The 110,503-nt window shown below is 70.5% G+C and carries 106 protein-coding genes (1 of these 106 cut by a window edge); 46 read left to right on the forward strand and 60 right to left on the reverse strand.

The window, feature by feature from the left end; all coding sequences use genetic code 11:
* Positions 1 to 515 precede the first annotated feature (515 nt).
* A complete protein-coding gene (locus tag HNR00_RS13605) occupies positions 516 to 2,600 on the forward strand; it encodes a carbohydrate porin (protein WP_376770385.1) in 2,085 nt (694 codons plus the stop codon).
* A 222-nt stretch (positions 2,601 to 2,822) separates the two neighbouring features.
* On the opposite strand, the gene HNR00_RS13610 is transcribed toward HNR00_RS13605, so the two are convergent.
* The 4 genes from HNR00_RS13610 to HNR00_RS13625 all read right to left on the reverse strand — a co-directional run bounded on the left by HNR00_RS13610 (position 2,823) and on the right by HNR00_RS13625 (position 8,309).
* Positions 2,823 to 3,434 carry a sarcosine oxidase subunit gamma gene (locus HNR00_RS13610; RefSeq protein ID WP_183570154.1) on the reverse strand — a complete coding sequence of 204 codons (612 nt, stop codon included), beginning with the start codon at positions 3,432 to 3,434 and terminating at the stop codon, positions 2,823 to 2,825.
* The gene (locus tag HNR00_RS13615; RefSeq protein ID WP_183570156.1) at positions 3,427 to 6,564 is read right to left on the reverse strand and encodes a sarcosine oxidase subunit alpha family protein; all 3,138 of its coding nucleotides are present in this window, start codon (positions 6,562 to 6,564) and stop codon (positions 3,427 to 3,429) included. Before HNR00_RS13615 ends, HNR00_RS13610 begins: the two co-directional genes overlap by 8 nt.
* The gene (locus tag HNR00_RS13620; RefSeq protein WP_183570158.1) at positions 6,554 to 6,874 is read right to left on the reverse strand and encodes a sarcosine oxidase subunit delta; all 321 of its coding nucleotides are present in this window, start codon (positions 6,872 to 6,874) and stop codon (positions 6,554 to 6,556) included. The genes HNR00_RS13615 and HNR00_RS13620 overlap by 11 nt, the downstream gene beginning before the upstream one ends.
* A 184-nt stretch (positions 6,875 to 7,058) precedes the next feature.
* A complete protein-coding gene (locus tag HNR00_RS13625) occupies positions 7,059 to 8,309 on the reverse strand; it encodes a sarcosine oxidase subunit beta family protein (RefSeq protein ID WP_183570160.1) in 1,251 nt (416 codons plus the stop codon).
* Between the two features lie 275 nt (positions 8,310 to 8,584).
* On the opposite strand from HNR00_RS13625, the gene HNR00_RS13630 reads away from it, so the two are divergent.
* Positions 8,585 to 9,538 (forward strand): GlxA family transcriptional regulator, encoded by a 954-nt coding sequence (locus tag HNR00_RS13630; RefSeq protein WP_183570162.1) that lies wholly within the window; start codon positions 8,585 to 8,587, stop codon positions 9,536 to 9,538.
* A gap of 245 nt (positions 9,539 to 9,783) precedes the next feature.
* Here the strand turns inward: HNR00_RS13630 and HNR00_RS13635 are convergent, their stop codons facing one another.
* The 3 genes from HNR00_RS13635 to HNR00_RS13645 all read right to left on the reverse strand — a co-directional run bounded on the left by HNR00_RS13635 (position 9,784) and on the right by HNR00_RS13645 (position 13,232).
* Entirely contained in the window at positions 9,784 to 11,166 is a 1,383-nt protein-coding gene (locus HNR00_RS13635) for a class II 3-deoxy-7-phosphoheptulonate synthase (protein WP_183570164.1), read from the reverse strand.
* A gap of 189 nt (positions 11,167 to 11,355) precedes the next feature.
* On the reverse strand, positions 11,356 to 12,519 hold the full coding sequence (locus HNR00_RS13640; RefSeq protein WP_183570166.1) for a helix-turn-helix transcriptional regulator: 1,164 nt from the start codon (positions 12,517 to 12,519) through the stop codon (positions 11,356 to 11,358).
* Positions 12,520 to 12,674: 155 nt separating this feature from the next.
* On the reverse strand, positions 12,675 to 13,232 hold the full coding sequence (locus tag HNR00_RS13645; protein WP_183570168.1) for a DUF4337 domain-containing protein: 558 nt from the start codon (positions 13,230 to 13,232) through the stop codon (positions 12,675 to 12,677).
* Between the two features lie 354 nt (positions 13,233 to 13,586).
* On the opposite strand from HNR00_RS13645, the gene HNR00_RS13650 reads away from it, so the two are divergent.
* On the forward strand, positions 13,587 to 14,318 hold the full coding sequence (locus HNR00_RS13650) for an MBL fold metallo-hydrolase (protein WP_183570170.1): 732 nt from the start codon (positions 13,587 to 13,589) through the stop codon (positions 14,316 to 14,318).
* Here the strand turns inward: HNR00_RS13650 and HNR00_RS13655 are convergent.
* From HNR00_RS13655 to HNR00_RS13670, 4 genes are all read right to left on the reverse strand, one after another.
* Positions 14,279 to 14,752, reverse strand: a complete 474-nt coding sequence (locus HNR00_RS13655) for a hypothetical protein (RefSeq protein WP_183570172.1) — start codon at positions 14,750 to 14,752, stop codon at positions 14,279 to 14,281. The two genes, HNR00_RS13650 and HNR00_RS13655, sit on opposite strands and share 40 nt — an antisense overlap.
* Entirely contained in the window at positions 14,749 to 15,315 is a 567-nt protein-coding gene (locus HNR00_RS13660) for a hypothetical protein (RefSeq protein ID WP_183570174.1), read from the reverse strand. Before HNR00_RS13660 ends, HNR00_RS13655 begins: the two co-directional genes overlap by 4 nt.
* 37 nt (positions 15,316 to 15,352) lie before the next feature.
* Positions 15,353 to 16,789, reverse strand: coding sequence for a 5-aminolevulinate synthase (hemA, locus tag HNR00_RS13665; protein ID WP_183570176.1), 1,437 nt, complete (start codon positions 16,787 to 16,789; stop codon positions 15,353 to 15,355).
* Positions 16,790 to 17,154: 365 nt separating this feature from the next.
* A complete protein-coding gene (locus HNR00_RS13670) occupies positions 17,155 to 17,460 on the reverse strand; it encodes a helix-turn-helix domain-containing protein (protein WP_246390621.1) in 306 nt (101 codons plus the stop codon).
* Positions 17,461 to 17,593: 133 nt separating this feature from the next.
* On the opposite strand from HNR00_RS13670, the gene HNR00_RS13675 reads away from it, so the two are divergent.
* Entirely contained in the window at positions 17,594 to 17,746 is a 153-nt protein-coding gene (locus HNR00_RS13675; RefSeq protein ID WP_183570180.1) for a hypothetical protein, read from the forward strand.
* A gap of 54 nt (positions 17,747 to 17,800) precedes the next feature.
* On the opposite strand, the gene HNR00_RS13680 is transcribed toward HNR00_RS13675, so the two are convergent.
* Positions 17,801 to 18,118, reverse strand: a complete 318-nt coding sequence (locus HNR00_RS13680; protein ID WP_183570182.1) for a hypothetical protein — start codon at positions 18,116 to 18,118, stop codon at positions 17,801 to 17,803.
* A 247-nt stretch (positions 18,119 to 18,365) separates the two neighbouring features.
* Here HNR00_RS13680 and murA point away from each other — a divergent pair, with 247 nt between their 5' ends.
* A complete protein-coding gene (murA, locus tag HNR00_RS13685; RefSeq protein ID WP_183570184.1) occupies positions 18,366 to 19,655 on the forward strand; it encodes a UDP-N-acetylglucosamine 1-carboxyvinyltransferase in 1,290 nt (429 codons plus the stop codon).
* On the opposite strand, the gene HNR00_RS13690 is transcribed toward murA, so the two are convergent.
* Entirely contained in the window at positions 19,652 to 19,954 is a 303-nt protein-coding gene (locus HNR00_RS13690) for a hypothetical protein (RefSeq protein ID WP_183570186.1), read from the reverse strand. The genes murA and HNR00_RS13690 overlap by 4 nt on opposite strands.
* Positions 19,955 to 20,103: 149 nt before the next feature.
* On the opposite strand from HNR00_RS13690, the gene HNR00_RS13695 reads away from it, so the two are divergent.
* The 4 genes from HNR00_RS13695 (at position 20,104) to HNR00_RS13710 (ending at position 23,098) form a co-directional block, all read left to right on the forward strand.
* Positions 20,104 to 20,556, forward strand: a complete 453-nt coding sequence (locus HNR00_RS13695) for a DUF2948 family protein (protein WP_183570188.1) — start codon at positions 20,104 to 20,106, stop codon at positions 20,554 to 20,556.
* Positions 20,557 to 20,614: 58 nt separating this feature from the next.
* Positions 20,615 to 21,910 carry a histidinol dehydrogenase gene (hisD, locus tag HNR00_RS13700; RefSeq protein ID WP_183570190.1) on the forward strand — a complete coding sequence of 432 codons (1,296 nt, stop codon included), beginning with the start codon at positions 20,615 to 20,617 and terminating at the stop codon, positions 21,908 to 21,910.
* Between the two features lie 88 nt (positions 21,911 to 21,998).
* Positions 21,999 to 22,502 carry a UPF0262 family protein gene (locus HNR00_RS13705; protein ID WP_183570192.1) on the forward strand — a complete coding sequence of 168 codons (504 nt, stop codon included), beginning with the start codon at positions 21,999 to 22,001 and terminating at the stop codon, positions 22,500 to 22,502.
* Between the two features lie 122 nt (positions 22,503 to 22,624).
* Entirely contained in the window at positions 22,625 to 23,098 is a 474-nt protein-coding gene (locus HNR00_RS13710; protein ID WP_183570193.1) for an arsenate-mycothiol transferase ArsC, read from the forward strand.
* Here the strand turns inward: HNR00_RS13710 and HNR00_RS13715 are convergent.
* Positions 23,076 to 23,978 (reverse strand): C40 family peptidase, encoded by a 903-nt coding sequence (locus HNR00_RS13715; protein WP_183570194.1) that lies wholly within the window; start codon positions 23,976 to 23,978, stop codon positions 23,076 to 23,078. The two genes, HNR00_RS13710 and HNR00_RS13715, sit on opposite strands and share 23 nt — an antisense overlap.
* Before the next feature lie 272 nt (positions 23,979 to 24,250).
* Between HNR00_RS13715 and HNR00_RS13720 the strand changes: the two genes are divergently transcribed.
* The gene (locus HNR00_RS13720; RefSeq protein ID WP_183570195.1) at positions 24,251 to 24,631 is read left to right on the forward strand and encodes a hypothetical protein; all 381 of its coding nucleotides are present in this window, start codon (positions 24,251 to 24,253) and stop codon (positions 24,629 to 24,631) included.
* 3 nt (positions 24,632 to 24,634) lie between these two features.
* Here HNR00_RS13720 and HNR00_RS13725 read toward each other — a convergent pair whose 3' ends face one another.
* A complete protein-coding gene (locus tag HNR00_RS13725; RefSeq protein WP_183570196.1) occupies positions 24,635 to 25,333 on the reverse strand; it encodes an SDR family oxidoreductase in 699 nt (232 codons plus the stop codon).
* Between the two features lie 134 nt (positions 25,334 to 25,467).
* Between HNR00_RS13725 and HNR00_RS13730 the strand changes: the two genes are divergently transcribed.
* The 4 genes from HNR00_RS13730 to HNR00_RS13745 all read left to right on the forward strand — a co-directional run bounded on the left by HNR00_RS13730 (position 25,468) and on the right by HNR00_RS13745 (position 29,185).
* Positions 25,468 to 26,646: a YihY/virulence factor BrkB family protein gene (locus tag HNR00_RS13730; protein WP_183570197.1), complete on the forward strand. Its 1,179-nt coding sequence runs from the start codon at positions 25,468 to 25,470 to the stop codon at positions 26,644 to 26,646.
* A 111-nt stretch (positions 26,647 to 26,757) separates the two neighbouring features.
* Complete coding sequence (msrB, locus tag HNR00_RS13735; RefSeq protein WP_183570198.1) at positions 26,758 to 27,171, forward strand: peptide-methionine (R)-S-oxide reductase MsrB; 414 nt, start codon at positions 26,758 to 26,760, stop codon at positions 27,169 to 27,171.
* A gap of 223 nt (positions 27,172 to 27,394) precedes the next feature.
* Positions 27,395 to 28,702 carry a CYTH domain-containing protein gene (locus HNR00_RS13740; RefSeq protein ID WP_246390623.1) on the forward strand — a complete coding sequence of 436 codons (1,308 nt, stop codon included), beginning with the start codon at positions 27,395 to 27,397 and terminating at the stop codon, positions 28,700 to 28,702.
* Positions 28,703 to 28,906: 204 nt separating this feature from the next.
* On the forward strand, positions 28,907 to 29,185 hold the full coding sequence (locus HNR00_RS13745; RefSeq protein ID WP_183570199.1) for a hypothetical protein: 279 nt from the start codon (positions 28,907 to 28,909) through the stop codon (positions 29,183 to 29,185).
* A gap of 72 nt (positions 29,186 to 29,257) precedes the next feature.
* Here the strand turns inward: HNR00_RS13745 and HNR00_RS13750 are convergent, their stop codons facing one another.
* Positions 29,258 to 30,262 (reverse strand): DMT family transporter, encoded by a 1,005-nt coding sequence (locus HNR00_RS13750; RefSeq protein WP_183570200.1) that lies wholly within the window; start codon positions 30,260 to 30,262, stop codon positions 29,258 to 29,260.
* Positions 30,263 to 30,439: 177 nt separating this feature from the next.
* Here HNR00_RS13750 and HNR00_RS13755 point away from each other — a divergent pair, with 177 nt between their 5' ends.
* Positions 30,440 to 30,688 carry a hypothetical protein gene (locus tag HNR00_RS13755; protein ID WP_183570201.1) on the forward strand — a complete coding sequence of 83 codons (249 nt, stop codon included), beginning with the start codon at positions 30,440 to 30,442 and terminating at the stop codon, positions 30,686 to 30,688.
* A gap of 6 nt (positions 30,689 to 30,694) precedes the next feature.
* On the opposite strand, the gene HNR00_RS13760 is transcribed toward HNR00_RS13755, so the two are convergent.
* Positions 30,695 to 31,372, reverse strand: a complete 678-nt coding sequence (locus tag HNR00_RS13760; RefSeq protein WP_183570204.1) for a MarR family winged helix-turn-helix transcriptional regulator — start codon at positions 31,370 to 31,372, stop codon at positions 30,695 to 30,697.
* Positions 31,373 to 31,761: 389 nt separating this feature from the next.
* Here HNR00_RS13760 and rfbF point away from each other — a divergent pair, with 389 nt between their 5' ends.
* The 7 genes from rfbF (at position 31,762) to HNR00_RS13795 (ending at position 38,654) form a co-directional block, all read left to right on the forward strand.
* Positions 31,762 to 32,529 carry a glucose-1-phosphate cytidylyltransferase gene (gene rfbF / locus HNR00_RS13765; protein WP_183570205.1) on the forward strand — a complete coding sequence of 256 codons (768 nt, stop codon included), beginning with the start codon at positions 31,762 to 31,764 and terminating at the stop codon, positions 32,527 to 32,529.
* The gene (gene rfbG / locus HNR00_RS13770) at positions 32,529 to 33,623 is read left to right on the forward strand and encodes a CDP-glucose 4,6-dehydratase (RefSeq protein WP_183570208.1); all 1,095 of its coding nucleotides are present in this window, start codon (positions 32,529 to 32,531) and stop codon (positions 33,621 to 33,623) included. The genes rfbF and rfbG overlap by 1 nt, the downstream gene beginning before the upstream one ends.
* Complete coding sequence (locus HNR00_RS13775; protein ID WP_183570210.1) at positions 33,620 to 34,849, forward strand: class I SAM-dependent methyltransferase; 1,230 nt, start codon at positions 33,620 to 33,622, stop codon at positions 34,847 to 34,849. The genes rfbG and HNR00_RS13775 overlap by 4 nt, the downstream gene beginning before the upstream one ends.
* A gap of 11 nt (positions 34,850 to 34,860) precedes the next feature.
* Complete coding sequence (gene rfbC / locus HNR00_RS13780) at positions 34,861 to 35,394, forward strand: dTDP-4-dehydrorhamnose 3,5-epimerase (RefSeq protein ID WP_183570212.1); 534 nt, start codon at positions 34,861 to 34,863, stop codon at positions 35,392 to 35,394.
* Positions 35,391 to 36,509 carry an NAD-dependent epimerase/dehydratase family protein gene (locus tag HNR00_RS13785; RefSeq protein WP_312886055.1) on the forward strand — a complete coding sequence of 373 codons (1,119 nt, stop codon included), beginning with the start codon at positions 35,391 to 35,393 and terminating at the stop codon, positions 36,507 to 36,509. The genes rfbC and HNR00_RS13785 overlap by 4 nt, the downstream gene beginning before the upstream one ends.
* Before the next feature lie 38 nt (positions 36,510 to 36,547).
* Complete coding sequence (locus HNR00_RS13790) at positions 36,548 to 36,715, forward strand: hypothetical protein (RefSeq protein WP_183570433.1); 168 nt, start codon at positions 36,548 to 36,550, stop codon at positions 36,713 to 36,715.
* Positions 36,716 to 36,965: 250 nt separating this feature from the next.
* Entirely contained in the window at positions 36,966 to 38,654 is a 1,689-nt protein-coding gene (locus HNR00_RS13795) for a methyl-accepting chemotaxis protein (protein ID WP_183570214.1), read from the forward strand.
* 75 nt (positions 38,655 to 38,729) lie between these two features.
* Here the strand turns inward: HNR00_RS13795 and typA are convergent, their stop codons facing one another.
* Positions 38,730 to 40,556: a translational GTPase TypA gene (gene typA / locus HNR00_RS13800; RefSeq protein WP_183570216.1), complete on the reverse strand. Its 1,827-nt coding sequence runs from the start codon at positions 40,554 to 40,556 to the stop codon at positions 38,730 to 38,732.
* A 217-nt stretch (positions 40,557 to 40,773) separates the two neighbouring features.
* On the opposite strand from typA, the gene HNR00_RS13805 reads away from it, so the two are divergent.
* The 6 genes from HNR00_RS13805 to minE all read left to right on the forward strand — a co-directional run bounded on the left by HNR00_RS13805 (position 40,774) and on the right by minE (position 46,144).
* Entirely contained in the window at positions 40,774 to 42,099 is a 1,326-nt protein-coding gene (locus HNR00_RS13805) for a DUF2254 domain-containing protein (protein ID WP_183570218.1), read from the forward strand.
* 89 nt (positions 42,100 to 42,188) lie between these two features.
* On the forward strand, positions 42,189 to 42,920 hold the full coding sequence (minC, locus tag HNR00_RS13810; RefSeq protein ID WP_183570220.1) for a septum site-determining protein MinC: 732 nt from the start codon (positions 42,189 to 42,191) through the stop codon (positions 42,918 to 42,920).
* 118 nt (positions 42,921 to 43,038) lie between these two features.
* Positions 43,039 to 44,010 (forward strand): hypothetical protein, encoded by a 972-nt coding sequence (locus HNR00_RS13815; RefSeq protein WP_183570222.1) that lies wholly within the window; start codon positions 43,039 to 43,041, stop codon positions 44,008 to 44,010.
* Positions 44,011 to 44,403: 393 nt separating this feature from the next.
* Positions 44,404 to 45,042 (forward strand): septum site-determining protein MinC, encoded by a 639-nt coding sequence (gene minC / locus HNR00_RS13820; RefSeq protein WP_312886059.1) that lies wholly within the window; start codon positions 44,404 to 44,406, stop codon positions 45,040 to 45,042.
* 11 nt (positions 45,043 to 45,053) lie between these two features.
* Positions 45,054 to 45,869, forward strand: coding sequence for a septum site-determining protein MinD (gene minD, locus HNR00_RS13825; RefSeq protein WP_183570226.1), 816 nt, complete (start codon positions 45,054 to 45,056; stop codon positions 45,867 to 45,869).
* The gene (gene minE, locus HNR00_RS13830) at positions 45,866 to 46,144 is read left to right on the forward strand and encodes a cell division topological specificity factor MinE (protein WP_183570228.1); all 279 of its coding nucleotides are present in this window, start codon (positions 45,866 to 45,868) and stop codon (positions 46,142 to 46,144) included. The genes minD and minE overlap by 4 nt, the downstream gene beginning before the upstream one ends.
* 122 nt (positions 46,145 to 46,266) lie before the next feature.
* Here minE and HNR00_RS13835 read toward each other — a convergent pair whose 3' ends face one another.
* The 12 genes from HNR00_RS13835 to HNR00_RS13890 all read right to left on the reverse strand — a co-directional run bounded on the left by HNR00_RS13835 (position 46,267) and on the right by HNR00_RS13890 (position 58,918).
* Entirely contained in the window at positions 46,267 to 47,628 is a 1,362-nt protein-coding gene (locus HNR00_RS13835) for a cytochrome P450 (protein WP_183570230.1), read from the reverse strand.
* Positions 47,629 to 47,865: 237 nt separating this feature from the next.
* Positions 47,866 to 49,839 (reverse strand): methyl-accepting chemotaxis protein, encoded by a 1,974-nt coding sequence (locus HNR00_RS13840; protein WP_312886056.1) that lies wholly within the window; start codon positions 49,837 to 49,839, stop codon positions 47,866 to 47,868.
* 11 nt (positions 49,840 to 49,850) lie between these two features.
* Positions 49,851 to 50,810, reverse strand: a complete 960-nt coding sequence (locus HNR00_RS13845; protein WP_312886057.1) for a DctP family TRAP transporter solute-binding subunit — start codon at positions 50,808 to 50,810, stop codon at positions 49,851 to 49,853.
* A gap of 140 nt (positions 50,811 to 50,950) precedes the next feature.
* Positions 50,951 to 51,436 (reverse strand): hypothetical protein, encoded by a 486-nt coding sequence (locus HNR00_RS13850; protein ID WP_183570234.1) that lies wholly within the window; start codon positions 51,434 to 51,436, stop codon positions 50,951 to 50,953.
* A 107-nt stretch (positions 51,437 to 51,543) separates the two neighbouring features.
* On the reverse strand, positions 51,544 to 52,011 hold the full coding sequence (locus tag HNR00_RS13855; RefSeq protein ID WP_246390625.1) for a hypothetical protein: 468 nt from the start codon (positions 52,009 to 52,011) through the stop codon (positions 51,544 to 51,546).
* Positions 52,012 to 52,086: 75 nt separating this feature from the next.
* Positions 52,087 to 54,186, reverse strand: a complete 2,100-nt coding sequence (locus HNR00_RS13860; protein WP_183570236.1) for a saccharopine dehydrogenase family protein — start codon at positions 54,184 to 54,186, stop codon at positions 52,087 to 52,089.
* A 10-nt stretch (positions 54,187 to 54,196) separates the two neighbouring features.
* The gene (locus HNR00_RS13865; protein WP_183570238.1) at positions 54,197 to 54,622 is read right to left on the reverse strand and encodes a thiol-disulfide oxidoreductase DCC family protein; all 426 of its coding nucleotides are present in this window, start codon (positions 54,620 to 54,622) and stop codon (positions 54,197 to 54,199) included.
* A 346-nt stretch (positions 54,623 to 54,968) separates the two neighbouring features.
* Positions 54,969 to 55,793, reverse strand: coding sequence for a 3-methyl-2-oxobutanoate hydroxymethyltransferase (panB, locus tag HNR00_RS13870; protein ID WP_183570241.1), 825 nt, complete (start codon positions 55,791 to 55,793; stop codon positions 54,969 to 54,971).
* Positions 55,794 to 56,142: 349 nt separating this feature from the next.
* Positions 56,143 to 56,529 (reverse strand): thioredoxin family protein, encoded by a 387-nt coding sequence (locus HNR00_RS13875; RefSeq protein WP_183570415.1) that lies wholly within the window; start codon positions 56,527 to 56,529, stop codon positions 56,143 to 56,145.
* Positions 56,530 to 56,551: 22 nt separating this feature from the next.
* Positions 56,552 to 57,133: a rhodanese-like domain-containing protein gene (locus HNR00_RS13880; protein WP_183570243.1), complete on the reverse strand. Its 582-nt coding sequence runs from the start codon at positions 57,131 to 57,133 to the stop codon at positions 56,552 to 56,554.
* A gap of 4 nt (positions 57,134 to 57,137) precedes the next feature.
* The gene (locus HNR00_RS13885; RefSeq protein ID WP_183570245.1) at positions 57,138 to 57,953 is read right to left on the reverse strand and encodes a quinoprotein dehydrogenase-associated SoxYZ-like carrier; all 816 of its coding nucleotides are present in this window, start codon (positions 57,951 to 57,953) and stop codon (positions 57,138 to 57,140) included.
* 32 nt (positions 57,954 to 57,985) lie between these two features.
* On the reverse strand, positions 57,986 to 58,918 hold the full coding sequence (locus HNR00_RS13890) for a quinoprotein relay system zinc metallohydrolase 2 (protein WP_183570247.1): 933 nt from the start codon (positions 58,916 to 58,918) through the stop codon (positions 57,986 to 57,988).
* 177 nt (positions 58,919 to 59,095) lie between these two features.
* On the opposite strand from HNR00_RS13890, the gene HNR00_RS13895 reads away from it, so the two are divergent.
* Positions 59,096 to 59,686, forward strand: coding sequence for a TetR/AcrR family transcriptional regulator (locus HNR00_RS13895; protein ID WP_183570249.1), 591 nt, complete (start codon positions 59,096 to 59,098; stop codon positions 59,684 to 59,686).
* Between the two features lie 91 nt (positions 59,687 to 59,777).
* On the opposite strand, the gene HNR00_RS13900 is transcribed toward HNR00_RS13895, so the two are convergent.
* Positions 59,778 to 60,053 carry a hypothetical protein gene (locus HNR00_RS13900; protein WP_183570251.1) on the reverse strand — a complete coding sequence of 92 codons (276 nt, stop codon included), beginning with the start codon at positions 60,051 to 60,053 and terminating at the stop codon, positions 59,778 to 59,780.
* Between the two features lie 306 nt (positions 60,054 to 60,359).
* On the opposite strand from HNR00_RS13900, the gene HNR00_RS13905 reads away from it, so the two are divergent.
* On the forward strand, positions 60,360 to 61,349 hold the full coding sequence (locus tag HNR00_RS13905; protein WP_183570252.1) for a CobW family GTP-binding protein: 990 nt from the start codon (positions 60,360 to 60,362) through the stop codon (positions 61,347 to 61,349).
* A 59-nt stretch (positions 61,350 to 61,408) separates the two neighbouring features.
* Here HNR00_RS13905 and HNR00_RS13910 read toward each other — a convergent pair whose 3' ends face one another.
* The 8 genes from HNR00_RS13910 to HNR00_RS13945 all read right to left on the reverse strand — a co-directional run bounded on the left by HNR00_RS13910 (position 61,409) and on the right by HNR00_RS13945 (position 69,637).
* The gene (locus HNR00_RS13910; protein WP_183570254.1) at positions 61,409 to 61,756 is read right to left on the reverse strand and encodes a DUF3325 domain-containing protein; all 348 of its coding nucleotides are present in this window, start codon (positions 61,754 to 61,756) and stop codon (positions 61,409 to 61,411) included.
* Positions 61,753 to 63,339 carry a PepSY-associated TM helix domain-containing protein gene (locus HNR00_RS13915; protein ID WP_183570256.1) on the reverse strand — a complete coding sequence of 529 codons (1,587 nt, stop codon included), beginning with the start codon at positions 63,337 to 63,339 and terminating at the stop codon, positions 61,753 to 61,755. The genes HNR00_RS13910 and HNR00_RS13915 overlap by 4 nt, the downstream gene beginning before the upstream one ends.
* A complete protein-coding gene (locus tag HNR00_RS13920) occupies positions 63,336 to 63,638 on the reverse strand; it encodes an iron transporter (protein ID WP_183570258.1) in 303 nt (100 codons plus the stop codon). Before HNR00_RS13920 ends, HNR00_RS13915 begins: the two co-directional genes overlap by 4 nt.
* A gap of 27 nt (positions 63,639 to 63,665) precedes the next feature.
* Complete coding sequence (locus HNR00_RS13925; RefSeq protein ID WP_183570260.1) at positions 63,666 to 66,146, reverse strand: TonB-dependent receptor; 2,481 nt, start codon at positions 66,144 to 66,146, stop codon at positions 63,666 to 63,668.
* A 252-nt stretch (positions 66,147 to 66,398) separates the two neighbouring features.
* On the reverse strand, positions 66,399 to 66,536 hold the full coding sequence (locus HNR00_RS13930; RefSeq protein WP_183570262.1) for a hypothetical protein: 138 nt from the start codon (positions 66,534 to 66,536) through the stop codon (positions 66,399 to 66,401).
* 181 nt (positions 66,537 to 66,717) lie between these two features.
* The gene (locus HNR00_RS13935) at positions 66,718 to 67,710 is read right to left on the reverse strand and encodes a FecR family protein (protein WP_183570264.1); all 993 of its coding nucleotides are present in this window, start codon (positions 67,708 to 67,710) and stop codon (positions 66,718 to 66,720) included.
* A gap of 91 nt (positions 67,711 to 67,801) precedes the next feature.
* Positions 67,802 to 68,308: an RNA polymerase sigma factor gene (locus HNR00_RS13940; protein WP_183570266.1), complete on the reverse strand. Its 507-nt coding sequence runs from the start codon at positions 68,306 to 68,308 to the stop codon at positions 67,802 to 67,804.
* Positions 68,309 to 68,716: 408 nt separating this feature from the next.
* Positions 68,717 to 69,637, reverse strand: coding sequence for a LysR family transcriptional regulator (locus HNR00_RS13945; RefSeq protein ID WP_183570268.1), 921 nt, complete (start codon positions 69,635 to 69,637; stop codon positions 68,717 to 68,719).
* Positions 69,638 to 69,738: 101 nt separating this feature from the next.
* Between HNR00_RS13945 and HNR00_RS13950 the strand changes: the two genes are divergently transcribed.
* Positions 69,739 to 69,987 (forward strand): hypothetical protein, encoded by a 249-nt coding sequence (locus HNR00_RS13950; protein WP_183570270.1) that lies wholly within the window; start codon positions 69,739 to 69,741, stop codon positions 69,985 to 69,987.
* A 328-nt stretch (positions 69,988 to 70,315) separates the two neighbouring features.
* Here the strand turns inward: HNR00_RS13950 and HNR00_RS13955 are convergent, their stop codons facing one another.
* From HNR00_RS13955 to HNR00_RS13980, 6 genes are all read right to left on the reverse strand, one after another.
* On the reverse strand, positions 70,316 to 71,842 hold the full coding sequence (locus tag HNR00_RS13955; protein WP_183570272.1) for a tripartite tricarboxylate transporter permease: 1,527 nt from the start codon (positions 71,840 to 71,842) through the stop codon (positions 70,316 to 70,318).
* Positions 71,843 to 71,866: 24 nt separating this feature from the next.
* A complete protein-coding gene (locus HNR00_RS13960; protein WP_183570274.1) occupies positions 71,867 to 72,364 on the reverse strand; it encodes a tripartite tricarboxylate transporter TctB family protein in 498 nt (165 codons plus the stop codon).
* Positions 72,365 to 72,494: 130 nt separating this feature from the next.
* Positions 72,495 to 73,481 carry a Bug family tripartite tricarboxylate transporter substrate binding protein gene (locus HNR00_RS13965; RefSeq protein ID WP_183570276.1) on the reverse strand — a complete coding sequence of 329 codons (987 nt, stop codon included), beginning with the start codon at positions 73,479 to 73,481 and terminating at the stop codon, positions 72,495 to 72,497.
* 420 nt (positions 73,482 to 73,901) lie between these two features.
* Entirely contained in the window at positions 73,902 to 76,277 is a 2,376-nt protein-coding gene (locus HNR00_RS13970) for a calcium-binding protein (RefSeq protein ID WP_183570278.1), read from the reverse strand.
* Between the two features lie 103 nt (positions 76,278 to 76,380).
* On the reverse strand, positions 76,381 to 77,298 hold the full coding sequence (locus HNR00_RS13975) for a response regulator transcription factor (protein ID WP_183570280.1): 918 nt from the start codon (positions 77,296 to 77,298) through the stop codon (positions 76,381 to 76,383).
* Positions 77,291 to 80,902, reverse strand: a complete 3,612-nt coding sequence (locus HNR00_RS13980; protein WP_183570417.1) for an ATP-binding protein — start codon at positions 80,900 to 80,902, stop codon at positions 77,291 to 77,293. Before HNR00_RS13980 ends, HNR00_RS13975 begins: the two co-directional genes overlap by 8 nt.
* A 321-nt stretch (positions 80,903 to 81,223) precedes the next feature.
* On the opposite strand from HNR00_RS13980, the gene urtA reads away from it, so the two are divergent.
* The 10 genes from urtA to HNR00_RS14030 all read left to right on the forward strand — a co-directional run bounded on the left by urtA (position 81,224) and on the right by HNR00_RS14030 (position 91,936).
* Positions 81,224 to 82,489 carry an urea ABC transporter substrate-binding protein gene (gene urtA / locus HNR00_RS13985; protein ID WP_183570282.1) on the forward strand — a complete coding sequence of 422 codons (1,266 nt, stop codon included), beginning with the start codon at positions 81,224 to 81,226 and terminating at the stop codon, positions 82,487 to 82,489.
* Positions 82,490 to 82,666: 177 nt separating this feature from the next.
* A complete protein-coding gene (urtB, locus tag HNR00_RS13990; protein ID WP_183570283.1) occupies positions 82,667 to 83,593 on the forward strand; it encodes an urea ABC transporter permease subunit UrtB in 927 nt (308 codons plus the stop codon).
* Positions 83,594 to 83,605: 12 nt separating this feature from the next.
* Entirely contained in the window at positions 83,606 to 84,775 is a 1,170-nt protein-coding gene (gene urtC / locus HNR00_RS13995; RefSeq protein WP_183570285.1) for an urea ABC transporter permease subunit UrtC, read from the forward strand.
* A gap of 14 nt (positions 84,776 to 84,789) precedes the next feature.
* Positions 84,790 to 85,575 (forward strand): urea ABC transporter ATP-binding protein UrtD, encoded by a 786-nt coding sequence (gene urtD, locus HNR00_RS14000; RefSeq protein ID WP_183570287.1) that lies wholly within the window; start codon positions 84,790 to 84,792, stop codon positions 85,573 to 85,575.
* 86 nt (positions 85,576 to 85,661) lie between these two features.
* Positions 85,662 to 86,351, forward strand: coding sequence for an urea ABC transporter ATP-binding subunit UrtE (gene urtE / locus HNR00_RS14005; protein WP_183570419.1), 690 nt, complete (start codon positions 85,662 to 85,664; stop codon positions 86,349 to 86,351).
* Between the two features lie 10 nt (positions 86,352 to 86,361).
* Complete coding sequence (locus tag HNR00_RS14010) at positions 86,362 to 87,378, forward strand: alpha/beta fold hydrolase (protein WP_183570289.1); 1,017 nt, start codon at positions 86,362 to 86,364, stop codon at positions 87,376 to 87,378.
* Positions 87,379 to 87,540: 162 nt separating this feature from the next.
* A complete protein-coding gene (gene fmdA / locus HNR00_RS14015) occupies positions 87,541 to 88,770 on the forward strand; it encodes a formamidase (protein ID WP_056244808.1) in 1,230 nt (409 codons plus the stop codon).
* 64 nt (positions 88,771 to 88,834) lie between these two features.
* Positions 88,835 to 89,152 carry an FmdB family zinc ribbon protein gene (locus HNR00_RS14020; protein ID WP_183570291.1) on the forward strand — a complete coding sequence of 106 codons (318 nt, stop codon included), beginning with the start codon at positions 88,835 to 88,837 and terminating at the stop codon, positions 89,150 to 89,152.
* 196 nt (positions 89,153 to 89,348) lie between these two features.
* Positions 89,349 to 90,812 (forward strand): carbohydrate porin, encoded by a 1,464-nt coding sequence (locus HNR00_RS14025; protein WP_183570292.1) that lies wholly within the window; start codon positions 89,349 to 89,351, stop codon positions 90,810 to 90,812.
* Positions 90,813 to 90,883: 71 nt separating this feature from the next.
* A complete protein-coding gene (locus tag HNR00_RS14030; protein WP_183570294.1) occupies positions 90,884 to 91,936 on the forward strand; it encodes an aliphatic amidase in 1,053 nt (350 codons plus the stop codon).
* Positions 91,937 to 92,019: 83 nt separating this feature from the next.
* Here the strand turns inward: HNR00_RS14030 and HNR00_RS14035 are convergent, their stop codons facing one another.
* From HNR00_RS14035 to queD, 4 genes are all read right to left on the reverse strand, one after another.
* On the reverse strand, positions 92,020 to 92,205 hold the full coding sequence (locus HNR00_RS14035; RefSeq protein WP_183570296.1) for a hypothetical protein: 186 nt from the start codon (positions 92,203 to 92,205) through the stop codon (positions 92,020 to 92,022).
* A 433-nt stretch (positions 92,206 to 92,638) separates the two neighbouring features.
* Entirely contained in the window at positions 92,639 to 93,388 is a 750-nt protein-coding gene (locus tag HNR00_RS14040; RefSeq protein WP_183570298.1) for a PIG-L deacetylase family protein, read from the reverse strand.
* Between the two features lie 25 nt (positions 93,389 to 93,413).
* Entirely contained in the window at positions 93,414 to 94,142 is a 729-nt protein-coding gene (gene queC / locus HNR00_RS14045; RefSeq protein WP_183570300.1) for a 7-cyano-7-deazaguanine synthase QueC, read from the reverse strand.
* Between the two features lie 2 nt (positions 94,143 to 94,144).
* Positions 94,145 to 94,501: a 6-carboxytetrahydropterin synthase QueD gene (queD, locus tag HNR00_RS14050; protein ID WP_183570302.1), complete on the reverse strand. Its 357-nt coding sequence runs from the start codon at positions 94,499 to 94,501 to the stop codon at positions 94,145 to 94,147.
* Positions 94,502 to 94,995: 494 nt separating this feature from the next.
* On the opposite strand from queD, the gene HNR00_RS14055 reads away from it, so the two are divergent.
* Entirely contained in the window at positions 94,996 to 96,060 is a 1,065-nt protein-coding gene (locus HNR00_RS14055) for an SDR family oxidoreductase (protein WP_183570304.1), read from the forward strand.
* A 3-nt stretch (positions 96,061 to 96,063) separates the two neighbouring features.
* Here the strand turns inward: HNR00_RS14055 and queE are convergent, their stop codons facing one another.
* Positions 96,064 to 96,696 carry a 7-carboxy-7-deazaguanine synthase gene (gene queE / locus HNR00_RS14060; RefSeq protein WP_183570306.1) on the reverse strand — a complete coding sequence of 211 codons (633 nt, stop codon included), beginning with the start codon at positions 96,694 to 96,696 and terminating at the stop codon, positions 96,064 to 96,066.
* Between the two features lie 265 nt (positions 96,697 to 96,961).
* On the opposite strand from queE, the gene HNR00_RS14065 reads away from it, so the two are divergent.
* Entirely contained in the window at positions 96,962 to 98,443 is a 1,482-nt protein-coding gene (locus HNR00_RS14065) for a D-alanyl-D-alanine carboxypeptidase family protein (RefSeq protein ID WP_183570308.1), read from the forward strand.
* Between the two features lie 233 nt (positions 98,444 to 98,676).
* Complete coding sequence (locus tag HNR00_RS14070) at positions 98,677 to 99,792, forward strand: CobW family GTP-binding protein (protein WP_183570310.1); 1,116 nt, start codon at positions 98,677 to 98,679, stop codon at positions 99,790 to 99,792.
* Between the two features lie 55 nt (positions 99,793 to 99,847).
* Here HNR00_RS14070 and HNR00_RS14075 read toward each other — a convergent pair whose 3' ends face one another.
* The 5 genes from HNR00_RS14075 to HNR00_RS14095 form a co-directional block, all read right to left on the reverse strand.
* Positions 99,848 to 100,171 (reverse strand): HPr family phosphocarrier protein, encoded by a 324-nt coding sequence (locus HNR00_RS14075; RefSeq protein WP_183570312.1) that lies wholly within the window; start codon positions 100,169 to 100,171, stop codon positions 99,848 to 99,850.
* An 85-nt stretch (positions 100,172 to 100,256) separates the two neighbouring features.
* Entirely contained in the window at positions 100,257 to 100,658 is a 402-nt protein-coding gene (locus HNR00_RS14080) for a PTS sugar transporter subunit IIA (protein WP_183570314.1), read from the reverse strand.
* A gap of 124 nt (positions 100,659 to 100,782) precedes the next feature.
* A complete protein-coding gene (locus HNR00_RS14085) occupies positions 100,783 to 101,283 on the reverse strand; it encodes an HPr kinase/phosphorylase (protein WP_183570316.1) in 501 nt (166 codons plus the stop codon).
* Positions 101,280 to 103,148: a sensor histidine kinase gene (locus HNR00_RS14090; RefSeq protein WP_183570318.1), complete on the reverse strand. Its 1,869-nt coding sequence runs from the start codon at positions 103,146 to 103,148 to the stop codon at positions 101,280 to 101,282. Before HNR00_RS14090 ends, HNR00_RS14085 begins: the two co-directional genes overlap by 4 nt.
* 32 nt (positions 103,149 to 103,180) lie before the next feature.
* On the reverse strand, positions 103,181 to 103,897 hold the full coding sequence (locus tag HNR00_RS14095) for a response regulator transcription factor (protein WP_183570320.1): 717 nt from the start codon (positions 103,895 to 103,897) through the stop codon (positions 103,181 to 103,183).
* A 322-nt stretch (positions 103,898 to 104,219) separates the two neighbouring features.
* Here HNR00_RS14095 and HNR00_RS14100 point away from each other — a divergent pair, with 322 nt between their 5' ends.
* Positions 104,220 to 105,005: a HugZ family pyridoxamine 5'-phosphate oxidase gene (locus HNR00_RS14100; RefSeq protein ID WP_183570322.1), complete on the forward strand. Its 786-nt coding sequence runs from the start codon at positions 104,220 to 104,222 to the stop codon at positions 105,003 to 105,005.
* An 85-nt stretch (positions 105,006 to 105,090) separates the two neighbouring features.
* On the opposite strand, the gene HNR00_RS14105 is transcribed toward HNR00_RS14100, so the two are convergent.
* Genes HNR00_RS14105 through cobS form a run of 3 tightly spaced genes read right to left on the reverse strand, consistent with a single transcriptional unit; the run spans position 105,091 to position 106,861 of the window.
* Complete coding sequence (locus HNR00_RS14105) at positions 105,091 to 105,783, reverse strand: retropepsin-like aspartic protease family protein (RefSeq protein WP_183570324.1); 693 nt, start codon at positions 105,781 to 105,783, stop codon at positions 105,091 to 105,093.
* Positions 105,780 to 105,992, reverse strand: coding sequence for a DUF1289 domain-containing protein (locus tag HNR00_RS14110; protein WP_183570326.1), 213 nt, complete (start codon positions 105,990 to 105,992; stop codon positions 105,780 to 105,782). The genes HNR00_RS14105 and HNR00_RS14110 overlap by 4 nt, the downstream gene beginning before the upstream one ends.
* Before the next feature lie 41 nt (positions 105,993 to 106,033).
* Positions 106,034 to 106,861, reverse strand: coding sequence for an adenosylcobinamide-GDP ribazoletransferase (cobS, locus tag HNR00_RS14115; RefSeq protein WP_183570328.1), 828 nt, complete (start codon positions 106,859 to 106,861; stop codon positions 106,034 to 106,036).
* Between the two features lie 175 nt (positions 106,862 to 107,036).
* On the opposite strand from cobS, the gene cobT reads away from it, so the two are divergent.
* Positions 107,037 to 108,059, forward strand: a complete 1,023-nt coding sequence (gene cobT, locus HNR00_RS14120; protein ID WP_183570330.1) for a nicotinate-nucleotide--dimethylbenzimidazole phosphoribosyltransferase — start codon at positions 107,037 to 107,039, stop codon at positions 108,057 to 108,059.
* Between the two features lie 12 nt (positions 108,060 to 108,071).
* On the opposite strand, the gene chrA is transcribed toward cobT, so the two are convergent.
* Entirely contained in the window at positions 108,072 to 109,448 is a 1,377-nt protein-coding gene (chrA, locus tag HNR00_RS14125) for a chromate efflux transporter (protein WP_183570332.1), read from the reverse strand.
* 5 nt (positions 109,449 to 109,453) lie between these two features.
* Positions 109,454 to 110,503, reverse strand: the 3' portion of a protein-coding gene (locus HNR00_RS14130; RefSeq protein ID WP_183570334.1) for an amidase family protein. The gene runs 183 nt beyond the window's last position; 1,050 of the gene's 1,233 nt are visible here — the last part of the coding sequence; its start codon lies beyond the right edge, outside the window; its stop codon occupies positions 109,454 to 109,456.

Raw genomic sequence — 110,503 nt, forward strand, 5'->3', positions numbered from 1 at the left:
GGGTAATCTGCTCCATGGACGGCCTCCTCGCTTGAGATCTGCAACGACCTCAATCTGGCACACACGATGCCGTCGGGGGCCGTCCACCCCATCACGACTGGCCTCGACGCTTCGTTCAGCCGTGCATCACAGATGGATTCCGGGTTCCGCTTCGCGGCCCCGGAATGACGGCGCAATGTGGAACGAAAGCGGGCGCATCGTCGCCGATGCGCCCTTCAAGTCGGTTGCCTAACCTGATGGGGGTCCAGGCACCGCCTACCTACAGCACAGCTTGACCGCGGCAAGGGGCCGCGCCGCGCATGCGTGGCGTCTCCCGTGCGATTTCGCGGGCACTCCCGTTTTTTCGCGAAACCGCTTCGTCGGCTGTCATCGTCCTGTCGGACGAATCCGGCTCTTTGCCGCCGTGGCGCATCTGCAACCGTCCCCCATCAATCGATGGGGACGCGATGCGCCGCGGATTACGGCGGCGGGAGCATCTGGTACCTCGCCTGTGAAGCTTGCAGGGGGGCTGCGGGGTGCGGACGACACGCGCGCTGGGATGCGGGGCGGCCTGCCTCGCGGCCGTCATCGGGTTCGACGCGCAGGCGGCCGACCTCGCCATGCGGCCTGCGGCGCCGGGCTTCATCGATTGGTCCGGCCCCTATCTCGGCCTTCAGGGCAGTGCGGGCGCCTCCTTCGGCAATTACGATTTCGGGCCGACCACGGTCGGGGCCCGGCGCGTGCCGACCTTCGACACGGGCGATTCCACCGGCAGCCGCGATCTCGGGGCGGACGCCACCACCGTGGTCGGCGGCGCCTTCGCCGGCTGGAACTGGCAGAGCGGCGCCTTCGTCTACGGCGTCGAGGCCGACCTCGTCGGCGCGAACCTCAAGCGCGGCGTGCGCTCCGACGCGCCGGGCTTCGGCTATGAGGGGCTGGACCCGCCCTTCGCCCTGATCCGCGAAAAGACCGATGGATTCGGCACGCTGCGCGGCCGCCTCGGCTACGCCTTCGGCAACAACCTGATCTACGCGAGCGCCGGCCTCGCGGCGGCCAACGGGCGGGTGCTGGCGACCTATCCGGATTTCGCCGGCGGCCCGACGGCCACGGCCTCCCGCGACGTGTCCTATCTCGGCTTCACGCTGGGGGCCGGCGTGCAGTTCGCGGTCCATCCGCATTGGTCGCTCGGGATCGACTACCGTTACAGCGATCTCGGCGAGAGCCGCCGCTTCGATCTCGGCGTGCTGCCCGGCGCGAACGGCGGGCCGGTGACGAGCCGCACCGCCTTCGTCTCGAACCAGATGATGGCCCGCCTCACCTGGCATCCGCAGGCGCTCGCCCTGCAGGACGAGGACATCGAGATCCCGAAGGACACCCGCTTCTCGCTGCACGGCCAGACCACGTTCGTGAACCAGGGCGTCAGCGGTTTCCGCGCACCCTATCGCGGGCCCCAGAGCCTCGTGCCGGATCAGGCGCAGGCCACCACCACGGCGACGCTCTTCCTCGGCCTCAAGCTCGCGGAGGGGACCGAGCTCTACTACAACCCGGAATTCAGCCAGGGTTTCGGGCTGTCGCGCACGCTGGGCGTGGCCGGCTTCGTCAACGGCGAGGCGCAGAAGGCGGGTGCCCCGTTCCCGAAGCTGCGCTCGAACCGCTACTTCGTGCGCCAGACCTTCGGGCTGGGCGGCGAGACCGAGGAAGTGCCGGACGGCCCGAACTCGATCAGTGGCACCCGCGACGTCGAGCGCATCACCGTCATCGCCGGCAAGTTCGCATTGGGCGACTTCTTCGATGGCAACCTCTACGCCCACGACCCGCGCATTGACTTCATGAACTGGGGCCTGTGGGCCTCGGCCGCCTGGGACTTTCCGGCCAACCTCCCCGGCTTCACCCAAGGCGTGATGGTCGAGTACAACCGCGCCGAGTTCGCGGTGCGGGCCGCCTACACCCAGGTGCCGAAGCAACCCTCCTCCGACGTGCTCGATCCGCGGGTGTTCGAGCGGGCCGGCACCAACATCGAGTTCGAGGGGCGCTACGCGCTGCCCGTCCTCGGCCAGCCGGGCAAGCTGAGGCTCGGCTTCTTCTCGAACGTCGGCAACACCGCCGACTTCCGGCAGGTGGTGGCGCTGACGCAGGGCGGCGCCTTCGCCGACATCAACGATGCGGTCGCCGCCACCCGCGCGCCGCGGCGCAAGACCGGCTTCTACGTCAACCTCGAACAGGCGCTCACCGCCGATCTCGGCCTGTTCGCCCGCGCCAGCGCCAATGACGGGCGCAACGAGAGCCTGTCCTTCACCGACGTCGACGGCTCGGTCTCCGGCGGCCTCTCGCTGAAGGGCGCGGCCTGGGGCCGGCCGCAGGACACGGTGGGCCTGGGTGCTTCGATGAACATGATCTCCCGCGCGCATCAGGCCTACTTCGCCCAGGGCGGCCTCGGCTTGCTGATCGGCGACGGGCGCCTGAACTATTCGCCGGAGCGGGCCGTCGAAGTCTATTACGCGATGAACCTGACCAGGGCCGTCACCGTGTCCCTGAACTACCAGCACGTCGAGAACCCGGCCTACAACCGCGACCGCGGCCCGGCGGACTTTTTCGGGACGCGGCTGCACACGGATTTTTAGGGGCGGGTTCTTCCAGGGTTTCCGGTTGGTCGCCTCGGATTCTGCTTCCCTCCGTCATTGCGAGGCGAAGCCGAAGCAATCCAGCGCTCCGCACCCTCCGGAGGGGTCGCGCGACCGTTTCGTCGGCGCGGTCTCGCCTTCTCGGGACAGGTCGCGCCCTGGATCGCTTCGGCTCCGCCTCGCGATGACGGGGAGCCGAATCGGGACCCATCGGATGCCGACTCAGCCGCCCGCCTGCACCTCGCAGCCGAACTCGGCGGCGGCCTCTTCCAGCCAGGACCACAGGCTGCCGGCAAAGCTCCGGGCGACGGCGATCTCGTAGGTCGGGCGGTCGTCGCGCTGCCAGAGTTGCACGCCGATATGCGCGACCGCCGTCACCGCCGTGCGGCCCGGCCCGAATGCGCGCGGGTGCAGATCGACCGAGACGCCCTTCTCCAGCACGCGACGGGCTTCGGGGCCGGAGAGCCGCAGCACCGCCCGTCCGTCGCTCTGGTCGGCGACCGCAGCGACGCCCTGAAGCGCAGCACCGAGCCCGTCGAGATCGCCGCGGGCGGGCCCAAGAGCCAGCCACTGGCCGGGGCCGGACCAGATCAGGCCGGTCTCGCCGGAGAACAGGGCCGCGCCGGGCTCCGGCAGCGACAGGCCGAGCCGTGCCTGGATCTCCGCGGCGAGCTTCTCTTCGGCGCCGTCCACCGCGGTGACGCTCGCCAGCGCCAGCCCCTCGCGCGGGGTGACGGTCACGCCGGCCGGCCCCTCGCGCCGGCCGTGGCGGCCGGGTTGCGCGTAGAGGTCCCAGGCCCCGCGGGACCGCCAGAGGGTCGCGTGCTCAGCCATGCATCCTCTCCCCCGCCGGGTCCACGAAGGCGGCGTTGCCAATCTCGACCTCGACATCGCCGCCGCGCACCGGATCGTAGGCGCGCACCCGCTCGCCGTGGCGCTCGTTTCCGCGGCGGATCAGGCCGAGCCCGATCCAGTGGCCGAGCGCGGGCGAGAACGCGATCGAGGTCATATACCCTTCGTCCGCCACGAGGCTCGGTTCGGCGCCGACCGCCAAAAAATGCGCGCCGGCCCGCAGGCGCTGGCTCGGATCGACCGGGCGGAAGCCCACGAGGATCGGCCGGTCCGGGTCGGTCAGCGCCGGGCGCTCCTTCATCAGGCGGCCGACATAGTCCTTCTTCTTGGCGAGCATGCCGCCGAGGGCGAGATCGCGGGCCGTGGTCTGGCCGTTGATCTCGGCACCCGCCGCATGGCCCTTCTCGATGCGCATCACCGAGAGCGCCTCGGCGCCGTAGGGGCAGATGCCGTAGGGCAGACCCGCCGCCATGATGGCGCGCCACGCCGCGTCGCCGTAGGCGGCCGGCACCGCGATCTCGTAGGCGCGTTCGCCCGAGAACGAGATGCGGAACAGGCGGGCCGGGATGCCGCCGCCGACGGTGATCTCGGCCGCCCCCAGGAACGGAAACGCCTCGTTCGACAGGTCGAAGTCCGGATCGACGATGCGCCTCAGCACGTCGCGGGAGCGGGGACCCGCCACCGCGTATTGGGCCCATTGCTCGCTCACCGAGACCATCTGCACGTCGAGCTCCGGCCAGAGCCACTGGCGGCAGAATTCGAGGTGCTGCATCACGCGTGCGGCATTGGCCGTCGAGGCCGTCATGACGAAGTGGTTGTCGGAGAGCCGCGAGACCGTGCCGTCGTCGAGCACGAAGCCGTCCTCGCGCAGGAGCAGGGCGTAGCGCGAGCGGCCCACCTTCAACGTGCCGAACGGGTTGGCGCAGACCCGCTCGATGAAGGCGAGCGCGTCGCGGCCCTGGATGTCGATCTTGCCGAAGGTGCTGACGTCGCAGAGCCCCACCTTGCTCCGCACGGTCTCGACCTCGCGCACCACGGTCTGGAGCCAATCGGTCTCGCCGGCCCGCGGGAAATAGGCCGGGCGCAGCCACAGCCCGGTTTCCAGGAACTGCGCGTTGTTCTCTTGGGCCCACCCGTGGGACGGCACGTGCCGCGTCGCGCGGAATTCCTTGCCGCGGTGGTGCCCGGCAAACGCCCCGATGGCGACGGGGGTGAAGGGCGGGCGGAACACCGTGGTGCCCACCGCCGGGATCGGCTGGCCGGTCAGCTCGGCCATGATCGACAGGCCGGCGAGGTTCGAGGTCTTGCCCTGGTCGGTCGCCATGCCGAGGGTGGTGTAGCGCTTGAGCAGTTCGACGGCGCGGAAGCCCTCGCGGTGGGCGAGTTCCACGTCGGAGGCCGCCACGTCGTTCTGGAAATCGACGAAGGCTTTTCCCTTGGGCTTGGCGACGCGCCAGAGCGGGGTGTGGGCGGTCGATTCCGGATCGGTGCGGGGCGTCTGCACCGCCTTCGCCGCGAAGTCGCAGGCTTCCGCCGCCTCGGCGCCGAGGCGGGCGCCGCTTTCCAGAGCCTCCGCCAGCGTCAGCCGGCCCGACGCCGCGCCGGCCGCGACCATGCCGGTGGGCAATGTGCCGGGCACGAAGCCGTGGATGTCCTCCGACCAGACCGGGCGGCGGGAGAGGTGCGAGTCGAGGTGGACCACCGGGTTCCAGCCGTTGGCCATGGCGAGCGTATCGCAAGCCACGTGAAGCGTGCCGCCGTAGGAATCGCGCACGTCGATTCCCCTTAGGGCGAGGTGTCCGCGCGTGCCGACCACCTGCCCGCCGGCCACCACCTGGGCGCCGGCGGCCTCGGCCATGCGGCGGAGCGCCACCGGCACGTCGGGGCGGGAATCCACCACGGCGGCGACGCGCCCGCCCGCGGCCGCGATGTCGGCCACCGTGCGCCAGCCGTCGTCGCTCGACGTGAAGACGGCCGGGCTGTGTCCGGGCAGCACGCCGTAGCGGTTGAGATAGGTCCGCGCCGCGCCGGCCAGCATCACGCCGGGCCGGTCGTTGCCGCCGAAGACGTGCGGGCGCTCGATGGCGCCGGCGGCGAGCACCGCGCGCTTGGCCACGATCCGCCACAACCGCTGGCGCGGCGCATGGGGCGCCGGCACCGCGACGTGGTCGGAGACGCGCTCGACCGCGCCGTAGGCGCCGTGATCGTAGACGCCGAACAGGGTGGTGCGGGACAGGAGCCGCACCTCGGGCAGACTCTCCAGTTCGGCGACGGCTTGGGCGACCCATTCGGGACCGCTCACGCCGTCGATCTCGCGCCGCTCGGCCAAGAGCCGGCCGCCGAGCGCAAAATCCTCGTCCACGAGGATGACGCGGGCGCCGGAGCGACCGGCGGCGAGCGCCGCCGACAGGCCGGCGGGGCCGCCGCCGATGACGAGCACGTCGCAATGGGCGTGGGCGTGCTCGTAGGTGTCGGGATCGGGCGCGTTCGCGGCCCGGCCGAGGCCCGCCGCGCGGCGGATCATCGGCTCGTAAAGCTTCTCCCACAGGGAAGCCGGCCACATGAAGGTCTTGTAGTAGAAGCCCGCCGCGAAGACCGGCGAGAGCAGCGCGTTGACCGAGAGCGCGTCCAAGCTGAGCGACGGCCAGCGGTTCTGACTCGTCGCCTCCAGACCCTCGTAGAGTTCGGCCATGGTGGCGCGGGTGTTGGGCTCGCGCCGGGCGCCCGAGCGCAGTTCGACCAGGGCGTTCGGCTCCTCCGAACCCGCCGAGAGGATGCCGCGGGGCCGGTGATATTTAAACGAGCGCCCGACCAGCCGCACCCCGTTGGCGAGCAGCGCCGAGGCCAGCGTGTCGCCGTGGTAGCCGGTGAGCGTCCGCCCGTCGAAGGTGAAGTCGCGGGCGCGGCGACGGTCGATCAGGCCTCCGGAGGCAAGGCGGAAGGGTTGGGCCGCACCGTACCCTCCCCCCTTTGCGGGGGAGGGTGCCCGCGGAGCGGGCGGGTGAGGGGGCGACGTTTCCGGAAAGGGCGCTCCCCTCTCCCGACCCTCGCTGAAGCGAGGGCCACCCTCCCCCGCGGAGGGGGGAGGGAAGTTCGGCGTCTTATCGAGCATGGGAAGCGCTCCCGGCAGGCGTGGCGGCGCGAGACGTTTCGGTGCGGGCCTTGGCGACGTCGCGGGCGGGCGCGACATCGCCGATGGCGTGGGTGCGGGTGTCGCGGGTCACGACGAGCCAGGCGCGGCAGCCGGCGCCGTGGTACCAGAGCTCGCGGATCTCCCCGGCGCGGTTGTCGCGCAGGTAGACGTAGTCGTGCATGGCCTGCGGCGAGGCTTCCATCCCGTCCGGGCGCACGGGCGCGGCGTCGCCGAGATAGCTGAACTCGCCGTTGTCGCGCTCGCCGCAATAGGGGCATCGGATGCGCATGGCTCTTCGTCCGTCCTCGTTGGCGTTGCCGGGATCGATCCCACCCTGTCCCTCATCCTGAGGTGCCGCGAAGCGGCCTCGAAGGAGGGCTCCAGGGAGCGCAGAGACTTCTGGAGCCCTCCTTCGAGGGCGCCGCTTTCGCGCCGCCACCTCAGGATGAGGGGGGTGGGCGGGAGAGAAAATATCAGTGCAGGTTGGGCTGGGCGCCCATGCCCTTCTCGTCGATGAGGCGGCCGGTGGCGAAGCGGTCGAGGCGGAAGGCGGCGCTGTTCGGGTGGGGCTCGTCGCGGGCGATGGTGTGGGCGAAGCAGAAGCCCGCGGCCGGGGTCGCCTTGAAGCCGCCGTAGCACCAGCCGGCGTTGAGATAGAGGCCGCCGATCTCGGTGCGGTCGATGATGGGCGAGCCGTCCATCGACATGTCCATGATGCCGCCCCAGTGGCGCAGCAGCCGCAGGCGCCCGAGCCCCGGCCACAGCGCCATGCCGCCCTCCATCACGTCCTCGATGGTGTGCAGGTTGCCGCGGCTCGCATAGGAGTTGTAGCCGTCGATGTCGCCGCCGAAGACGAGGCCGCCCTTGTCCGACTGGCTGACGTAGAAATGGCCGGCCCCGAAGGTCATCACGCAGTCGATCAAGGGTTTCACCCCCTCGCTGACGAAGGCCTGGAGCACGTGGCTCTCGATGGGTAGCCGCATGTCGACCATGGCGGCGAGCAGCGAGGAGGAGCCAGCGACGGAGAGGCCGATTTTCTTCGCGCCGATGAAGCCGCGGCTGGTCTCGACGCCGGTGACGCGCCCGTTCTCGCGGCGGATGCCGGTGACCGCGCAGTTCTGGACGATGTCGACGCCGCGCGCGTCGGCCGCGCGGGCATAGCCCCAGGCGACCGCGTCATGCCGCACGGTGCCGCCCCGGCGCTGCAACAGGCCGCCCTTCACCGGGAAGCGGGCGTTGTCGAAATCGATGAACGGCACCATGGCCCGCACGCCCTCGCGGTCGAGCAGTTCGGAATCGATGCCGGCTAGGCGCATGGCGTTGCCGCGCCGGGCGTAAGCGTCGCGCTGGGCGTCGGTGTGGTAGAGGTTGAGCACGCCGCGCTGGCTGACCATGGCGTTGTAGTTGATGTCCTGCTCCAGCCCCTCCCAGAGCTTCATCGACTGCTCGTAGAAGGGGATGTTGCCGGGGAGCCCATAGTTCGAGCGCACGATGGTGGTGTTGCGGCCGACATTGCCCGAGCCGATGTGGCTCTTCTCCAGCACGGCGACGTTGGTGAGGCCGTGCTCCTTGGCGAGGTAATAGGCGGTCGCCAGACCGTGCCCGCCGCCACCGACGATGATCACGTCGTATTCTGACCTAGGGGCCGCGTCGCGCCATTGCGGCTTCCAGTCCCGCTGACCCCGCAGGGCCTGCCCGAGGACGCTGAAGAGGGAATAGCGCATCGCGTTCGTCCTCTCGGATCGCCGGTGGCGATGAGGTGATCCCATCCAATCCCCTCATCCTGAGGTGCCGAGCGTCAGCTTGGCCTCGAAGGAGGGCTCCGGTTCTCTCGCGATCCCTGGAGCCCTCCTTCGAGACCGCTTACGCGGCACCTCAGGATGAGGGCGTGGGTGGGATCGACGTGAATCCACCGCCCCTTGGCACAAAGCGATCAATACGCCCGCTGCGGCGCCCGCCCCTTGCAAATCACGACACATTCTCGGCAGATCGCGGCGGAATGTGCCCCGCTCCCCTCCTCGCCCCCGAACCGACGGTCGTCGGCTTCGTGCTGGTGCCGGACTTCGCGCTGATGACCTACGCGGCGGCGGTCGAGCCGCTGCGGGCGGCCAACGCCCTGTCGGGACGCATCCTGTACCGCTGGTGGCACGCAGCCCCCACTGACGCGCCGGTCGCCGCCTCGAACGGCCTCAGCGTGGCCCCCGATGTCGCGATCGGCGCCGAGCCGCCGGGGGCGGACTGGGTGATCGTCTGCGCGGGCGGCAACCCGTCGGACTTCGACGACCCGGCCCTGTTCGCGTGGCTGCGGCGGCTGGCTTTGCGGCCCGGCACGGTGATCGGCGGGCTGTCGGGCGGGCCCTACCTGCTGGCGCGGGCCGGCCTCCTCGACGGGCGGCGCTGTACCCTGCATTGGGAGCATATCCCGGCCTTCCGCGAGCGGTTTCCCCGCGTCGAGGTGGTGCGCGCCCTCTACGAGGTCGGCCCCGACCGCATGACCTGCTCGGGAGGCATCGCCGCGCTCGACATGATGCTCGACCGGATCGGCCGCGACCACGGCCCCGGGCTGGCCGCAGGCGTCGCCGACTGGTTCCTGCACAACCAGATCCGCGAGGGCCTGAGCCCCCAGCGGATGGCTTTGCGCCAGCGCTTCGACCTGCGCGACCCGCGGCTCCTGCGCGTGCTCGCCGCCATGGAGGAAAATCTTGAGAGCCCGCTCAGCCGCGAAGCTCTGGCCGACCTCGCCCGGATCGGCGTGCGGCAGTTGGAGCGGCTGTTTCGCGAGCGGCTCGGGACGAGCCTGCACCGGCATTACCTGGGCCTGCGCCTCGATCAGGCGCATCGCCTGCGCCGCGAGACCGCGATGCTGGCCGCCGAGATCGCGGCGGCGACGGGGTTTCTCAATGCGGAGGAATTGGCGCGGGCGGAGCGGAGGCGGCGTCAGCAGGCCGAGTAAAAGCGGATGAACTGTTGCGCTCTCGCCGAGCGCGCATCTCCTCGCCCCGCCATGCGGGGAGAGGGCTTCGGCGACCTTGTCGTCGCTGAAGCGAGGCGGCAGCCGAAGGTGAGGGGGCGGTGCCGGATGAGCCTCTTCCGTTGAAGCCCCCTCACCCCCGCTACCGCTTGTCGCGACGACGACGAGGTCGTCGCGACCCTCTCCCCGCATGCGGGGAGAGGCGAAGCCTGACCCTTCGCGGCCGATTATTCCGCCGCGTCGAGGCGCGGGTGTTCGATCTCGGCGCGCTCGCGCTTGACCAGCTCGGCCGTGAGGAACGCCACTTCCAGCGCCTGCTCCGCGTTGAGGCGCGGGTCGCAATAGGTGTGGTAGCGGTCCTGAAGGTCGTCGGCCGTCAGCGCGCGGGCGCCGCCGGTGCACTCGGTCACGTCCTTGCCGGTCATCTCCAGGTGGATGCCGCCGGCGATCGTGCCTTCCGCGCGGTGGACGCCGAAGAAGCCCTCGATCTCCTGCATCACCCGCTCGAAGGGCCGCGTCTTGTAGCGGCCCGCCGCGATGGTGTTGCCGTGCATCGGATCGCACACCCACACCACCGAACGGCCCTCGCGCTCGACCGTGCGGATCAGGGCCGGCAGGTGGTCGCCCACCTTGTCGGCGCCGAAGCGGCAGATCAGCGAGAGGCGGCCGGCCTCGTTCTCCGGGTTGAGGAGATCGATCAGGCGGATCAGCCCCTCGGGCGTCGTCGACGGCCCGCACTTCAGGCCGATCGGGTTCTTGATGCCGCGAGCGTATTCCACGTGGGCGTGGTCCGGCTGGCGGGTGCGGTCGCCGATCCAGAGCATGTGGCCCGAGGTGGCGTACCAGTCGCCGCTCGTCGAATCGACGCGGGTCAGCGCCTCCTCGTAGCCGAGCAGCAGCGCCTCGTGGCTGGTGTAGAAGTCGGTGGTGCGCACCTCCTGGTGCGTCTCCGGGTTGATGCCGATGGCGCGCATGAAGTCGAGCGCGTCCGACATCCGCCCGGCCACGTCCTGGTAGCGCGAGGATTGCGGGCTGTCCTTGACGAAGCCCAGCATCCAGCGATGCGCGTTCTCGAGGTTGGCGTAGCCGCCGGTCGCGAAGGCGCGCAGGAGGTTGAGCGTCGCCGCCGACTGCCGGTAGGCCTCGATCTGGCGCTTCGGGTCGGGAATGCGGGCCTCTTCCGTGAAGGTGAGGCCGTTGATGATGTCGCCGCGGTAGCTCGGCAGCGCGACGCCGTCGAGCGTCTCGGTCGGCGACGAGCGGGGCTTGGCGAACTGCCCGGCGATGCGGCCGACCTTCACCACGGGCGAACCGCCGGCAAAGGTGAGCACCATCGCCATCTGCAGGAACACGCGGAAGAAGTCGCGGATGTTGTCCGCCGAATGCTCGTCGAAGCTCTCGGCGCAGTCGCCGCCCTGCAGCAGGAACGCCTCACCGGTCGAGACGCGCGCCAGGGCCGCCTTCAGCTTGCGGGCCTCGCCGGCAAACACGAGCGGGGGAAAGCTCGCGAGCTGAGCCTCCACGGCCTGGAGCGCATCCGCGTCCGGATAGGACGGCACCTGCTGGATCGGCAGGGTGCGCCAGGTTTTGGGGGTCCACCGCTCGGTCATGACACTCTCTCCGCTCACCTCGACAAGGTGAAGCGCGCGGGCCCTCCCGCCTCGCGCGAAGCGCGGCTTATAGAGTGGTTTTTTGTCAGTGGCGAGTTGGCAACGTCAGCCGCGCACCTCCCGGAAACCGGGTGACCGCGAGACGCCGCGCCGCCCCATGACCGTGGGCCGGGGGCCGGGGGCCGCACCCTATCCGGTGAGCGCCGTCCCGGTCAGCAGCCCGACGAGGTCGGCCTGCCGCGACACGCCGGTCTTCTGGAAGACGCGCTTGAGCACCGAGCGGGCGGTGCTCGGGGTGATGCCGAGCTTGGCCGCCGCCGACACCGGGGCGTCGCCCGCGGCGATCAGGGCGGCGAGGCGCGATTCCGCGGGCGTCAGGTCGAACAGGCCCTGCACCACCTCCGCGCTCGGCACCTCGCGGGCGACGACGGGCGTCGCCACCAGCACGGCGCGGGCGCGGGTGAACACGTCGTGGGCCGCCCCCCGCACCGGCACGAGGTGGAGGATCACGGGGGGCCGCTCGCCGCGGGCCGGAATCGGGATGGAGCGCACCGGGACCGGCCCGGCCGGCCCCGGCCCGCCGAGCGCCTCGCGCAGCAACCGGTCGGCGGCCGGATCGGCCGCGGCGAGGCGCGAGGGCTGGTCGCTCAGGGTGTGCGGCATCAGCGCGACGAGCGACGGGTTGGCCGCCAGCAGCCGCCCGCCCGATCCGAGCACCGCCGCGGGCAGGCCGAGCAGTTCCAGCGTCCGGGTGGTGGTGACGATCCGCTCCATCTCCAGCCGGGCCGAGAGCAGGGCGGCGCGGGCGAGGTGCGGGCGCAGCTCGTCGAGGGCGGCAAGCGTGTCGGCGCCGAAATGGCCCTGCGCCACGGGACGCTCGCAATGGACGATGACGCTGTCGCCGCTCGGCACCATCACCGCCGTGGCGGTGCCGGCCCCGTAGCCCCGCGGGATCAGGAAGTCCTGGTAGAGTGGATCGCTGGCGATCTCCTCCTCCGAGACCACGTCGAGATCGGTGAGGAAGCCCGGATGGCGCAGTTCCAGCAGGCGCCGGGTGCGGATGTTGTCGGGGAAGCGCTCGAAATGGGCGAGGACCAGCGCGTCGAAATCCGGGGAGGTCGTCACCCAGTCGCGAAACCGCGTGCCGGTCGAGACGATCATCACCGCCTCGGGCGCGCCGGCGAGGCGGGCGATGTCGATGAGCACCGCCCGCCACAGCTCGGGCACGGCCGCCGCCTCGTAGATGCGGTCGATCAGCGCCGCGGTCTCCGCCGAGGGAATCGGCGCCGCGCCCTCCGCCCCGAGGGCGAAGGAGCGGACGACCGGGCGGAAGAGGGGCTGGGGAGCGTTCATCGCGAGAGATGGACTCGGCCGGACCTTATCGGCGAAAACCCCGTGCGCCATCGCAGGTTCAGTCGAGAGAGGCCGCACTATAACAAGAACTTAAGGCTGTTTTGACCAGCTCCGCAACTGGAAGGCCCGCGATAACCCGTCCGAGAGCGAAGGTTTCAGTGGAAGAACGGCAGGGCGTGGGGCGCGAACAGGCCGAAGCTCGCGAGCGCGAGACCGACCACGCCGAGCAGGCCGCCCGCGAAGGCGAGCGCGGCGATGCCGGTGATGACCTCGGCCGAGGCCAGCACGATGCCGATCTGGATCGCGGCCGAGGCCAGCTCGTAATGGTGATAGCGCTCCAGCGCGAGGTCGCGCCGCTTCTCCGCACCTTGCGCCTTGGCCGACAGCTCCTTGCGGCCTTCGCCCTTGGCGGGGTCGGATTCCCAGCGCGCCATGGTGGCGGCCCACTCGTCGCGCTTGGCCTTGAGCGCGGCCGGGTCGGCGCCCGGCGGCAGCAGGGCGAGGGCCTCGTCGGCGGTCTTCAGCACGGTGCCGCGGATGGTGCGGGCCTGGAAATAGGCCCACTGGTTGGCGGCCTCGATATTGGCGCCGAGCGCCTCGGTCTGCGCGCTCTTGGCCAGCGTCTCGGCCCCGGCCAGGAACAGGGCCAGCACCGAGATCAGCAGCGCGACGCGCTTGTTCGAGGTCTCGACCGCTCCGTGCCCACCCGACATGCCGTTCCGTCCCTCGTTTCAGACTTTGGATTCGCGAGCCCGGAGTCACAGCCGATCTTGGGGCCGAGCGCAAACCAAAAAGCGCTGGCACCGCCGTTGCCGAGTGGAGGCCACGCCCGAGATGCGCGAGGGACAGTCGCCGCCGCCAGTCTGCGAAAGCCGGTTCGATGCCGTGATGCGTCCCATCCTCTCCCTCATCCTGAGGCGCGGAGCGAAGCGGAGCCTCGAAGGAGGGCTCCAGGGATCGCGCGGCTGGCTGGAGCCCTCCTTCGAGGCTGCTGCGCAGCACCTCAGGATGAGGGAGTTTGGGTGGGATGAACCGATGGAATAGGCTGTGAGGCCAGGGAGAAAAACATGCGCCTCCAAGTCCTCGGCTGCGGCGACGCCTTCGGCTCGGGCGGGCGCTTCCACACCTGCTTCCACGTCGAGGGACGCAACGGCGCCGTCCTGATCGATTGCGGCGCCTCGGCCCTCATCGCGATCCGCCGCTTCGGCGTCGATCCGAACGGCATCCGCGCGGTGTTCGTCACCCATCTCCACGGCGACCATTTCGGCGGCCTGCCCTGGCTGATCCTCGACGGGCAGCTCGTGAGCGGTCGCACCGAGACGCTGACCATCGTCGGCCCGCCCGGCCTCCGCACGCGGCTGCCCGCGGCGATGGAGGTGCTGTTTCCCGGCTCCTCGACCGCCGAGCGGCGCTTTGCCGTCGAGATCGTCGAGATCGAGCCCGAACATCCGGTCGAGGCCGGCGGCGTGCGGGCCGAGGCCTTCCCCATGCGCCATCCCTCCGGCGCGCCGGCACAGGCGTTGCGGCTCACGGTGGACGGCAAGGTCGTGACCTATACCGGCGACACCGAGTGGGTGGAGGCGATCATCCCAGCGGGCCGGGGCGCCGACCTGATGATCGCCGAGGGCTACACCGCGGAGCGCCCGGTCAAGTTCCACCTCGACTGGGCGAGACTGCGGGCGCGCCTGCCCGAGATCGCCCCGAAGCGGCTGATGCTCACCCACATGAGCCCGGAGATGATCGCCCGCGAGCCCGACGGCTACATCGCGGCGGAGGACGGGCTGACCGTGGTGTTCTGAGGCTCCGGCGGGAGGTTCAGCGGGTAGCGCACCACCCCGCGGTGATAGGGAAACCGCGCCCGCTGGAGCGGGTCCGGCCCGGTGAAAATCAGGCGGACCCGGAACGCCACGGGACTGACGCAGAGCAGGTAGCCGCGCAGATTCCGCTCGTCCGGGCAGAACATCGCGGTCGAGAGATAGCGCCGCTCGTCGCGCACCCATGACGGGATGAACGGCAGGCGCCAGCGCCGGGCGAGGTGCTCGCCGACGCCGCCGAGGAAGGCGTCGGGCCGGGCCTCGTCGAGAAATCCGGGCTCCTCGGCGATCATCGCCACCTGCGCCGCGCGATCGCCGTCGAGGGCATAGAAGGCGTCGAGGAAGTTCTGGAGGTGATGGTCCCAGTCGCCGTCCCCGCGGGCGCGCTCGACCACTTCGCGCAGGCTGGCGGGCCTCATGCGTTCGGCTCTCGGAGCACGGCCTTGAAGCGCAGGCCCGCTTCCTCCGGGGGCGCTTCGTCGTAGATCGAGCGGTAGAGCGCGTGCAGAGCCGCCTCGTCGGCGATGCCGAGATGCTTCGCGAGCGCCGCCGCATCGTTCAGGTCGCGGTCGCCGCGGTCGAAGGTCTGTAGCGCCTGCAGCTTCATCGCGAGCAGGTAGTCCGGCTTGGCCAGCACCGTGCGCAGGCCCGGCGTGCCGTCGGCGGGATAGCTGCCGGCAGCGAGAAACAGCCCCTCGTCCTCGTCGAGCGGCGTGTACATGCCCACCGCGTCGTTGAGCCAGTCCGCGGGCAGACCCATCCGCTCGGCGACGCGCCGAACGGAAGGCGCCAACGCCGCCTCGTCGAAGCCCTCGCGGACCACGGCGTCGATGTCGTCGGTGCCGCGCCGCCACGCGAATTGCAGCATCAGGGCGCCGCCGCCGTAGACGGCGATCTCGATCAGCAATCCCCGCTCGGCGAGATCGGCACCGAGCGCCTCGAAGGCCTGGAGGATGCGGTCGCGGTCGAGGGCGGGCGCCATGCCGGCACCCTAACCGCGGGGCGGAGAGGCGGGAAGCCTACTCCGCGGCCGCCGCGAACACCGTGCCGGCCCGCGGCAGGTCGAGCGTGTCCCAGGTCTCCACGAGCGCCGCCGTCAGGGCGGCGATGCGGGCCTCGTCGTGGAAGGGCGAGGGCGTGATGCGCAGGCGCTCGGTGCCGCGGGGCACGGTCGGGTAGTTGATCGGCTGGATGTAGATGTCGTGGTGCTCCAGCAGGTGGTCGGCGGCCGCCTTGCACAGCTCGGCGTCGCCCACCATCAACGGGACGATGTGGGTCTCGGTGGCGAGCACCGGCAGGCCGGCGGCGGCGAGCGCCGCCTTGGTCTGTGCGGCCTGGTGCTGGTGCGCGGCGCGCTCGGTGCCGGAGCGCTTGAGGTAGCGCACCGAGGCGCGGGCGGCGGCCGCGATGGCCGGCGGGAGCGCCGTGGTGAAGATGAAGCCCGCGGCGTGGCTGCGCACGGCGTCGCAGAGGGTGGCAGTGCCGGTGATGTAGCCGCCGACGCAGCCGTAGCCCTTGGCGAGCGTGCCCTCGATCACGTCGACCCGGTGCATCACGCCGTCGCGCTCGGCGATGCCCGCGCCGCGCTCGCCGTAGAGGCCGACCGCGTGGACCTCGTCGAGATAGGTCATGGCGCCGTAGGTGTCGGCGAGGTCGCAGATCGCGGCGATCGGCGCCACGTCGCCGTCCATCGAGTAGACCGATTCGAAGCAGATCAGCTTGGGCCGGTCGCCGGCCGCGACCAGCAGTTCCTCGAGATGGTCGAGGTCGTTGTGGCGGAAGACGCGCTTCTCGCAACCCGAATGGCGCACGCCCTCGATCATCGAGTTGTGGTTGAAGGCGTCCGACAGGATCAGGCAGTCCGGGATCAGCTTGGCGATCGTCGCGATGCCGGACTGGTTCGAGACGTAGCCCGAGGTGAAGACGAGGCCGGCCTCCTTGCCGTGCAGGTCGGCGAGCTCGCGCTCCAGATCGACCAGCGGCGAGTTGTTGCCGGCGATGTTGCGGGTGCCGCCCGCGCCGACGCCGCAGCGGGCGGCGGTCCGAGTCATGGCCTCGACGACCTCGGGGTGCTGGCCCATGCCGAGATAGTCGTTGGAGCACCACACCGTGATCTCGCGGGTGCCGCCCTCGGGCCGGCGCCACGTCGCCTGGGGAAACCGGCCGGAGATGCGCTCGATGTCGGCGAAGACGCGGTAGCGGCGCTCGCTGTGCAGCCGCTCGAGGGCGCCGCGGAAATGCGCTTCGTAGTCGGTGCGCGGGCCCGCGCCGCGCCCCGCGGCGGGACGGCCGGCACCGGCACGCATGTTGCAAGCGTCGATGCCAGGCGCGTTGTCCACGCCGCCATCGCCCCCCATCAGCGCATGGTCGGTGAGCGCGTGGTCGGGCAGGGACGCGCCCTTGGCTGCGCTCCGGGCAGTGTCGTCGGCGTTCACGGGCATCAGGTTCACGGGCATCCGTCCTCGACGCTGTGCTGGCCGGGCGCTCTTCTGAAGGCGCACCTCGGCTCGAAGAATGCGGGTCTGGGCCTGATCCGATCGGGGCAGGTCCGGGCCGTTCACGGCACGACGGCTCGAGGATCGCCCGTCCTTCACGGGCGGCTTCTGGTCAGCCCCTCGTCATCGGCCGGCGGCACCGTCGTCATGCGGTTCCGCTGCGTCCGCGAGATTGGGCGCATTTTTGAATGGGTTCAAGGTGAGTTCGAGACATTCCTGCTTTGCATGCCCTCGGACGCGACGGAATCGCACCTCCGGTATGTCGGGAAGGGCGGCGTTTCGGGTGACGATGGGTCGCGAGGGTGGCCCGGCTTGAAGGGCCAGGATCAGCCCAGCAGGTCGTCCAGGCCGAGGGACAGCGCCCCGGCGAGCTTGCGATAGGTCTCGACCGTCCCTTCCCGCCGCCCGGTCTCGATCTGCGACAGGTAGGGCTGGGCGAGGCCGGCCCGCTCCGCGAGCGCCCGGACGGTCAGGCCGCGATGCTCGCGCCAGACCCGGAGCCGGCTCTCGCCCAAGAGCAGCCGGTCCACGATCTCGGCCGGGATCAGTTCCTCCTCGCCGGAGGCCAGGCGCTCCCGGAATGTCGCGAGGGCGGCGCGGTCGGCGTTGTCCTCGGCTGCCTCAACGTTCATCGGCGCTTTTCCTACGCACTGGGCCGGTGCCTGCATCTCCCGCGGGCAGTATCGGGCGCCGCAGCCGGGATGGCGAGGGCATGACGCCGATGGTGTAACCGGTGCTTCACTCAAATGCCGCGAGACCGCGACCATGCCCCCGAACGACGACCGCGCCGCCCGCCTCAAGGCGGCCCTGCGCGACAACCTGCGCCGCCGCAAGACGCAGGCCCGCGGCCGCGCCGAGGAGCCGGCCGAAGCCGCGCCGCCCGCGCCACAACCCGAAAAAGACCGGCCGGAACGCTGAGCCGAGCGATCCGGCCCTGCCGGGGTGCCGTCGGTTGTGATCGCGCGCTCACCTTCAGCGTTCTGCCTCGCCTCCGGCGCGCTCCAACGCGACGTCGAGCGTGGTCCAGTTGCCGACCTCGATGCCATCCCCATCGTAGATCAGGTAGCCGTGGATCGAATCCTCCGGCACCGGCATGGAGGTGATCGTCCGTCCCTCGACGGTTGTCGATCGCGACGGCAACTGGGACGCCAACGCGACGAGTTCCTGCTCGGTGATGGACGCGAGCGTGTGGGCGCCGGCAGCGCTGGCAGCCGCGAGCGAGGGAAAGACCTCGGTGAGGGTCTGGTAGGGGATCGGCGTCTTCCAGGGCGGGAAGATCGCCAGTTTCACCGTGTATGCCACCGGCCGAGCGCCCCTTCGTCACCCGCTGATTCGAAGACCCGAGATCGCGATGCACGAAAGGACACCCGAAATCGGGCACGACTCTGACGCCGGCCCGATGTTGCGGCCACGCTTCTTCTTTTCGCCGGACTGCGCCTATACCTGACCCATGAGGCGATGCGCAGGTCAGGCCGCGCATCCGTGAAAAGACGATGCGACCGCCGCGGGGCCCGACGCCCGCGAGCCGAGGACCCCCATGGACCGTATCCACATCACCGGCGGCGCGCCGCTCAACGGCACGATCCCGATCTCGGGGGCCAAGAACGCGGCCCTGCCGCTGATGATCGCGAGCCTGCTCACCGGCGAGACACTGGAACTCATCAACGTGCCGCGGCTCGCCGACATCGCCGCGCTCACCCGCATCCTCGGCAATCACGGCGTCGATCACATGGTCGTCGGCAAGCGGCCGGGCCAGACCACCGAGACCGGCCAGACCGTGCGGCTCACCGCCTCGAACGTCATCGACACCACCGCGCCCTACGAACTCGTCTCGACCATGCGGGCGAGTTTTTGGGTCATCGCCCCCCTGCTGGCCCGCTTCGGCGAGGCGAAGGTGTCGCTGCCCGGCGGCTGCGCCATCGGCACGCGGCCGGTCGATCTGCTGATCATGGCGCTGGAAAAGCTCGGGGCCGAGATCGAGATCGACGCCGGCTACGTCGTCGCGAAAACCAAGAACGGTCTGCGCGGCGCGCCCATCGACTTCCCCAAGGTCACCGTCGGCGGCACCCACGTGGCGCTGATGGCGGCGGCGCTGGCCTACGGCACCACCGTGATCGACAACGCCGCCCGCGAGCCGGAGGTGGTCGATCTCGCCGAGTGCCTGATCAAGATGGGCGCGCGGATCGAGGGCGCGGGCACCTCCCGCATCGTCGTCGAGGGGGTGGCGCGGCTCGGCGGCGCCCGCCACGAGGTGCTGCCCGACCGGATCGAGACCGGCACCTACGCCATGGCGGTGGCGATGACCGGCGGCGACGTCTCGCTCGTCAACACCCGCACCGACCTGCTGGCCTCGGCCCTCGAGACGCTGTCGGCCACCGGCGCCGAGGTGAGCGACATCCCCGGCGGCATCCGGGTGCGCCGCAACGGCGGCGGCATCAGCCCCGTCGACGTCACGACCGACCCGTTCCCCGGCTTCCCGACCGACCTCCAGGCCCAGTTCATGGCGCTGATGACGCTGGCCAAGGGCCAGTCGCGCATCCGCGAGACCATCTTCGAGAACCGCTTCATGCACGTGCAGGAGCTGGCGCGGCTGGGGGCAAAAATCCGCCTCGACGGCGACCTCGCCGTGGTCGAGGGCGTCGAGCGGCTCAAGGGGGCGCCGGTGATGGCCACGGATCTGCGCGCCTCGGTCTCGCTGGTGATCGGCGCGCTCGCGGCCGAGGGCGAGACCCAGATCAACCGGGTCTACCATCTCGACCGCGGCTTCGAGGCGCTGGAGGCCAAGCTCGCGCGCTGCGGCGCGCAGATCGAGCGCGTGCGGGCCTAATAGGGGGCGACGCCGCCGCGCTTGGTCCCGAAGCCGGGGATGTCGCAGGCGCACGGGCTGTTGGGCGGCGCGAGCCAGGTCGGGCAGCTGCCGCGCGCCGTGACGCAGAGGCTCCCGCGCGGGTCGCCGTCGTAGCGCCGCACCCGTGCCGGGGGCGGCGGCGGCTCGTAGTAATAACCCTGGGGCGGCGCATAGCGGCGGGGCGGACCGTAGCCGTCGTCGTAGTACTGGGCGGCGGCCGGACCGGCGACCGAGCCCAGGATCAGGGCGGCGCCCAGCGCCGGAAGTCCACGTCGCATCGTCTCCTCCTGAAGAGTCCGGCAATCGTGGCCGGACGCTTCTGAACGGGCGATGAGGAAAGCCGTTCCGGTTGCCGGGAACCGGTCGCGTCGCTACCTACGCCCCAGATTCTCCCGTCATCGGCGCCTTCGGGCGCCCGGAGCCAGCAATGGAGCTTCTCAAGCTCGCCGCCCTCGATGCCGAGGATCTCGCCGTGATCTCGGCCCACCTGCAGGACGCGGTCCTGCGGGCGGGCGATCTCGCGTGGCTGCCGGGCGAGCACCGTTTCGTGCTGGTGGCACGCCGGTTCGACTGGTCGGTCGCTCCCGGCGAGGCGCCCCGGCGGCGGCTCGCCGGCGTGCATTTCGAGCGCGTCAACGGCGTGAAGACCCGCGGCATCACGCCCGGCGCCTCCTCCGACGACACCTTGAGCCTGCTCGCCATCACGTTCGAGGAGGACGAGGCGCCTTCAGGCGTCGCGACGCTCGTCTTCTCCGGGGGGGCCGCGATCCGCCTCGACCTCGAATGCATCGAGGTGCGCCTGAAGGATCTCGGCCCCGTCTGGGAGGCCGACGGCACGCCCGACCACGAGGCGCCCCCCCTCGTCGAGACCCGCCCGTGACCCCCTCTCGCAAGCCCCCCTCTCGCAAGCTCCCCTCTCGCAAGACCGGCCCCGCCCGATGATCCGCCTCGACAGCCGCGCGCCCGATTTCGCGCAAGCCTTCAAGCGCCTGCTCGGCCTCAAGCGCGAGATCGCCGAGGACGTGGACGAGACCGTGCGCGGCATCATCGCGGGCGTCGTCTCGGGCGGCGACGCCGCGCTCGTCGACTACACCCGCCGCTTCGACCGGCTCGGCCAGGATTTTTCGGCCACCTCGCTGCGGATCACCGCCGAGGAAGTAGAGGCGGCCGTCGCCGCCTGCCCGGCGGAGGCGCGCGCGGCGCTCGAACTCGCCGCCGAGCGGATCGAGGCCTATCACCGCCGCCAGCTTCCCGAGGATCACCTCTCCACCGACGATCTCGGCGTCACCGCGGGCTGGCGCTGGACCGCGCTCGAATCGGTCGGGCTCTACGTGCCCGGCGGAACCGCGAGCTACCCGTCCTCGGTGCTGATGAACGCGGTGCCGGCGCGCGTCGCCGGCGTGCCGCGCATCGTCATGGTGGTGCCGACGCCCGAGGGCCAGCTCAACCCGCTGGTGCTGGCGGCCGCCCACCTCTCCGGCGTCACCGAAATTTATCGTATTGGCGGCGCGCAGGCCGTCGCAGCACTCGCCTATGGCACCGAGAGCATTCCACCGGTCGCCAAGATCGTCGGCCCAGGCAATGCCTGGGTCGCGGCGGCCAAGCGCCGGGTGTTCGGGCAGGTCGGCATCGACATGATCGCCGGCCCCTCCGAGGTGCTGATCCTGGCCGACCATCACGCCAACCCCGACTGGATCGCCGCCGACCTGCTGGCCCAGGCCGAGCACGACGAGGCGGCGCAGTCCGTGCTCATCACCGATTCGGACGAGCTGGCCGACGCCACGGAGCAGGCGGTCGAGCGCGCGCTGGCCACCCTGCCGCGGGAAAAGATCGCACGCGCCAGTTGGCGCGATTACGGCGCCATCATCCGCGTGAAGGATTTCGAGGAGGCGGTTCCGCTGGTCGACGCCATCGCGCCGGAGCATCTCGAGATCGAGACCCAGGACGCCGACGAACTCTCGAAAAAAATCCGCAATGCCGGCGCGATCTTCCTGGGATCGCACACCCCGGAGGCGATCGGCGATTATGTCGGCGGGCCGAACCACGTGCTGCCGACCGCGCGCTCGGCCCGGTTCTCCTCGGGCTTAAGCGTGCTCGACTTCATGAAGCGCACCTCGATCCTGCGCTGCGACCCCGCGGCGCTCCGGGCGCTCGGGCCGGCGGCCATTGCCCTAGGGCAATCGGAGGGGCTCGACGGCCACGCCCGCTCGGTGGCGATCCGGTTGAATCTTTAAAATTCTTGCCTGTGGCGCGGGCTTTCGGCTCATGTCACGGGAGAGCGGTGCCCGCGGATTCGGCACCGGAACGAAGAAGGCGGCGGCGATGACGGCCGAAGCGGCGCAAGCGGCGGGGGAGAAGCCGAGGAACCGGCTCGCGGCGGTGCGCCTCGACGAGGCCTCGATCAGCCGCGGCAACCCGGATCAGGAGCACGAGCGCGCCATCGCGATCTACGACATCCTGGAAGACAACTCCTTCACGATTCCCGATCGCGACGACGGCCCTTACGCCCTCGTCCTCGGGCTGGTGGAGAACAAGCTCTCCTTCGCGATCGCGACCGAGGGCGGCGAGCCGGTGATGACCCACCTGCTGTCGCTGACGCCGTTCCGGCGGGTCATCCGCGACTACGAGATGATCTGCGAGAGCTATTACAGCGCGATCCGCACCGCCTCGCCGACGCAGATCGAGGCGATCGACATGGGCCGGCGCGGCCTGCACAACGAGGCCTCGGAGCTGCTGCGCCAGCGCCTCGAAGGCAAGGTGGATCTCGACCACAACACCGCGCGGCGCCTGTTCACCCTGGTCTTCGCCCTGCACTGGAAGGGCTGAGCGAGACCGTCCGCGCATCATCCTGCCCGTGGCATCGGACGAGCCGGAAAAACGTTGCGCTTTCAGGCGACGCGGGGCGGCCCTATGACGAGTGACGCGAGGCGGCCTTCGTAAGGCGGGGCATGGCGGACGACGCGATCCCGGGGACGGGGCCGAAGAAGCGGCGGGTGCAGTCCGTCCTGTTCATGTGCAACTTCAACGCGGTGCGCTCGCTCGCGGCGGAGGCGATCGCGCGCCATTATTTCGGCAAGTCGACCTACGTGCAGTCGGCGGGCGTGCGCTCGGGCGAACCGAGCGACCCCTTCATGATCGGGGCGCTCGACGAGATCGGCATCGACGCCTCCCGCCACAAGCCGCGCACGGTCGAGCAGCTGGAGGATTGGGAGGGGCTGAACTTCGACCTGATCATCACCCTTTCGCCGGAAGCCCACCACCGCGCCCTGGAGCTGACCCACACGGTCGCGGCGGACGTGGAATACTGGCCGACCCCCGATCCGACGCTGAACCAGGACGGCACCCGCGAACAGCGCCTCGACGGCTACCGCGACGTCCGCGACGGGCTGACCTACCGGATCAAGACGCGGCTGAAGGGGTGAACGCTCCGGTTTCTGCCAACTCCGCCGTCATTGCCAGACGCCGGATCGAGGTGACTGCCCCGAAGCTCTTCTCGGCGATGCGGGCCACCGCCACCGCCAGGGGCTCAACCGCCACCGCCATGTGATGGCCGTTGGCGTGGATGAGTCGTTCGGCGTCGAGCATCATCCCGACATGACCCTTCCAGAACACGAGGTCGCCGCGGCACAGCCCGTCGAGGCCGGGGGGCAGCGCCGTGCCGAGCGCCCGCTCCTGCTGGTCGGCGTCGCGCGGGCAGACCAGCCCCGCGCTCTCCAGGCAGAGCTGGACCAGGCCGGAGCAGTCGAGCCCGAGGGTGGTGCGCCCGCCCCACAGATAGGGGGTGCCGACGAGCCGTTCGGCCAAAGCCGCGGCGTCGGGCTCGGTATGTCCGAGAGGCACCGCGTGGCCGGCGAAGACGGAGCCGCCACTCGCGAGCTGCCAGTACTCGCCTTCCCGCGCCTGCGCCGCGAAGGCGGCGCCGAGGCTGAGATGCGCGATGGGCGGGCGCTTCAGGTCGGGGGCGGGATAGACGAAGGTGCGGAGCGCCGCGACCCGGTGGGTCGGCGCCGGGTCGGCGGGCCCGAGCGCGGCCTCGGGCAGGTAGCCGACATAGGCGTCGCGGACGATCTGGGCGAAGGCGAAGCCGTCGCGCACGTCGTAGACGGTGACCGCGTCGCCCATCACGGCTTCCGTGTCGAGCCCGGCCGCCACGTCGGGCCGGCGGCGCAGCGGCGCCGACGGAACCGCGATCCGGGCGGGCCTGCCCTCGACGAAGCGCTCCGCCGCGACCTGCCCGCGTAGGCAGATGTCGGCGAGATCGGGCCGGGCGGGGGTGAGGCGGGGGTCGAGATCGGGCGGCATCGCTCCGGTTGATCCCACGATCCGGGCGGGATTTCGGCGCCGGCCGCGCGGTCGAACGCGTCGCCGCAGCGTCCATTGCATTGCGGCATATTGCCCGATCGGGTTCGTTCTGTGGCGGTTCCATCGAATGTGCTGGCGCGCGTCGGTGTTCGGCGCGCATCCTGCATGCGTCGCAAGCGGGAGTATCCGCCGGGCAGCCATGCGGCCGGCGGTCCGTCACGCCCGAGTTCGATGCAGTGCACAAACCGGGCGGACCGTCCTAAGATCGGCGCATGAACACCGCGAGTCGTGCCGTGAAGAAGACGCCCAAGAGCTTCCAGGACCTGCCTCCGATCCGCGTGCGGCGCGAGCCGCCGACGGTCGCCGAGGCGGTCGCCGCCGCCCAGGACCTCGCCGACGATGTCGACCAGCAGGTCGAGATCGCCGCCGGGCTGATCGGGCTCGATCCCGACGAGGTGCGCCCGCACGTGGTGGCCGCCGCCAAGGCCGCCGCCGCGCGCCCGCCGCGGGGCCCCGAGCCGCGCATGGAGCATCGCATCATGGCGCCCGCGAGCCCCAACCGGGCTCCGCCCCGGGCGGTCATCGTCGAGCGCCGCAGCCGCCCGGCCGTGGTGGTCGAGCGCCGCACGCGCCCGTTCGAGCCGCGGCGCTGAGGCTTACCAAGCCAGCGTCTCGCCCCGGTAGTCGAGATAGGCTACGTCCCGGCGGCCCGCGAACGCTTCGATCACTGTGACCATGCCGGCGACGCTGGTCCCGACGTCGAGATCGGCCTCCGCGCCGCCCATGTCGGTGCGGACCCAACCGGGATGCAGCAGCAGGATGCCGTAGTCGCGCTCCGCGTGGCGCACGGCGAAGCTGCGGGCGTTGGTGTTGAGCGCCGCCTTGCTGGCCCGGTAGTTCTCCCAGCCGCCGTCCTCGTTGAGCGCGACGCTGCCGAGGATCGAGGACATGAAGGCGAGCGTCCCGCCGGGGGCGATCCGGTCGGCGAAGGCCTCCGCGAACAGGATCGGGCTCACCGCATTGGTCAGGTAGACCTGCGCGCTGACCGCGCGGGAGACCGCATGCAGCGGCTTGTCCGATTCGGTCGCCACGCCCGCCACCACGAAGACGAGGTCGAATTTTTCGCTTCCCAGCCGCTGGCGCAGGGCGGCGACGGAGGCGTCGTCGTCGATGTCCACCGTCTCGATCCGGACTCCCTGGAGCCGAAGGTTTTCGTGATCCGGTGACGACTTGCGAACCGTCGCGACGACGCGCCAGTCACGGTCGTGCAGCGACTCGGCGAGTCCGAGCCCGAGCCCGCGCGAGGCCCCGACGATGAGCGCGCGCCGTTCTTCGGTGATCGCCGGTTCCGCCATGGATTTCGCCCGTTTTCTCGCGCCGCTGCCGTCCGACGCACGGGGCCCGCCCTCGGTTCCCAGGCATGCGGGAACGGCCAAGCCTGAGTGACGTTGAACGGGGCATTCCCACCGTCCGAAAACCGCCGCGACCGATGTCCGCCTCCCCCAGCCCCACGCCCCGGCCGGCCGGGGAGACCGCCTCGTCGCCCACCGGCGCCGTGCTCTGGACCGTGTTCGCCGGCCTCGCCCTTGTGGCGCTCGCCGCCGCGCCGCGGCGGGCGGCTCCGTCCCTTCCGGTCGAGGACGAGGAGGAGCCCCGCGACAAGCCGAAGACCAGCGGCGGCGCCCATTCCCACGAGGGCCGGGCCGCGCGCTGGGTGGCGGCGACGCAGGGCGACCGCGGGCGCGACGCCGACCATCCGGGCGAGATTCCCGCTCCCGGCTGGTGGGACATCGTCGTGCGGGTCTACCAGGAGTTCCTGAAGGACCGGGTGATGTCGGTGGCCGCCGGCGTCACCTTCTACTCGCTGCTGTCGCTGTTTCCGGCCATCGCCGCTCTGGTAACCTGCTACGGCCTGATCGCCGATGCCAACACCATCAACGTCCATCTCGCCCTGCTCCAGGGCGTGCTGCCGGGCAGCGCCCTCGAGATCATCGGCGATCAGGTCAAGCGCATCGCGGCCAAGGGCGGGGGCACGCTCGGGGTCACCTTCTTCACCTCTCTGACGCTGTCGCTGTGGAGCGCCAACGCCGCCATGAAGGCGATGTTCGATGCGTTGAACGTGGTCTACGAGGAGGAGGAGAAGCGCAACTTCTTCTGGCTCAACCTCCGCTCGCTCACCTTCACGGCGGGCGCGCTGCTGTTCGTCATCCTGGCGCTGACCGCCATCGTGGTCCTGCCGGTGGTGTTCAATTTCCTCGGGCTCGGCGACGGGGCGCGGCTGATCGCGCTGGCGCGCTGGCCGGCGCTCCTCCTCGTCCTGCTCGGGGGGCTCGCCGTGCTCTACCGCTACGGCCCGAGCCGCGAGCGAGCGCGCTGGCGCTGGGTCGGCGCGGGGAGCGTCGTGGCCGGCGTGCTCTGGCTGCTCGCCTCGCTCCTGTTCTCCTGGTACGTCGCCAGCTTCGGCAATTACAACGAGACCTACGGCACGCTCGGCGGCGTGATCGGCTTCATGACCTGGATCTGGATCTCGGCGATCATCGTGCTGGTCGGCGGCGAGATCAACGCCGAGATCGAGCACCAGACCGCCCGCGATTCGACCACGCGCCCGGTGCGGCCGCTGGGCCGGCGCGGCGCCCGCATGGCGGATACGGTCGGGGCGGCGGCCTGAGGATTCGGCCCGAGATATCTGGTATACCAGAGAGGCCGCGCCGCCGGGCCGCACTCCTGGATCGGGCCGGCAACGCCTACCTTTCGAACCAGAAAAGACCCGGAGGACGCCATGGCCGGAACCGACACGCTCAACCCGCCCGAGACCCGCACCGAGGACGAGTGGCGCGCCGCGCTCACGCCCGAGCAGTACCGCGTGCTGCGCGAGCACGGCACCGAGCGGGCCGGCACGAGCTGCCTGAACGCCGAGAAGCGGGCCGGCACGTTCTTCTGCGCCGGCTGCGGCGCGCCCCTGTTCGAGACCGGCACCAAGTACGAGTCGGGCAGCGGCTGGCCGAGCTTCTTCGCGCCGCTGGAGGGCGCGGTGGAGACGCAGACCGATCGCAGCCACTGGATGACCCGCACCGAGGTGCATTGCGCCCGCTGCAAGGGCCATCTCGGCCACGTCTTCGAGGACGGCCCGGCGCCGACCGGCCTGCGCTACTGCATGAACGGCGTCTCCCTGAACTTCGAGCCGGCCGACTGAAGTCGGACCTCCGGTTCCGGACCGGACCCGCACGAATTCAACGGGTTTTCGCCATCGGGGCCGGGGGTTTTTAGCTCCGAGGCTTGCCGTGTGGTTGTTTGCGCGCCATCACTTGCCGACGAAGGCCATGGTCAAGACTTGGTGAAGGCTCGGACCCGTCGGCGCCGTCCGCCCGGCAGGTCGCGGGCCGCACCGGAGGCGAGCCGGCTCCGGAGGGAAGTGTATGAGTGTCGTTCGCCGCTTTCTCGTGGCGCCCTCGCTGGTCCGCCTGCTGCGCAAGGAGCGCGGCGGGGCGCGCATCACCGAGGGCTATTTCGCGCCGCAGGCCGGCCGGACCTCGTTCGTCCGGCTGCAGGGCAACAACTGCTTCCTCGTGCTGGTGACCGGGGCCGAGGGCGCGGCCACCGAGGAGCGCACCGAGGTGCCCCGCGCCCACGGCGACGCCCTGCTCGACGTCTGCGCCGGCAAGGCGATCTACGAGCGCACCGCCGTGGCGCTTTCCGGCACCGAGGCGCTGATCGACCGCTACGTCCGCCCGGCCGGTCTCGACCTCGTCAGCCTCGTCTTCGAGGAGGCCGAGGCCGCCAAGGCCTTCGCGCCGCCGGTCTGGTTCGGGGCCGAGGTGAGTGCGGACGCGGCCTATCACGGCCAGTCGATCGCCCTGACCGGCGTGCCGTCGGCGGGTGAGGTCCCGCTCTCCAACGCCGCCCTCGACGCGGTGCTCGATCTGATCGAGCCGCGCTTCGGCACGAGCCGCCCGGTCGTCCCCCCGCCGCCGCGGCCCGCCACCCCGCCCGCGCCGCCGCCCCCCGCGGCCAAGCCCGCCGAGCCGCCGAAGCCCGCGCCCGCCCCGGCCGCGATCGCTGCCGCCGCCGCGGCGCCCGCCGCAGCCAAGCCGGCGGAGCCCGCGAAACCCGCCCAGCCGGCCGCGGCGCCGAAGCCGGCCGAGGCCGCCAAGGAAGCTGCCGCTCCCGCGCAGCCCCCTGCCCCCAAGCCCGCCGAGCCTCCGAAGGCCGCCGCGCCCGCTCCCGCTCCCAAGCCGGCGGAACCGCCGAAGCCGGCCGAGCCCGCGAAAGCGGCCGAGCCGCCGAAGCCCGCGCCCGCTCCGGCCGAACCGCCCAAGGCCGCCGCGCCGGCGCCCGCCCCCAAGCCGGCGGAACCGCCCAAGGCTGCCGAGTCGGTCAAGCCCGCCGAGCCGCCGAAGCCCGCGCCGCAGCCGGCCGAACCGCCCAAGGCCGCCGAGGTCCCCAAGGCCGCCGAGCCAGCCAAGCCCGTGGAAGCTCCGAGGGCGCCCGAGCCCGCCCCGGCTGCCGCACCTGTTGCGGCCCCTGCCGCCGCAGCCGCCTCGGTGGCCGTCCCCGAGAGCGACGAGCGCCTGCCGCCGGATGCCCGGATCGACGACGTCATCGAGAGCCTGTCCAAGGCGCTCGGCGCGGCGATCCGCAATCCGCAAGAGCCGGGCCGCGACGAGGACGTGGCCGAGGCGTTCGAACGCTGGCAGGTCCGCCCCCGCCGCACCCAGCAGACCTGAGTTCGATCCGGCCGGACCCGATCGGCCGGATCGCTCATGGAACGGGCCGCGCCGGGAAATCCAGGATGGAAATCCGCGGCGATCGGCCGGCTACGCATTCCACCGCGTGCCCGGCGCGGAACCGGAATGGTCAAGCTTCGTTGGCTTCCTGTCCGGGACCGCCCCATCGCGCGGCGGCCCGATCCGTCGAATCGAGGAGCCGCCATGATCCGTCTCGCCGCCGCCGCCGCAGGGCTGATGCTCTGCCTCATGCCGCTCGTCGGCGAGGCCCAGGCCCAGGGCGTGCCGCGGGGCATGCAGCGCGGGGCGGCCGAGGGTGATCGCGTCGCCGGCCCGCTCGGGGCCGTGGTGGGCGGGGCGGTCGGTGGGGCCGTCGGCGGCGTCAACGGCGTGCTCGGGATCGATCCGGGCCGGCGCGCCTACCGCACCCGCATGCGCTCGCACCGCCAGCATCACCACCGCCGTCACCGCCACGATCGCTGAGCGTCGACGGGCGGCGGCTTCCTGGCAGGGAACGCCGCCGCGCTGTCGCGCGGGCGGACAGCCTCGCGTGCCTCATGGCTGCTCGGACGATCCCGCTTTCCCGTCCTCCCGGCGCGCCGTCCTGCGGCGCGCCACGGCGTCCTCGGCGATGAGGACGAGGCCGGAGGCCACGATGACGAGGGCGCCCACGAGCGTCCAGGCCCCCGGCACGTCGCCGAACAGGCCGTAGCCGAACAGCACCGACCATAGGATCTGCGTGTAGATCAGCGGCGCGAGCAGGCTCGCGGGCGCCTGCGCATGGGCGAGCACGAGGAGCCAGTGCCCCGCCGTCCCGAACAGCCCCACCGCGACCAGCATCCCCCAGACCTGCCAGGAATCCGGCGCCGACCAGATCCAGGGCAGGAGCGGCGCCATCAGCGCGAGGCCGGCGAGCCCGGTATAGAAGATCGTCGTCGCGCTCGAATCGTGGGCCGCGAGCTTGCGCGTCACGATCACGTAGAGCGCGTAGCAGAGCATGTTGCCGAGGCTGAACAGCATCGCGGGCTGGGCGGCCAGCGTGTCGGGCCGCACGATCACCAGCACGCCGACGAAGCCCGCCGCCACCGCCGCAAGCCGCAGGCGCGAGGACCATTCGCCGAGCAGCGGGCCCGCGAGCAGGGCCACGGCGAGCGGGGCGGCGAACTGGATCGAGACCGTCTCGGCCAGTTGCAGCGAGCGCAGCGCCAGGAAGTTGCAGGCGGTCGAGCCGAACAGCAGCAGCGAGCGCACGACCTGCAGCGACAGCCGCCGCGAACGCGCCACGCCCGGCCGCGTCACCGGATTGAGGAAGGCGGTGACCAGCGCGACGTTGACGGCGTAGCGCATGAAGGTGGTGAGCAGCGGATCGACGCCCTCCGCGGCGAGCCGCTTGCCGGTGGCGTCGAGGCTCGCGAACAGGATCGGCGCCACGCACATCAGGGCGATGCCGACCAGCCGGCGCGGATCGCGCGACACGGCCCGCTCCGCCCGCGAGTCCTCTTCAGCGCGCACGATGTCGATGCCTCCCCGTGGCTCGGCCGGATCGTCCCCGACCCTCATCCCGAAGGCCGGCCAGCGCCCGGACGACGATGATGCGGAGGCGCCGCTCTAGAACCGTTTCCGGCCGCGAGGCAATTTCGATGGCTGCATCCCGGCCACGCCTGATCCGAGCACGGCGGGAACGGTTTCGGGGCAAAGGCCGTTGTCCGCCCCGTCGAAGCTGAGGAGACGAAGCTTATGAGCAAACTTGCCGTGATCCTGGCCGGCGCCAGCGCCGCCGCCCTGCTGGCCGGACCTGCCCAGGCCTACGACTGGGGCGGGGGCACCTGCGTCGGCTACGGCTGCGCCCGCGTCCTCGACGACGGCTACCGCCCGGTGCGGCAGTACCGTCGCGTCGAGGAGATCGAGGAGCGCCCGGTGCGGGTGATCGAGCGCCGCTCGGTCCGCCGGGTCTACGAGATCGACGAGGACGACGACGAGGACTGATCCGGGTCAGGGCGCCGTCGCCACGCCGTCGGCGGCCGTCGGACCGAGCAGGGCGTCGGCCTCCTCGTCGTCCGGCTCGCCGTCCGCGTCCATCTCGTGATCGGCCTCGTGCCCGGTCACGCCCGCGGCCTCGGCGAGGCCGCGGGCGGCGCGGCGCAGGAGCTTGCGCAGGCGCCGCCGCTCCTTGTTGTCGAAGCCTTCCAGCAGTTCGGCCTCGACTTCGTCCCAGATCCGCTCGATCGCGGCGGCCTTGGCGAGGCCGGCTTCGGTCAGCCGCACCCGTACGATGCGCCCGTCGCCGGCTTCCGCCCGCCGCTCGACGAAGCCGAGCGCCGCAAGCCGCGAGATCGTCTTGGAGGCGGTCGGCGGACGCACCCTCAAGGTGGCGGCGAGGTCGCCCATGGTCATGCTGCCGGCGGCGGCGAGCGCCTGCACCACCTGCTCCTGGCCGGCGAACAGATCGAGGGCGGCCAGCCGGTCGCCGACGCGGGCGCGGTGGAGGCGGGCCGCCTGGACCAGCGCCCAGCCCACGCTCTTGGCCGCGGGCGGGCGCAGCCGCTTCACGGTCTTCTGATCGGATTTCGACGTCTTCTCGGAAGCCTTGCCCGACGCGCCTTTCCCGGAGGCGCCGTGATCCGCGCCCGACTCGGCCGCGGCGAAAGCTTGGTTTGCCGTCGCCGACATGATCTGGATTCCTTCAAGGACGCGCGGGCGAGCCGGGAGACGGCATCGTCGCCGCAGCTTACGCGGCAGCATCTGAAGCCTTGCGATGAAGCTTGGATGACAAAGACCCGATCGGACGACCTCGCCTCACAGCTTTCGACGGAGGATGCGCACCTCTGCGCCCGGCTCGGCGCCGGTCATCGGTCGAGGATGTCGACGAGTCTCGGCGGAAAGTTGCGATGCGGCGTCGCGAGGCGCTCGGCCGCCCCCTGCGCGACCTGCGCGACGCATGATAGAGGCGTGGCGATGATGCGGACGACGTCACTGAAAAGACCCCTCTCCCCGACCGATCTCGGGCAAGCCCGAAATCGGTCGGGGAGAGGGTTTCTCGGCCGCGGCGGAGGCCGCCGATGAAGGCCGTCATCCTCGCGGGCGGGCTCGGCTCGCGGCTCTCGGAGGAGACCGTGGTGCGCCCCAAGCCGATGCTGGAAATCGGCGGGCGGCCGATCCTCTGGCACATCATGCAGATCTTCGCGGCCCACGGCGTGAGCGAGTTCGTGATCTGCCTCGGCTACAAGGGCTACGTCATCAAGGAGTTCTTCCTCAATTACCGCCTGCACCTGAGCGACGTGACGCTCGATCTCGGGCGGGGCGACGTGCAGTTCCACCGCTCCGCCGCGGAAGACTGGAAAGTCTCGCTGATCGAGACCGGCGACGCCACCATGACCGGCGGGCGCCTCAAGCGGGTGCGCGACTATCTCGGCGACGAGGATTTCTTCATGACCTACGGCGACGGCGTCGCCGATATCGACCTCACCGCGCTCCGGGCGTTCCACCGGGCGCATGGCCGGCTCGCGACGCTCACTGCGGTGGTGCCGCCGGGCCGCTTCGGCGCGCTCGACCTCGACGGCGACGCGGTGCGGGCCTTCCGCGAAAAACCCGCGGGCGACGGGGCGACCATCAACGGCGGCTTCTTCGTGCTCTCGCCGAACGTCCTCGACCTAATCGAGGGGGACGCCACCGTATGGGAGAACGAGCCGCTGGAGCGCCTCGCCCGCGAGGGGAACCTGCGCGCCTACCACCATGCCGGCTTCTGGCAGGCGATGGACACGCTGCGCGACAAGAAGCATCTCGAGGCGCTGTGGGCGCGGGGCGACGCGCCGTGGAAGGTGTGGTGATGGGGGCGCTCAACCCCGATCCCGCCTTCTGGGCCGGCAAGAGCGTGCTGCTCACGGGCCATACCGGCTTCAAGGGCGCGTGGCTCTCCCTCTGGCTCGAACGCCTCGGCGCCCGCGTCACCGGCTTCGGCCTGCCGCCCCTGACCCGGCCCAACCTGTTCGACCGCATTGGCTTCCCGCCGGAGAATTCACGCATCGGCGACATCCGCGATCCCCAGGCGCTCGCCGACGCCTTCGCGGTGGGGCAGCCCGACATCGTGATCCACATGGCGGCGCGCGCCCTGGTGCGGCCGTCCTATCTCGATCCGGTCGGGACGTTTGCGGTCAACATCATGGGCACGGCCCACGTGCTGGAGGCGGCGCGTGCCGCCCGCAACCTGCGCGCCGTCGTGGTGGTGACGAGCGACAAGGCCTACGAGAACCGCGAATGGCCCTACGCCTACCGCGAGACCGAGGCCATGGGCGGGCACGATCCCTACAGCGCCTCCAAGGGCTGCGCCGAACTCGTCACGAGCGCCTACCGCGCCTCGTTCTTCGGCGAGGGGCGCCATCCGGCCCGCATCGCCAGCGCGCGGGCCGGCAACGTCGTCGGCGGGGGCGACTGGTCGCAGGACCGTCTCGTGCCCGACATCGTCCGCGCGTTCGAAACGGCCGAGTCGGTCGAGATCCGCGCGCCCCACGCGATCCGCCCCTGGCAGCACGTGCTGGAGCCGCTGGCCGGCTATCTGCGGCTGGCCGAATGCCTGTGCGGCGCCGACGGCGACGCCTTCGCGGAGGCCTGGAATTTCGGGCCGGCCGACGAGGATTGCCGGCCGGTCTCGTATCTGGTCGAGCGGCTGAGCCGAGGCTGGGGCGGCAACGCCGGCTGGCACTTGTCGCAAAAAACCCATCCGCACGAGGCGACCTATCTCAAGGTCGACGCCTCGAAGGCCCGCGCCCGCCTCGGCTGGGACCGCCGCCTGCCCCTCGACGCCGCCCTCGACTGGACCGCCGCGTGGTACCGCGACGCCGCCGCCGGCGCGGACCCGCGGGCCCTCACCGAGGCGCAGATCGCCCGCTACGAGGCGCTTCTCCAGCCCGGAGGGACGCCGTGATCCGCCCGACCTGCCGCGCCTGCGGTGCCGCCCTGACCCGCACGGTCTGCGATCTCGGCCTGTCGCCGCTCGCCAATGCCTACGTCGGCGCGGCGCACCGGCACCGGGGCGAGACCTTCCACCCGCTCCACGCCTATGTCTGCGACGCCTGCTGGCTGGTGCAGTTGGAGGCCTTCGAGAGCCCCGAGGCGATCTTTTCCGATTATGCCTACTTCTCCGGCTTCTCCGCCGGCTGGCTGCGCCACGCGGAAGACTACGTCGCGGCGATGGTCGCGCGATTCGGCCTCGGGCCCGACAGCCACGTCGTCGAGGTCGCCAGCAACGACGGCACCCTCCTGCAATACGTCGTCGCCCGCGGCATCCCCGTGCTCGGCGTCGAGCCCGCCGCCAACGTTGCCCGCGCCGCGGTGGCGCGCGGCGTGCCGACCGAGGTGGCGTTCTTCGGACGCGACACCGGCCGCCGCCTCGCGCAGGCCGGCCACCGGGCGGATCTGACCGCGGCCAACAACGTTCTCGCCCACGTGCCCGACATCCACGACTTCGTGGCGGGTTTTTCCGAGATCCTGAAGCCCGAGGGTGTGGCGACCTTCGAGTTCCCGCACCTCCTGCGGATGATCGAGAGCCGGCAATTCGACACGATCTACCACGAGCATTTTTCCTATCTCTCGCTCGGCGTGGTGATCGGCCTCCTGCGCCAGCACGGCCTGCGGGTGTTCGACGTCGAGGAATGGCCGACCCATGGCGGCTCGCTGCGCGTCTTCGCCTGTCGCGAGGCCGCCGCCCACGAACCGACCCCGGCGCTGGAGCGGGTGGTGCTCTCGGAATGGGCCGCGAACCTGTTCGATCCGTCGGGCTACGAAGGTTTCGGCCGCGCGGTGGCCGACATCAAATGCGCGGCGCTCCGCTTCCTGATCGAGGAGCGGGCGGCCGGCCGCACGGTCTGCGCCTACGGCGCGGCGGCCAAGGGCAATACCTTCCTGAACTATTGCGGCATCGGCCCCGAACTCGTGCAGGCGGTGGCCGACCGCTCGCCGCACAAGCAGGGCACGTGGCTCCCCGGCAGCCGCATCCCGGTGGTCGCGCCGGACGCGCTTCTGGCGCTACGCCCCGACACGGTGCTGATCCTGCCCTGGAACCTCAAGGACGAGATCGCGAGCGAGATGGCGGCGATCCGCGCCTGGAGTGGGCGGTTCGCGGTGGCGATTCCGGAACTGACGGTGTTCTGAGGACACCCCGCATGATCTTCGAGGAACTCGCCCTCTCCGGCCTCTACCGCGTGGCGCCCGAGCCGCACGCGGACGCCCGCGGCCTGTTCGCCCGCACCTTCTGCGAGGACGAGTTCGCCCGGCACGGCCTGACCGCCCGGTTCGCCCAGTCGAGCGTGTCGTTCAACGCGCGGCGCGGCACCGTGCGCGGCCTGCATTTCGCGAAAAACCCCCATGCGGAGACCAAGCTCGTGCGCTGCACGAGCGGCGCGATCCACGACGTCGTGGTCGATCTGCGGCCCGGTTCGCCGACCTATCTGCGCTCGGTCTCGGTGAGGCTCTCGGCTGAGAACCGCCACGCGCTCTACATCCCGGCGGGTTTCGCCCACGGCTTCCAGGCGCTGAGCGACGGAGCGGAAGTCCTCTACATGATCGACCGCCCCTTCGTCGCCGCCGCCGCCGACGGCCTGCGCTGGGACGATCCCGCCCTGGACGTGACGTGGCCCGAGCCGGTGACGGTGATCGCCGAGCGCGACCGCACCTATCCCGACTGGACCGGCCGGTGAGGCGCGTCCTCGTCACCGGCGGGGCCGGCTTCGTCGGGCGGCCCGCGGTGGCGGCGCTGGTCGCCCGCGGCTTCGAGGTCCATGCCCTCGGCCGCCGCGCGCCCGAGGGCGCCCACGCCTTCCATTCGGCCGATCTGCTCGACGCGGGAAGTCGCCGCGCCGCCGTGCGGGCGGCCGGCGCGAGCCACCTCCTGCACCTCGCCTGGGTGACCGAGCCCGGCCGCTACTGGCAGGCCCCCGAAAACCTCGACTGGACGGCGGCGAGCCTCGACCTCGTGCGCGCCTTCCATGAGGCGGGGGGCGAGCGGGCCGTGGTGGCGGGGACATGTGCGGAGTACGATTGGACCGGGATCGAACCGCTCGCAGGCCCTAGCCCCCCCTCTCCCCGCAAGCGGGGAGAGGGTCGCGACGACCCCGTCGTCGTCGCGACAAGCGGGAGCGGGGGTGAGGGGGCCTCTACGGACGAGACTCCTTCGGACAAGCCCCCTCACCTTCGCCTGCCGGCTCGCTTCGGCGACGACAGGGTCGCCGAAGCCCTCTCCCCGCACGCGGGGCGAGGGGATGCATCGGCCCTCCGTCGCGGACACTTGTCGGAATCCACCCCCTGCCGCCCCGCCACACTCTACGGCGCCGCCAAGGACGGCCTGCGGCGCATCCTCTCGGCCTACGCCGCGAGCACCGGCCTCTCACTGGCCTGGGGCCGGCTGTTCTACCTCTACGGGCCCGGCGAGGCCCCGGGCCGCCTCGTCGGCGATGCGGCGCGCGCTTTGCTGGCGGGCCGGCGCTTCGCCACCAGCGCGGGGCACCAGCGGCGCGATTTCCTGCCTGTGACAGATGCCGGCGAGGCCTTCGCGGCTCTGCTGGATTCCGGCGCCGAGGGTCCGGTCAATATCGGCTCCGGCGCGGCCGTACCGGTGCGGACGATTCTGGAGACGGTCGGCCAGCTCACCGGCCGCTCCGAGCTGATCGATTTTGGCGCCCGCGCCCTCCCTCTGAGCGAGCCGGCCTGCATCGAGGCCGACATCCGGCGCTTGATCGAAGAAGTCGGCTTCCGCCCCCGCCTCATCCTGGACGAGGGCCTGCGCGCCACCCTTGCGGCCTACGCCGCGCGGTAACCCTTCCCGCGGCCGCTCCCGGAACCCATGTGCCGGCGATGAACGCAGTGCTCGGCCTGTGGGCGGCCTATTGGGCGGCGGTCTTCGCGCAGCTCGCCCATCTGCGCAGGCAGGAGGACGGCGTCGGCGCGATGGCGTTTGCCCGCATCGCCGGCCTGCTGCTGGCGGCGGCGTTGGGCCTGTTCCTCAGCGCGCATGCCGGCTGACGCCGCTCATGACGCCCCGGAGCGACAACTCAGCGTGACGCCACCGTAAATCCGAAGCTCGCACAGGCAACTTCAAGCATGATTGCGACCTGTGCTGTAGAATGCACGATTCCATCAATCCTCCTGCGGCCAAACGCGCCCTTCATCGAATTGAGGCTGGCCTTTTACCGTTCGTTAGCCAAGTTCCAGCAGCAGTTGCATCATGCGGTCACCCGGCCGTCCCCTGCAACATCGGCATCGACATCCAGCCATGCGCGCTGTCTCGAACCTCCCCATCGTCGCCAAGCTCGCCCTCGCCTTCGGACTCGTCGTCTGCGCGGTATCGGGCTCGGCCTTCGTCAGCTGGCGCAACCTCGGCACGATCGAGGAGGCCAACCGCTGGCGCGACCACACCTATCTCGTGCTGCGCAAGGTCGACCGGCTCACCGCCGCCATGGTCGATCGGGAGACCGGCCTGCGCGGCTACGTGATCGCCGCCGATCCCGCCTTCCTCGATCCCTACCGGGCCGGTAGCCGAACCTTCGCCGAGACGATGACGGCCTTGCGCACGCTGGTGTCCGACAATCCCGAGCAGCTCCGGCGGCTCGACACGCTCGACGCCGCCGCCCGGAAGTGGACGGTCGAGATCGCCGAGCCCGAGATCGCGCTGATGCGCGACGAGGCGACCCGGGCGCAGGCTTTGCAGATCGTCGCCTCCGGCAAGGGCAAGGTGTCGATGGACGCCGTGCGCGCCACCGCCGCCGAGATCTCCCGGAGCGAGGAGGTCCTGCTGGACCTGCGCGCCCGGACGGCGGAGGAGGCGGCGTCGGCCTCGCGCTTCGCGGTGGCCGCGGGCCTCGCGGCGCTGCTCGTCGTGTCGGGTCTCGGCATCCTGCTGCTCGCCGGCACCGTCTCCCGCCCGATCCGCCGGATGACCGAACTCATGGCCCGCCTCGCTTCGGGCGACGCGAGCGTCGCGATCCCCTTCCGGGAGCGGCGCGAGGAGGTCGGCGCCATGGCCGCCGCCGTGCAGGTGTTCAAGGACAACCTGATCCGCACCCGCGCCCTCGAAGAGGAGACGGCGCTCGCCCGCGCCGGGGCCGAGGCGCAGCGCAAGGCGGCGATGCGCGAGATGGCGGACGGGTTCGAGCGGGCGGTGGGCGGCATCGTCGGGGCGGTGGCCTCCGCGGCGACCGAGCTTCAGGCGACGGCGCAAAGCATGGCCGGCACCGCGGCGCAGACCGCCTCGCAATCGGGCGCGGCCGCGGTGGCGGCGGAGGCGGCGGCCGCCAATGTCGGCACGGTCGCGGCGGCGGCAGAGGAACTCGGCGCCTCGGTGCAGGAGATCGCACGGCAGGTCAGCGGCTCGACCGTGCTGGCCCGGGCCGCGGCGGGCGAGGCCGAGGGCACGGCCGCGCTGGTCCAGGACCTGAGCGCCGCGGCGGCCAAGATCGGCAACGTGGTCGGCCTGATCTCGACCATCGCCGGCCAGACCAATCTTCTGGCGCTGAACGCCACCATCGAGGCGGCCCGCGCCGGCGAGGCGGGGCGCGGCTTCGCGGTCGTGGCGGCGGAGGTGAAGGAACTCGCCAACCAGACCGCGCGGGCGACCGACGAGATCTCCGGCCAGATCGGCCAGGTTCAGGCCATCACCGACCGGGCGGTGACCGCGATCGGCGGGATCGCCGGGCGCATCCGCGAGATCGACCACCTCGCCGGCGGCATCGCGGCTGCCGTGGAGGAGCAGGGCGCGGCGACCCAGGAGATCGTGCGCAACGTCTCGGAGGCCTCCTCCGGCACCGGAGCCGTCACCGGCAACGTCGCGGGCGTCGCCGAGGCGGCCGAGACCACGGGCGCGGCGGCCGCCCAGGTGCTCGCCTCGGCCTCGGAGCTGTCGCAGCGCTCCGAGCAGCTCGACGGTCAGGTGCGCCGCTTCCTCGATACGGTGCGGGCGGCCTGAGCCGGACGGGACGGTACGAAAAAGGCCACGGCGCCGAGTGCGCCGTGGCCTTTTTCATCGTGGCACCCAAAGGAATCAGGCCGAGAGGGCGTCCTTGGCGCGCTCGGCGCGCTTGCGGTCGTTGGGGTCGAGCACGGCCTTGCGCAGGCGGATCGACTTCGGCGTCACTTCCATCAGCTCGTCGTCCTGAATCCAGGCGAGCGACTTCTCCAGCGTCATCCGGATCGGCGGGGTCAGGCGCACGGCCTCGTCCTTCGAGGTGGTGCGGATGTTCGTCAGCTTCTTGCCCTTGAGCACGTTCACCTCGAGGTCGTTCTCGCGGTTGTGCTCACCGACGATCATGCCCTGGTACACCTTGGCGCCGGGCTCGATCATCATCGGCCCGCGATCCTCGAGGTTCCACATGGCGTAGGCCACCGCCTCGCCCTTGTCGTTCGAGATCAGCACGCCGTTGCGGCGGCCGGCGATCTCGCCCTTGTAGGGCTCGTAGGCCTTGAACAGCCGGTTCATGATCGCGGTGCCGCGGGTGTCGGTCATCAGCTCACCCTGGTAGCCGATGAGGCCGCGGGTGGGCGCGTGGAAGACGAGTCGCAGGCGGTTGCCGCCCGACGGCCGCATCTCGATCATGTCGGCCTTGCGCTCGGACATCTTCTGCACGACGACGCCCGAATACTCCTCGTCGACGTCGATCACGACCTCCTCGACCGGCTCCAGGACCTCGCCGCCCTCGCCCTTCTCCAGGACGACGCGGGGACGCGAGACGGCGATCTCGAAGCCCTCGCGGCGCATGGTCTCGATCAGGATCGACAGCTGCAATTCGCCGCGGCCGGAGACATAGAACGAATCCTTGTCGGCGGCCTCCTCGATCTTGAGCGTGACGTTGCCCTCGGCCTCCTTGAACAGGCGGTCGCGGATCATGCGGCTCGTGACCTTGTCGCCCTCGGTGCCGGCCAGCGGCGAATCGTTGACGATGAAGGACATGGTGACGGTCGGCGGATCGATCGGCTGCGCCTGGATCGGCTCGGCGACGGCCGGGTCGCAGAAGGTGTCGGCCACCGTGCCCTTGAGGAGACCCGCGATGGAGACGATGTCGCCCGCCTCACCCACGTCGATGGGCGCGCGCTCCAGGCCGCGGAAGGCCAGGATCTTCGAGACGCGGCCGGTCTCCACGACCTTGCCGGTCCGGTCGAGCACCTTGATCGACTGGTTGGGCTTGACCGTGCCGGACGCGATGCGGCCGGTGATGATGCGGCCGAGGAACGGGTTGGCCTCCAGAAGCGTGCCGAGCATGCGGAACGGGCCGTCATCGACCCGCGCCTGCGGCACGTGCTCCAGCACGAGGTCGAACAGAGGCGCGAGGCCCTGCGACTGGTCGCCGTCCGGCGCGGTGTTCATCCAGCCGGAGCGGCCCGAACCGTAGAGGATCGGGAAGTCGAGCTGCTCGTCGGTGGCGTCGAGCGCCGCGAACAGGTCGAACACCTCGTTGACGACCTCGTTGATGCGGGCGTCCGGCCGGTCGACCTTGTTGATGGCCACGATCGGGCGCAGCCCGATCTTCAAGGCCTTGCCGACGACGAACTTGGTCTGCGGCATCGGGCCCTCGGCGGCGTCCACCAGCACGATCACGCCGTCGACCATGGAGAGGATGCGCTCGACCTCGCCGCCGAAATCGGCGTGGCCGGGGGTGTCGACGATGTTGACGCGGGTGTCCTTCCAGACGACCGAGGTCGCCTTGGCCAGGATGGTGATGCCGCGCTCCTTCTCGAGGTCGTTCGAGTCCATCGCCCGCTCCTCGACCCGCTGGTTCTCGCGGAAGGTGCCGGACTGCTGGAGCAGCTTGTCGACCAGCGTGGTCTTGCCATGGTCGACGTGGGCGATGATGGCGATGTTGCGCAGCTTCATCGGGGTTCTCGATGGGGGCGGACGAAACCCGGCCATAAGGCGGCGTGTCGCGGGCCGTGTTCGACGGTCGTGACGCCAAAGTACGATTCGGGCGGTATCGCGTCGCAATATAAGCTGGGGGCCGATCCGGCAAGGGCGTGTGACGCGGGGCCGGGCGGCGCAGCCGGCCTCACCCGGGTCCGGTCGGGCGAAACAGGCATGCGGGAGAGGATCGGGGATGCCGCGTTGGCAATGGTTGATGGCGCAGCTGACGCGGCGGCTGTGGGTGCGCGCGACGCTGATCGGCCTGACGGGCGTGCTGGCCGCGGTGCTCGCGACCAGCGTCGATCGCTACCTGCCCTGGCGGATGCCGGTCACGATCAGCACCGACGCCCTCGACAGCATCCTCACCGTCATCGCCTCCTCCATGCTGACGGTGACGACCTTCTCGCTCAGCATCACGGTCTCGGCCTACGGCTCGGCCACCAACAACGTCACGCCGCGGGCCACCACCCTGCTGATCGAGGACGGGCTGACCCAGACCGTGCTCTCGACGTTCCTCGGCTCGTTCCTGTTCGGCATCGTCGGCCTCGTGGTGTCGAAGACCGGGGCCTACGGCGAGCAGGGGCGCGCCGTCCTGTTCGTGGTGACGATCGCGGTCATCGCCCTGATCGTCGTCGTGCTGCTGCGCTGGATCAACCACCTGACCCGGCTCGGCCGCGTCGGCGAGACCACCGGCCGGGTCGAGGCCGCCGCCCGCAAGGCGATCGAGGCGCGCCTGCGCGCGCCCTATCTGGGCGGGCGCCCCTTGCGCGACGAGGGCGCCATCCCGGCCGACGCCGTCCCGGTGAGCCCGGAGGCGATCGGCTACGTCCAGCACATCGACATGCCGGCCCTGTCGAAGCTCTGCGAGGCGCATGGCATGGAGGTCTTCGTCCGGGCGACGCCGGGAGCCTTCACCTATCCGGAGAGGCCGGTCGCCTGGATCGGGCCATCGGAGACGGAGGCCGACCGCGACGCCCTCGCCCGGGAGGTCGCCTGCGTCTTCTCGATCGGCGACGAGCGCTCGTTCGATCAGGACCCGCGCTTCGGCCTCGCCGTGCTGAGCGAGATCGGCTCCCGCGCCATGTCCCCCGCGGTGAACGATTCCGGCACCGCCATCGACGTCGTCGGCCGCTCGATCCGGCTCCTGAGCCTGTGGGCGCGCGAGAGCGCCGCCCCGCCGGACGACGCGCCGGTCCATCCCCGCGTCCACATCCCGCCGCTCGCCGCGGCCGACCTCCTGGAAGACGCCTTCATGGTGATGGGCCGCGACGCCGCCGGGCTGATCGAGGTGCAACTGCGCATCCAGAAGGGGCTCTCGGCGCTCAGCCGCATGGGCGATCCGGCGTTCCGGGCGGCGGTGCGGCACCAGTCGCGCCTGGCGCTGGAACGGGCCGAGGCGGCGCTCACGGTGGAGGCCGACAAGGCGCGCCTGCGCGCCCTGGCGCAGGTCTTCGGCGGCGACGTCGCAGCGATCCGGGCGGCCGAGGGCGCGGCCTGCGCCTCGCAGCGATGCGGATGAATGCTGTTGAGGAGCCCGCGCCCCTGGGCGGATGCCGTCGCGATCTGCCATAAGCTCTCCGGCATGACCCGTCCGTTCCGGCCCTTCCCGTGACCGCCCGTCCCCCGATCCGCTTCCGCGGCCGCTCGTTCCTGGCGATGGTGCTGGCCCCCGTGCCGCCGGTCGATCAGTGGCTGGCCGAGCTCGACGCCCTGAAGCAGCGCGCGCCTGCCTTCTTCGCGGTGCGCGCCATCATCCTCGACGTGACCGGCCTGTCCTTCGACCGCTCGGACCTGCTCGACCTCTGCGCCGAGCTGAACAAGCGCTCGATCACGATTCTGGGCATCGAGGGCATCGGCCCGACCTCGCTCGGGCCGGGCTTCCCGCCGCCGCTGGTCGGCGGCAAGCCGATCGACGATTTTTCCGCGCCGGAGCCGGGGGCCGAGGCGCCCGCCGCCCCCTCCGCAGCCCAGGCGCCGGCGCAGGCCGCGTCGATGCCGGCCCCGCCCCGGCCGCGCTCCTTCGTGCTCGACGCGCCGGTGCGCTCGGGGCAGGTGATCCAGCATCTCGACGGCGACGTCACCGTGATGGGCTCGGTCGCCTCCGGGGCCGAGGTGATCGCGGGCGGCTCGATCCACATCTACGGGGCGTTGCGCGGGCGGGCCATCGCGGGCGCGGTGGGCGATTCCAACGCCCGCATCCTGTGCCGCAAGTTCGAGCCGGAACTCATCGCCATCGACGGCCTCTACAAGACCGCCGACGATCTCGGCGGCACGGGGCGCGGTCAGGCCGTGCAGGCCCGGCTCGACGGCGACGCCATCGTGGTCTCGGCCCTCGACTGAGCAGATCCGCCGTCCACGGCTTTTCGCGCGGATCGCTCGGATTCTCGGCATTCGCTGAACCGCCGCTTCACGGGATCGGGCGCCTGCTGGACGCCCCGGAATCCCGGAGGCGTCGGCCATGCGCGTAGTAGTTCTGACGGCCCTCATCACCCTCCTGCCCCTCCCCGCGGCGGCCGAAGACGGCTTTCGCGCACGGCTCAACGATTACGTGGCGGATCACGGCGGCTGCCCGAGGAGCCGCGCCCTGGTGGAGCGGGAACTCGTCGCGTTCGAGCGCGGGCGCGCGGAGGGCGAGCCGGGTTCGCTCGCCCTGTTCGGCAAGCTCGCCGCCGAATGGACCGCGGAGGACATCCAGGACCTGCTCGCGGTCATCCGGGCCTGCGAGGCGCTGCGGCCGCGGCCGCGCCCTGCCGAGGACGGCGAACGCCGCCTCGCCGAGCGGCTCGACTACCTCGCCCAGGCGATGCGCCGGGCGATCGTGCTGAGCGCGCAGCCCTCGGCAATTCCCGAAGGCTCCGCCCCGTCCGGCCTGCGCGCCGACGCCCCGCCAGAGGCCGGGGGCGGACCGGGCGCAGCGCCGCGATCGGGTCGCCGCGGCCAGGGTCCGGCCTTCGTGCCGGTGGATGCCTCCCGCCCCGCCCCGGCGTCGGTCTCTGCGCCGGACGAGGGCCGGCGCCCCTTCTCCCCGGAGCGCGCCCCGGCCGAAGCCTCGCTCGCCCGCGCGGCACCGGCGCTCGGACCGGCGGAGGCCGCCGCGCCGCGCCGGGAGGCCCTGCGCGTCGCCTTCGCCCCCGGATCGGCAGCGCCCGGCATCGGGTCGGCGTTCCACCGCGCCGCCGCTGTCCCCGAAGCGCCGGTCGTGGCCTGCGTGGTCACGCGGGAGCGGTTCGAGCGCATCCGCGCCGGCATGTCGCCGAACGAGGTCGAGGGGGTGTTCGGCTGCCGCGGGCGCCTCGACAGCGCCGCCGCGATCGAGGGGATCGGCACCTTCGAGGTCCATGTCTGGTCACCGCCGAGCCTCGCCGGTTCGGTGACGGTGACCTTCCAGGATCGCCGCCTCAAGGCGAAGGTTCAGCGCGGGCTGATCTGAGTTCGCGCGCATCGGCCTCGTCCGAAAGCCGCGTCCCACCGTCCGGGCGATGCGCGAGCGAATCACGCCCGAGATCGCCGCGATCACAGGATCGGCTGATCCGGCGGGCCAAGGCGGCTTAACCTTTGGGCCGGCGCGGCCGCACGCGCGGCCCGACCGGCCAACGCCCTGGCGGGCCAGCGATCTTTCGGTTCGGGGCGGGGGTCGGCAAAAATGACCGGCCCGGCAAGATTTGCCGGGAACGTTGAGAAAATTAACCGACCGGTAACCTTACCGACGATCAATGGGCGTGTCGGTAAGGAAACGTCAACGCCCGTGACCAGCCCCGCTCCACCCCATCCCGAACTGCCCAAGCCTTCACTGCCGAAGCCTTCACTGCCCCTGCGAGGCCGCGTGTTCCGTGCCGTCTCGCTGGCGCCGCAAGGCCCGGCCGCGGACTGGCTCGTCCTCCTGGACGGCGCCCTGAAGCGCGACCCGACGCTGTTCGACGACAAGGCCGTGATCCTCGACGTCGCGGGGCTCACACCCACGGCGAGCGAGCTGGAGAGCCTGATCGCCGAACTGAGCACAAGGCGCCTGCGCATCCTCGGCATCGAGGGCGCGGACGCCGCGCTCCCCGAAAACCTGCCGCCGCGCCTCGTCGGGGGCCGCCCGCAGGGCGACACCCTGGAGGCGCCGGCCGCTCCGGAAGAGAAGCCCGCGCTCTCCTCCCTCACCATCGAGGGCTCGGTACGCTCGGGGCAGAGCATCGTCCACCCGGAAGGCGACGTGACCGTGATGGGCTCGGTGTCCTCGGGCGCCGAGATCCTCGCGGGCGGCTCCATCCACGTCTACGGGGCGCTCCGCGGCCGGGCCATCGCCGGCGCCGCCAGGAACCCGCGCGCCCGCATCTACTGCCGCAAGTTCGAGCCCGAGCTTCTCGGCATCGACCGCCTCGTCCGCACGGCCGAGGACATGGGCAATCACCTGCGCGGTCAAGCGGTCCAGATCTGGTCCGACGGCGGCGCGATCCGAATCGCAGCCTTGGGTTAAGGGGAAACAGTATGGCCAAGGTTCTTTGTGTCACGTCCGGCAAGGGCGGCGTCGGCAAGACCACCACGACGGCGGCGCTCGGCGCGGCGCTGGCCCAGGCCGGCGAGAAGGTCTGCGTGGTCGATTTCGACGTCGGCCTGCGCAACCTCGACCTGATCATGGGCGCCGAGCGCCGCGTGGTCTACGACCTGATCAACGTCACCAACGGCGACGCCAAGCTGCCGCAGGCGCTGATCCGCGACAAGCGCCTGGAAAACCTCTCGCTGCTGCCGGCCTCGCAGACCCGCGACAAGGACGCGCTCACCGACGAGGGCGTCGAGCGGGTGATGGGCGAACTCCGCGAAAAGTTCGACTGGATCGTCTGCGACAGCCCCGCCGGCATCGAGCGCGGCGCCCAGCTCGCCATGCGCCACGCGGATGTCGCCGTGGTGGTGACGAACCCGGAAGTCTCCTCGGTGCGCGACTCGGACCGGATCATCGGCCTGCTCGATTCCAAGACCGTGCGCGCCGAGAAGGGCGATTCCATCGAGAAGCACCTGATCCTGACCCGCTTCGACCCGGCCCGGGCCGACCGCGGCGACATGCTGAAGGTCGACGACGTGCTGGAGATCCTCTCGATCCCGCTGCTCGCCATCATCCCGGAGAGCCTGGAAGTCCTGCGCGCGTCGAACCTCGGCTGCCCGGTGACGCTCAACAACCCGCTCTGCGCCCCGGCCCGCGCCTATGCCGACGCGGTGCGCCGCCTGAGGGGCGAGACCGTGCCGATGTCGATCCCGACCGATCGCAAGTCCCTGATCAACAAGCTGTTCACCCGGAGGGCCGCATGAGTGTCCTGACCTTCCTCAAGCCACGGGGCTCCGGCTCCGTCGCCCGCGAGCGCCTGCAGCTCATCCTGGCGCACGAGCGCTCGGAGACGAGCCGCCCCGATCTGGTGATCACATTGCGCGAGGAAATCCTCGCCGTGATCGCCAAGCATATCGAGGTCGAGCGCGACAAGGTGCAGATCACGCTGGAGCGGGGCGAGGGCGTGTCGACGCTGGGCGTCGACATCGAGTTCCCGGTCGAGACCCCGAAGGCCGCCAAGAAGCGCGCCACCGCCTGAGCGCAAAGGCACGGGATTCCGAAGGGCAAGCCCTTCGGCGGGTTTTCAGGGCAGAGCCCTGAAGATCTCCAGGGCTCTGCCCTGGACCCGCGAAAGGACTTGGGTCCTTTCGAAACCTCGGATCAGCGCAGCGTCAGCCGGAAGGCCGGCGCGTGGTCGGGCTGGGTCGTCACCACGGCGGCCGGCAGGACCGGGCGGTCGTCCGCCCGCGCGATGCGGAAGCGGCCGACGAGGCGGCTCAGCGCCAGCGTCGCCTCGGTGAGCGCGAAGGCGGCGCCGATGCAGATGCGGGGGCCCGCGCCGAACGGCATGTAGGCGAAGCGCGGCACGGGCGCGGCGCCGGGCAGGAAGCGGCCGGGATCGAACGCGTCGGGATCGCGCCACAGGCGGCGATGGCGGTGTAGCAGCCAGGGCGAGATCGTCACGCTGTCGCCGCGGGCGACCGGCTGGCCCGCCAGCACGTCCGGCCCGAGCGCCGAGCGGGCGATGATGTAGGCCGGCGGATAGAGCCGCAGGGTCTCGTCGATCACCGCGCGGGTGTAGGGCTTTTCCGCCAAGTCCGCCTCGGCGGCGACCCGCTCCTGCGTGTCCGGGTCGAGAGCGAGCAAGGTGCAGGCCCAGAGCAGGGTTAGCGCCGTGGTCTCGTGCCCGGCCAGGATCATGGTGGCGACCTGATCGCGCAATTCCTCCGCCGTGAAGCTGCGGCCGGTTTCCGGGTCGCGGGCGGCGCGCAGGTGGTCGAGCAGGTCGCGCGGGCGGCCGTCGCGCTCCGTGGCGCGGTCGGCGATCACGGTATCCAAGAAGGCGACCCAGTCGCGCCGGAACCGGGCACGCGCCCGGTCGAGCGGCGTGGCGAAGCGCAGGGGCACCAGCGCATCACTGAGGTGCGGGCGCCCGAGCCGCTCGGAATAGGAGCTGAGAAAGCCGCGCAATCGCTGCCCGTGGCGGGCCATACCGACCGAGAACATGGTGCGCCCGGCGATCTCCAGGGCGAGGTGCTGGAGCGCGCCGAACAGATCGACCGGCCCGGCAGCCGCCGGGCCTTCGAGGGCGGCGACCGCCTCGTCGGTCGCCGAGACGATGTGCGGCACCAGCGTCTCCACCGCCCGCGGGGTGAAGGCGGGACTGAGCGCCCGGCGCTGATGGCGCCACGCCGCGCCCTCGCTGATGAGCAGGCCGTCGCCGAGCATCGGCCGCAGCATGCGGATCGAGATCGCGGTGCGGGCGTAGTTGCCGGCATTCTCCACCAGCACGCGGCGCACCGCCTCCGGGTCGCTGACCGTGAGCCGCACCTTGCCGAACACGCGCCGCCGCCGGAGCGGCGCCTCGTAGGCCGAGGCCGGCCAGCAGCCGATGCCGTTGGTGCGCATCGCGGCGACGAAGCGCAGCGTCGACAGCTCCCGCTCCGGCGGCACGGGCACCGGCGGCACGAGCCGGGCGCCGGGTCGCGGGCTCGCCGGCGCCGTCTGCAGATCGATGGTCATGGGCCTCTCACCCCGGCGGCGCTCCGGCCGCCACGGGAGGCTTCTAGGCGGTCACGCTTTCGCCCGCGAGCGCAATCGCGGCGGGGGAGGCCGGGGCGCGGCGCGGGGCTCGCTGGCCTCTCCTCCCCCTTGCGGGGAGGAGCCGGAGGTGGGGGTGGTGCAGGATTGAGCGGAGACGGTGCTTTCTGCCCGACCCCCACCCCTACCCCTCTCCGCAAGGGGGAGGGGAAATGCTCCTCAAGCCGCCTTCACCCCCTCCAGGAACCCGCCGACCTCGCGGCGCAGGCTCTCGGAATGGCGCGACAGCTCCTGCGCGGCCGCGAGCACCTGGGCCGCCGCCGCGCCGGTCGAGCCCGCGCCGCCGCGCACGTCGGCGATGCTCTGGGCGACTTCGCCGGTGCCGCTGGCCGCCTGCTGCACGGTGCGGGCGATCTCGTGGGTCGCCGCGCCCTGCTGCTCCATGGCGGCGGCGATGGCGTTCGAGGCGGCGGCCATCTCGGTAATCGTCGCGCCGATGGTGCGGATCGCCTCGACCGATTGGCGGCTGGCGTCCTGGATCGCGCCGATCTGCCCGGCGATCTCGCCGGTGGCGCGCGTGGTCTGGCCGGCCAGATCCTTCACCTCGCCGGCCACCACCGCGAACCCGCGGCCCGCCTCGCCGGCGCGGGCCGCCTCGATGGTGGCGTTCAGCGCCAGAAGATTGGTCTGGCCCGCGATGGTGTTGATGAGCGCCACCACGGTATCGATCCGCTCGGCCGAGGCCGCGAGCTGGCGCACCAGCCCGTCGGTGCGCTGCGCCTCCTCGGAGGCTTGGCGCGCGATACGGGCCGATTGGCCGGCCTGGCCTGCGATCTCGCGGATCGAGGCGGACATCTCCTCGCTCGCCGCCGCCACGGTCTGGACGTTGGCCGAGGTTTCCTCCGCCGCGCGCATGGCGGTGCCGGATTGCCGCTCGGTCTCGTCGGCGGTGCCGGCCATGGCGCGGGCAGTGGCCTCCATCTCGGTCGCCGCGCCCGCGAGTCCCTGCGTCAGCACCGAGACGTTGGCCTCGAAGCCCTGAGCCAGGGCATCGAGCCGGGCGGCCCGCTCGGCCTTGGCCGCGGCCTCGGTAGCGGCGGCGGCATCGGCCGCGCGCTTGGCGATGAGCGCGTCCTTGAACACCTGCACGGCGCGCGCCATGGCGCCGATCTCGTCGCGGCGCTCCGCGCCCGGCACGGCGGCCTCGGTGTCGCCGGAGGCGAGCCGCCCCATCGCGCCGGTCAGCGCCGTCACCGGCCGGGCGACGCCGCGACCGACCCGCCACGCCAGGACGCCGCCGACGAGGAGCGCAAGGAGGCCGACGAGGGCGACGTTGCGTTGGAGATCGTGGGCGTCGGCCGTCATCGCGGCCATGATGCGGCGCTGCTCGGCGAGCGAGGCCTCGCGGGCCGTGGTGCTGGCGGCGACCAGGCCGTCGCCGGTCTGCCGCAAGGCCTGGAACGCCGCATCGATCGCGCCCGCCCCGTCGAGCACGCCGTCGAGCGCCGCCGTGAAGGCCGGGAGCCGGCCCTGGATCGCCGCCAGCGGCGCGCGGAGCGTGGCCGCGGCGTCGAGCCGGGCCAGAGCCTCAAGCTCGCGGCCGTAGCGAAGAAACTCCATGCGGGCGGTGCCGGCATCGGCCGGGTTGGCGCTGCCGCGGAAGAGGTGGATCGCGGCCAGCGCGCTCTGCAGGGCGCGGTCGGCGCGGAAGGCGGCCGCCGCGAGTGCCGGCGCGGCGGAGGCCGTCGTCGCCATCGCGTAGCCGGCATTGGAGAGCGCCGCGCCGTGCTTGGCGAGGGCGGCCTGCGCGGTCTTGCGCGCCTGGATCGCCACGATCAGCCGCTCGGTGCCGGCGACGTAGGCCTCGACCTGCGCCCGCGCCTCGGGCTGTGTCTTGCCGGCCTCGGCGAGGCCGGCGAGCCCGGCCTTCAGCTCGGCCAGCATCTCGCCCTGCTCGGTGCGGGTGTAGTTGAGGACGAGGCGGCGGGTGGCGTTCAGCTCCCGGTCGAAGCGGCCGGCCCGCTCCGCGGCCTCGACGCGGGTGTTGGCGTCGTCGATCGCGCCGTTGACGGCACCGACGCCGCGGAAGGTGAGCGCGGCGGAGGCGAGGAGCAGCAGCAGCACGACGCCGAAGCCGGCCAGGATGCGCTGCGCGACCGTGAGACGGTCGAGGCGGAGAGCGGAGCTGAGCACGTCGGGGCGCCTTACTGGACGGACTTGATCTGCCGGATGGTCTCGGCACCGAAGGTCTTGCTGAAGCCCGCGCTCGCGGCCTCCAGGCTCCGCTCGAACGCGGCGCGGTCGATCGTGGCCACCACGCTCATGCCGGATTTGCGCAGGGCCTCGACGCCCTCGCGCTCGGCCTTGCCGGCGACCTCGCGGGAGACCTGTCCGCCGAGCCGCGCGGCTTGCGTGAAGGCCGCGCGCTCGTCCTCGGTGAGCGCGTCCCAGGCGGATCGCGACATGACGAGCGCGGCCCAGGAATAGACGTGGCCGGAGAGCGTCAGGTGCCGCTGGACCTTCGCGAAATGCGAGGCGGTGATGACCGCGATCGGGTTCTCCTGGCCGTCGAACTGGCCCGATTGCAGGGCGCCGTAGAGCGCCGGGAAGGCCAGCGGCTCGGCCTTCACCCCGAGGCTGCGGAAACCCGTCAGCATGATCTCGGATTGCGGCACCCGCATCGACAGGCCCTTCAGGTCTTCCGGGCCGGCGATGGGGCGCTTGGCGTTGGTGATGTGGCGCATGCCGTTCTCGCCCCAGGCGAGCGCCACCAGCCCCTTGGCCGAGAATTTCTGCAGGTAGTCGCGGCCGATCGGCCCGTCGAAGACCGCGTGGGCGTGGGCCGCGTTGCGGAACAGGAACGGGATGTCGAACACGCCGAATTCGGGCAGGATGCCGGCGAAGGGCGCGCTGGTGATGAAGGCCATGTCGAGATGGCCGGCGCGCAGTTCCTCCACCATCTCGACCTCGCCGCCGACGGTGCCGTTGGGATAGGGCTCGACCCGGACCGCGCCGCCCGTGCGCGCGGCGACCTCGGTGGCGAAGCGCTCGGCGCCGGCCCCGAGCTGCGATGTCTGCGAGAACAGATAGCCGAGCCGCAGCACACGTTCCCCGGCCTGCGCCTCAGAAGCGACGAGCGAGCACAGCCCGAAGACGGCGGCCACCACTTTCCGACTCGAGATCACCGTTCAACCCCACGCAATGTTTGCGCACAGCTATGAGGGTGACCGATTAAAGGAGAGTTTCACTCGGATTTTAACATAAATTGCTTTGACCGACCAGGATGTTGCCTTGACCACTCGGTTCAGCTTGCGGGCTGCGGGCGCCGGATCAATCGCGGGCGCCAGATGCCGAACACGACGTTGAGGGTGGCGATGAACAGCAGCACCCAGAGCGTGCCGCGCTCCGAGCCGAGGTCCTGGCCGAGGCTCGCCGGGTTGATGCGGCCCGCGAGCGCCTCGGCGCTGAGGCGCGCCTCCTCCTGCATCGGCCCCTGCACGCCGACGAAGCCCCACTCGAACATCACGACGCCGGTGGCGAGCTTGGCCCAGGCCCAGCCTGCATTGTGGAAGGCGCGCTGCGCGATCGAGAGCAGGCCGGCGAGCAAAGTCAGCGCCAGCGAGGGGAGGAACAGCCACGTCGCCACCGCCCCCATGGCGCCGCGGATCAGGGCATAGCCCTCGATCGCGGTGGGCGACGGGGCGCGCCCGAGCAGCACGAGCAGGGCGGCCATCGCCCCCATGAGCCCGATGGCCCCCATGGTGTGGAGGAACTTGAGAAGGCGCCGCATCGCGTCCCGCCGGACCGGATCGTGAGCGCGAGCCTATCGGAAACCGTTTCGATGCGGGAGGCGGCACTTGCGCGCCCGCCCGCACGTCGCCGTGAACGGCGGTCCGCTCAGGCGAAGAGGTCGAGCTGCGCCGCCGGGACCCGAGCGCGCCGGGCCGGACGGGCGGGCGGTGCCGGGGGCACGGCCGGGGAAAAATCGGGCAGCGGGATGCCGGGCTTGGCGTAGAGCACGGCGCCGACGACGCGCGTCCGCCCGGAATCGAGCAGGACGCAGCAGGTATGCGGGCCGCTGCGAACGATTTCCTGCACCAGTGGCTCGGCCGGCGGCAGCGCGGCCACCGCTTCAAGCAAGCCGGGCAGCCCGGCGGCGGCGACGCCCATCACGCGAAACTCGAAGGCCTGCCCGCTCCACGTATGACGGGCCGATCCGGCCTTGGTGGCGGCGAACGGGTTGCTGGCGAAGGCGGTGGCCTCGTCGCGCAGGAAGGCGGCGATCGCCGCGCGCTCGGGCACGGAGCCGGCGGCGAGGACGAGGTCGGCGAGGGTCTGCTTCGAGATCTTCTGGGATACGGGCACGAGCGGAAGGCTCGCACGGCGCCGTTCCGCGGGTCGAGGCTGGGCCGGCGGAAGCCTGTGGATACCGGCGTGCCGCTACCGCACCGAGTTCTCGCCGTTGTTGCGCTGGACGCAGCGATAGCCGGCGAAGCAATAGGGCTCGTCGAGGGTCGGCTCGAAGGCCGGGGCGGCGGTGACCTCGTTCTGGCAGGCGCCGCTCTCGTAATGCACCGTCTCGTAGGCGGTCGGGCTCGAGGCCAGCACGACGTGGCCCCGGCGCGCCACGAGGGAACGCACCGCCGCACAGGTGAGCGAGGGCGTGAGCGGGCGCTGGGTGAAGGCCGGAACCTCGATGAACGCCCCGCCCTGAGCGAGGACGGCGCCGGCCGGGAGGGCGGCGAAGCCGGCAGCGAGGAGGAGATGGGCCGCGCGCATCATGACCGGGAATCCCGTCGAGGGTCGCCGATCCTGCGCAGACGGCGCCGGCTCCCGCAAGCCGGGATCGAACGGGCGGTCCATGCCCGGTCTCGCCTCGGGCTCCAGCGTGCCGCGATAGGCGACGAGCAACCCGACCAGGGGCACGCGCACCGTGACGTCGAAGGCGAAGCGCCCGCCGGCCTGTGTCTCGAAGCTCTCGCCCCCCGGCAGCAGGACGCGCGGCATCGGCACGCCGAGGAACGACCAGCGCCGGGGCACGAAGAGCAGCCGCGCCCCGTCGCGGACGAGGGCGAGCGAGAAGGCGGCGGGGCCGAACCGCTCCACCAGCAGGTGGCGGTCCCGGCCCGTGCCGACCGACTGCACCGAGGCGAAGTTTTTGCCGCCGATGGTCCGGGTCCAGCGCTCGGCCCCCGGCTCCGGCGTGAACGCGACCGTGACGGGGACGCTCTCGGCCGCGTCCGGGAAGCCGACCATCGCGCAGAGGAGGCGGGCGACGAGCCCCCTCCCCCGCCGGACGCTCGCCGTACCGCTCCAGCGACGGGGCCCGGCCTCGTCGTGGAGGGCGCGGACCGGGGCCGGCAGCGCATCGAAAGCGGGGCCGAGGATGTCGCGGTAGATCGGGCCGCCGCCCGCATCGTCCCGGAAGCCGAAGACGATGGCGCGGCGCGCGAACAGGGCCTCGTAATCCTCCAGTTCCAGGGCGCGCACCGCCGAGCGGGCGCCGGGGGCGGGCCGCTCGCCGCGGAGCCGCTTCCGGATCAGCGCCTCGATCGCCATCGACGGGATCAGCGGGCCGTCGTCGCCCTCGGCCAGGAGATGCCAGCTTCGCACCACGTCGCGCCCGTCGGCACGGCCGCGCGCGGACACGATCATGCCGCCGCGATGCTCGCCGAAGCGCATCCGGTTCAGCACGGCGTAGAACAGCGTCGAGAACGGCGTGAGCGCCGGCAGCCCGAACCGCGCCCGCGCCTTGGCCAGGAGGTTGAGCACCCGGTGCAGCACCTCCGGCACCGGCCCGGCCCCCACCCAGATGTCGGTCATCGCCGGGTGCTCGGGCGGGAGAACCCGCAGGTCCGGCACGTCGACCAGGGAGAAGTGCAGGTTGGCCAGGGGCAGACGCCCCGGCACCGCGACGGTGAAGCGGCGGCTCTCGGTCAGGCCGGAGGCCTCGACCGTCCGGCCGCCGCGCCGCAGCGTCACCGGGCCGCCGGCATAGCCGACGACGGCGCGCATCACGTTGAGGCCGATCCCGGCATAGGGCGAGGGCGCGATGCCGCCCTCGACGGCGTGGATTTCCATTGTCGCCGCCAGCTTGCGCAGGACGGCGGCGGTCAGCACCGGGAAGCTGCTGACGCCGGACAGGACGACGACGCCCGCCGCCTTCGCCCGTTCGTCGAAGCGGGCGACGCCGAACACGAAATCCGCCCCGTCGGCGAAGTCGAGGTAATCGACGCCCGCCGCGATGCAGGCCTCGATCACGCGGTAGGGCTCGGCGCCATAATCCTGGAACGGGCCCGAGGCATCGACCACGAGGTCCGGCCGCTCGTCACGGAGCGCCTGCGCGATGTCCGCCCGGTCGAGGGCGAGCGGCACGACCCGCGCCGCACCGCGATACTCGGCGCAGAAGCCTTGGCAAAACGCTTGCGCCCGCGCGAGGCTGCGGCCGCCGACGACGAGTTCGAGATCGGTCAGATCCTGCAGCAGCCGGACGAGCCGCCCGCCGAACACCCCGTAGCCGCCGAGGATCAGGACCTTCATCGCCGGGCGCTCACAGGATGCGGTCTCGGTAATGTTCGGGCGCCATCCAGCAGGTGTCGCGCCGGCCGAACAGGCGGTAGCGGTTGCGCGCGACGAGGCGGTAGACCGGATCGCGTAAGGCCGCCGGGACGATCCGGAGGAGTCCGGCGAGCCGCCAGGGGAAGCCGAGCCCCTCGTAGATGCGCAACACCGCGTCGCTGTCCCGGCGCATCCGGTCCCCCTCCACCACGAGCAGGCTCACGGGATCGTTCGGGTCCATGCCGTGGCGGCGATAGAGGGACTGGCCGACCGCGCCCTGCATGGAGGCGAGGCGGAACCGCGCCGCACGGTCGTGTTCGAGGACGAACCGGGCATTGGCCGAGCACAGCACGCACTGGGCATCGAACAGGATGATCGGCCCGGCGAAAGCCGGAGCCGGGCGCGCGGGCGTCGTCATGTCTGGGTTGTAGCCGAGTTCACGGGCATAGAGAATCGTCCTAGATCTCGGATCCAGGACGATTCTCTATGTTGTTGTGCCGAATCGGCTTTTTCCGAAAGCCGGTTCCCACCTTTCGGGCCGATGCTCTGGGAGAAGCGTGCCCCGAAGCCGGGGCTTGCGACCGATCGGCCTGCCGCCCGCAAACGGGATCGCGCTCAGCCGCCCGGCGGCCTGCGATCGGGCGCTCCCGCGGGCGGATCGGCCCGGACGCCCCCATCGTTTGCCTTGCCCCGCGCGGGACGCGGGAACAGCACCATCCCGGCGAGCGCGCCGAGGAGGCCGGTCACGCCGAGGCGCATCCAGCTCATCGCGGCGCGTAGGTGTGCTCGTCGGCCGGGAAGCGGCCCTCGCGGACCTCTTCGGCGTAGAGCCGCACGGCGCCCTCGATATGGGCGCGCAGCGACCCGTAGCCCTTGACGAATTTCGGGGCGCGCTCGCTCAGGCCGAGCATGTCCTCCAGCACGAGGATCTGGCCGTCGCAGGCGCTGGTGGCGCCGATGCCGATGGTGGCCGCCGTCACGGCCGGGTCGGTCGCGATGGCGCGGGCCACCGGCTCGACGATGCCCTCCAGCACGATGGCGAAGGCGCCCGCGTCGCTGATCGCGCGGGCATCAGAAATCAGGCGGGCCTCGTCGCCCGCGCCGTGGCCCTGGACCTTGAAGCCGCCCATCGTGTTCACCGATTGCGGGGTGAGGCCGATATGGCCCATCACCGGCACGCCGCGCTCGGTCAGGAAGGCGACGGTGTCGGCGAAGCGCGCCCCGCCCTCCAGCTTGATCGCCCCGGCGCCGGTCTCCTTCAGCACGCGGGCGGCGCTGAGGAAGGCCTGCTCGCGGCTCGCCTCGTAGGAGCCGAACGGCATGTCGACGACGACGAGCGAGCGCGACGTGCCCCGCATCACGGCCTGGGCCTGGACGATCATCATCTCCAGCGTCACCGGCAGGGTCGATTCCATGCCGTGCATCACCATGCCCAGCGAGTCGCCCACGAGGATGAAGTCGCAATAGGCGTCGAGGATGCCGGCCGTGTGGGCATGGTAGGCGGTCAGCGCGATGATCTTGCGCCCCTCCGCCTTGCGCTTGGCCAGGTCGACCGCCCTGAGGCGACGGGACTGGACGTGCTGCGACATGGGTACCGATCCGAAGGCTGGCATTCCGGGTCGCCGGGCGAAAGCCGGCATCTCGATGCAGAGCCTATAAACCGGTTCCGGCTCGCCCGCTCGGGCGATCACGTCTCGAGGGGTTTCAAATGTGGCCCGGAGGCACCGGCCTCCTGTTGCGGTGGCGTTTGCCGCCCCGCGTCGCCCGTTTTCGGGCGTTTCCTCCCTAGACTTCGGACCGCCTCCGGGCGCGCCGTTTTTCCGCCACATCCGGCCCGGTGTCAACTCCCCGAACCTGTCACAAGGGGTTTGAAATTGCTTGAATTTCGAGCTTTGCCGGAAGTTTGTCGAAAATGTGACAAATCCGGGTGGCGCCGGCTCAGAGCGCCTTCTCCAGAAGCTGCTCGATCCACTCCGGTTGCGTCTCGCCCACCGAGCGGCCGACCTCGGTCTTGCCCTTGTAGACGATCAGCGTGCTCTGCATCCTGGCCTCGAATCGGCGCACGAGATCGCGCTGACTGTCGAAGTCGATGGTGAAGACCGCCAGATCCTTGAACCGCGGCTCGGCGGAGAGCGTGGCCAGGATCGGCTTCTGCGTCTTGCAGATCGGGCACCAGGGCGCCGAGATCTGCACGAGGATCGGCCGGCCCTCGCCCTGCGCCGCCTCGAAGGCGGAGGCGTCGAACGGCACGGGTGCTGCGGCGCGGGCCGTGCCGGCGAGCATCACGAGGGCGGCGAAGGCGAGCGCGTGGCGGCGGGTCGGCATCATCGAAGGATCCTCGAAAAACCTAGCGCTCGGGCGTGCCGCTCGCCGCGACCCATTGCGGATCGGGCTTGACCGCCGCGGTGTCGTGGTCGTCCTGCCAGCCCTCGACGCCGAGGGGGAACCAGTGGACACGGGTGTAGCCCGCCGCCACCAGCCGCTTGCCGGCGTTCCAGCTGCCCCAGCATTCCGGCCGGCAGAAGGTGACGACGGGTCTGCCCTTGTCGCCGCCGGTGAGCGCGGCGACGCGGGCCAGAAAAACCTCTTCCTGCGCGGGCTTGAGCGGCGCCTCGCCTGCCCCCGGCAGCCAGACGGCGTCGGGCAGCGAGCGGTGGGTCGGCAGCCAGGGGCGGCTGGCCGGGAAGCCCGCGGGCTTGCGGTCGGCCAGCACCACGTCGAGCAGCACGGGCTTCTCCGGCAGCAACGCCTCAAGGCCCTTGAGGTCGAGCACGGTCGCGCCCTTGAGGGTCGCGGGCGTGTAGCCGTGCGAGGGGCCGGTATAGAGCCCGTCGGGCTCCGGCACGTTCACCGGCGAGTCCGCCGGCCCGGCCGCCCCGAGCATCAGCCCGAGAGCAGCCAGGGCGGCGGTTCTGGCGAGCGCCCGCATGGCGTCAGTTGCTCGCCGAGGGCAGCGCGAAGCTGTGCTCCCAGCGTCCGCCCTGGTTGTCCGAGGCCATGACCTTCACCGGGCCCTTGCCGTCGGGCTTGATCCCGAAGTTGATCACCGGGTTCGACGCGATCGAGATGTCGCCCGCGAGCTGGAACACGAGCTGGTCGCCGTGCATCACGTCGAGCTTCTCGATGTAGCGGGCCGGCGTATAGTCGCGGGTGACCTGATTCATCTGCATCCCCGAAAAATTGGGGTGGCGCACCATCAGGGTCGCCTCGACCGGCTTGCCGCCCTGGCCGTCGCCCGAGAACTTCATGCGCATGTCGCCCATGCCCTTCATGGCCTCCTCGTCGCTCATGCCCATCGGGGCCGAGCAGCCGCCGGACGCCTTCACGAACTTGGCCGATTCGATCAGCTTGCCGTCCTTGGTCTCCACCACGGCGTGGACGTTGGTGTAGTTGTTCACCCGCACCCGCAGCTTGATCTCGGCCGGGTCGGCGGCCGGGCCGAAGGTGAAGTGCGCGGCGTAGGGCGACGGGTTGTCGTCGATGATGAAGTAGAGGCCCTTGACGTTGTCCTTGTCGGCGAGGGTCAGGCCGACCGGCACCAGCGAGGCGTCGAGGGCACGCGCCGGCGCGTCGATCTTCACCGCGCTGTCGTTCGCCTCCACGGTTCGGTCGTTGAAGATCGTCTTCTTGATCTCGTTCCAGCGGGCGGTGCGCTCCTCGTCGGAGTCGGTCGCGCCGGCCAGGACCGGCACGGGGGCGAGCGCCGCGGACGAGAGGGTGAGGCTGAGGGCGAGCAGCAGGCGTTTCATGGTCGTTTCCTTCCTGAGTTGGGGCCGCGGGATCACTCCCATTCGAGCTCTTGGTAGGCCTGGGTGACGTTGCGGCCGTTATAGGTGTCGAACAGGGCCCACTTGTCCTTCTCCCCCTGCGCCACGCTCTGCACCGCCGTCTCGATGGGGGTGTCGGCGGCGACCGCCTTACGGGTTTCGTCGCGCATCGTCGTGAGGTAACGCGCAAGATCGTTGATCGCGGGCGCGAATTCGACGCGGGTCGGGCCGTGGCCCGGCACGGCGCTCGCGGCGCCCATGCCCTTCAGCCGCTCGATCTCCTTGAGCCAGCCGATCAGGCTGCCGTCGAGCGAGGGGATGCGGCCGACGAACAGCAGGTCGGCGGGAAACAGCAGGCCGCTGCCGGAGTCGATCATCGACAGGTCGCAATTGGTATGCGCCGTGCCGTGCGCCGTGAGCTTGAGCCTGCGGTCGCCGAGATCGATCTCGGCGCCGTCCTTCACCTCCATGGTGGGGTAGACCACCGTGCCGGCCCGCTCCTCGCCGAGGAGATCGGCGAGCCGCTTGCGGTAGAACTCGCCGCGCGCATCGAGCGCGCCGCGCAAGCTCGCATGGCCGACGAAGGTCGGGTTGTCGGCCTTGAAGGCGGCGGCGCCGAAGACGTGGTCGGGATGCACGTGGGTCAGCATCACGTATTTGATCGGCTTGTCCGTGCGCTTGGCGATCTCGGCGCGCAGCCATTGCCCGTCGGCGAGGCTGCCGCCGGATTCGGTGACGAGCACCCCGTCGCGGCCGACGATGAAGCCGATATTGGCGATCGCGTCGTTGTTCTCAGGCGTCGCCTCCGCATCGGGGCCACGGCGTATGAAGATGCCGGGCGCGACCTCGTCCGTGGAGAACGACTCGGCGGCGCGCCCGAGCGTCGGCAGGCAGCACAGGCACAGGCCGCCGAACAGCGCCTGCCTGCGGGTCGCGAAGGCGTTCACGACCGGCTCTCCCCTCTCTGGCACGTCCGTGCCGCCATGCGCCGATTCCTCCCGATGACCCGGTGATATATTGCCAACCATCTAGTAGGTAGATTTCCGCCGCGTCAAGTGCGATGATGTGTTCGAGACAGTCTGGGCCATCGCGATTCCGTGAGCGGCCCTCATAGCGGACGAACGATGAGAGACACGCGCGCGTCGCTCCTGAGCGAGGCCGAGATCCTGGTGCGCGGCCGGGGCTATTCGGGATTCAGCTACGCCGACCTCGCCGAGGCGGTGGGCATCCGCAAGGCCAGCATCCACCACCATTTCCGCACCAAGGAAGACCTCGCCGCCGCGCTGATCGAGGCCTACGACGCGCGCTACGACGCGGCGCTCGCCGACATCCTGACCGAGACTTCGGACGGCGTGGCGCGGATCGAGGCCTATGGCCGGCTCTATCTCGGCGGGGTCGAGCAGGGGCTCGGCTGCCTGTGCGCGGCGCTCGCGGTCGAGCTGGAGACCCTGCCGGACGGGTTGCGGCGGCGGATCGGCGCCTTCTTCGACAAGCACATCGCCTGGCTCGTCGCCGTGCTGGCGGAGGGCGTCGCCGACGGCAGCATCCGCGCCGGGATCGACCCGCCGTCGCACGCCCGGATGGTGGTGGCGACGCTGGAGGGCGCGCTGCTGCTGGAGCGGTTCCTGGCCGGGCCGGAGGGGTTCGGGCAGGCGCTGGGAGCGTTGAGCGCGGGGTTGCGGCCGGTTCGGCCGGGCGTCGAATCGACGGCATGAACCGGACGACGGCCTTCGATCGTATGCATATTTTTAGATGCCGGACCTCGCCTCGCGGGATCCGGCATGACGTTCGGTCTATGCCGATACTCTAGATATTGTCTTTCCCGGCCTGTTCGGAGCACGCCTTGAAGATCTCCGAGATCGACAGATTCGAGTGGCCGGGCGCTTTCGCCGTATCGTCGAGGCAGGAACGCACGCTGGCCTTGGATGAAGAGCCGCTCGACGCATCCAGCTGCTGGAGGAGAGCGTCTTTTTCGGCCGGCGAGGCCGCCGCCCAGGCCTGCATCTTGTCCCCCGTCCCGAGCGCGAATGCGGGCGTCGCAAGCACGGACAGGGAGACGGCTCCGGCGAGAAGGAAGCGCATTGTCATGACCTCGGGCTGCAGTTGACCGATAGCGGCACGCCGGACTTCTCAAGAAGCTGGCCGCAGCAGGAGCGCCGGCCGATACGAGCACGAGAGCCCCGAACGAAAGTCCGTCCGAAGTGAATTAGGCCCCGAAGTGTGAACGAAACTGCGGGTGGCTTAGGGCAAATACGCGCAGCGCACCCCGCCTCTCCCGCCGTGGTGGCGTCTCGCCGGAAAGCGCGCTCGGGAATCCCCCCGACCTTCCATCGGGCCCCGCTGATACAATATGACAGCCTCAAGCCCCCTCACAGCACAAGCGCCCCGATGTCCGACGCCTCTCCCCTCGCTGCCGCCTCCCAAAAAATCCCGGTGACGGTCCTCACCGGCTATCTCGGGGCGGGCAAGACGACGCTCCTGAACCGCATCCTCACCGAGCCGCACGGCAAGCGCTACGCCGTGATCGTCAACGAGTTCGGCGAGATCGGCATCGACAACGACCTCGTGGTCGGGGCCGACGAGGAAGTGTTCGAGATGAACAACGGCTGCGTCTGCTGCACCGTGCGCGGCGACCTGATCCGCATCATGGACGGCTTGGTGAAGCGCCGCGGCAAGTTCGACGCGATCATCGTCGAGACCACCGGCCTCGCCGACCCGGCTCCCGTCGCCCAGACCTTCTTCGTCGATCAGGACGTGGGTGACGCCGCCCGCCTCGACGCGGTGGTGACGGTGGCCGACGCCAAGTGGCTGACCGATCGGCTGGCCGACGCGCCGGAGGCCAAGAACCAGATCGCCTTCGCCGACGTGATCCTGCTCAACAAGTCCGACCTCGTCTCGGGGGAAGACCTCGACCGGGTCGAAGGCCGGATCCGGGCGATCAACCCTTACGCCAAGGTCCACCGCACCGAGCGCTGCGCGATTCCCCTCGATCAGGTGCTCGACCGCAACGCCTTCGACCTGTCGCGCATCCTCGACGTCGAGCCCGACTTTTTGGAAGAAGGGCATCATCACCATCACGACGCGCAGATGCAGTCGGTCTCGGCGAAGATCGACGGGCCGGTGGACCCGGAAAAGTTCATGCCCTGGATCTCGAACCTGACCCAGGTGCAGGGGCCGGACATCCTGCGCTGCAAGGGCATCGTCGCCTTCCCCGACGAGCCCAAGCGCTTCGTCTTCCAGGGCGTCCACATGATCCTCGACGGCGACGTGCAGGGCGAATGGGGCGCCGACGAGCCCCGCGTCTCCCGCGTCGTCTTCATCGGCCGCAACCTCGATCCGGCGGCGATCCGGCAGGGGTTTTACGACTGCAAGGTCTGATCGAGGGGGGCGCCGTGCGGATCGCGCGACGGGTCGGTCCGGCAGCGCCGGAACGGCCGTCAAGCGAGGCGCTGGAGCACGCCCGCCGTCGTCGCGAGACCGAGGGCGGCGGCGGCGGCCCAGCCGACGAGGCGGGGGCGATAGGACAGGAGCAGGACGAGGCCGAGGCCGGCGCCCGTCAGGGTGCCGATCCATTGGACGGGCCCGAAGCCCCATCCCTCCGCCTCCCCGGCGACCAGCAGGGACAGGCCGATGCCGGCCCAGCCGACGGCGCGCAGCAGGAGGACCCGACGGCGGCTCGGGTTCGCCCGGACGATCTCCCCATGGTGCCGGTTCAGGCTGAGACAGAGTGCCGAGAGGGCCGCGAAGCCCAGGCACAGATTGAGCATCAGGATGGAGGGCGTCATGCGCGCTCCCCGCGCAGCCGAGAGCGGCTCTCGGGCAGGACGGTCTCGCTCCGCCGAGGGGCCGCAACGCCGCGGCCGCGAGCCGAGACCTTGCGGGCCGCGACGGCGAACAGAGCGGCGAGCGCGAGCATCGCCCCGTCGAACCACAGGAACAGCGCCTCGCCCGCCCCCCACCGCCGCAGCGGATGCGCCTCGACCGTCGCCACGTCCGCGGCGGCGACGGCGAGGCACAGGACGGCGACGAGGGCCAGCCCGTCGCTCCAGGCCCGGCGGTGCGGCCGGGCCAGCGGAAGCAGGGCCGCGACGATCCAGGCCGCGAAGAAGGCGCGGATCTCCATGTCCGCACGGCCGGCGAGGTCGGTCGGCAGCAGGCGGTTGGCGAGGAAGTACACGGCCACAGCGGCGGGCAGGCCGGCGATGCTGCCGATGTTGAGGGCCTGAACGAGGCGCAGGCCGAGGAAGGGCCGCTCGTTCGGCCTCGGCAGCCGGGCGAGCGACCACAGCACGAGGCCGGTCGCCACCATGGCGGAGCCCATGATCCCGCACAGGACGAACAGCAGCCGCAGGCCGGTATCGGCGAAATGCGCCACGTGCAGGCCGATCAGGGTCGAGACGGTCCTGGCCGCGGGCTTGAGGTCGCCGCCGCGGATCTCCAGCAGCGCCCCGCTCGCGCCGTCGAAGGCGATGTGGGTCGGCGTGTGGGCAAGCCCGTGCGGCTCCTCGAACATCGCGACGACCGTGGCCCGGGCGTCGCCGTGATTCGTGACGGTGAGCCGTTCGAGCCGCTCCGGCACGGTGGCCAGCGCCTGTGCGATCATCGGCCCGAGGGGCGCGGGAGGGGCCGGCCGGCCGGCGGGCGGGCGCGGTGCCGTGATCCAGCCGGCTTCGGTGAAGAAGGCGCGGGTGTCGCCCTCGTAGGCCGCGGTGACGCCCCAGGGCATGTAGAACGTCGCGAGCGCCACGACGCCCGTGTAGGTGATCATCAGGTGGAACGGCAGCGCCAGCACGCCGGTGACGTTATGCGCGTCGAGGAAGCTGCGGCGCGGGGCCTTGTCCCGGCGGAAGGTGAAGAAGTCGGCGAAGATGCGCTTGTGGGTGACGATGCCGGAGATCAGCGCGACCAGCATGATCATGGCGCAGGCGCCGACGATCCAGCGCCCCCAGAGCGGCGGCATGTGCAGCTCGTAATGGAAGCGGTAGAGGAAATCGCCGCCTTCCGTGTCGCGCGATGCCGCCTCGACGCCCGTATGCGGATCGAGGAGCACGTGGCCGGGCGGCTCGCCGGGGCGGGTGCGCCAGAACAGGTCGAGCAGCAGCCGCTCGGGCTGCGGCATCCCGATGAACCAGGTCCTCGCCTTCGGAGCGTGGCGTTCGAGATAGGCGACCGCCCGCTCGGCCGCCCCCGGCAGGTCGGCAGGCGCGATCGTCCGGACTTGTGCCAGCTCGGGCCGCATCCAGCGGGAGATGTCGGCGCGGTAGTAGCTCGCGGTGCCGGTGACGAAGATGGCGAACAGCACCCAGCCGACCACGAGGCCGGCCCAGGTGTGGAGCCACGCCATCGACCGGCGGAAGCCGCCCTTCACGGGACACCCCGCATCGCCAGCCCCAGCAGGCCGCCGAGGACCAGGGCCGAGCCCGCCACGATGAGAGCCGCCCGCCGGAGCGAGCGCACCGCGAAGACGACGACGGCGACCGCGGGCATCAGGAGGAAGCCGAGAAGCGTCGCGGCGGCCACCGCCTCGGGGCGCGCCAGCGGCAGCGCCAGCGACAGGAGCGCGGTGGCGAGCGCCGCGAGCCCGTAGCCGCCGCCCGCTGCCAGCACGACGCGGCCGGCGACGGAGAGCCGCCCGCGTCGAGCGATCGATGCGCCTCCCGCCGTCATCGGGCCCCTATCGATCCCAGTACGGCATCAGAAGTCGACCGCGGCGGAGAGGATGAAGGTCCGCGGCGCGCCGACGGCGAGGAAGCCGCGGGCGGCCGACGCCCAGTAGCGCTCGTCGAACAGGTTCTGGACGGTGGCGCGCAGCACCACCGGCTTGCCGTTCACGCCCTCGAAGGCGTAGCGCAGGCCGGCATCGAAGCGCGTCCAGTCCGGGACCGTCTGGGTGTTGCCCGTATCGTAATACACGCCGCTGGTATACATCGCCCGGCCGGTCAGGGTCAGGCCGGGGGCGAGCCACGGCGGCAGGTCGACTTCGCCGTAGAGGTTGAACGCCGTGCTGGGCACGCCGGGCGCGATGTTCCCGTTCGTCAACCGCGGATCGATGAAGGTCACGCCCCCGAGCAGCCGCACGCCCGGGACAGGCTCGCCGAAGACGTTGAACTCGGCACCGCGATTGCGCTGGAGGCCGGCGACGGAGAAGATGCGCGTGAGGGGATCGGTGAAGGCGTTCGGCTGCTCGATCTCGAACAGCGCGGCCGTGACGGCGACGGTGCCGAAATCGTACTTGGTGCCGATCTCCTTCTGCCGGCTGACGACGGGCGCGAAGATCTCCCCCGCATTGGCCGCCAGGGCCGGCGCGGTGGGGCCCTCGGTGAGCGCCTCGATGTAGTTTCCATAGAACGAGAGGTTCTCGAAGGGCCGCACCACCAGGGCGATGGCCGGGCTGAAGGCGCTCTCCGCGTAGCTGGACGCCAGATTCCCCTGTGTCGGCACCGGACGGGTGACGTAGCTCTTCAGTCCGATCTCCTGATAGCGCCCGCCGAGCGTCAGCAGGAACCGGTCGTCGCCGCCGAGCGAGAGGGTGTCGGCCACCGCCACGCTGCGGGCGGTGAGTTCGGAGAAGAGCGGCTGCTGGCTGGCGCGCGGCAAGCCGAACGTCGCGATCGAGCCGAACGGCAGGGAGACGGGATCGAAGATGTTGGTCTCGAAGCTCGGAAGGCTCGGCGGGAAGTAGCCCCGCGAGAAGTTCTTGTTGTTCACCTCGACGGCCGAGACCGTCAGCCGATGGCCGAGGAACCCGGTCTGGAAGTTCGAGCGCAGGCCGATCTCGCCGGTCATGCCCTGCAACTCGGTGGGGGCGATGGCGAGCGTGTTGGTGGCCTGCCCCGTGGGGCTGGTGATCAGGTAGTACGAGCTCAGGGAATCCTCGCGATAGCGGCTGATGCCGCCGGCCACGTAGACCGTCGTCTCGGGGAGCAGGTCGTACTCGACCCGGCCCGCGGCCATGTCGTAGACGCTGTCGTTGTACTCGAAGGCGCTCGCCGTGTTGCGGCGGTTCGCCGGGTTTCGCGGGATCAGGACATTGGGGGCCGCCGCGTTGAACAGCGACGTCGGCGCGGTGATGTTCTGGCGGCTGTGCGTCAGGTCGAGCGCGGCGCGGAAGCGCTCGCCGCGGTAGTCGAGGCCCAGCGCGGCGACCCCGACCTCGATCTCGTTCTTGTCGAGCGGCGTGGCGCCGTTGCGGTAGGCGCCGTTGAAGCGCACGCCCCATTCCTTGAACTGGCCGAAGCGGCGGCCGAGATCGGCGTGGGTCCAGATCTGCGCGTCGCTGATATAGGTCGTGGTGAGGCGGGCGAGCGGCTCGTCGTAGGCGCGCTTGGGGATGAGGTTGATCGTGCCGCCGACGCGGCCGGTGCCGCCGCTCAGGAGCGCGGTCGGCCCCAGCAGAACCTCGACCCGCTCGATTCCTTCCACGAAGTGACGGCGCGGGTTGGCGATGTAGAACAGGCCGTCGAAGGCCGTGTCGAGATTGGTCACCGAGAAGCCGCGGATGAAGTAGGAATCGCGCTCGCTGAACGGCGGCGCGTCGCTGCGCACGGATGGGTTGTTCAGCACCACGTCGGCGACCGACCGCGCCTCCTGATCACGGATCAGCTTCTCGGTGTAGCCGGTGACGCTGAAGGGGGTCGCCAGGACGGAGCGGTTGCCGAGCATGCCGATCCGGGCGCCCGTGCCGACCTGCCCGCCGGCATAGGGGACGGGCGGCTGCCCCACGGTGCCGGAGCGGGGCGGCAGGCCGGCGGCGACGATCGCCGTTCCCCGGCCTTCGCCCTCGACGCTCAGTTCGTCGAGGCGCACCGAGGCGACCGGCTCGGGGCCGAACTGGACGTAGCGCGGGTTGATCAGCGTGATCGTCGAGGCGCCTGCCGGCCGGTGGGTCAGGCCGGTGCCTTCCAGGAGCCTGGTCAGGGCGTCGAGCGGGGAGAACGTGCCGTCGAGGCCCTCCGTCTCCAGCGTCGCGGTCAACTCGGTCGGGTAGACCAGCTTGACGCCCGCCTGCTCGGTGAAGGCGACGAGGCCGCTCTCCAGCGATCCCTTCGGGATGGTCAGCCGGACGCTGGCGCCGTCCCGCGCGGCACGGGCAGCTTGCGCGGGCGCGGCGGTCTGAGCGGCGGCGGCCTGCACCAACACCGCGACCGACACGCCGGCCAGCGCGATCCCCGCCATCCGGCCCCGTGAAACCCTGCTGCCGCGCAACGCCAAATTCGTGGCCATGTTCGTGCCCCATCGATCCGTCGAGGGGCGGCGCGCTTCGCGCTCTCTCGCTCCTCACCGATCAAGATCAACGGGGGCGCGATCTCCTGACGTCGGGCGCCGACTTTTTCTCGCGCGGTGCCTCGGTCCGACAGGATGGGGCCGGCCTGTCGGACAAAGCCGATCCGGGTGTCCGTCCGGTCGTCGTCGAGCGCACGACGACGGTCAGTGCCAGAGGGAGAGCCATGCCGAGTGGCACAGGACGGTCAGCGCGAGCGCGCCGTAGAAGCCGACGCCGAGGGTCGCGAACAGGATATTCCGATCCCGGCGGCACCGACTCAAGTGATCGTGGACGTGGTACATCTCGCATCTCGAAGGCTTGCTGCGATGGCAAGAAGATGCCGCCGATCGCATATAGATGCGAGATGATTCGAGGCGCGCGGATATAAGTATCTCGTTAGGAGCGTCTCGAATCGCGGGAGAGGATCGTTTCGATTCCGTCGCTCGGCGTGGTCCGCCCCCCAGGTCTCGGCCGTGGCTCGGATCACAGGGGCGATCCGACGAGGACCAGGAGGGGCGAGACGCGCCGGATGCGCGCGCCCATCGTGGCGGCGATGGCGTCGAGGGCCTCGTCGGTGTCGCGGGCGTCGAACGCCCCGGTCACGCGCCGCTCGCCGAGGCGGCGGTCGAGCAGGAGGATGCGGCCGTGGCGGTAGCGGCCGAGTTCGGTGAGCACGGTCGAGAGGGTCTGGCCGGCGAAGAGCAGCCGGCCGTCGCGCCAGGCCATGCTCCGCTCGACGTTCGCCGCTTCCGCGGTGAGCGAAGAATCCTCGCCGCGGTGGACGGCTTGCCCGGCGGAGACCAGGGCCCGGCGGCCCGCCTCCGCTACGTCGACGCGCCCTTCCGCGACGCCGACCGGGCTGTCGGTCCCGTCGGCGCGCACGAAGAAGCGGGTTCCGACCGCCCGCGCGCTCAAGGTCCCGGCCTCGACCGTGAAGGGCCGGCCCGCGTCCGGCACCACGTCGAAGCTCGCCTCGCCGCGCAGCAGCGCGATCCGGCGTTCCCCCGCGGTGAAGCGCAGAACCAGGGCGGTGTCGGTGTTGAGATCGACGCGGCTGCCGTCGGGCAGGGTCGCGTGGGCGATGTCGCCGACGCCGCTCCAGAGATCCGCCCGCCAGCGATCGACGAGGCCGTAGCGGTCGGCGAGCACGCCCGCGAGCAGGGCGGCGGCGGCGAGACCGGTCACGGCCCTGGGCCCCCTCCCGCGCCGCGTACCCGTCGTCGACTTGGACTTCTTGGGCTGCTTGGGCGCCTCGGGGCGGCGGTCGGGCAGCTCTCCGAGCCGGCGCCACAGGGCATCCATCTCGGCATGGGCCGCGGCATGGGCCGGATCGGCGGCAAGCCAGACGTCGAACGCGGCCCGATCCGCCTCGGTGGCGTCGGCGGAGGACAGGCGGGCGACCCAGCCCGCGGCTTCCTCAAGGACCGGGTCGTCGCTCTCGCCGCGCTCCGCGTCGGTCTGTTCGGTGCCGGCCACGCCGCTTCCCCCGGATCTCGCGCCCCATGTCCGGCGATGCGCTCTCCCGTCCTTGAGATCAACGAGGCGCCGATCTCCTGAGGTTGTGCCCTCAAAAATGTTCGAGCCGGCGGCGGCAGTGCAGCAGCGCCTTGATGATGTGCTTCTCGACCATGTTGCGCGAGACGCCGAGGCGAACCGCGATCTCCCCGTTCGCCAGACCCTCGAAGCGGCTCAGCAGGAACACCTCGCGGCAGCGCGGCGGCAAAGCGTCCACGGCCGCGGCGAGGCGCCTCAGCTCCTGCCGGGCGATCGCCTGCCGCTCGGGCAGGGCCATGCCGTCGACGATGTCCACGAGATCCGCCTCGCCCTCGTCCGCGAACAGCCGCCGCTCGAGCCGGTGGCGGTTGCGGGTGCGCAGCGCGACGTTGTGGGCGATCCGGAACAGGAGCGCCGTGGGATGCTCGACGCCGGTGCGCGACAGGGCCGAGAGCATGCGCAGGTAGGTCTCCTGCGTCGCGTCGGCGGCGTCGGTCGGGTTGCCGAGCATGCGCAGGAGGAAGCGCTGCAGCCGCAATCCCTCTCGCCGATGAAGAGCATCGACCGATACTCCGCCCATCTCCCAAGTCCTGTCGCTCACGGCCCCTCGCGCCTCTTCGTTGTCCTGAGGGTGAGGGCGTGATGAGGCAAGACGCGTGCTGGCATCCCGTCAGTTTAAACAGCTTCCAATCTGGGCCGTCATCGGAGGACAAATCTTTGGAATGCCAGAGAAAAACTGCGAAGCCTGGAGCAAGATGAGCTGGAATAATTAAAGTATCGGATTCAATTCATGCCGTTGTTGCGCGAAAGTAACAGCCGGCAGAGAGGTGCCCCGCGTGACCCGGGAGTCCGAGGCAGGAGGACGCGCCGGCCGCGCATGAACGGGGCGAACATGGCGGCCGGCGCGCTCGCGAACGGGAGCGACGAGGCTCGACCGCCGCGATCGGGGATCGCTTCCCTCAACGCCCGAACGGTCCGGCCGGCCCCGTCACATCGTGCGGCGCAGCGTCACGATGGTCTCGCGCAGCCAGCGCTGGCTCGGCACGGCATCGTTGGAGACGTGCCAGATCATCGAGATCGCGACGTCCGGCAGGTCGACCGGGGCGGGGCTCACCGTCAGCCCCATGCTGTCGGCGAAGAAGCGCGCCAGCCGCGAATGCATCGTGGCGATGACCGGGGCTTGGCGCACCACGAACGGCATCACCGAGAAGCGCGGCGAGGTCAGCGCGATGACGCGCTTGCGGCCGATCTTGGCGAGCGCGTCGTCCACCACGCCGTGGGCGCTCTCCACGAGGCTGGTGAGCAGGTGGGGGAAGCGCAGGTAGTCGTCGAGCGAGATCGGGGGCTCGAGGCCGACGAGGTCGGCGTTGAACAGGCAGAGATAGCTCTCCTTGTTCAGGATGCGCCGCTTGTGGTGCGTCTGCCCCTGTTCGAACACGCCGATGCCGAGATCGACCCGCCCGCTGTCGAGGTCGTCGAGGATGCGGTGGCGATCGACCGTGTGCAGCAGGAGCTTCACCCCCGGGGCCCGCGCCTGCAGATGCGCGATGAGGTTCGGCATCAGGAGCACCTCGGTCGAGTCCGGGATGCCCAGCGTGAAGGTGATGTCGGCCGTGTCCGGATCGAACGCGGCCGGCGGCGCGGTGATCCGCTGGATCTGCGCCAGCGCCGCCTGCATCGGCTCGATCAGGGCGAGCGCCCGCGGCGTCGGACGCATGCCGTCGGGCCCGCGGGTCAGCAATTCGTCCGAGAAGGTCGTGCGCAAGCGGCCCAGGGCGTGGCTCATCGCCGATTGGCTGATGCCGATCCGCCCCGCCGCCCGCGTCACGCTCCGCTCCGTCAGCAGCGCGTCGAGCGCCACGAGCAAATTCAGGTCGAGCCGAGCAAGATGCACGTGATCGATGCGCATTATGAAATCAGCCCATTTGATTCATGGCACCGACATCAGCACATTCCTCCTCACGAAGCGACGGGGAACCCGCCGCAGAAACGACGAAGAGGCTGAACCCGATGTCCAAGCAGATCATCTCGCGCGCCGCCGCCGGCCTGGCGCTGACCCTTCTCGCCACCGCCGCCGTCGCGGGCGAGCCGGCCGCCATCCACAACACCAAGACGGTCGGCGCGCTGACCCTGGAGACCCAGGGGCTGGCCACCGACACCGGCTCGGTGCACCGCCAGGGCGGCTACGCCCTCCCCGGCGCCGTCCAGTGGAAGGTCCCGGCCGCCGACGACCGCGTCAAGCAGGCCGCCGCCTTCTAAAACGCAGTCCGACGAAGCGGATGCCGCTTCGTCGGACTGCACATCCAAGCAAGGACTTGGCGCATCGTCCCGGATCTCGCATCCGGGACGATGCGCGATGTTGCCGATCGCGCACCCTCGGGTTGCGCAGGCCCAAGGCGGAGCGCGGCGCGAACAGGCCGCCCGCGAGCCCGGCCCACAGGCGCGCCGTCCCGCCGGAATCGCGGCGGGCGCTCCATCGCCCGCACGGTGCGGATCGCCTCGGTGAGCGAGGGGCGCCCGTGGAAGACCCGCGCGCGGGTCGCCTCGGCCTCGACGTGTGACGGTTCGATGACGGGCCGGCGGCGCCTCAGGAGGCAGCCGGCGAGGAGCGGGTGGGACCGGCCTTCCCCATGAGCCGCTTGCGCAGGTCGCCCAGCGGTCCCCAGAACAGCAGCAGCACGCCGAGGATCATCAGGGTCGAGACGAGGCCGTTCGAGAAGAACACCGAGAGGTCGCCGCCCGATCCGAGCAGGGCCTGCCGGAAGGCGTCCTCGGCCCGGTCGCCGAGGACCAGGGCGAGGACGAGGGGCGCCAGCGGATAGTCGAGCTTCTTGAACACGTAGCCGACGACGCCGAACACCAGCATCAGCCAGATGTCGAAGCGCGAGGATTCGACCGTGTAGGCGCCGATGGCGCAGACCACGAGGATGATCGGGGCGACCAGCGCGAAGGGGATGCGCATGATCGCGGCGAAGACCGGCACGGTGGCGAGCACGATCAGGAGCCCGGCGAGGTTGCCGAGATACATCGAGGCGATCAGGCCCCAGACGAATTCCTTCTTCTCGACGAACAGCATCGGGCCGGGCTGCAGGCCCCAGATCATCAGGCCGCCGAGCAGCACCGCGGCGGTGGCCGAGCCGGGGATGCCGAGCGCCAGCATCGGCAGCAGCGCCGAGGTGCCGGCGGCGTGCGCCGCGGTCTCGGGGGCGAGCACGCCCTCGATGTCGCCGCGCCCGAACTGCTCCGGCTGGCGCGAGAAGCGGCGGGCGAGCCCGTAGCCCATGAACGAGGCCGCGATCGCGCCGCCCGGCGTGACGCCCATCCACATGCCGACGATGGAGGAGCGGATCAGGGTCGCCCAGTAGCGCGGCAGCGAGGCCCAGGTACGCAGGACCACGCCGAGATCCATCGCGGCCTTCTTGCCCTTGAAATGCAGCCCCTCCTCGATGGTGAGCAGGATCTCGGAGACGCCGAACAGGCCGATCACCACGACGAGGAAGTCGAAGCCCTTCATCAGCTCGGGCGCGCCGAAGGTGAGGCGCAGGTCGCCCGAGATGGTGTCGAGGCCGACCGCCGCGAGCAGGAAGCCCAAGGCCAGCGAGACGATGATCTTGGCCTTGTTCTCCCGGCCCATGCCGATGAACGAGCAGAAGGTGAGGAAGAAGACGCCGAAGAACTCGGCCGGGCCGAAGCGCAGGGCGAACTTGGCGACCAGCGGCGCCACGAAGGTGATGAGCACCACGCCGGACAGCGCGCCGATGAACGAGGCCGTGAAGGCCGCCGTCAGCGCCTCGCCCGCCCGGCCCTGCTGGGCCAAGGGATAGCCGTCGAAGGTGGTCGCCACCGACCACGCCTCGCCGGGGATGTTGAACAGGATCGAGGTGATGGCGCCGCCGAACAGCGCCCCCCAGTAGATCGACGACAGCAGGATGATCGCCGAGGTCGGGTCCATGCCGAAGGTCAGCGGCAGCAGGATGGCGACGCCGTTCGGCCCGCCGAGGCCCGGCAGCACGCCGACCACGATGCCGAGCAGCACGCCCACCACCATGAACAGCACGTTGTGCCACGAGAGCGCGACCTGGAAGCCGAGCAGAAGCTGGTTGAGATCGTCCATGGGTGTCGCTCCGCCGTGTGCCGGTCAGTAGCCGAGGAGGGCTTCGATCGGTCCCTTCGGCAGGGGGACCCGGAACTGCTGCTCGAACACCCAGAAGGCGACGAGGGGCACGAGGACGACGCCGAGGGCGGTCTGCCACCAGCGGAACGAGCCGAGCATGATCATGAACACGGCCATGAACAGGGCCGAGGCGACGTAGATGCCGAGATAGGCGATGCCGAGCACGTAGAGGAACAGCGGCACGAACACCTGGGCGACGAGCCGGAGCTGGCCGTAGGTGACGAAGACGCTGTCCTCGCGCCGTAGCGCGCTGACCAGCGCGGCGACCGCGGCGACGGCCAGGATGACGGCGACGCGGGCCGGGAAGAAGCCGTTCTCCGGCCCGTTGTCCCAGCCCATGCCGCGCCCGTAGGAATCCCACAGGGCAAGCCCCGCGAGCCCCAGCAGCAGGAGCGCCACGACGATCTCGACGGCGCGGCGCGAGACGCCGCGCTCGGGCGTCAGAGGGGAGGCTTCGGTCATGGCGAGGTGTCCCGGGGCAAACGTCCGCGGGCGCCGCATTCCACGGCGCCGGATGGCGGCATCAGGTCTTCGTCGTCGCAATGCGCGGTCGCGACGGGGCGGCCTGCGCCCCGTCGCGGCAATCGCGCCGTCAGTTCGTCGCGATGAACCCGGCCTTGGTCATCAGTTCCTTGTGCTTCTGCTCGTCCTGCGTGAGGAAGTCGACGAAGCCCTGACCCGAGCGGAAGTCCGGCACCAGCGCGTTGCGCTCGAGATAGGCCTTCCAGTCCGGCGTCTCGGTGACCCGCTTGAACAGGTCGACGTAGAAGGCCTGCTGCTCCGGCGTGACCTTGCCGGGCATGAACATGCCGCGCAGCATCTGGTAGGTGACGTCCAGTCCCTGCGACTGGCAGGTCGGGATGTCGGACCACGCCTTATCGGCGGTGACCTTCTGGGTGTATTCCATGGGCTTGCCCGAGAAGGCGCAGAGCGGCTTGACCGCGCCGGAGCGCCAGTTGGACACCTCTTCCGCCGGGTTGTTCATGTTGGCGTCGATATGCCCGCCCGCGAGCTGCACCGAGGCCGGTCCGCCGCCCTGGTAAGGCACGTAGGTGATCTTCACGCCCGCCGCCTGCTCCATCGTCACGGAGATCAGGTGATCCTCCCGCTTCGAGCCGTTGCCGCCGGTCTTCAGCGGCGGGGTGGCGGTCTTGGCGGCCTCGATGAATTCCTTGGCGGTGTTGTAGGGCTTGGCGCTGTTGACCCACAGCACGAACACGTCCTGCGCCAGCATCGCCACCGGCGTGAAGTCCTTCCAGCTCACCGGCAGCTTGGTGGAGAGCGGCGTCATGTAGATGCCGCTCGACGTGGTGATGAGCTTGTGGGGGTCGCCGGCCGACTTCTGAATGTCGAGCATCGCCTCGCCGCCCGCAGCCGCCGGCTTGTTGACGATGATGATCGGCTGCTTGACGAGGTTGTTCTTCTGGATCGCGCCCTGGATCGTGCGCGCCATCTGGTCGGACGCGCCGCCGGGCGGGAACGGGACGATGATCTCGATCGGCTTCGTCGGCTCCCAGGCCTGCGCCGCGGCGACAGGCAGCAACAGGGACGCGATCGCGGCCCGCACGGCAGTTTTCATGGCGTTTCCTCCAGCGGTGCTCGTTGCGGCACGCGTTACTGTTATTTCTTCTCGAAGACCGACCTATCGCACTTGCAGCCCCGCGAGGAAACTCCTCGAGTGCGGCGTGCCTCGGCGGCCCGCCTCGTCGAGACGGGGCCGAGCCGTCGACAGGCCCCGGCCGGCGTTGCCAGGGCTCGTGTTTCCGGCCGTTTGAATTTTGTATTATATGGCGTGGGCATGCAAGCGGGCGGAACGATTTTTCACCGCCCACGTCGGGAGCGAGCCGACGGCGCCGATGGCGGCCCTCCGGTACGACATCGCGGCCAGGACGCAATTCCGGCGCGATCCCCCCGACGGCTCTGATCGGAGCGCTCCCGAAGCCCGGTCCGCCTCTCGGCATCCTATCCGCCCGAGACGCGCCGCGCGCGACGACCGGCATCAGAACACGAGGAAGTCGCCCGCACCGAGCGCGACCTTGTTGTCGAGCACGGCGAACTTCACCGCAAGGCCCTTCCCCGAGCCGTCCGCATCGTAGAACAGCTCGCCGGTGGTCTGCTTGTAGAGGATGCGGTCGGTGGCATCCGCCGTGCCCGCGCTGATGTTCTTGAACGCGCTCTCGGCGAGCTGCCCCGGCGCCAGAGCGGAAAAGACGCTCTTGGCCAGCCGCATCGTGTCCTCGGCCGCGAAGTCCGTGATGCGGTCGACGTTGGTCGAAGCGATCGCCGTCGAGAACACGAAGCTGTCCGCTCCGGCCCGGCCGGTCAGCACGTCGGCGCCGCCCTTGCCGTCGAGGACGTTCGCCCCGTTATAGCCCATCAGCTTCTGACCGAACTCGTTGCCGGTCAGGTTGAGCGCCCGGCTGCCGGTCGCCGCGGCGAGCTGGACCGCCTCGACCTCCTGACCGGCGGTCAGCACCCAGGAGGCGGCCGCGATCACGGTGTCGCTGCCGCCGCCCCTGGCCTCGATCACGAGGTCGCCGGCCTGATCGACGGCGTAGATGTCGTTGCCGCCGAACCCCTCCATGCGGTCCGCACCGCCCCGGCCGTCGAGGGCATTGGCCCCCGCATTGCCCTGGAGCGTCTGCGCGAACTCGTTGCCCGTCAGGTTGATCGAGGCCTTGCCGCTGCTGCCGAACGTCCGCAGCGTCTCGATCTCCTGTCCGACAGCCAGCGCGTAGCTCCCGCTCGCGAACACCGTATCCGTGCCGCCGCCCCTGGCTTCGATCACCCGATCGCCGGCGCTGTCGACGAGATACGCGTCATTGCCGCCCCGGCCGGTGAGGATGTCGGCGCCCCCGCCGCCGTCGAGGCGGTTTCCGCCCGCGTCGCCCCTGAGATCGTCCGCGTAATTCGATCCGACGAGGTTCTCGATCTCGGCCAGGAAATCCCCGGCCGCCTCGCCGCCGGCATTCGCGTTGGTCGCCAGGTCCACGACGACGCCCGCCGAACTCGACGCGTAGGAAGCCGTGTCCGCACCCGATCCGCCCGTCAGCGAATCGGCCCCGAGGCCGCCGATCAGGGTGTCGTCGCCGTCGCCGCCGAAGATGTTGTCGTCCCCTCTCAGGCCGAGCAACCGGTCGGCCCCCATCCCGCCAAGCATCTCGTCGTTGGCGAAGTCGTTTCCATAGAGGAGGTCGGCGTCGCCCGAGCCGTAGATCAGCCCGTCGCGCGGATCGACGATCTGCATGCGGATGGCGGTCCCGGAGGGATCGCCACCCGTCATGCTCGCATCGGTCCAGGTGACGGCGACCCGGCCGTCCTGCAGGGCCGTGACCGACGGCTTGTACTGGCTCTCGGCCATGGTCGTGTTGACGATGATCTCGCCGCCGATCTTCGCGCCCGACCCGTCGAAGGCCTGGAGGTGGATCGACGAGCCCGACGAATCCGGTCCCGTGGTCGGGAGGAAGATGTTGCTCTCGCTCCACGACACGACGAATCCGCCGCTGTTCGGCAGCCGGGTGACCGTCGGATCGCTGCCGTTGCTGGAGGAATTGGCGAAGACATCGTCGGTGATCGCCGTCGCGATGCCGCCGATCACCTGAAACAGGCGGGCGTGGATGCCGCCGCCGCTGCCCTGGTTGAACGCCGACCATGTCACGACGAACCGGCCGCGTGCGACGTAGGTGATATCGGGCGAATCGAGCAGATCGGCCGTCGGCGCACTGACCTGAAATTCCTGCCCGTTGGCGGCACCGTTGCCGATGATCATGCCCTTGATGCCGGTGAAGTCCTTCCAAACGACCGTGGCCAGGCCTCCCCCGAGGCTCGTCGCGACGGCGGGCTGGCTCTGCAGCCCGTCCCGCTTCGCGTTGACGACCAAGGTCGATCGGATGCTGCCGTCAGTGTTGTACAGAATGGCGGAGATGTCGCCCGCGTTCGATGCGGCGTCCTCCCAGACGACGATCGATTCGTAATCCTGATCGAACCGCGCCACGTCGGGATTGGACTCGTCGGCCGTCGAGGCGGCCGTGATCCGGCTCTTGAAGACGCCGTTGGCGCCGTACACGAAGGAGTAGATGTCCCGATCGCCCGGAGCCGAGGCATGTTCGGCGGAGACGATGAACCCGCCATCGGAGAGGGCGGCGATGCTCGGAACGCTGTCCCCGGTGGACGCCTGATCGATCAGCAACTCGCCGCCGACCCTATCGCCGGCCGTATTGAAGATCTGCCCCCTGACGGTCGCCTTCTCGTCGACGACGCTCTGCCACACGACGATGAAATTGCCGTTCTTCAGCACGGTCGTGACGGCATTGGATTGATTGCCGGCCGTCGTCCTATTGACGAGTTGCTCCGAGCCCCACTTTCGAGTCGGCATTTCTGGATCCTCATGGTGGGCCGTCGGCGCATTCGAGAATAACGAGTTCAATTCTACCGAGCAACGCGGGAAATCGATGGCCGGCGCACGGTGAGCGTCGATCTCACCCCAGGTCCTGCAGGTGGCGCGCGGCGATGATCGAGGCGGCGGTGCGGTTCTCGACGCCGAGCTTGGCGTAGATGCCTTCGAGATGCTTGGTGATCGTGCGCGGGCTTAAAGTCAGGATCTCGCCGATGTCGCGGTTCGACTTGCCGCGCGCGAGCCAGAACAGCACGTCGGCCTCGCGCGCGGTGATCGGAAGCCGCGTGCGTAAGAGTTCGATGCCGGCGGCGGTGGCGTCGCGGGAGAGGCGCAGCAGCACCTCGTTGCCGGTGCGTCCGACGAAGCTCACGGTGTGGGCCGCCCCCGACAGGTCGGTGAGGGTGAAGGGCGCGCCTTGCGTCCCGTCGAGGCAGCCGCGCAGCCACGCGCGGCCGGCGGCGGGGAGCCCGTAGGCGTCGTCGGCGCGCGGCGCGCAGGCGGCCAGCACCTGCGAGGCCTGCGGCGTCGCCCAAAGCACGGATCCGGCGGGATCGACCGCGAACAGGGTGCGGCCGGTGGTGTCGAGGGCCGCGCGCAGGCTCTGGGCCGCCCGCGCGCCCGCCACGTGGACGCGGATGCGCGCTAGGATCTCGTCCGGGGCGATCGGCTTCGTCACGTAGTCGACGCCGCCCGCCTCCAGCCCCTGGACGATGTGTTCGGTTTCCGACAGCCCGGTCATGAAGATGACCGGCACGGCGGCCACCGCGGGCTTGGCCTTGAGGCGGCGGCAGGTCTCGAACCCGTCCATGCCCGGCATCATCGCGTCGAGCAGGATGATGTCGGGGGTGATCTCGTCGACGAGCGCGAGCGCCGCCTCGCCCGCCACGGCGACGAGGACGGTGGCGCCCGAGCGCTCGATCGCCTCGGTGAGGAAGCTCAGCGTGTCGGGGGAATCGTCCACCACGAGGACGATGTCGCGCTGGCCGGGCGCCTCAGGCATCGCTGGCCTCCCGAGCCGGTTCTTTCGAGGGGGCGGCGGCTTCCTGAAGGACGCGCATGTAGGTCGGCAGGTCGAAGGCGGAGACGAGCGTTTGCAGGCGCTCCGCGAAGGGCGCGGAAGCGGGCTCGGTGCGGGCGATCTCGGCGAGCCGGGCCTCGATGGCGCGCACGTGGCCGATGCGGCCCAGGCGGAGCAGTTCGTTCAGGACCGGGAGGGCGGGGCGGGACGCGCCGTCACGCTCGCCGATCACCGGAAGGAGCGCCTCTCCTCCCCCCGAATCTCGGGCTTGCCCGAGATTCGCACCTTGCTGGCCCAGATCGGGCAGGCCCGATCTGGGTGGGGAGGAGGGAGGAGGTGGGGGTAGTTCAGGAGGGACCGCAGCAGTGCCTTCTGCACCACCCCCACCCCTGACCCCTCCCCGCAAGGAGGAGGGGAACGGCTCCGGCGCGGCAGGCGTCCCCTCGACCCAATCGAGGCCGAGCAGGCGGGTGACCTGATCCAGAAAGTCGCGCAGGTCGAACGGCTTGGCGATGATGGCGTCGTGGCGGGCGTCGATGCCGCGGGTCGGGCTGATCTCGTGGACGTTGGCCGACATCATGGCGATGCGCATCCCCGGCACGCGTTCGCGCAGGCGCTCGGCGACCGCCCAGCCGCTCAGGCCCGGCATGGCGATGTCGAGGAGGACGAGGTCGGGCGCGCGCCCGCCCGCATCGAACAGCGCGAGGCAGGCAGGCCCGTCGGGGGCCTCGGCGACCGCGATGCCCAGCGGCTCGAGGATGTCGCGCATCAGGGTGCGGTGGGCCGGATCGTCGTCGACCACGAGGACGCGGCGCTTGCGACCGGCATAGCGGCGCGGCGCGGTAGAGGGCACCGGCACCGTGGGGGACGTGGGAGCGGGGGCAGGGCGGGCCACGGTGGACAGCATCAGCCGAACCCGGAAGCGGGTGCCGCGCCCGACCTCGCTCTCCACCGTGATCTCGCCGCCCATCACCTGGGCGAGGAGCCCGGCGATGGTGAGCCCGAGGCCGGTGCCCGGCTGGCTGCGGGCGGCGGGGATCGAGCCGCGCTCGAACGGCTCGAAGATGCGGCTGAGATCGTCCGGACGGATGCCGAGGCCGGTGTCGCGGATGGTGAAGACGGTGACCTGGCTGCGATAGGTGACGTCGAGGCCGATCTCGCCGGACGGCGTGAACTTGATCGCGTTCGACAGGAGGTTGAGCAGGATCTGGCGCAGGCGCTTCTCGTCGGTCGCGACCACCGCCGGCAGGGTCTCGGGCCGGGTGAAGCGGAAGCGCAGGCCCGCGGTCTCCGCCTGGAGGCGGACCATGTCGACGATCTGGTCGAGGAAATCGGTGAACCGGATCTCGTTGCGGTGGACCTGGAGCCGCCCGGCCTCCATCCGCGAGATGTCGAGCAGGCCGTCGATCAGGCCCGACAGGTGCTGGGCGCTGCGGCGGATGACTTGGAGGCCGCGCCGCCGCTGCGCCGGAATCTCTGGATCGACCTCCAGGAGTTGGGCGTAGCCGAGCACGGCGTTCAAGGGCGTGCGCAGTTCGTGGCTGATGCCGACGACGTAGCGGCTTTTGGCGAGGTTGGCGGCTTCCGCCGTCTCCTTCGCCTCCTGCAGCTTGGCGTCGGTGATCTTGTGGGCGGCGATCTCGGCTTGGTAGAGCGCGGTCTGGCGCTCGGTCTCGGCCTGGGCGACGCGGCGGCTCTCCTGGGCGAGCACGAACAGCCACGCGACGATGCCGAGGATCAGCACGAGGATGAAGAACACGCTGGTGAGCGCGGCGCGCAGGGTCTCGCGGTGCTCCGGATGGCCGTTGCTCGCGCCCGCGTGGACGATGCCGAGGATCAGCCCGATCACGCCGACGAGGCAGAGCATCAGGGCGAGGTAGCGCCCGAGCGGCGCACCGATCCAGGCGGCGAGCGGCGCCGGCACGAAGCGCCCGAGGCTCGCCTGGGCCTGGGCGTCGAGGCGCCCGTGCGGCTTGCACAGGTCGCCGCAGCGGGCATCCAGCGAGCAGCACAGCGAGCAGATCGACCCGCCATAGGCGGGGCAATGCGCCATGTCCTCGCCCTCGAACGGCAATTCGCAGACGCGGCAGACGATCTCGCCCGTGGCCGGCACGGGCTCCGGGGTCCGTGCGATGTAGAAGCGCCCGCCCGTGCCCCAGGCGATCAGCGGGGCGGACGCGAAGGCGGCGGCGAGCGCCAGCAGCGGGGCGAAGGCGGCGGGCAGGCTCCCGAACACGCCGGCATAGGCGAGCCAGCCGAGCGCGAGGCCGAGCGCCATCGCCCCGGTGCCGACCGGGTTGACCGCGTAGAGATGGGCCCGCTTGAACTCGATGCCCGGCGGCGACAGCCCGAGCGGCTTGTTGACGGCCAGATCCGAGGCCAGCGCCCCGACCCAGGCCGAGACCACGACGGCGTAGAGGGGGAGCGTGCTCTCGATCGTCTTGTCGATGCCGAGTTCCATCAGCATCAGGGCGATGGCGACGTTGAAGACGAGCCAGACCACCCGGCCCGGATGGCTGTGGGTGAGGCGCGAGAAGAAGTTCGACCACGCGATCGAGCCGGCATAGGCGTTGGTCAGATTGATCTTGATCTGCGACAGCGCGACGAAGCCGGCCATCAGCAGCAGCGCGCCCTCCCGCGAGGGCGTGACGTAGCCGAAGGCGACGGCGTACATCCGGGTCGGCTCGGCGGCCTGCGGCGCCGGGATGCCGTGGCCGAGCGCCAGCACGGCGAGGAAGGCCCCGAGCAGGATCTTTACAAGGCCCGGTACGATCCAGCCCGCGCCGCCCGCCAGAACCGCTGTCCACCAGCGCCGATCGCCACGCCCTCGAGCCGGAGGGACGAACCGCAGAAAATCGACCTGCTCGCCGACCTGGGCGAGGAGCGCCAGCAGCACGCTGGTGGCCAGCCCGAAGCGGAGCGGATCGAACCCGGCCGCGGCGCCGTCCCCGAGGCCGGGAAAGGCCGCGAGCGTGCCGAGCGAGGCCGGGGCGTCCGGGCTCAAGGCGATGAAGACCAGCGGCAGGAGGTTCAGCACGAGCCAGACCGGCTGCGTCCAGATCTGGAAGCGGCTGATGAGGCGGATGCCGTAGACCACCAGCGGGATGACGATCCCGGCGCAGAGGATGTAGCCGAGCCAGAGCGGCAGGCCGAAGCAGAGCTGGAGCGCCAACGCCATGATGGCGGCTTCGATGGCCAGGAACAGGAAGGTGAAGCTCGCATAGATCAGCGAGGTCACCGTCGAGCCGAGATAGCCGAAGCCCGCGCCGCGGGTGAGGAGGTCCATGTCGACGCCGTGGCGGGCGGCGTAGACGGTGATCGGCGCGGCGGTGGCGAAGATCAGCGCGCCGACGAGGAGCACGGCGGCGAGCGTGTTGGTGAACCCCACCGCCAGCACCAGCGTGCCGCCGATCGCCTCCAGCGCCAGGAACGAGATCGAACCGAGGGCCGTCTGCGCGACGGCGAACGGGCTCCAGCGCCGCGCCTTCTTGGCGGTGAAGCGCAGGGCGTAGTCCTCCAGCGTCTCGTCGGCGACGAGACGGTTGTAGGCGCGCCGGATCGGGATGATGTGCTGACGGCCGTTCATCGTGACCGGTGCTGTCGGACCCATACGCAACCGCCCGACGCGCCCCGACCGGACACCCGCCTCGGCGTGAGGAGCATGATGCGCGCCGCGTCGCCACGCAGGCAAGGGCATGCAGGCACGGGCACGCAAGCAAGAGCCGTGCGCGCCGAGGACGCGCCGGAGACTTTCCATTCGAAGGACGGCCATCCTGGTCCTGTCCGCCCGCGCCGGCCATACGCAGAACAGCGTATATGCTGCGATGCAAAACACGGCCTAGCCTGCATCCCGTCGATCCGCGGCCATCCTAAGAGCCGCCGGACGCGCGATCACAGGGCTGGCAGAATGGCGAAGGACATTTCCGACACCGAGAACGGCCTGAGCTCGCCGCTGCGGCGCAAGCTCCTGATGGGCATGGCCGGCCTGCCGGCGCTGGCGCTGATGCCGCGGCCGTCGTTCGCCGCCGCGCCGACCTCGGCGGTCAACACCACGGGGCTCGCGGTCACCGACACCGAGGTGACGGTCGGCATCCTGCACTCGGCCACCGGCACGATGGCGATCTCCGAGACCGGCACGATCCAGGCGGAAAAGCTCGCCATCGCCCAGATCAACGAGATGGGCGGCGTGCTCGGCCGCAAGATCAAGGTGATCCAGGAGGACGGCGCCTCCGACTGGCCGACGTTTGCCGAGAAGGCCAAGAAGCTCCTCGTCAACGACCATTGCGCCGCGGTGATGGGCTGCTGGACCTCGGCCTCGCGCAAGGCCGCGCTGCCGGTGTTCGAGCAGTATAACGGGCTGCTCTACTACCCGACCTTCTACGAGGGCCTGGAGCAGTCCAAAAACGTGATCTACACCGGCCAGGAGGCGACGCAGCAGATCCTCGCCTCGCTTGACTGGGTCGCCAAGGAGAAGGGCGCCAAGACCTTCTTCATGATCGGCTCGGACTACATCTGGCCGCGCACCTCGAACAAGATCGCCCGCAAGCACATCGAGAACGTGCTGAAAGGGACGGTCGTCGGCGAGGAATACTACCCGCTCGGCCACACGCAGTTCAACTCGGTGATCAACAAGATCAAGCTCAAGAAGCCCGACGTGATCTTCGCCGACGTGGTCGGCGGCTCGAACGTGGCGTTCTACAAGCAGCTCAAGGCGGCGGGTATCGACCTCTCCAAGCAGACCCTGCTGACGATCTCGGTCACCGAGGACGAGATCGACGGCATCGGCGGCGACAACATCGCCGGCGCCTATTCCTGCATGAAGTACTTCCAGTCGCTCAAGAACCCGAACAACGAGAAGTTCGTCGCCGCCTTCAAGAAGATGTGGGGCGAGAAGACCGTGCTCGGCGACGTGACGCAGGCCGGCTATCTCGGTCCGTTCCTGTGGAAGATGGCGGTCGAGAAGGCCGGCTCCTTCGACGTCGACAAGGTGGTCGCGGCCTCGCCGGGCATCGAGTTCAAGGAGGCGCCGGAGGGCTACGTGAAGGTCCACGAGAACCATCACCTCTGGTCCAAGACCCGCGTCGCCAAGGCCCTGCCCACGGGCCAGTTCGAGGTGGTCTACGAAAGCCCCGAGCTGATCGAGCCGAACCCCTTCCCGAAGGGGTACCAGTAGCTCGACGCGCCCTCCTCCCCCTTGCGGGGAGGAGTTGGAGGTGGGGGTCGAGCCGGATGAGGCTCGGCGGTTCCTTCTGAACCACCCCCACCCCTAACCCCTCCCCGCAAGGGGGAGGGGAATGTCCGTGGCCCGCCTCTTGCTGCCTCCCAAAATCCTCCGCCGGAGACACCTCCCATGTTCGGCGAATACTCGCTCGCAGACCTCAGCTCGATCTTCGTGATGCAGGGCTTCGCGGGGCTGATCCTGTTCTCGGTCTACGTGCTGATGGCGCTCGGGCTGGCGATCATCTTCGGCCAGATGGGCGTCATCAACATGGCCCACGGCGAGTTCATGATCCTGGGGGCCTACGTCACCTACTTGTGCTCGACCTTCTTCCAGGAGCACCTGCCCGCACTCTTCTCCGCCTACTTCTTCATCGCCATGGCGCTGGCCTTCCTGGCCTCCGGCGCGCTCGGGATGCTCGTGGAATGGGCGCTGATCCGCCATCTCTACAAGCGCCCGCTCGACACGCTGCTGGCGACCTGGGGCCTGTCGCTGATCCTGCAGCAGGCCTACCGCTCGATCATCGGCCCGCGCGAGGTCGGCGTGGAGCTGCCCTCGTGGATGATGGGCTCGATCCCCGTCACCGATTCGATCGAGGTGCAGATCAACGGCCTGTTCGTGATCGCGGTCACCACCGTCATCACGCTCGGCGTCGCGCTCCTGATCTACCGCTCGCGCTTTGGCGCGCAGATCCGCGCGGTGATGAGCAACCGCTCCATGGCCGGAGCGGTCGGCATCGATACGGAAAAGGTCGACCGCTACACCTTCGGGCTCGGCTGCGGCATCGCCGGCATCGCCGGTTCGGCCTTCACCATGATCGGCTCCACCGGGCCGACCTCGGGCCAGCTCTACATCGTCGACACCTTCCTGATCGTGGTCTTCGGGGGCGCGGCCAGCCTGCTCGGCACCATCGCCTCGGCCTTCTCGATCTCGCAGACCCAATCGACCCTCGAATTCTTCCTCTCCGGCTCGATGGCCAAGGTGCTCACCCTGCTCGCGGTGGTGGGAATCCTGATGCTGCGGCCGCAGGGCCTGTTCACCCTCAAGGTCCGTCGCTGAGGAGCGCCCCCGATGACGAGCCCGATGCAAACCCTGTCCAAGGCGGTCACCGTCAACGACAACCCCTTCATGAAGCCGATCGAGTGGATCAGCCTCGCGCTGCTGGCCGGCTTCATCCTCGTGGTCCTGCCGCTCGTGCTCGACGGCTTCCGCCTCAACTTGGTCGGCAAGTACCTCACCTACGCCTTCGTCGCGCTCGGCCTCGTCATCTGCTGGGGCTATGCCGGCATCCTGTCGCTAGGCCAGGGCGTTTTCTTTGGCCTCGGCGGCTACTGCATGGCGATGTACCTGAAGCTTGAGGCTTCGAGCGTCGAGAACACGAAAATCCAGTCGACGCCGGGCATCCCGGACTTCATGGACTGGAACCAGATCACCTCGATCCCGTGGTTCTGGCAGCCGTTCCACTCGCTGCCGCTGACGCTCCTCCTCGTGGTCGCTGTGCCGGTGGCCTTCGCCTTCGTGATCTCGGTGGCGATGTTCAAGCGCCGCGTCGGCGGCACCTACTTCGCCATCATCACCCAGGCCATCGCCGCGATCCTGACGATCCTGATCGTCGGCCAGCAGGGCTATACCGGCGGCATCAACGGCATCACCGATCTGCGCACGCTGAACGGCTGGGACATCCGCACCGACAGCGCGAAGTTCATCCTCTACTTCGTCAACGGCGGGCTCCTCATCGGCTGCATCCTGATGGCGCAGTACGTCAAGAAGTCGAAGCTCGGGCGCATCCTCGTCGCCATGCGCGAGAAGGAGGACCGGGTCCGCTTCTCGGGCTACTCGGTGGCGGGCTTCAAGGTGTTCGCCTTCTGCCTCGCCGCCGCCTTCGCCGCGGTGGGCGGCGCGATGTTCACCCTGCAGGTCGGGTTCATGTCGCCCTCCTTCGTCGGCATCGTGCCGTCGATCGAGATGGTGATCTACGCCGCCGTCGGCGGGCGCCTGTCGCTGTTCGGCGCGGTCTGGGGGACGCTGCTCGTCAACTTCGCCAAGACCTCGTTCTCGGAAAGCTTCCCCGACCTGTGGCTGTTCGGTCTCGGCGCCCTGTTCATCGCCGTGGTGCTGGCCTTCCCCAACGGTCTCGCCGGCCTCTGGCGCGAGCATGTCGAGCCGCGCCTGTTCCGCAAGGCCAAGGGCCTGAAGCCGGTCGCCGTCCCCGTCCTGCCCCAGGGCGCCCCCGCCGAGTGAGGATCGAGACAACCATGAATGCGGCGATCCTCCCCTCCCTGCCGATCGGCACGCCCGCCGACGACAAGAACTTCCTGCTCGCGGTCGAGGGGCTCACCGTCTCCTTCGACGGCTTCAAGGCGGTCAACGACGTGTCGTTCTACGTCGATCCGGACGAGATCCGGGTCATCATCGGCCCCAACGGCGCCGGCAAGACCACGGTGCTCGACCTGATCTGCGGGCGCACCAAGGCCAGCTCCGGCTCGATCAAGTACAAGGGCCAGGAACTCACCAAGCTCTCCGAGAGTGCCATCGTCCAGGCGGGCGTGGGCCGCAAGTTCCAGACGCCGTCGATCTACGACGACCTGACGGTGTTCGAGAATCTCGAGATCTCGTTCCCCCGCGGCCGTTCGGTGTTCGGTGCGCTCACCTTCAAGCGCGACGCGGAAGTCCGCGACCGCATCCACGAGATCGCGCAGACCATCTTCCTCAAGGACCAGCTCGACGAGCGGGCCGAGTTCCTCAGCCACGGCCAGAAGCAATGGCTGGAGATCGGCATGCTGCTGATCCAGGACCCGGAACTGCTCATGCTCGACGAGCCGGTCGCCGGCATGAGCGTCGGCGAGCGCATCAAGACGGCGGAACTCCTCAACCAGATCATCAAGGGCCGCTCGGTGCTGGTGATCGAGCACGACATGAAGTTCGTCGAGGACATCGCCCACCGGGTCACGGTGCTGCACCAGGGCAAGGTGCTGTCGGAGGGCTCGATGGAGCGGGTCAAGACCGACCCGAAGGTCGTCGAAGTCTATCTCGGTCACTGAAGGCGCGCGAAACCATGCTTCAGACCGCCCCCCCAGCCAGTCCAAACGTCTCCCCCGTGCCGCCGGTCCTAGCCGGCGCCGCCCCGATGCTGGCGATCTCCGACCTTCATTCGGCCTACGGCCAGAGCGAGGTGCTGCACGGCATCGACATCAACGTCGCGCCGGGCGAGATCGTCGCCGTGATGGGCCGCAACGGCATGGGCAAGTCGACGCTCATGAAGACCCTGATGGGCATCGTGCCGACGAAGTCGGGCACGGTTCGGCTCGACGGCACCGACGTGACGGCGTTGAGGAGCCACCAGCGCGTCGCCGCCGGCCTCGCCTACGTGCCGCAGGGGCGAATGATCTTTTCCACCATGACGGTGCAGGAGAACATCGAGACGGGCCTCACCGTCACCAAATCGCGAAAAGTGCCGCAGGATCTCTACACGATGTTCCCGGTGCTGCTGGAGATGAAGGGCCGGCGCGGCGGCAACCTCTCGGGGGGGCAGCAGCAGCAGCTCGCCATCGCCCGGGCGCTCGCCTCGAACCCGAAGGTGCTCCTCCTCGACGAGCCGACCGAGGGCATCCAGCCCTCGATCATCCGCGAAATGGGCCGGACGCTGAAGAAGATCCGCGACGAGCGCGGACTCTCCATCGTCGTCTCGGAGCAGGTGCTGAGCTTCGCCATGGACGTCGCCGACCGGGTGCTCGTCATCGAGAACGGTTCGATCGTCCACGAGTCCCTGCGCGCCGACATCGACGAGGCGCAGGTCGCCCGCTTCCTGTCGGTCTGAGGGGATCGGAATGGCCGATTACGCCATCTTCGAACTCGGCGACGTCGTCCTGCAATCCCGGCAGACGATCCGCGGCGCGCAACTCGCCTACAAGACCTACGGCACGCTCAACGCGGCCAAAGACAACGTCATCGTCTACCCGACGTGGTATTCGGGCCAGCACTACGAGAACGAGTGGCTGATCGGGCCGGGGAAGGCACTCGACCCGGAGCAATACTTCATCATCGTGCCGAACATGTTCGGCAACGGCCTGTCCTCGTCGCCGAGCAACACCCCGGCCCCGTTCAACGGGCCACGCTTTCCCAAGGTCACCGCCTACGACAACGTGATGCAGCAGCACCGGCTGGTCACGGAGAAATTCGGCATCGAGCGGATCAAGCTCGTGACCGGCTGGTCGATGGGCGCGCTCCAGACCTTCCACTGGGGCGCCCTGTTTCCGGACATGGTCGAGCGCATCCTGCCGTTCCAGGGCTCGGCCAAGTGCTCGCGGCACAACTTCGTCTTCCTGGAGGGGGTGAAGGCCGCGCTCCAGGCGGATGCCGCCTTCGCCGACGGCTTCTACACCGCCCCGCCGCAGCGGGGCTTGCGCGCCGCCGCCCGGGTCTATGCCGGCTGGGGCCTGTCGCAGACTTTCTACCGGTCCGAGGGCGACCTGAGGCGGCTGGGCTACGCCTCGCTGGAGGACTTCCTCGTCGGCTTCTGGGAGGGCTGGCTGCTGGCCAAGGACGCCAACAACCTGCTCGCCATGCTCTGGACCTGGCAGAACGGCGACATTTCGAACAACCCGCTCTACGGCGGCGACTACGCGAAGGCGCTCGGCGCGATCAAGGCCAAGGCGATCGTGATGCCGGCCTCGACCGACCTGTATTTCCCCCCCGAGGACAGCGCCATCGAGGTCTCGCACATGCCGAACGCCGAACTGCGCATCGTCGAGACCGACTGGGGCCACTTCGCGGGCGGCCCCGGCACCTCGCCCGACGACATCGCCGTGCTCGACGCGGCCCTGAAGGAGCTGCTCGCGGCCTGAAGCCATCGGCGGGTCGCCTTCCGCGACCCGCCCGCACCGATCCGGCGCCCGTTGCGCCGGATGAACGAAGAACGACCCGACGACCCGCCGCGGCGGCCGGCCCCACCCCGGACCCGCAACGGGGACGGCTGACCAAAAATCCAAGAGGAGCGCGCGAAGGACATGCCCGAGACGCTGATCAAGGTCGATCTCACGCAATCGGCCTACGACAACGACATGGTGCACAATCGCTGGCACCCCGACATCCCGATGGTCGCGACCGTCAAGCCCGGCGACGACTTCATCGTCGAGACCTACGACTGGACCGGCGGCTTCATCAAGAACAACGATTCCGCCGACGACGTGCGCGACATCGACCTGTCGATCGTCCACTTCCTGTCGGGCCCGATCGGCGTCGAGGGCGCCGAGCCCGGCGACCTCCTCGTGGTCGATCTCCTCGACATCGGCGCGAAGCCCGAATCGCAGTGGGGCTTCAACGGCTTCTTCTCGAAGAACAACGGCGGCGGCTTCCTCGACGAGCACTTCCCCCAGGCGCAGAAATCGATCTGGGACTTCGAGGGCATGTTCACCAAGTCGCGCCACGTGCCCGGCGTACGCTTCCCCGGCCTGATCCATCCGGGCCTGATCGGCTGCCTGCCCGATCCGAAGATGCTGGAGACGTGGAACACCCGCGAGAAGGCGCTGTTCGACACCAACCCGGAGCGGGTGCCGGCGCTCGCCACGCTGCCCTTCGGCCCGACGGCGCATATGGGCCGGCTGAAGGGCGAGGCGAAGGACGCCGCGGCGGCCACCGGCGCCCGCACGGTGCCGGGGCGCGAGCACGGCGGCAATTGCGACATCAAGGACCTGTCGCGCGGCTCGAAAATCTACTTCCCGGTCTACGTGCCGGGCGCGGGCCTCTCCATGGGCGACCTGCATTTCAGCCAGGGCGACGGCGAGATCACCTTCTGCGGCGCCATCGAGATGGCCGGCTGGGTCCATCTCAAGGTGAGCCTGATCAAGGACGGCATGGCCAAGTACGGGATCCGGAACCCGATCTTCAAGCCGTCGCCGGTCACGCCGAAATACGACGACCACCTGATCTTCGAGGGCGTGTCCGTCGACGAATACGGCAAGCAGCACTACCTCGACGTGACGGTCGCGTATCGCCAAGCGTGCTTGAACGCCATCGAGTATCTCAAAAAGTTCGGATATTCGGGGGCGCAGGCCTACTCGATCCTCGGCACCGCCCCGGTCCAGGGCCACATCTCCGGCGTCGTGGATATCCCGAACGCCTGCGCGACCCTCTGGATTCCGACCGGCATCTTCGACTTCGACATCAACCCGTCCGCGGCCGGGCCGACGAAGTTTTTGGACGGCTCGATCCAGATGCCGCTCTCGCCGGACCTTTGATTGTCTTGGTTTGCCGCGCTCTCCGGGCGGCAAACCGCACACACTTTGCCTGAGAGCGCTTCAGATGCCGGTCTACGACTATTCCTGCGAGGCTTGCGGGCCGTTCACGGTGCTTCGCCCGATGGCGCAGTTCAAGGACCCGCACGACTGTCCGGATTGCGGCGGGGCATGCCAGCGCGCCTTCCTCACCGCCCCGCGCATCGCCGGCATGGATGCGGGACTCAAGGCCGCGCATGCCACCAACGAGCGCAGCCGCCACGAACCGCGGCGCTCCGGCAGCCACGGCGCGGGCTGCGGCTGTTGCTCGCCCAAAAAGAAGGCCTCCGCCCCCGCGGCGGCCAAGAGCTTCCCGAACGCTCGGCCCTGGATGATCAGCCACTAGGATCGGACCGGAGCCACCGAGGCGGCCGGAGTCATCCGGCCGCCTCAAGCGGCGAGGCCGAAACGGCCCGCCGCATGCATTCGGGAGGGAGCCTTCGAACGAAACCGCTCCGCGAGGGAGCCGCCGACCGATCACGACAAGCGGGGAATCACCCCGTGGTGACCGGCCGGCGCAGAGCACGGGTTGGGGATCGACAATGCGCAACGCGACGAGACGAGCACGACGACACCGCCGAGGCCTTTCCGCCTCCGCCCTCCTGGCCGCGGGGCTCGCCCTCGGTGGGCCGGGCGCGCAGGCGCAGCAGGCCTCGCCCGTGGGTCAGTTCAACGACCAGACCCAGCCGCGCACCGATCCCGCCATCGCCGCCAAGCCCACGGACCCCGTCCGCGTCGGACCGCTCGCCCCCTGGGCCACCGACATGGCCGCCCGCGGGCTCACCTTCGACATCAACATCTACGACTTCTACCAAGCCAACCCCACCGCCGGCCTGCGCCGCGGCGAGCAATCGAACTCGGCCTACTTCGTCCTCTCGATGAACGCCGACATGCAGCGGCTCGCCAACATCGCGGGCGGCACGATCAAGTTCACCCAGACCTTCTTCGGCCTCGTGCGCAACCTCAACATGGCCGCCGACATCGGCGACACCACGGTCGGCTACCAGCCGCCCTACACCCCCAACAACAACCGCCTGTCGCTGCTCACCTACGAGCAGAAGCTCCTCGACGACCGCCTCGTGGTCGAGCTCGGCCGCACCCACCCGGACCGGTACTACGGCCTGCCGCCCTGCAACTCGATCAATTCCTGCTTCCAGGACCTGTTCTACTTCAACGCCGGCTTCACCTCGCCGCTGTTCGCGGTCTGGGGCGCCAACGTCGCCTACCAGATGTCGCCGACGAGCTACATCCAGGCCGGCGCCTTCACGGTGAACCCCAACACCAACGTCCTGTCGGGCTACGACTGGGGCTACGAGCGCATCTCCGGGGCGCTGGTCATGACCGAGATCGGCACCAAGACCACCTACGCCACCCATGCCTATCCCGGTCGCGTCTCGCTCACCGGCTTCGTCAACACCGCCGACCACGACGACAACTTCAAGACCGTGTTCGGCACATCGAAGGGCCTCAACCCCGGCGATCCGGTGCTGCAGAAGTCCGGCACCTCGGGCGTCGTGCTCACCGGCACCCAGACGGTGTGGCGGGCCGATGCCGGGCTGATCACCAAGGGCGACGTGAACCTGCACCCCACCGCGATCTCGCTCTACACCGGCACCGGCTACGCCTTCGATCCGACGATCCCGATCCGCTTCAACTCGTTCTTCGGCGTGCTCCTGGAGGCCCCCGACCAGAGCCGGCCGAACGACACCTACGGCCTCAAGGTCAACTGGCAGCGCCTCAACGAGAACTACACCCAGTTCCTGGCGGACGCGAACTTCATCTCCGGCGGCTCCGGCGCGCCGTATTCGCGCGACAAGCTGATCTTCGAAGCCAACGCGCACCTCGACATCGGCAAGGGCGTGATCCTCGAGCCCGTTGTCCAGTACGTCGTCAACCCGAACTCGTTCTGGAACCCCTACACGGCGCGCCGCGCCAGGGACGGCTTCTACGGCGGCTTCACCCTCGTCGTGCCGCTCGGAACCCTCCTCGGCCTCGCGCCGGGCTGAAGGCTCAAGCTCAGGGCCGCGGGCAACCCGCGGCCCCTCCCCAAAACCAGTTCAGAGTGGAGGACAACGCCATGATGCACGGCGACATCTCATCGAGCCAGGACAGCGTCGGCGTGGCGGTGGTGAACTACACGATGCCCCGCCTGCACACCAAGGCCGAAGTGATCGAGAACGCCAAGAAGATCGGCGACATGATCGTCGGGATGAAGGCCGGCCTGCCGGGCCTCGATCTCGTGATCTTCCCCGAATATTCGACCCACGGCATCATGTACGACGCCGCCGAGATGTACGAGACCGCCGCCAGCATCCCCGGCGCGGAGACCGAAATCTTTGCGGATGCCTGCCGCAAGGCGAAAGTCTGGGGTGTGTTCTCGCTCACGGGTGAGCGGCACGAGGAGCATCCCCACAAGGCGCCCTACAACACCCTCATCCTGATGAACGACCAGGGCGAGATCGTCCAGAAATACCGCAAGATCATGCCCTGGACCCCGATCGAGGGCTGGTATCCGGGTGATCGCACCTACGTCTCGGACGGGCCCAAGGGCCTCAAGATCAGCCTCATCATCTGCGACGACGGCAACTATCCCGAGATCTGGCGCGACTGCGCCATGCGCGGCGCCGAACTCATCATCCGCTGCCAGGGCTACATGTACCCGGCCAAAGAGCAGCAGGTGCTGATCTCGAAGGCGATGGCGTTCGCCAACAACACCTACGTCGCGGTCGCGAACGCCGCGGGCTTCGACGGCGTCTACTCGTATTTCGGCCACTCGGCGATCATCGGCTTCGACGGGCGCACGCTCGGCGAATGCGGCGAGGAGCCGATGGGCATCCAGTACGCGGCGCTGTCGAAGTTCCTGATCCGCGACTTCCGCGCCCACGGCCAGTCGGAGAACCACCTCTTCAAGCTGCTGCACCGCGGCTATACCGGCATGATCAACTCGAAGGAGAACCGGCACGGGATGTCGGAATGCCCCTACGACTTCTACCGCCGCTGGATCGAGGATCCCGACGCCACCCGCGACGCCGTGCGCGCCATCACCCGCTCCAGCGTCGGCACCGAGGAATGCCCGATCGAGGGCATTCCCTTCGTCGGCAAGGGCGAGGGTCCGCCCGACCCGCGGTGAGCGAGACCGCCGCCGGGACGGCCGAGCGGGTCGCCGGCCCTTCCGCGGAAGGGCCGCGGGTCAGGACGCGATGGACGTCCCGATCACTTCTGCAAGACTTTCGTGACCGCGGCATCTCGCTTGATGTCCGCGATCTCCCGGAGGCATTTTTCCTTCGATTCGAGCGATCGCGTGCTTTTGGCGAGGACGAAACCTGAATCCGTCTCAAGGCGCCAACTGTGAGCATTGTCGCCGACATTGTTCCCGTCTTGAACGATGACGAATTTCATGGCTCTGCACCCCCGATATTGAACGACTCGAAGCAAATTTCTTGCCACGCTCCCTGTCGAGGCTTTTGCGAATTTCCGGTTGTTTTCTTCTCTGTCGGACTTCTCTGAGTCGACCAAGAAAGCCAGCTTCCCCGCCTCGGCTCATAGAGCTTCGCAGTATAGCGTCGCCCCCGTGATGGCGACAAGGCGTCGACGGAGCGGAAAATTCGGGAAACACCGCTTCCGCGGAGGCAGCCGTCGGCGTTCCGGGGCCGGAGGTTGATCCCCCGCTCAAGGGGGCAACGGAGAGGGGTGAAGCCGCGGGCCGGACGTGGGGAATGCGGCTGCGCCAGGAGCGATCGACGGTGCGCGGCAAGTGTCGTTCACGACGCTTCCACTGCGCCGTCGAACCCGAACTGGCGCGGATCGGTGACCGGGAGCCTTGAGAGGACCCTCAAGGGGTCTCATCGGCCGGCAGGGCGATGAACCACTCGTGCGGTCCGGTCAGCCGGTCGATCATCGCGGGCTGCAGTTGAAAACCTTCGGGATCGTCCTCGATCAGGCCGGAGACCTGGGAGGCGTGGGCCTCCACCGCCCGGCGCTTGGCCGCGCGCTCGTCCTCGACCGAGAGGCGGCAGCCGGTCGGCGCCGGCCCGACCTCGCGCTCCGGCGGCAGGGTCCAACCCCAGACCGGGTAGGCGTGGAAGGCCGCCCCCGGCAGGTGTTTCCGGGCGAGATCGACGATGGCGGCGGAGGCCGTGTGGTCGCAATGCGGGTCGTGCTTCCACGTCACGAACACGGCGTTCGCCCCGGCTTTTTCCGCGATCCCGGCGATCCGGGCCGCGGCGTCCTCGGCTTGCGGGCCCTCGCTCGGCACGCCGCCGTCGGGCAGGCGCAGGAAGTGGACATGCTCGGCCCCGAGCCCCAACGCGGCCATGGCCGCGATCGTCTCGGATTCGCGAAGATCGCGCAGGCGATCGTGCGGAAAGGCCTTGGAGTTCGGGTGCGAGCCGCAGCCGTCGCTGACGATGACGACGCGGACCGGGCGGCCGCGCGCCAGCGCCTGCACGATCAGCCCGCCGCAGCCGAGGCTCTCGTCGTCCGGGTGGGGCGCCACCACGACGAGGCCGCCCTCCGGCACGAGGGTCTCGAAGGGGGCCACCGGCAGGGTCTTCACGGCTTCGAAAAAGGTGTCGGCGCGCATGGGCTGCTCCTTTCCTCGAACACGGTCAGTCGGCTCGCGCCGCGCGGTAGCGCGAAAACCCCTTGGCGCGCAGGTCGCAGGCCGGGCAGGTGCCGCAGCCGTAGCCCCACGGATGGCGCGCGCCGCGCTCGCCGAGATAGCAGGTGTGGCTCTCCTCGACGATGAGGTCCACCAGGGCCCGGCCGCCGAGTTCCTCGGCCAGAGCCCAGGTCTGCGCCTTGTCGAGCCACATCAGCGGCGTGTGCAGCACGAAGCGGCGCTCCATGCCGAGGTTGAGCGCGACCTGCATCGCCTTGATCGTGTCGTCGCGGCAATCGGGATAGCCCGAATAGTCGGTCTCGCACATGCCGCCGACGATGTGGCGCAGGCCCCGCCGGTAGGCGAGCGCGGCGGCGAAGGTCAGGAAGGCGAGGTTGCGCCCCGGCACGAAGGTGTTGGGCAGCCCGTCCCGCTCCAGCCTGATCTCGCTCTCGCGGGTCAGCGCCGTCTCGGAGATCTCGCCGAGCGCCCCGAGATCGAGGGTGTGGTCGCGCCCGAGCCGGCGCCACCACGCCCGGTCGCGCGCCGTCATGCCCTTGCGTAAGGCGGAGCGCCGCTCCAGCTCGACCCGGTGGCGCTGGCCGTAATCGAAGCCGAGCGTCTCGACGCGGGGAAAGCGGTCGAGCGCCCAGGCGAGGCAGGTGGCCGAATCCTGGCCGCCCGAGAACAGCACCAGGGCGCCCGAATCGCCGTCCTCCGCTGCCCTCTCGGCCATGTTCATTCGCCCTCGTATTCGGCCCAGGAGAGCGGCGTCTCGAACACGCGCACGCGCGACAGGCCGGGGATCGCGGGCTTGGCCCGATGCCAGATCCAGGCCGCGATGTGCTCGGCGGTCGGGTTCTCCAGCCCCTCGATCTCGTTGAGGCAATGGTGGTCGAGCCGCTCCAGCAGGGGCGCGAAGGCGCTCTCGATGTCGTAGAAATCGACGACCCAGCCCGTGGTCGCGTCGATTGCGCCCGAGACCGTCAGCTCGACGCGGTAGGAATGCCCGTGCATGCGGTGGCAGCGATGCGTGACGGGCACGTTGGGCAGGCGGTGCGCCGCCTCGAAGGTGAAGGCCTGGGTGATCTTCATGGGCGTCTCAGCCGGCCCATGGGCCGGCATCGGGTTGGCGGGAGTGGGGCTCTGATGGGCCGATATGTCACCGAACCCGCCGGAATGCACGCGGGGCCCGGGTCAGGCCGAGGCAGCGAGATCGGGCAAAGGGAGAAACCGATACCGCGACAGGGCCCCTTCTCACCCTCGCCCGTCATTCCGGGGCCGCGCAGCGGAACCCGGCCCCGAAGGGGCGCGCCGAAGGCGTGCAATCCACCCGTGATGCATGGTGCTCGGCCGAAGTCGAACCGTCGCGGCCAGCCGTGGATTCCGGGTTCGCCTTCGGCGCCCCGGAATGACGGCGGAGGTTCGAGATCGCGTCGTTGGCCCTGCAACCCGAGGCCGATATCCTCTGGTCCGTGCCTGATCCTCAGGAACCGGCACACGCACTGACCGGTTCGTGAAGCTTCCGAGGCCCGCGGGCCCAATCCCCAAAAACGTCAAGCGCAGCGGCTGGAAGGCCCGGAGCCCTCATGAGCGGAACCGCACTGATCGCTGGCGTCAGCGGCATCGTCGGCAACAACCTCGCCCGCCATCTCGTAGCTACGGGCTTCACGGTCCACGGCCTCGCCCGGCGTCCGCCCACCGACATCGATGGCGTCGCGCCGGTGGCGGCCGACCTGCTCGATCCGGAGAGCCTGCGGGCGGCGCTGGCCGAGCTGCGGCCTGCCTACGTCTTCATCACCACCTGGCTGCGCCAGGAAACGGAGGCCGAGAACATCCGGGTCAACGCCGCGATGGTGCGCAACCTCCTCGACGCGGTGCGGCCCGCCGGCTCCGTCCGCCACGTCGCCCTGGTGACGGGCCTCAAGCACTATCTCGGACCCTTCGAGGCCTACGGGAAGGGCATGCTGCCGGCCACGCCCTTCCGCGAGGAGCAGGGCCGGCTCGACATCGAGAACTTTTATTACGCGCAAGAGGACGAGGTGTTCGCCGCTGCGGAACGGCAAAAGTTCGGCTGGAGCGTGCATCGCCCGCACACGATCATCGGCTACGCGCTCGGCAACGCCATGAACATGGGCGTGACGCTGGCGGCCTACGCCACGCTCTGCCGCGAGACCGGGCGGCCGTTCCGCTTCCCCGGCTCGGCGGCGCAGTGGAGCGGGCTCACCGACATGACCGACGCGCGGCTGCTCGCCCGGCATCTCACCTGGGCGGCCACGACGCCCGAGGCTCGCAACGAGGCCTTCAACGTCGTCAACGGCGACGTCTTCCGCTGGAGCTGGATGTGGGGGCGGCTCGCGGCGTGGTTCGGCCTGGAGGCGGCGCCCTTCGATGGGGAGCCCAACCCGCTGGAATCGCAGATGGCGGGTGCCGGCCCGCTCTGGGCCGAGATCGCGGACCGGCACGGCCTGATCGAGCCCGACCTCGCCCGCGTCGCCTCGGCGTGGCACACCGACGCCGATCTCGGCCGGCCGATCGAGGTGGTGACCGACATGAGCAAGAGCCGCCGCCTCGGCTTCCTCGACTATCAGGCGACGGACGACGCGTTCTTCGACTTGTTCGCGCGGCTGCGGGCCGCGCGCGTCATCCCGTGATTATCAAGGAATCCCGATGATCTTGTGCGTCTGGAGCGACAACCGCCAGCGCGCATCCGCCCGGCAATAGGCCACCGCGGCGGCGGTGTTGGCGGCGGCGTCGGGTCCGTCCATCGGCTGGAGGAAGCGGTGGCGGAAGGGCAACTCCGCGAATCTGTCCGGCGGCGCCTCGGCTTGCGGGAAGACGAGCTTGAGTTCGTGGCCCGAGGTCTGCGCCAGCGCATTTCCGGCCTTCGGGCTCACGCAGATCCAGTCGATGCCGGGCGGGGCGGGCAGCGTGCCGTTGGTCTCCACCGCCACTTCGAAGTTTTGGGCGTGGACGGCCTCGATCAGCGCGGCGTCGAGTTGCAGCAGCGGCTCGCCGCCGGTGAAGACGACGTAGCGGTTCGCTTCGCCGCCTTCCCAAGTGGCCGCGATGGCCTCACTCAGGGCCGCGGCATCGGAAAAACGTCCGCCGCCCTCGCCGTCCATCCCGATGAAATCGGTGTCGCAGAAGGTGCAGGCCGCTTCGGCCCGGTCCTCCTCGCGGCCGGACCAGAGATTGCAGCCGGCGAATCGGCAGAACACCGCCGCGCGCCCGGCCTGGGCGCCCTCGCCCTGGAGGGTGTGGAACAGTTCCTTGACCGCGTAGGACATCGCCGACTTCGCTTGAGTGACGGCCCTGCCCATACAGGGGCGCATGGAACCGTGTCACGCCGCTCACGATTCCGCGGGCTTGAGCCCGCGGGCAAGCTTATCCGTTGGGAATCCGGCGGTTTCTGCCATGCTCTCGCCACGGAGGGCACGTTGATGATCCCGTGAATCCTCGCGCCGGACCCGATCGACGCCGCCCGACGGGCGGAGCGATGCCCGGCGCCTCTCCGAAAAACCCTTCCCGTCACCCTTGCCCGAGATGAACCCGATGGTGAACCGAGTCTGGGGACGCCTGATCGCACCGCTCGCCGCTCTGGCCGCGCTCGCGGGCCCGGCGGCGGCGGTGACGACGCCGATCCTCGTGGTCGAGGCCGAGTCCGGCAAGGTGCTCTACAGCCAGGGCGCGACCGATCCCTGGTATCCGGCCTCCATCACCAAGCTGATGACGACCTATGTCGCCCTCGACATGGCGCGCCGCGGCAAGGTCTCCCTCGACACGCTGCTCACCGTCACCCCCGAGGCCGCGGCCGAGCCGCCCTCGAAGATGGGCTTCAAGCCCGGCACCCAGATCACCCTGGAGAACGCCCTCAAGATCATCATGGTCAAGTCGGCCAACGACGTGTCGTGGACGATCGCGGAAGGCCTCGGCGGCTCGGTCGAGGGCTTCGCCGACATGATGAACGAGACCGCGCACCGGATCGGCATGCGCGAGAGCCGCTGGTACAACCCCAACGGCCTGCCCGAGCCGCGGCAATGGACCACCGCCCGCGACATGGCGATCCTGGCGCGTGCCCTGATGCGCGACTTCCCCGACCAGCAAGGGCTCTTCTCGATCTCGGCGATCCAGTTCGGCAAGGCCGTGATGGCCAACCACAACGGCCTGCTCGGGCGCTATCCCGGTGCCGACGGGATGAAGACCGGCTTCATCTGCTCGGGCGGCTTCAACGTGGTGGCGAGCGCGACCCGCGGGGGCCGGCGCATCATCACCGTGGTGATGGGCCAGCCGAGCGCCCGCGAGCGCGACATCAAGGCCGCCGACCTGTTCGATTACGGCTTCGGCCAGTCCGCGGGCTGGACCGCGCAGACGCTGGAGACCCTGCCGCCCTCGAACCTCGCCGGCCCGCCGGACCTGCGGCCCTACATCTGCGACAAGCGCAAGCCCTTGCCCGTCGACGAGGGGCCGGGCGCGCTGACCGCGGGCGCCGACGCCACCGCCACGCAGCTGTTCGGCTCGGCCACCGCCGACACCTCGAACCTCGCCTTCGCGGCGCTCAGCGCGGCCAATGTCCGCGGGCGCGCCCTGCCCCCGCGCGCCCCGCTCCAGCCCGTCGCCGTCTGGACCGGCCGCAGCCCGGCCGAGGGCGCCGCGGCGCTCGCTCAGGCCGAGCAGGAGGCCCAGGCCTCCAAGGAAGCCGCTCACACCGCCAAGTTGGAGGCCGCCCGGCAGAAGCGCGAGGAAGCCAAGGCGGCCCAGAAGGCTGCTCAAGCCGCGAAGGCCGAGGCCAACAAGCAGGCCGCCGCCGAAAAGGCCGCCAAGGCCCGGGCCGCCGCCGTGACCGCGCCGAAGCCCGCCGCCAAGGACAAGGTCCCGGCTGCTGCCAGCGCCTACACCGCTGCGGAAGCGCCGAAGCCGGCGCACAAGCCCGCCGAGAAGCCGGCGGCGAAGAAGGCCGAAGCGAAGCCCGCCGCCAAGAAGACCGAGGCCAAGCCGGCGGCGAAGAAGGCCAAGGGCAAGGACGACGACGCTTAAGAGTCGTCAACATCGGCTCAGTAGCACTCGCCTCCATCGATGCGGGCACTCTCCTCCCCCTTGCGGGGAGGAGGTAGGAGGTGGGGGTGGTGCCGGATGAGGCTCGGCGCTCCATCCTGCCCCCCACCCCGAACCCCTCCCCGCAAGGGGGAGGGGACACGCGCCTCTTGCGTACTGGGCAACGAGACAAGACCTCCGTGTCGATCGCCCCTCGCTTAAAACCGGCCCGACCGATGTCCACCGCCCCCCGCCTCCCGGCCCCGATCCCGCTCACCGTCCTCACCGGCTTCCTCGGGGCCGGCAAGACCACCCTGCTCAACCGGTGGCTCACCGATCCGGCGCTCGCCGACACGGTGGTGATCGTCAACGAGTTCGGCGAGATCGGGCTCGACCACCTGCTGATCGAGACGGTCGACGACGGGATGATCCTCCTCGGCGCCGGCTGCCTGTGCTGCACCGTGCGCGGCGACCTCATCAACACGCTCGAAGACCTGCTGCGAAGGCGCGACAACGGCCGGATCCATCCATTCCGCCGGGTCGTGATCGAGACCACGGGGCTGGCCGACCCCGCCCCGATCCTACACGCGCTGATCTATCACCCCTACCTGTCGCTGCGCTTCCAGCTCCAGGGCGTCGTCACGGTGATCGACGCGGTCAACGGCCAGAACACCCTCGACGCACACCAAGAGGCCCGGCGGCAGGCGGCGGTGGCCGACCATCTCGTGCTGACCAAATCCGACCTGCCCAGTGCGGCGCCCGAGGCGCTTGCGGCCCGGCTCGCCGCCCTCAATCCGGGCGCGTCGCTCCACGGGCCGGAGGGGCCGGCGGAGCGCCTGCTCGGCGGCCTGTTCGGGCTCGACGGCAAGGGCGAGGACGTGCGGGCGTGGCTCGGGCCGGCGCCGGAGCATGACCACGGGCACGATCATGGTCATGACCATCACGGCCATGGGCATCGTCATGCCCACGACGTGAACCGGCACGACGCCGCGATCCGCGCCTTCCACCTCACCAGTGACGTGCCGGTGCCGCGCCCGGCCTTCGAGATGTTCCTCGATCTCGTCCGCTCGGCGCACGGGCCGAAACTCCTGCGCCTGAAGGGCCTCGTGGCATTGGCCGACGATCCCGAGCGACCGGTCGTGGTGCACGGCGTGCAGCACGTCGTCCACGCGCCCACGACGCTGCCGGCCTGGCCCGACGCCGACCGGCGCTCGCGGCTGGTGATGATCGTCCACGACCTCGACCCGGACTTCGTGCGCCGGATCTGGGATGCGTTCCTGGGTAAACCCGCCATCGACACGCCGGACCGGGCGGCGCTCACGGACAATCCGCTGGCGATCCCGGGGGGCTAACCCAAGGGCTCTGCCCTTGACCCGCGAAAGGGATGATCCCTTTCGAAACCCGAAATCATTCGTCTTCGCCGAATTTGTCGGCGAGCAGCGCCTCGATCGCGTCGAGGGCGGCTTCGGCGTCGTCGCCCAGCGCGACGACCGCGATGGTGGTGCCCTTGGCCGCGCCCAGCGTCAGCAGGCCCATGATCGAGCGGCCCCCGACCGTCTCGCCCGCACGGGTCACGGTGACGGCGGCCCCGTACCGCTCCACCGTCTGCACGAACTTGGCCGAGGCGCGGGCGTGCAGGCCGCGGCGGTTGATGATCGGCAGGATGCGGCAGAGCCCGCCCTCCGGAATCTCGGGCTCCGGCTCGATCTCGCCGTCCACGCTCTCGCTCATCGGGCTTCACGCTCCTCCCGGATGGGGAGAGAGTGGTTAAGCCGGCTCTCGGGCGAAGGGAAGGCGCGGGACGGGCGGAATCGGGCTACTTGCCCGCAAGAACCCGCGAGGCGACGTTGATGTACTTGCGCCCCGCCTCCTGGGCGTGGAGCACCGCGTCGCCCAGGCTCTCGGCGTCGCGCACGCTGGCGAGCTTGATCAGCATCGGCAGGTTGATCCCGGCGACCACCTCGACCTCGCCGCCGTTCATGCACGACAGCGCGAGATTCGAGGGCGTGCCGCCGAACATGTCGGTGAGCACGACCACCCCCGCGCCGGTGTTGACGCGGCAGACCGCATTCATGATGTCGCCGCGGCGCAGCTCCATGTCGTCCTCGGGGCCGATCGTGATCGTCTCGATCTGCCGCTGAGGGCCGACGACGTGCTCCAGGGCGGCCTTGAACTCGGTCGCCAACAGGCCGTGGGTGACGAGCACCATTCCAATCATCGAAGCGTATTCCGACGCCCTGTGAGCGGAGACGCCATCTTGTGCAGCGCAAGGTGAAGCGCAACCCGATCGCGGCGATTTGCTCGATGCGATGCGCCACCATGCCATGATGGCAACACCCGCGCTACACGGAGCAGGGCCCGCCGGGCACGAGAGCGGCGGGGTGCGTCCGAACGGCCACGCTGGCATCGAGCGCCTCGCGAATCAGGTATTCCCTCGGCTGACCCGGTGCAAGGGAGAGGCGCGGCAGCTCCACCCCGAGGAGACGCTCGGTCGCGGGCCGCTCCGCCGGCAGGCGCTCGGCCGTTTCGATGAGATCGACCACGAGGCGCAGGACCGTCGCCTCCGCATGGGCCACGAGCCGCCGGAGGCCGTGGCCGCGGATCTCGATCAGCCCCATGAGCGTCGGATGCGGCCGGGCGACGAGGCGTCCGTGATGGGCCTCCAGCCGGATGCGGTCGTCGCCGACGAGGCGGGCGTGGCGACCCTCCAGCCCGGCGCGGTCGAGCAGCGCGAGGCACAGCGAGGATTTCCCCGAGCCCGGCGGCCCCCGCACCAGGACGCCAGCCTCGCCGAGGAGGACGCAGCTCGCATGGACGGTGGTCGATGCGCCGTCGTCGCTCACGCCGCGAGGTCGTCGCCGAAGCGGTCGGCGCGGGGCGCCACCGGCAGGCGCACGGTGAAGCGGGCGCCGCGCACGGTCGGATGGCCCTCCTCGTCGGCGGGGCCGGGGCGGTTCTCGGCCCGGATCGTGCCGTGATGCGCCTGGATGATCTGGCGCGAGATCGACAGGCCGAGCCCGGAATTCTGCCCGAACCCCTGCTCGGGCCGGTCGGTGTAGAAGCGCTCGAAGATGCGCTCCAGGGCGTGCTCGGGGATGCCCGGCCCCTCGTCCTCGACGATGAACTCGACCTCGGTCTTGAGACGCCGCAGGGCGACGCGCACCTGGGCGCCGGGCGGCGAGAACGAGCGGGCGTTGTCGAGCAGGTTGTTGACCACCTGACCGAGCCGGCTGTCGTGGCCGATGATGCGGAACGGGTCCTCCACGTCGCCCGGCGGGCGCTCGATGTCGAACCGGATCAGCGCCGCCTTGGCGCGCCGCCGCTCGTTGGCGACCGAGGTCACGGTGGTGAGCAGCTTGCCGAGATCGACGCGCCGCGCCTCGGCGCGGGCGAGTTCGGCGTCGAGGCGCGAGGCGTCGGCGATGTCGGAGATCAGCCGGTCGAGGCGCTTCACGTCGTGCTGGATGATCTGCATCAGCCGCCCGCGCGACTCGTCGGTCTTGGCGAGCGGCAGGGTCTCGACCGCGCTGCGCAGGCTGGTCAGCGGGTTCTTCAGCTCGTGGCTGACGTCGGCGGCAAAACTCTCGATGGCGTCGAGCCGGCGGTAGAGCGCCTGGGTCATGTCGCGCAGCGCGCCCGAGAGATGGCCGATCTCGTCGGTGCGGTTGGTGAAGTCGGGAATCTCCTGCCGCGACTTGATGCCCCGGCGCACCCGCTCGGCGGCGTCGGCCAGACGCCGGACCGGGCCGGCGATGGCGCCCGCGAGCAGGATCGACAGCACCAGCATGACGGCGGCGGCGACGAGGAAGACCTGCAGCAGGCCGAACCGCTCGGAGGCGATGACCCGGTCGATGTCGCCCCCTTGCGTCGAGACCATCAGGACGCCGCGCACCGATCCCGCGCGCTGGATCGGCACGGCGACCGAGACGATGGTCTCGCCGCGCTCGTTGCGCCGGGCGATGGTGCCGCGCGCGCCCGCGAGCGCCGCCTGGACCTCGCGGAAGCCGCGCCCGTCCTGCGGGCCGGCGTCCTGGCCGACATCCCCTTGGCTCGACCGCTCGCTGACCACGAGGCCGAGGATGCGGGTGCCGACGAAGTCCCAGATCCGCTCCAGCACGTTGGGCTTCGGCGGACGCACGGCATTGTCCGGACGGCCGATCTCGCCGCGGGGAAACAGCGAGCGGGTGTCGAACAGGAGGCTGCCCTCGCGGTCGTAGACGCGGGCGCGGTTGCCGGTCGGCGTCACGAGGCGTCGCAGAAGCGGCGCGACTTTTTCCGGATTGAGCGAGAAGGCGAGCGAAGACGGGTCGTCGTCGATGTCCTTGCCCTCGCCGGCCTGCTGCTGCAGCAGCTTGTCGGGATCGACCCGGATCGTGTCGGTGTCGACCGAGGCCTGGGCCGCGATGGCGCCCGCGATGATGTCGCCCTGGATCAGCAGGCTCTGCACGCGGGCCTGGATCAGCCCCTGGCGGAACTGGTTCAGGTAGAGGAAGCCGAACAGCAGGACGATCAGCCCGACGAGGTTGAGCACCACGATGCGGCGCGTCAGGCTGGAAGAGGCGCGCTGGCCCACCGCGTTCCACAGGTCGCGCGGCCAGGTTAGGGGCGGGCGCGCGATGGATTCGAGCAGCCGCGCCAAGGCGCCACGGACGCCGCCGCGGCGGGCGCCGTCCTTCGGGTCGGGAGAGGGGAACAGGGGGGCGAGCATCCGCGGATCGGCCTTCGGGCTGGTGCGGAGTCTCAACCTTCCTTGAAGCGGTAGCCGACGCCGTAGAGCGTCTCGATCATGTCGAAGCTCTGGTCGGTCACCTTGAACTTCTTGCGCAGCCGCTTGATGTGGCTGTCGATGGTGCGGTCGTCGACATAGACCTGATCGTCGTAGGCCGCGTCCATCAGGGCGTTGCGGCTCTTCACGACGCCGGGGCGCTGGGCCAGCGCCTGGAGGATCAGGAACTCGGTGACGGTCAGCGTCACCGGCTCGCCCTTCCACGTGCAGGTGTGGCGCTCGGGGTCCATCATCAGCTGGCCGCGCTCCAGCGAGCGGGCGGCGGCGTCCGCCTCGCTGCGCGCCGCCCCGCCCGGCGTGGCGTCCTTCGGGGCGAAGCGGCGCAGCACCGCCTTGACCCGCTCGACCAGCAGGCGCTGCGAGAACGGCTTATGGATGAAGTCGTCCGCGCCCATCTTCAGGCCGAACAACTCGTCGATCTCCTCGTCCTTCGAGGTGAGGAAGATCACCGGAAGGTCTGATTTCTGCCGCAGGCGCCTGAGAAGCTCCATCCCGTCCATGCGCGGCATCTTGATGTCGAAGATCGCGAGATCGGGCGGGGAATGGCGCAGGCCGTCGAGCGCCGAGGCGCCGTCGGTATAGGTCTGGATGCGATACCCCTCGGTCTCCAGCGCGATCGAGACGGAGGTCAGGATGTTGCGGTCGTCGTCGACGAGGGCGATGGTCGGCATGCAGAATTCCTGACTGGACGGCGCGGCGCCGCTCTCCCGAAGGATCGCGTCGGCGCGGCCTGCACCCGCCGCCGGGGCGGTGACGACGCCCCGCGGTGGGTCTCGTCCTTTACGACCATCGTTCGAAAAAAGCGAGCGGCTGTCTAAGCTTGGCCGTAACAGGCCGGTTCATCCGCCCGCCTCGTCCGGCAGGATGCCGCACCCGATGGGCCGCCTCCCGCCCTCGTGCGGGGCGACGGCTGCGGGCTATGCTCGGGCCCGAACTGGGGCCGACAATCCTCGGCGTCCGAGACGATCTTTGTCGTCCGAGAGGGAGTTTTTCATGAACGACGACGCGACGCCGCCGATTCCAGAGCGGCGCGGCCCGGCCGAGCCGTTGCCCGCGGCGCAGGCGCCCTTCGACGCGATCGGGCTGGCCCGCCAACTCCTGCGCGGCGTGCGCGCGGGTGCGCTCGCCACGATCGATTCGGGCGACGGCACCCCCTTCGCCTCGCTCGTCACCATCGCGACCGACCACGACGGCACGCCCCTGATGCTGATGTCGCGGCTCTCGGCGCATACGCGCAACCTCGACCGGGACCCGCGCTGCTCGCTGCTGTTCTCCGTCGGCGGCAAGGGCGACCCGCTGGCCCATCCGCGCCTGACGGTGACGGGCCGCGCCGCCCGCACCGACGAGCCGCGTATCCGCGAGCGGTTTCTCGCCCGCCATCCGAAGGCCAAGCTCTACGCCGACTTCCCCGATTTCGGCTTCTTCGCCCTCGACCCTTCGGCGGGCCATCTCAACGGGGGCTTCGCCAAGGCCGCGACGCTGACGCGCGACGACCTCCTCCTCGACCTGACCGGCGCTGAAGCCGTGACCGCGGGCGAGCGCGGCGCGGTCGATCACATGAACGAGGACCATACGGACGCCCTCGCCCTCTACGCGGCTTCCGTCGGCGAGGCCGGCACCGGCTGGCGGCTGACCGGGCTCGACCCGGAGGGGCTCGACCTGCTGGCGGGCGACCGCACCGCCCGCGTCCCCTATCCCGAGCCGGTGCGCGACATGGGCTCACTTCGCAAGGCTCTGGTCGCGATGGCGAACGCGGCGCGGGCCGGCGCATCGTCCTGAGTTCTCAGGTCGATGCGCCGGGTTCTTGTGCCGCATCGGCTTTTTCCGAAAGCCGGCGGCCGCCCTTCGGGCCGATGCTCGGAGGCTACCGGCTCCTGAGGATCAGCCGGTCGCCGCGCACCTCATAGGAGGGCAGGCGCGTCAGAAAGCTCTGGCCGAGCAGGTTGCCGGTGAGCGCGCCGGGCCGGCTCACCACCGCATCGACGTTGCGCTCGGTGATCGGCCCGACCCGGACCGAGTCGAGCCGGATCGGTGCGGTCATCGCGATGCCGTTGGCGGTGGAGACGCGCAGGTTGAATTCGCTCTCCGCCGGGCGGATGCCGAGCGCGGCGGCGTTCTCGGCGGTCAGCACCACGCTGCTCGCCCCCGTGTCGAAGGCGAAGCGCTGCTCGGCGCGGCCGTTCACCTCGGCAAGGACCGAAAAGTCGCCGTCGGCGCGGCGGGTGATCGTCACCTCGCCGCCGGGGCCGACCACGGCGGTGCCGGGGCGCAGCGCCCCGATCAGGTTCGCGCCCACCCGCTGCGCGTCGTCGCGATAGGCATAGGCTCCGACCGCCAGCGCCCCGAGTCCGAGCCAGATCAAGGCCGCCCGAAGGGTGTCGCCCGGCATCGCCAGCGCATGGCGCCAACGCCCGGCGGTGAGGAGCAGCAGCAGCGCCGAGAGCGAGACGAGGCCGGCGAGCTGATCGGATTCGAGCCCCATCACGGGGCCGCCGTCGTGGTTGGCGATCAGGACGACGAGGCCGATGCCGAGGATCGCGAGCCCGACCCACATCATCGCGTGAGCGCCCCACGGCCCGGATAGGCCTTGGCGAGCCGCTCGGGAAGCGTCGCCATGATGGCCTGCCGCCGCGGCTCCGGAAGCGAGCCCCACAGCCCGATCTCGTCACGAGTGCGCCCGCAGCCCTCGCACAGCCCGGTGCGCGCATCGAGCACGCAGACCTTGGTGCAGGGGGAGGACGGTTTTTGGATAGGCTGGGCGGTCATGGCCCTGGCAGATGGGGCGGAGCGGCCTCGCGAATCAAGGCCTACGCCGTCGTCGCCACCAGCGCGAGCAGCACCGCGATCTCGCCGAGTTGCTGGCAGGCGCCGACCACGTCGCCGGTCTGGCCGCCGATTTTCTGCTGCGCCAAGGCCGAGAGCGCGAAGGCGACGGAGGGCGCCAGGACGAGGCCGAGGGCGAGGCCGAGCGGCGGCAGGCCGAAGCCCGCCCCGATCAGCGCGAGAGCGAGGCAGAGGCCGGCGACGACGAGAAGCGTCGTCCGGTCCGGGCGGCCGACCGCGGCGCCCGCGCCGCCGGGGCGGGCGGGGCCGAGCCACGCGATCGGGATCAGGGCCGCGCTGCGCGAGACGGAGGCCGCGTAGAGGAGCGCCAAAGCCGCGAGCGCGCCGGAGCGGTCGAGGAGGGTGGCGAGCGTCGCCGCCCGCAGCGCCAGCCCGAGAAACAGGGCGGTGCCGCCGAAGGCGCCGATGCGGCTGTCGCGCATGATCTCCAGGCTGCGCTCGGCGCTCCGCCCGCCGCCGAAGCCGTCGGCGACGTCGGCGAGACCGTCCTCGTGCATCGCCCCGGTGACGAGGGCGAGCGCGGCGAGCGCCAGGGCCGCGGCCACGAACGGCCCGAGCCGGATCTCCCAGGCCAGGACCAGCACGAGGGCGGCGGGCAGGGCCAGCAGCAGCGCGGCGAGGGGAAGCATCCGCGGCACGGTGCGGAAATCCGGCACGCCGTAGGGCTCCGGTTCGTCGGGCAGGGCCGGGATCGGCAGGCGGGTGAAGAAGCGCAGGCAGGCGGCGAGATCGTAGACGAAGTCGGCGCCGGGAAAGGGCGGGCCGGGATCGCTGGCTCTGCGCTCCACCATGCCGGCTCCCTTCGATCGGGCGTCCGCCGCCGGGACGCCGAGCCGCCTGTACCGCGGACCCACGCGCTTCTATAGCCCTGGCGAGCCCCCGCCCGCTACGCGTCCCGGCCCGCCTGTCCGCCGCATTTTTCGGCAGGCGGCGCCCGTCACGAAGAATTTTTCGAGAGGTCCCGCGATGACCGAGCCCGCCGCGCCGTTCGCCGACATCCGCCGCCTGATCGCCGACATGCCCGGCCCCGACGCCGACGCCGTCGCGATGGTCCGCGCCCGCGACGCGACGCTGACCAAGCCGCCGGGCGCCCTCGGGCGGCTGGAGACCCTCGTGGAATGGCTCGCCGCGTGGCAGGGCAAGGGCAAGCCGAGCCTCGACCGGCCGCTGGTCTGCGTGTTCGCCGGCAGCCACGGGGTGGCGGCGCGCGGCGTCTCGGCCTTCCCGGCGGAGGTCAACCGGCAGATGCTCGACAACTTCGCCGCCGGCGGCGCGGCGATCAACCAGCTCTGCGCCGCCTACGGCCTCGGCTTCCGGGTGTTCGACCTCGCCGTCGACCTGCCGACCGGCGACATCTGCGAGGGCCCGGCGCTCGACGAGAAGGGGTGCGTGGCCACCATGGCCTTCGGCATGGAGGCGGTGGCCGCCGGCACCGACGGGCTCGCCATCGGCGAGATGGGCATCGGCAACACCACGGTGGCGGCGGCGATCTACGCCGCGCTCTACGGGGGCGATGCGGCCCACTGGGTCGGGCGCGGCACGGGGGTGGACGAAGGTGGGCTCAGTCGCAAGGCGGAGGCGGTGCGGCTCGCGCTCGCGACCCATGCCGGCCATCTCGACGATCCGCTGCAGGTGCTGGCCCGCCTCGGCGGCCGCGAGATCGCCGCCATGGCCGGCGCGATCCTCGCCGCGCGCCTCCAGCGGGTGCCGGTGGTGCTCGACGGCTACGTCGCGACCGCCGCGGCGGCCGTGCTGCACGCCCTCGACTCGTCCTCCCTGGACCATTGCGTGGCCGGCCACCTCTCGGCGGAAGGCGCGCATGCGGAGGTGCTGGAACGGCTGGGGCTCACCCCGCTGCTCTCGCTCGGCATGCGGCTCGGCGAGGCCTCCGGCGCGGCGCTGGCGATGGGCCTGCTCAAGGGCGCGCTCGCCTGCCACCGCGACATGGCGACGTTCGCGCAGGCGGGGGTGTCGGGCAAGGCGGACTGAGAATCGGCCGTCTCACGCCCATCCGGCGAGGTGCAGCCCGACGCCCGCGGCGGAGGACGCGAGCAGGGTCGGGATCACGCCCGCGCGGAAGCGGAACACGGCGAGGATCGCCGCCCCCGACAGCAGCAGGGCCGGCCCGCGCAGGCTCGTCCAGACTGGGATGTCGAGCCGCAGCCCGAGCCCCGGATGCAGGCTGCGGATCTCCGCAAACAGCAGGTGCAGGGCGAACCAGACCGCGAGGTTGAGGATCACCCCCACCACCGCCGCGGTGATGGCCGCGAGCGCCCCCGACAGGGCCCGGTTCTCCCGCAGCGCCTCGACGTAGGGGGCACCCGCAAAAATCCAGAGGAAGCAGGGCAGGAAGGTCACCCAGGTGGTGAGCAGCCCGCCCAGCACGCCGGCCACGTACGGATCGAGCCCGCTCTGGCCTCGGAAGGCGCCGAGGAAGCCGACGAACTGGGTCACCATGATGAGCGGGCCCGGCGTCGTCTCGGCCAAGCCCAGACCGTCGAGCATCTCGCCGGGTTTGAGCCAGCCATAGGTGTCGACCGCGGCCTGCGCGACATAGGCCAAAACCGCGTAGGCGCCCCCGAAGGTGACGACCGCCATCTTGGAAAAAAACACCGCGATGGCGCTGAAGACGTGGTCCGGCCCGAGGCCGATCACCAGCGCCAGCACCGGCCCGAGCCAGAGCGCGAGGAACAGGGCGGAGAACGTCAGCGTGCGGCGCAGGTTCGGCCGGGCATGGGCCGGCACGCCGGTGCCGAGCCGGCTGTCGGCGTCGGCCAGACCATTGGCCGCTCCGCCGTGACCGCCGGTGCGAAAGCTGTCGGCGCCGCTGCGCGTGCCGAGGTAGCCGATCAGCCCGGCGGCCAGCACGATCAGCGGGAACGGCACATCGAACAAGAAGATGGCCGCGAAGGCGCCGGCCGCGATCGCCCGCATCGCGTCGTTGCGCAAGGCGCGGGCGCCCACCCGCACCACCGCCTGGAGCACGATGGCGAGCACCGCGCATTTGAGGCCGAAGAACAGGCCGCCGACGATCCCGACGCCGCCGAAGGCCGCGTAGATCAGGCTCAGGCCCATGATCGAGACGAGGCCGGGCAGCACGAACAATCCGCCCGCGATCAGCCCGCCCGCGGTGCGGTGCATCAGCCAGCCGATATAGGTGGCGAGTTGCTGCGCCTCGGGGCCGGGCAGCAGGGTGCAGAACGAGAGCGCATGGAGAAAGCGCGCCTCGCCGATCCAGCGCTTCTCGTCGACGAGGATGCGGTGCATCACCGCGATCTGCCCGGCCGGGCCGCCGAAGCTGAGGAGCGCGATCCGGGCCCAGACGCGCGCGGCCTCGGAGAGCGTGACGCCGTGGCCCGGCGGGCCGCCGCGATCCATACGGCTCAGCCTTCCGCCCGCAAGGCCGCCTCGATCATCCCGGCGATCGCCAGCGCCCGCCCGTCGTCGCCGAAGCGGGCGATGATCTGCACGCCGAGCGGCAGGCGATCGCCCGGCACCGGGACGGTGACGCAGGGCACGCCCATGAGGGTCCAGAGCCGGTTGAAGCGGGCATCCCCGGTGGTGGCGATGGAAGGCGCACGGCCGACGGCGGACACGGTCAGAATCGCGTCAAACTCCGAAAACATGTCTTTCAGCTGGCGCCGCGCCCGGTGGGCATCGCGGCGGGCCGCGTCGTACTGCGCGGCGGTGAGCTCCTGCGCCCGGTCGAGCTGCGGCCCCAGCACCGGCGGCAGGGCGGCGCGGTGCGTCGCGACTTCCCAGGCGAGGGCCTGACGCGCCTCGAAATCCTGCACGGTCGGATGCGCGGCCCAGGCGCGGGCGAAGGACTCGGGCAGCGTCAGATCGAAGACCGTGGCGCCCGCCCGCTCGGCGGCCCGCGCGGCGCGGGTCAGCGCGGCGAGGGCGTCCGCGTCGGCCGCGCCCGCGAAGTCCTGGAGGCAGAGGGCGAGGCGCGGCGCACCGGCCTCCGCGGTCTCGATGGCCGGCCGATCGACGATCAGCGCCAGCGCACGGGCGAGGTCGGGCACGCCGCGGGCAAAGAGCCCGACCGTGTCGAGCGCCCAGGAGAAGGTCTTCACCCCCACCGTCGGGATCAGCCGAAACGAGGGCTTGATCGCCGCGACGCCGCAGAACGCCGCCGGGCGGATCACCGAGCCGCCGGTCTGGGTGCCGAGCGCCAGCGGCAGCAGCCCGGCCGCGACCGCGGCGGCCGAACCCGAGGACGAGCCGCCCGGCGTGTGGGCGGGATCGTGCGGGTTCACCGTCCCGCACGGGTCGAGCCCGGCGAACGCGGTGGTCGCGGTCTTGGCCAGCGGCACGGCGCCGAGCGCGCGCAGCCGCGCCACCACCGCGGCATCGGCTCGCGGGCGCCAGCCGGCATAGATGCCCGAGCCGTGCTCGGTCGCCATGTCGGCGGTGTCGATGATGTCCTT

The sequence above is a fragment of the Methylorubrum rhodinum genome (assembly GCF_014199935.1).
In the GTDB taxonomy this organism is placed as follows: Bacteria; Pseudomonadota; Alphaproteobacteria; order Rhizobiales; family Beijerinckiaceae; genus Methylobacterium; species Methylobacterium rhodinum.

What these genes read in the sequence shown, in the direction of transcription:
- HNR00_RS13950 (WP_183570270.1), top strand. Translation starts at nt 69,739, where the DNA reads ATGTCCAAGCAGATCATCTCGCGCGCCGCCGCCGGCCTGGCGCTGACC.
- HNR00_RS14110 (WP_183570326.1), bottom strand. Translation starts at nt 105,992, where the DNA reads ATGACCGCCCAGCCTATCCAAAAACCGTCCTCCCCCTGCACCAAGGTC.
- urtC (WP_183570285.1), top strand. Translation starts at nt 83,606, where the DNA reads ATGACGAGCCCGATGCAAACCCTGTCCAAGGCGGTCACCGTCAACGAC.
- rfbC (WP_183570212.1), top strand. Translation starts at nt 34,861, where the DNA reads ATGATCTTCGAGGAACTCGCCCTCTCCGGCCTCTACCGCGTGGCGCCC.
- HNR00_RS13705 (WP_183570192.1), top strand. Translation starts at nt 21,999, where the DNA reads ATGACGGCCGAAGCGGCGCAAGCGGCGGGGGAGAAGCCGAGGAACCGG.
- HNR00_RS13940 (WP_183570266.1), bottom strand. Translation starts at nt 68,308, where the DNA reads ATGGGCGGAGTATCGGTCGATGCTCTTCATCGGCGAGAGGGATTGCGG.
- HNR00_RS14080 (WP_183570314.1), bottom strand. Translation starts at nt 100,658, where the DNA reads ATGATTGGAATGGTGCTCGTCACCCACGGCCTGTTGGCGACCGAGTTC.
- HNR00_RS13790 (WP_183570433.1), top strand. Translation starts at nt 36,548, where the DNA reads ATGAACGCAGTGCTCGGCCTGTGGGCGGCCTATTGGGCGGCGGTCTTC.
- HNR00_RS13960 (WP_183570274.1), bottom strand. Translation starts at nt 72,364, where the DNA reads ATGACCGAAGCCTCCCCTCTGACGCCCGAGCGCGGCGTCTCGCGCCGC.
- HNR00_RS13670 (WP_246390621.1), bottom strand. Translation starts at nt 17,460, where the DNA reads ATGAACGTTGAGGCAGCCGAGGACAACGCCGACCGCGCCGCCCTCGCG.
- HNR00_RS13690 (WP_183570186.1), bottom strand. Translation starts at nt 19,954, where the DNA reads ATGCGACGTGGACTTCCGGCGCTGGGCGCCGCCCTGATCCTGGGCTCG.
- minE (WP_183570228.1), top strand. Translation starts at nt 45,866, where the DNA reads ATGAGTGTCCTGACCTTCCTCAAGCCACGGGGCTCCGGCTCCGTCGCC.
- minD (WP_183570226.1), top strand. Translation starts at nt 45,054, where the DNA reads ATGGCCAAGGTTCTTTGTGTCACGTCCGGCAAGGGCGGCGTCGGCAAG.
- HNR00_RS13860 (WP_183570236.1), bottom strand. Translation starts at nt 54,186, where the DNA reads ATGAAGGTCCTGATCCTCGGCGGCTACGGGGTGTTCGGCGGGCGGCTC.
- HNR00_RS13795 (WP_183570214.1), top strand. Translation starts at nt 36,966, where the DNA reads ATGCGCGCTGTCTCGAACCTCCCCATCGTCGCCAAGCTCGCCCTCGCC.
- HNR00_RS14020 (WP_183570291.1), top strand. Translation starts at nt 88,835, where the DNA reads ATGCCGGTCTACGACTATTCCTGCGAGGCTTGCGGGCCGTTCACGGTG.
- HNR00_RS13650 (WP_183570170.1), top strand. Translation starts at nt 13,587, where the DNA reads ATGCGCCTCCAAGTCCTCGGCTGCGGCGACGCCTTCGGCTCGGGCGGG.
- HNR00_RS13885 (WP_183570245.1), bottom strand. Translation starts at nt 57,953, where the DNA reads ATGAAACGCCTGCTGCTCGCCCTCAGCCTCACCCTCTCGTCCGCGGCG.
- HNR00_RS13635 (WP_183570164.1), bottom strand. Translation starts at nt 11,166, where the DNA reads ATGACCGAGCGGTGGACCCCCAAAACCTGGCGCACCCTGCCGATCCAG.
- rfbG (WP_183570208.1), top strand. Translation starts at nt 32,529, where the DNA reads ATGGGGGCGCTCAACCCCGATCCCGCCTTCTGGGCCGGCAAGAGCGTG.
- HNR00_RS13715 (WP_183570194.1), bottom strand. Translation starts at nt 23,978, where the DNA reads ATGCCGCCCGATCTCGACCCCCGCCTCACCCCCGCCCGGCCCGATCTC.
- HNR00_RS13980 (WP_183570417.1), bottom strand. Translation starts at nt 80,902, where the DNA reads ATGAACGGCCGTCAGCACATCATCCCGATCCGGCGCGCCTACAACCGT.
- HNR00_RS13755 (WP_183570201.1), top strand. Translation starts at nt 30,440, where the DNA reads ATGAGCAAACTTGCCGTGATCCTGGCCGGCGCCAGCGCCGCCGCCCTG.
- HNR00_RS13720 (WP_183570195.1), top strand. Translation starts at nt 24,251, where the DNA reads ATGAACACCGCGAGTCGTGCCGTGAAGAAGACGCCCAAGAGCTTCCAG.
- HNR00_RS13945 (WP_183570268.1), bottom strand. Translation starts at nt 69,637, where the DNA reads ATGCGCATCGATCACGTGCATCTTGCTCGGCTCGACCTGAATTTGCTC.
- HNR00_RS13640 (WP_183570166.1), bottom strand. Translation starts at nt 12,519, where the DNA reads ATGAACGCTCCCCAGCCCCTCTTCCGCCCGGTCGTCCGCTCCTTCGCC.
- HNR00_RS13620 (WP_183570158.1), bottom strand. Translation starts at nt 6,874, where the DNA reads ATGCGCATCCGATGCCCCTATTGCGGCGAGCGCGACAACGGCGAGTTC.
- HNR00_RS13955 (WP_183570272.1), bottom strand. Translation starts at nt 71,842, where the DNA reads ATGGACGATCTCAACCAGCTTCTGCTCGGCTTCCAGGTCGCGCTCTCG.
- queC (WP_183570300.1), bottom strand. Translation starts at nt 94,142, where the DNA reads ATGGCCGAGAGGGCAGCGGAGGACGGCGATTCGGGCGCCCTGGTGCTG.
- HNR00_RS13760 (WP_183570204.1), bottom strand. Translation starts at nt 31,372, where the DNA reads ATGTCGGCGACGGCAAACCAAGCTTTCGCCGCGGCCGAGTCGGGCGCG.
- HNR00_RS13920 (WP_183570258.1), bottom strand. Translation starts at nt 63,638, where the DNA reads ATGACGGCGGGAGGCGCATCGATCGCTCGACGCGGGCGGCTCTCCGTC.
- HNR00_RS14025 (WP_183570292.1), top strand. Translation starts at nt 89,349, where the DNA reads ATGCGCAACGCGACGAGACGAGCACGACGACACCGCCGAGGCCTTTCC.
- HNR00_RS13970 (WP_183570278.1), bottom strand. Translation starts at nt 76,277, where the DNA reads ATGCCGACTCGAAAGTGGGGCTCGGAGCAACTCGTCAATAGGACGACG.
- panB (WP_183570241.1), bottom strand. Translation starts at nt 55,793, where the DNA reads ATGTCGCAGCACGTCCAGTCCCGTCGCCTCAGGGCGGTCGACCTGGCC.
- rfbF (WP_183570205.1), top strand. Translation starts at nt 31,762, where the DNA reads ATGAAGGCCGTCATCCTCGCGGGCGGGCTCGGCTCGCGGCTCTCGGAG.
- HNR00_RS13815 (WP_183570222.1), top strand. Translation starts at nt 43,039, where the DNA reads ATGCGCGTAGTAGTTCTGACGGCCCTCATCACCCTCCTGCCCCTCCCC.
- HNR00_RS14010 (WP_183570289.1), top strand. Translation starts at nt 86,362, where the DNA reads ATGGCCGATTACGCCATCTTCGAACTCGGCGACGTCGTCCTGCAATCC.
- HNR00_RS13910 (WP_183570254.1), bottom strand. Translation starts at nt 61,756, where the DNA reads ATGACGCCCTCCATCCTGATGCTCAATCTGTGCCTGGGCTTCGCGGCC.
- HNR00_RS13895 (WP_183570249.1), top strand. Translation starts at nt 59,096, where the DNA reads ATGAGAGACACGCGCGCGTCGCTCCTGAGCGAGGCCGAGATCCTGGTG.
- HNR00_RS13630 (WP_183570162.1), top strand. Translation starts at nt 8,585, where the DNA reads ATGTGCCCCGCTCCCCTCCTCGCCCCCGAACCGACGGTCGTCGGCTTC.
- HNR00_RS13745 (WP_183570199.1), top strand. Translation starts at nt 28,907, where the DNA reads ATGATCCGTCTCGCCGCCGCCGCCGCAGGGCTGATGCTCTGCCTCATG.
- HNR00_RS13660 (WP_183570174.1), bottom strand. Translation starts at nt 15,315, where the DNA reads ATGGCGCCCGCCCTCGACCGCGACCGCATCCTCCAGGCCTTCGAGGCG.
- queD (WP_183570302.1), bottom strand. Translation starts at nt 94,501, where the DNA reads ATGAAGATCACCCAGGCCTTCACCTTCGAGGCGGCGCACCGCCTGCCC.
- HNR00_RS13880 (WP_183570243.1), bottom strand. Translation starts at nt 57,133, where the DNA reads ATGCGGGCGCTCGCCAGAACCGCCGCCCTGGCTGCTCTCGGGCTGATG.
- urtE (WP_183570419.1), top strand. Translation starts at nt 85,662, where the DNA reads ATGCTGGCGATCTCCGACCTTCATTCGGCCTACGGCCAGAGCGAGGTG.
- HNR00_RS13710 (WP_183570193.1), top strand. Translation starts at nt 22,625, where the DNA reads ATGGCGGACGACGCGATCCCGGGGACGGGGCCGAAGAAGCGGCGGGTG.
- msrB (WP_183570198.1), top strand. Translation starts at nt 26,758, where the DNA reads ATGGCCGGAACCGACACGCTCAACCCGCCCGAGACCCGCACCGAGGAC.
- queE (WP_183570306.1), bottom strand. Translation starts at nt 96,696, where the DNA reads ATGTCCTACGCGGTCAAGGAACTGTTCCACACCCTCCAGGGCGAGGGC.
- HNR00_RS13625 (WP_183570160.1), bottom strand. Translation starts at nt 8,309, where the DNA reads ATGCGCTATTCCCTCTTCAGCGTCCTCGGGCAGGCCCTGCGGGGTCAG.
- cobS (WP_183570328.1), bottom strand. Translation starts at nt 106,861, where the DNA reads ATGGTGGAGCGCAGAGCCAGCGATCCCGGCCCGCCCTTTCCCGGCGCC.
- typA (WP_183570216.1), bottom strand. Translation starts at nt 40,556, where the DNA reads ATGAAGCTGCGCAACATCGCCATCATCGCCCACGTCGACCATGGCAAG.
- HNR00_RS14035 (WP_183570296.1), bottom strand. Translation starts at nt 92,205, where the DNA reads ATGAAATTCGTCATCGTTCAAGACGGGAACAATGTCGGCGACAATGCT.
- HNR00_RS13740 (WP_246390623.1), top strand. Translation starts at nt 27,395, where the DNA reads ATGAGTGTCGTTCGCCGCTTTCTCGTGGCGCCCTCGCTGGTCCGCCTG.
- HNR00_RS13805 (WP_183570218.1), top strand. Translation starts at nt 40,774, where the DNA reads ATGCCGCGTTGGCAATGGTTGATGGCGCAGCTGACGCGGCGGCTGTGG.
- HNR00_RS14065 (WP_183570308.1), top strand. Translation starts at nt 96,962, where the DNA reads ATGGTGAACCGAGTCTGGGGACGCCTGATCGCACCGCTCGCCGCTCTG.
- HNR00_RS13675 (WP_183570180.1), top strand. Translation starts at nt 17,594, where the DNA reads ATGCCCCCGAACGACGACCGCGCCGCCCGCCTCAAGGCGGCCCTGCGC.
- HNR00_RS13730 (WP_183570197.1), top strand. Translation starts at nt 25,468, where the DNA reads ATGTCCGCCTCCCCCAGCCCCACGCCCCGGCCGGCCGGGGAGACCGCC.
- HNR00_RS13610 (WP_183570154.1), bottom strand. Translation starts at nt 3,434, where the DNA reads ATGGCTGAGCACGCGACCCTCTGGCGGTCCCGCGGGGCCTGGGACCTC.
- HNR00_RS14070 (WP_183570310.1), top strand. Translation starts at nt 98,677, where the DNA reads ATGTCCACCGCCCCCCGCCTCCCGGCCCCGATCCCGCTCACCGTCCTC.
- HNR00_RS14090 (WP_183570318.1), bottom strand. Translation starts at nt 103,148, where the DNA reads ATGCTCGCCCCCCTGTTCCCCTCTCCCGACCCGAAGGACGGCGCCCGC.
- HNR00_RS13725 (WP_183570196.1), bottom strand. Translation starts at nt 25,333, where the DNA reads ATGGCGGAACCGGCGATCACCGAAGAACGGCGCGCGCTCATCGTCGGG.
- HNR00_RS13850 (WP_183570234.1), bottom strand. Translation starts at nt 51,436, where the DNA reads ATGCGGCGCCTTCTCAAGTTCCTCCACACCATGGGGGCCATCGGGCTC.
- murA (WP_183570184.1), top strand. Translation starts at nt 18,366, where the DNA reads ATGGACCGTATCCACATCACCGGCGGCGCGCCGCTCAACGGCACGATC.
- HNR00_RS13875 (WP_183570415.1), bottom strand. Translation starts at nt 56,529, where the DNA reads ATGCCGACCCGCCGCCACGCGCTCGCCTTCGCCGCCCTCGTGATGCTC.
- HNR00_RS13905 (WP_183570252.1), top strand. Translation starts at nt 60,360, where the DNA reads ATGTCCGACGCCTCTCCCCTCGCTGCCGCCTCCCAAAAAATCCCGGTG.
- urtB (WP_183570283.1), top strand. Translation starts at nt 82,667, where the DNA reads ATGTTCGGCGAATACTCGCTCGCAGACCTCAGCTCGATCTTCGTGATG.
- HNR00_RS13965 (WP_183570276.1), bottom strand. Translation starts at nt 73,481, where the DNA reads ATGAAAACTGCCGTGCGGGCCGCGATCGCGTCCCTGTTGCTGCCTGTC.
- HNR00_RS13615 (WP_183570156.1), bottom strand. Translation starts at nt 6,564, where the DNA reads ATGCTCGATAAGACGCCGAACTTCCCTCCCCCCTCCGCGGGGGAGGGT.
- chrA (WP_183570332.1), bottom strand. Translation starts at nt 109,448, where the DNA reads ATGGATCGCGGCGGCCCGCCGGGCCACGGCGTCACGCTCTCCGAGGCC.
- hemA (WP_183570176.1), bottom strand. Translation starts at nt 16,789, where the DNA reads ATGCCCGTGAACCTGATGCCCGTGAACGCCGACGACACTGCCCGGAGC.
- fmdA (WP_056244808.1), top strand. Translation starts at nt 87,541, where the DNA reads ATGCCCGAGACGCTGATCAAGGTCGATCTCACGCAATCGGCCTACGAC.
- HNR00_RS13925 (WP_183570260.1), bottom strand. Translation starts at nt 66,146, where the DNA reads ATGGCGGGGATCGCGCTGGCCGGCGTGTCGGTCGCGGTGTTGGTGCAG.
- cobT (WP_183570330.1), top strand. Translation starts at nt 107,037, where the DNA reads ATGACCGAGCCCGCCGCGCCGTTCGCCGACATCCGCCGCCTGATCGCC.
- HNR00_RS14105 (WP_183570324.1), bottom strand. Translation starts at nt 105,783, where the DNA reads ATGATGTGGGTCGGGCTCGCGATCCTCGGCATCGGCCTCGTCGTCCTG.
- HNR00_RS13930 (WP_183570262.1), bottom strand. Translation starts at nt 66,536, where the DNA reads ATGTACCACGTCCACGATCACTTGAGTCGGTGCCGCCGGGATCGGAAT.
- urtA (WP_183570282.1), top strand. Translation starts at nt 81,224, where the DNA reads ATGGCGAAGGACATTTCCGACACCGAGAACGGCCTGAGCTCGCCGCTG.
- HNR00_RS13695 (WP_183570188.1), top strand. Translation starts at nt 20,104, where the DNA reads ATGGAGCTTCTCAAGCTCGCCGCCCTCGATGCCGAGGATCTCGCCGTG.
- HNR00_RS14075 (WP_183570312.1), bottom strand. Translation starts at nt 100,171, where the DNA reads ATGAGCGAGAGCGTGGACGGCGAGATCGAGCCGGAGCCCGAGATTCCG.
- HNR00_RS14100 (WP_183570322.1), top strand. Translation starts at nt 104,220, where the DNA reads ATGAACGACGACGCGACGCCGCCGATTCCAGAGCGGCGCGGCCCGGCC.
- HNR00_RS13900 (WP_183570251.1), bottom strand. Translation starts at nt 60,053, where the DNA reads ATGCGCTTCCTTCTCGCCGGAGCCGTCTCCCTGTCCGTGCTTGCGACG.
- HNR00_RS13865 (WP_183570238.1), bottom strand. Translation starts at nt 54,622, where the DNA reads ATGACGACGCCCGCGCGCCCGGCTCCGGCTTTCGCCGGGCCGATCATC.
- HNR00_RS13645 (WP_183570168.1), bottom strand. Translation starts at nt 13,232, where the DNA reads ATGTCGGGTGGGCACGGAGCGGTCGAGACCTCGAACAAGCGCGTCGCG.
- HNR00_RS14095 (WP_183570320.1), bottom strand. Translation starts at nt 103,897, where the DNA reads ATGCCGACCATCGCCCTCGTCGACGACGACCGCAACATCCTGACCTCC.
- urtD (WP_183570287.1), top strand. Translation starts at nt 84,790, where the DNA reads ATGAATGCGGCGATCCTCCCCTCCCTGCCGATCGGCACGCCCGCCGAC.
- HNR00_RS13655 (WP_183570172.1), bottom strand. Translation starts at nt 14,752, where the DNA reads ATGAGGCCCGCCAGCCTGCGCGAAGTGGTCGAGCGCGCCCGCGGGGAC.
- HNR00_RS13975 (WP_183570280.1), bottom strand. Translation starts at nt 77,298, where the DNA reads ATGCCTGAGGCGCCCGGCCAGCGCGACATCGTCCTCGTGGTGGACGAT.
- HNR00_RS13750 (WP_183570200.1), bottom strand. Translation starts at nt 30,262, where the DNA reads ATGAGGGTCGGGGACGATCCGGCCGAGCCACGGGGAGGCATCGACATC.
- HNR00_RS14030 (WP_183570294.1), top strand. Translation starts at nt 90,884, where the DNA reads ATGATGCACGGCGACATCTCATCGAGCCAGGACAGCGTCGGCGTGGCG.
- HNR00_RS14055 (WP_183570304.1), top strand. Translation starts at nt 94,996, where the DNA reads ATGAGCGGAACCGCACTGATCGCTGGCGTCAGCGGCATCGTCGGCAAC.
- HNR00_RS14040 (WP_183570298.1), bottom strand. Translation starts at nt 93,388, where the DNA reads ATGCGCGCCGACACCTTTTTCGAAGCCGTGAAGACCCTGCCGGTGGCC.
- HNR00_RS13835 (WP_183570230.1), bottom strand. Translation starts at nt 47,628, where the DNA reads ATGACCATCGATCTGCAGACGGCGCCGGCGAGCCCGCGACCCGGCGCC.
- hisD (WP_183570190.1), top strand. Translation starts at nt 20,615, where the DNA reads ATGATCCGCCTCGACAGCCGCGCGCCCGATTTCGCGCAAGCCTTCAAG.